This is a genomic window from Rahnella sp. PD4, assembly GCF_049199325.1.
GTDB lineage: Bacteria > Pseudomonadota > Gammaproteobacteria > Enterobacterales > Enterobacteriaceae > Rahnella > Rahnella perminowiae.
In genome coordinates this window covers 1-112,653 of sequence record NZ_JBLZQF010000014.1, presented here as the reverse complement: position 1 = coordinate 112,653, position 112,653 = coordinate 1, and the positions used below count along the sequence as shown (strand labels likewise).

Sequence of the window (112,653 nt, the reverse complement as noted above, 5' to 3'; positions counted from 1 at the left end):
TCAGACCCTAGCCGTAGGCCGTAACCCCGGTGGGGTTACGCGGAGCTTACCGGCTTGCCGGTTAGCGCAGTCGGGCTCGACGACCGGCCGCAGGTCGGGAGCCGAAGGGGGCCATGTTCCGGCCGTGACGGTTTGTTGTGAAAAAGAAAGACCTGACATCGATGACCAGGCAGAGAAAGGAAAGTAAATGCCAGGAGAGGAAGAGACAGTAAGGGAAGAGAGAGACAATCCCCCGACACATGCCGGAGAAGAAGGGCGGCGCAGCCGCCCTCTGTCTCAGGAACTGGCGGGCGTAGCCCGCTGGGGGTTTCGGGCGAAAATGGCAGGGTTTCCCCTGCCCTCATGATCAGGCTGTGAGCAACGACAAAACCTGTTTCATCGCCTCGTATTTTCTGCGCAACGCAAAACGCGCTTCCCAGTCATTGGCATAGTAAACCGGCGTGTATCGTACACGGCTAAACTGCAGGGTGAGCGTATTCCCCGTGACCACCTCAGCAGGTATTCCCAACAAACTCAGCTGAATAAAGGCCATATCCGCTGCCACGGGGTCGAGATCGATACAATGCGCGAACAATTGTTCAGAGGGATTGAACCCTGCCTCTAACATGCTTTCTGCATAAGCCACTACCATGCCAGCAGCTCCGCAGCATGGCTCACTGAGTGTCACCCAGCCTTCTTTGTTAATGGTTTCCGCCGCCTTGGGGAACATCAGCCGAGCCATAAGGGATTGCACGTGATATGGCGTGAAAAACTGCCCCATATCATCAGAACCTAAATCCAGCTCCATAAAAACTGCCCCGAGGAAATCCTGATATTTTCCCTGCAATGCGCAAACGAGCATACAGAACAGCGTGTGCAGGTTTTCCAGATCAGCGGCCTCATAGCGGGCACAGATTTTCCGGCTTCTCTCGATATTCTCATCGGTGCGGACGGTAGCAATATCCAGCTCGCTGGCGGCCAGCGTGATAAAATCACAGAACACATCCCAGCGGCGCAGGTATCGTGCCGTCTGACCGAACACGCGGATAAACTCACGTCGTGCATTATCTGAGGTAATCAAGTTCTTTGGCGCACGCATTTTCGCCGATACGCTGGCGATTACGGTCCCATCAGTTGACGGCTCCCCCTGACATGCGCTGAAAAGGTCATCAAAATTTAACTGTGACATGAAACGACTCCTTAGATGCCGCCCGTTAACGTCCCCGATGCGGTCACATATGATCTTGCCCGCGTCGCCCAGTAAGCGGCCTCCGCGCCTGCGCGCCTTTCGAACCGGTTTTTACCCGCGTCGCCGGTGGGGATGTCAGATGTATACATGGTGTTTCTCCTGTTGAGTGAAGGCGGGGAAATCCCGCCTTCAGGTATAACTAATGACCAAAAATTTCCGCGCGAACGCGCTCCCACGCCCTAAGACCCAGAAGGCTGTAGCGACTCTCTACAACACGTTTCGCCAGCATCCAGCACTGTGCAACAGGGAAAAATACGCACGGTTTGCCGTCTTTACCGGCACCCGTGGTCTCAGCAACATTCAAGGCCAGCGGAACCAGATAACGGCGTAAAATTTCAACCATTTCATCCTCGCCCGTTGCGACTTCATAGATGTAGAGGCCGGAGAGTTCATCCAACAAGGCCCCTTGTTCGGCTACGATTAATGACGTGTTTTTCACACATCTTTCGGAAGATTCAGGAGCGGCGGTCTTGACGTTTTGTGTGTGCATTCTTCAGGCCCCCTTCAGATTAAATGTCATCTCTCGGTGAGTTCTTTCGCGGCAAAGGGCGAAGTAGCGACGACGCACGGGGGAACGCAAGGGCGCCGCAGGCGTGCACTTCACCCTTGCGTTAACCTGGGTGGCGGTGCTACACCCAGCCCTCCGCGTAAGGGCTGACCGCGAGAGGGACAACCGCACCCGGCAGAATGCACACACCCGACGGCGAGGAACGAGGCGGCGACCTTAGCGGCCAGCGACGCTGGCCAGTGTCCGTGCGGCGGCGCAGCCGCCTGCGGGGGTTGACCTGGCCGTTGCCATCAGACCCTAGCCGCAGGCCGTAACCCCGGTGGGGTTACGCGGAGCTTACCGGCTTGCCGGTTAGCGCAGTCGGGCTCGACGACCGGCCGCAGGTCGGGAGCCGAAGGGGGCCATGTTCCGGCCGTGATGGTTTGTTGTGAAAAAGAAAGACCTGACATCGATGACCAGGCAGAGAAAGACGAGTAAAAGCCAGGAGAGGAAGAGACAGTAAGGGAAGAGAGAGACAACCCCCCGACACATAGCTGAGAAGAGGGGCGGCGCAGCCGCCCAGTCACTCAGCATTGGGCGGGCATAGCCCGCCGGGGCATTTGAAAGGGCGACACAAAAACAGGGGCAGAGCGTGATCCGCCCCGCCCCTCTTATCAGCACACCCTGATTTCAGGGTTATAGATGACTTTGTAATCGGTGTGTCTGTCGCCTTGATGGAAAACGTCCAGCCGGACAACGTTGTTCGCCGCGTGGTTCATGACCATCACCTGTTCAACGGCAACATGCAGCGCCTGCCCCTCAGTCAGCGGAAACCACAGATTGGCATCAGTACCTGACAGCGTTGGATGTGAAACAAAATGAAAGCCGGTGCCGGTGTCAAGCTCGGCTACGATCAGCATAACGTGTGGACGCACGGACGTCCTAGACTCAATATCGCAGAAGTTTTCGGTCATGATTTGCCCCTCATGGCTTTATGCGTGTCTCCATACTCGTGCGCACAAACAGTATGTTTGCTCATACTGTTTTACCCGTATCACGAAGGCTTGCGCTAAATACGAACGCGTTATTCGTGACCTCAATCGTCAGATCCGCCGCACCTGTTATCAAAACATCCAGCATTTCAGGCTCTAACTTTATGCTTTCCCATACGTCACCGCTGCCGCCTGATGCGTTGTCAACGGCATCAAACATTTCGCCCGCGTCGTCCCAGTCGTCGGGGTCGAATCCTTCGGCATAGGAAATATTACGCCGATCGTGCACGAACGTGGCCTTTTCAGCGGTCAGATAAATGCCCTCATCGGCAATAAACCACAGCTTGCAGCCATTCTTTTTAACGTCAGCCATCACCGGTGCCAGCTTCTCAGCCTTAAACCACAGTTTGTTACTCATCGTCTACCCCATAAAGTCTTGGAATTGCCGCCCCGCAGGGGCGGCAAGGTCATCAGGCGTAAGCCCGTTTCAGTTCCAGTGTGCGCAGCACCTGTCCGAGTTCACTGGCTCGCATTGCGGGCACCCTGACGGACTGGCGTTTGCGCTGACATTTGGCGATGTGACGCCCCAGCGCCTTAAACGGCACGGAGATGTCCTGACTTTTCAGCGGTTCGCGCACAAGGCGCGGATGCTTTTTTGCCGTCTCAGACTTTACAAACGGCACGGGGGATGCAATTATCTGTGCTTCAGTATTCATGGCATGAACTCCAATCGAGTATTGATAGCCGGTCTGGCTTTTGCGGGACAAACCGGCATGACAAGGCAGACGAAAGTCTGCTTTTTTCATTTCTGCACTACGGTTTCTTTGCTTAACACCTCCTTAATACGTCGCACTATTTCGGCATGGCTCAGGGTGCATTCATCGCATAGCTGGAAATACCGGCCTTCGACTTTCGCGTAAATGTCCGTCACGCTGCCGCACATCATTTCGGCAAACTTGAATGATTCGCTGTCCCGATCGCCCTGCCAGTCCAGCGGCGGTAACGTCCCCAGCACGTCCATATATCTGTGCAGGTCGATTTCCACCGGCGCGGTCACATAAGATTTTGCCCGCGCCTCCCAGTAAGCGGCCTCCGCTGCTGCGTTCCATTCGAACCGACTTACTCCCGCGCTGCCGGTGGTGATTTCAGGTGCATACATGATGTTTTTCCTTGATTTTTATGACGGGAGGATCCCGCCATTCTCACTACACTTCTGTTGAACCAACCCACGAAGCCCCTAAATAGGCTTCTGAGCCTTCGCCGCTATCATCAGGCTGAACAGTGGTTAACTGGTCATGCGTCCAGCCGTCCTGTGGTGCTTTCTGTCGCAATATCTCAACGCCTCCGAGCGTCCTGATAATCAGGGGTTCGTGCCGAACCGGCGTTAAAATATCCGGCTCCCCTTCTCTCTGGTCGGTGATGTAGGTGATCATTGTTTTTCCTTATTCCTGCTCTGCTGCAATCTCAGCCATTACTTCACGGTAAGCCGCCTGACTGCGGTCTTCTTCCGCCCACGAAAGCGTGATCCCTCTGCGGTCTGCCACACCGATAAATACCGGACGGTCTTTCATCGGCAGACGAGAAAGATGATTTAACGCACTGCTGATCAGGCGGGATTCGTAAATCTCGAAATACAGACCGCATCCGTTGCTCGCCTGAGCCTCCAGACGGGAAATCACCACGTCGGCGCGGATCACATCGAAGGGATGCGTTGACGAAATATCAGTGATAAAGCCGTCCATGCGCAGGGACGTGCTTTTCGCCCCCCATCTTTCGGAAGATTCAGGAGCGGCGGTCTTGACGTTTTGTGTGTGCATTCTTCAGGTCCCCTTCAGGTTAAATGTCATCTCTCGGTGAGTTCTTTCGCGGCAAAGGGCGAAGTAGCGACGACGCACGGGGGAACGCAAGGGCGCCGCAGGCGTGCATTTCACCCTTGCGTTAACCTGGGCGGCGGTGCTACACCCAGCCCTCCGCGTAAGGGCTTACCGCGAGATGGATAACCGCATCCGGCAGAATGCACACACCCGACGACGAGGAACGAGGCGGCGACCTTAGCGGCCAGCGACGCTGGCCAGTGTCTGTGCGGCGGCGCAGCCGCCTGCGGGGGTTGACCTGGCCGTTGCCATCAGACCCTAGCCGTAGGCCGTAACCCCGGTGGGGTTACGCGGAGCTTACCGGCTTGCCGGTTAGCGCAGTCGGGCTCGACGACCGGCCGCAGGTCGGGAGCCGAAGGGGGCCATGTTCCGGCCGTGGTGGTTTGTTGTGAAAAAGAAAGACCGGACAGCAATGACCAGGCAGAGAAAGGAGAGTAAAAGCCAGGAGAGAAAGAGAACGGAAGGAAAGAAAGAGGCAAGTCCCCAAAACAGACCTGACAGTCCTACTGGCCGCCGCGGCGTAGCCGCAGCAGCCCGGCAGTTATGGGTGTGTGTTTTCCAGGTCAGACAGGCGATTTGGCAGCATCAGGCGATCCAGGTATGCCTCAAATTCGCTTTGATCGTCAGCGTGCCGATTTACCTCCAACATCACTACCCACAGAGGCTCATAACGCAGAAAGTAGCGGTCAAAGTGTCCGAGGCTGGGAAACCGTGCAATCCACGCGTAAACCAGTTCACCCAGATCGTGGAGGCGTAAGTCTTTGCGCGTCCATGTGTCGTACCACGGTCTGATCGTGCTTGGGGAACAAAACGCCAGTTCGATTTCAGCCTGTCCCAGCAGGCTTTCATAACGTCGCCGCTTCTGTTCCTCTGCTTTCGCTTCAACATTTCGCCTGCGATTAGCCTTCAGACTGGCACGCTGTTCCCCCCGCTGCCGTTCCCTGCTTTCAACTTCAGGGAACAGGCTGCTGCCCACCCACCCCGACAGTGGGGAAGGACAGGATGCGCCCCGCGTCGAAATGAGCATATCAAGGGCAGCAATATATCGCTCCTTACCCGGACGCCCCCGCTGGCTGGGGTCAAAAGTACCATCGAGCATCCGAATGTCGTTTAAGCCAATGGTCAGCTTGCCCATAAATCTGAAAAAGGCATGGGCATAGGGATATCTCCCCTGCCTGTGTGCCGTCTCACTGCGACTTTCAACATAACCGATGGCCTGCATGGCAGCCCGCCGCTGAGGCTGTAAAGGGACTAATGCATGTGAGTGAGGGATCATACTGCCACCCCTGTAAACCGTAACGCTGTCGCCAGTCTGTCCGCACCGGTGTATCCCGCATGAACATACTCATCGATGCGCTCAATTTCGCGCTCAATAGCTGAGATCGCCGCGTTATCGATAACCTCAGAAACGAACAGCCACGCGACCGACTGGTCGCCGTCAAATAAAAGTCCCAACGACCAGAAGGGGGCATCCCTTCCACCATGACCGAAGATAAGCCGGATACCGGATGCGGCCGTCAGCACGCAACAGGTCGAAAGAAAACCCTCTTCACAGGGCGCAGGCACATCAACTGACCATGCAGCGGGCAGATCAACGTTTTGCAGGACAGAATCTGTAAACATCTGACGCACGTTGCCACGCAGTTCAAGAGGCATTTCAGCCCCCGCCGGTTGGCAACCGAGAATATTGGCAAGAAAATGAGATTGATTGTTTTTCATGGCGTTATATGCCGCCCCTTAACGGAGCGGCTTCTCCTTATCAGGCGGCAATGTTTGCGACAATTTCGGTTTCGGTATCCGTGCCAGCGTCCGCCTGCACAGTCTCTTCACAGACAGCTATCAGGCAATCAGGCACCCAGCCGGTCAGTGTAATTTTCTCTTCAGCCAGTTCTGCTGCCTCGGCTTTTTTCATTTTGAGGACGTCGCGCGCTGCCCCGTCCAGACCGGCCTGCGACAGGCTGTCAGAAATCTGCTCTTTGCTGATACGCCCGAAGAAATTAGCTTTTGTCGGCAGCCACCAGTCGCGCAGCGTGAAGCCCAGCATCGCCTCCACCGGCTCGAGTTCTTTTCCTGCCTTGCTGTCTTTGTGGCTCAGGCGTTCTGATGCCCCGTTCAGCGTCTTGGCAAGGCAGTAGCCCATGACAGAAATCAGCTGCTGCGTATCCCACGCAAGTAACCAGTCCCAGCTTTCGTGCCAGTTGTCCGGCAGCTGTGCCTGCCACGCGTCGTGCATGGCGTTCAGATGTTGCATTGCCAGCCCGTCGTTTGCCGTCGGGGCATTGTCGAGCAGGTTGCCGGTGTGGGCATGCAGTGACACCTTAAGGGTCGATGCCACAAAGGAGTGGTAATTGAAGGTGGATTTCAGGCAATCGTGCACAAAAATCACCAGTGCCATTTGCGGCTGTGCCGCCAGTGCCGCCTGTACGGCTAAGGTGCGCTCGCTGGACAGGCTTTTGATCAGTGCGGCGCTCAGCGGTTTGGCTTCAGGGGTTGCGATGGTATCTTCCGTGCGGATACTGCTGAGGTGCTGACTCACACGGGTTTTATCATCTGCGGCAGTTTCCGGCAGGTCGCTGCGCAGCATCACGCCGCGACGGACAGAAATCGCCCCGTGCAACAGTGACACCACCACGCCGCCGCCGTGGGCACGAACATCGGCATCCCATGCCCGGATGTTTGCGGCGGCTTCGATGGCGTCCATTTCGGCCTGACAGGCATCTGCAGCCAGTTCCAGTGCGTCATGGTCTGCGTCTTCGTCATCATCCTGCTCAGACAGCGTTTCCAGCTGCTTATCGAGGGCATCAAACCGCGCACGTTCCTCGGGAGTCAGTTCACCGGCAGGCTGTTTGAGTAACAGATAACGCTCGGCATCTTCACCGTAGGTGCTCACCCCCTCGGTGCGTCCTTCCGACCATGACCAGCCTTCGGCCTGCGCAATGCCGGCGGCAATATCAGCCAATTTCTGACGGGCGACGGTGTGAAGCAGCACGGTATCGCCGATAAAGCCTTCATCAGAGAACAAATCGTAGCGGAACCCGCCGCCTGCCTGTTCGTAAGCTTCACGTCCGACAAAGCCGAGCAGGCGGTTGCCTTCAGCGGGCACCTCGCCCTTCAGCACCGCTTCCCGCAGTTCTCTCGGGTTGCGGTAATAGCCGTAGGCATTTTCCCAGACGTTCAGCTGGCGTTCCTGATCTTCGCTGGCCGACAGGGCCTGCAGCTGGTCAACGTTGAGCTTGTCTTCGGCCAGCGCCGCAAGCAACGCCGGTGCCATACCTGCCAGCCGCAGGAATTTCTGAACGTGTTTAGTGCTGTAACCCAATACACCCGCGATTTGTGCCGCCGTTTTCCCTTCGCGGCTCATTTCACCAAACACCGCAATCTGGTCGGCAGGGTGCATCTCTTCATGCTGAAAGTTCTCCGTTGCGGAGACGATTTTTGCCATCTCTTCGCTGACGGTCTTCACCGGCACCGCGTAATCTGCGGTGATCATCCCGCCATTTAGCAGGATGTTCAGGGCACGAAAACGGCGGCCACCGGCGGCAGTGCCCAGCAGGCCATCCGGCAACAGATGTACGATCAGGTTCTGCAACACGCCCACGGCGCGAATGCTGTCTGCCAGTTCCTGCAATTTCACCGGATCGGGGGATACTTTACGCACATTCAGCGGTGACAGTGCCAGCTGGCTCAGGGGCACCATCTCGACCGGCGTATTTGCCAGTGCCTGCTCCACGGCGGCGCTCTGCGCGGAGCTTTTAGGATTTTTTGCCGCTTTACGGGTTATAGATACTGCTTTAGACTCGGTTACTGACATAGTGAAATACCTCAAGTGTTGATTTATGTCTGCCGGACGTTTTCCCCGTCCGGCACCTCTTCTTACTGCCTTATTGCTTTCTCACACGTCGGGTTCCCCGCGATTCAGACCGCCTCCCTTTTCTGAGCGATGTGCGGATCACGCTGACCAGTGCTTCCCCTGTTCCCCGGATAAAATAGGAATACGCATCCCGCCGCGTAAAATTTTCACCATCATGCGCGTGAGCTTCCTGCGCACAGGCCACGTTGTAATGGCCTCGGTCAATAAGATGGAGAACGGTTTTCGTCCCCCATCTTTCGGAAGATTCGTGAGCGGCGGTCTTGACGTTTTGTGTGTGCATGCTGGTCTTCCCCTCTGGTTTAAATGTCATCTCTCGGTGAGTTCTTTCGCGGCAAAGGGCGAAGTAGCAACGGCGCGCGGGGGAACGCAAGGGCGCCGCAGGCGTGCATTTCACTCTTGCGTTAACGCGGGTGACGGTGCTACACCCAGCCCTCCGCGTAAGGGCTTAACGCGAGATGGAAAACCTGAAACTGGTAGAATGCACACACCCGACGGCGAGGAACGAGGCGGCGACCTTAGCGGTCGGTTTACCGGCCAGTGTCTGTGCGGCGGCGAAGCCGGCTGCGGGTGTTGACCTGGCTGTTGCCATCAGACCCTAGCCGTCAGGCCGGAACCCCGGAGGGATTCCGCGAAGCTTACCGGCTTGCCGGTTAGCGCAGTCGGGCTCGACGACCGGCCGCAGGTCGGGAGCCGAAGGGGGCCATGCTCTGGGGGGAATTTGTCTTGGAGAAAATGATCAGGAGACGTTCGGAGAGTGATAACAACAACAGAATGACGCACAGCAGCTGCACAACGAAGAATATAAAATACCCGGAGAGGAAGAGACGGTAAGGTAAGGGAAGAGAGAGACAAGCCCCCGACACATACCGGAGAAGAGGGGCGGCGAAGCCGCCCCCTGTCTTAGGGACTGGCGGGCGTAGCCCGCTGGGGGTGTTTTAAGCGCGGCAAAAGTCAGGGAGCGCCCCCCTGCCCACTTATGCCTGTTTGCGCACTTCATCCAATAACTCGGGATGGTGATCGAGTACGCGCAGGAGTTTGATGATCGAAGGGTGTGGCTGTGCCTTTCCCTTTTCATAACGCGAAAAGGCATTCACGCCCCCGCCAAAAATCTCGCTGGCCTCTTTCTGCGTGAGTTCAAGTTTTTTACGCACCTGAATGATGTACTCAGGTTCGATGGTTTCCGCGATGACTTTGGCCTTAAATGACTTCACCTTTGCCATGTAGGCCATAGACTGCTCACGATCCATCACGACTTCACCACACGCCGGACAGTGGTCACCTTCTGCCTCGATGAGTGTTTTACGGCCACGGAATGAGTAAGGGACTTTTTTGATACCAAACTCAAGTTCTGCACCGCCACAAACGGAACATTTCATATTACTTCTCCTTGAATGAGACGATCAAAACACCGTTACTGACCGTTAGTTTTAGATATACGTCACCACACGACAACTTCGGGCGGTATACGTCCTGCCAGACAGTATGATCATTATAGGTGGTCATACTTTTAAAAAAATCAGCTGCCGTTAATCCCAGGATCGCACTGCACATATCATCAAATGTCAGCCCTAAATCATCCGCGCCGTTGAGCGCCGTATTGGTGGCTTTCACCTTTCCTGCTGCAACAAGTCCCTGAACGATATGAAGGCGCGTATGTGGAGTTTTCTTTTCCATGTTCACTCGGATTATTGGTTTTTGAGACGTAATTATAACCTCAAAGGTTAGTTTAGACCACAAATATAACCTTTGAGGTTAGTTTTAGGTGACGCTATCCCCAGCGTGGTTCGACGTGGTTCGCCTTCATTTCATTTATACGCCGCACGGCTAACAAAGCCATCATCTCGCATTCTGCGAGTGATTCGGCATCATGCAGTGGCTGCACGCCCGCAAAATCTGACGACTCGGCAATGCGGGAATATAGCGAAAATGCATGCACACGGTCAGGTTCTGATACGCTGTCTTCAAACGTGAATGTTTCTACATACTCGCCGTCATCGTAGATGGGGGCGATCTCCAGCTCGATGGAATGAATATGGTCATCGCCTAACACCGAATTGGTCTGGCAATTCCAGCCAACGGTGGGGTCGGCGGATAACTCGTCGATCACCTCCTGTAAAAATGGCAATGCCTCAACGGTCTTAAGCAGGTTTTGCAGGTACTGCGCCGCATGGTTGCTGTAATACGCCACGTTCACCACGCCGAGGGGAACCACGTTCATTGCGTTCACTGTCCGGCCTCTGCTAACAACGTGCGGTCGAGGACATAGGTAAAATGGTCAAAATAATCACAGGCCATCACCGGTCGTCCGTTAACAAACCACACCAGAATCCAAGAAAGAGATTCTTCGCACCTGTACATCTCGGCCTGCGCGCCCGCAGGTAAAAGTCGCGGCTCGAATTTTTGTAAGAATGCCCCGTAGCAGAGGATGTAATTAGCCAGATCGCCAAGCTGCGCGGGAGTAAAGGTTGCGGCCCCCGCAGCGGGGGCCTTAGCGCTGATATTTTGGTCAGAATTTACCGGTGTATTCATGATTAATTCCCCGCCGTCTGGTTTTTCACGCCGTAGTTTTTTATATAACGGTTAAGCCAAAATCCTGCACCGGCCTCGAAATTCCACCCACGCCACACCATCTCACCATCCTTACGCACGACGAGACGAAATTCCTTCCCGTTATCGTCTTCAATCGCCACGTTGCTGTACTGAGACGCGACGGCGGTTGCCTGTTCGCGGGTAAACTTACCCTCCTCCGGTAATACACATTCCTGATCGCACATAAGCCTTTCCTTTTCGTTTGGGTTACACACATCACCCGTTGAGTTTCTCTTGTCGCGGTTTTGACGTTTGCGGGAACCTGCTGTTTGGTCCCTTCTGGTATGCCATCACCCGTTTGAGACCCCTCGCCGCAAGGGCGTAAACGACACCGGCTGACGAAGATGACCAGGGCGAGCGGATAATTTTTGGAGGACTAACGTAGTGGCCGAGAAAAATTCTCAGTGAGTGTATTTACCCTGGACAGCGAGGAGGACTGTGTCGGTATCAGCCCAGGCAAAGGGACTTAAACGGAAAGAGGGTGCCGGAGTACCAATGAGCGGGGATCCGCCGCAACGCCGGAGCGCGACAGCGAAACGGGGGTGCGCCGAAAAGTGCCGGCGGAACTCTCGCCGGTACGGTTAGCGCGCTGGCGTGAGCCAGCTGCAGGTGTTGACGTGCTCCCTCAGACCCTAGCCGTCAGGCCGTAACCCAAAAGGGGTTACGCGGAGCTTACCTGCGCAGCCGGTTAGCGCAGTCGGGCTCGACGACCGGCCGCAGGTCGGGAGCCGAAGGGGGCCGGGGTAGGATTTTGAGTCATGTCTTTCATCCGCATCGAGAAGTTCGGACAACGAAAAACCGGCACCGAAGCCGCATGCAAGATATTGGCGTTCACTGAATGATTTGACCGGCCGACGACAGGACATTGTTTTTCTGCCAATCGATTATAGCGATAGCGGAGACGGGCGGCGCCGAAGGCGCGGAGCGGTCTGCTATCGCCAGGCGAAGCCTGAAAGGGGTTTTCGCGCGATAACAGGCGGCTCCCCGCCCGTTTCTTACCGCTTACTTATCGAGTTTTTTGATCCCAGCCTGCTGAATAAAGGCACCGCCGAGATAGACCGCGTTCTGACATTTAAGATAAAAACAAATATCGTCCATAATCTGTGTCGTATTGAGCGGGGATAATCCGGCCTCGCGGCGGTACGCGTTAATCAACAATTTATAGTGCTGCAGCGTTTCGCGGGTATCAGGTGTCAGTTTCATTTTTTATCCTTACGGCAGGGTTCCCCCTGCCGGTGAGTGTGTCATTCAGAAAATACGTAGCCGTTCACTAAAACCAGCCCGTTCATGAACATGTCGCGCCCATACGCTTCATAATCGAAATAACTCTGCAATGAGTCCGGCATATCACTGAGTAAACCGGTTTCATCGGCAAAATTGCGCGCGTAGTCTTCCTCACTTTCTGCCTCCCCCTGATACGCTTCCTGAAACGCGTCATAATCAAAGGCGTTAAAATATTCCGCCCATTCCACAAATGCCTCCCCCTGCCCCTCCTCCTTCGCCTGCCGGTAGGCATCTATAAATGCCCAGTTCACATGACTTTCGGACGCCAGTCCGGACGGGATCCCTTCCCAGTCCTGAAACATCAGCTCCGGGTCTTCTTCATCAGCGTGAAGCTCGCTGCATGCTGCAAAGAAATCTTGCTCGTCATCAAACTCGGTCAGATCGAACCATTTGCCGGCGATGCTGCCGCAGTTGTATTTGTGGTACGTACCGACGTATACGGCTGGTGTAGTTGTGCTCATATGCATTTCTCCGCTGGTTGAGGGATCACAGTTCCGGCTTACGCCGTGCCGACACGACAGACGGGCGGAAAGCGGAGGATGCAGGGGCGCTACCGGAGGCCGCAGCGCAAACGAAGGAAGGAGGCAGGCTGAACGGCGGGCGAGTGAATATTGAACGAGCACGCGACGGGAAGACTGCCGAGTGTATGAGTGCGAACGGGTGAGGATAGCGGCGAAGCGAACCCTTATATCTTGAAGATGACATAAACTTGGTAGTGTCAGATTTGGCGAGGTTCATGCAGCACGAGCGTACCCGAGGGCAATCAGCCCGTCTGCAAGCGGTTTGCGCATGAACTGAGCTACTCATCAGTAGCCCGTACAGTTGTGTGAAATCAAATTCGTATCGTAAGGAGGGGTAACATGAGTCAGCTAAATCAACAATGCGTAGGTATCGATATTGCTAAGCTGTCGCTGGACATCGCAGGCACCGGAGAGTTCTCAGCCTTTTCAACCAGTAATGATGAGGACGGATTCATGGCAATCCTGAAAGCGCTGAAAGAAGCGAGGATCTCATTGATACTGATGGAGGCGACCGGAGGGCTGGAGGCATCTGTCGCCTGTAGCTTACAGGCCGCAGGTTATGACGTTGTTGCTATCAATCCACGTCAGGCTCGGGATTTCGCCCGCTCAATGGGATATCTGGCAAAAACGGATAAACTTGATGCCGCCATGCTGGCACAATTGGCACAGGTTATTGATCGCCATCCTGACCGCAGTCGGTATATCCGTGCACTACCGGACGAAGCTCGTGCCGTACTCACCTCTATGGTTGTCCGTCGTCGCCAATTGAATCACATGCTGGTCGCCGAGCGTAATCGTCGCTACCCCTCTCACCCACAGAGTCGTAAGAGTATCGATAACATTATTGACTCACTTGAAAGCGAGATCGACCGCATCAATAACGAGATGAAGCAACACGTAAAAGTATTTTTCATGGAACAGGCCGAGTTGATTGGGAGCGTAAAAGGCGTTGGTGAGGTCACTGTCGCATCTCTGATTGCTGAACTGCCGGAGTTGGGGAAACTCAATCGACGGGAGATTAGCGCACTGACGGGCGTTGCCCCCCTGAATCGAGACTCAGGAAAAATGCGAGGTAGACGAACCACGTTTGGTGGCAGGGCTGGTGTCCGAGCAACGCTTTACATGGCGGCTCTTGTAGCCACGCAGTTTAATCCTGCAATTAAAGAGTTCTATCAACGATTACTTGCTGCAGGGAAACCAAAAAAGCTCGCACTTGTCGCCTGCATGCGGAAACTGGTGACCATATTGAATGCAATAGTGAAAAATTCTAAGACATGGGATCCGAAGCATTTGCCCGGCTAATGAAGTTTAAAAGGATTAGCTATACTCAAAGAATCAGAGACCGTTCTTTATAACGGCGTGTACACCATCACCAGAACAAGGGCCGTGACCAGGATCCCTATGATGGTCAAGAGTATCAGCGCTCTTAGTGTTGCATTCGTTGATATTCTTACTTAGAGGTAAATTTGCCGCGTTTAAGCTGCTATCTCAACTCTTCATAAAACTGGATAGTTGCGTTCCCAATTCATTCGCAAATGTTGTCAACTGCAACTGCCCGGAAGCCACCCCGTCGCATTCATATAAGTTCACTTCGCCTGCTTTTAAAAAAACCTTCCCCAATATTATTCCACGCTCTTTTGTATAAACGGTTTCATGCTTAATTCCTGTAATACCACCACTCAGACTTGTCACATCAATTGACATAACCCCGATCAAACACATTCGAATTATCGAATATATAATTGACATTTTTTGAGCAAGCCCTACCATGGCTTCATCATACAAAGGAGATCTTATGAAGGGTCTGTCTTCACTTCTGTTGTTTAAAAACCTGTCCGATGAAACACGCTTGTCGATCGTCATGCTGCTAAGAGAAGCCGGGGAACTGTGCGTCTGTGAAATCATCGGTGTTCTTAATGAGTCACAGCCAAAAATCTCAAGACACCTTGCCATGCTCAGAGAAACCGGACTCATCATGGATCGGCGTGACGGAAAATGGATTTACTACCGCCTGTCTCCGCATATGCCTGCATGGGCTGCGGCCATAATTGAGCAGGCCTTTTTGAGCGAGCAGGACAAAATCACTGCGCAGGTTAAAAGCATTACCCGCAAGCAGAACACCACCGGGGGTAAGGCCGTCTGTCTGTAATCTCAGACGAAAAATACATTCGATTAACCAGATTTAAACTTCAAAACAGCCGATAGGAAGTGCGGCCAACGCTGATCGCACTCAATAACTGACATTTAGAGGAAAGGTCATGAAAACCATTTCAGTTTTTGATCCAGCAATGTGCTGTAACACGGGCGTGTGCGGCAGCGAAGTTGATCAGGCGTTGGTCAACTTTTCCGCGGACTGCGACTGGCTTAAACAGGCAGGTATCACGGTAAATCGATTCAATCTTTCCCAGCAACCTATGGCGTTCGCAGATGACACTCAGGTTAAAGCTTTTCTTGAGAATTCCGGGACTTCGTCTTTACCGTTGATTCTGCTCGACAATAACGTTGCTCTGGCCGGCCGCTATCCGACGCGTCAGGAGCTAGCTCGATGGTGTGGCCTTGCCCTGGAGGGTGAACAAGCCGCGTCATCAGGTTGCTGCACCGGCGGCAAGACGAACTGCTGCTGAACTCATTAATCCGGAAGAAGGATACCTCCATGCAATTCATGAATAATCCCCCCACGTTTCTCTTTTTCACCGGCAAAGGCGGAGTCGGGAAAACCTCCCTGTCGTGCGCGACGGCCATTTCGCTAGCGGATCAGGGAAAACGCGTTTTGCTGGTCAGCACCGACCCGGCGTCAAACGTGGGGCAGGTCTTTGGTCAAACCATTGGTAACCAACTGACCGGCATTCATAGCGTACCGGGACTCACTGCACTTGAGATTGACCCGCAAGCCGCCGCGCAGCTCTATCGCGCACGCATCGTCGATCCCGTTAAGGGGGTGCTTCCCGACGACGTGGTGCGCAGTATTGAAGAACAGCTCTCCGGTGCCTGTACGACGGAGATTGCCGCCTTTGATGAGTTCACAGGCTTACTGACGGACGACGCCCTGCTGAGGGAGTACGACCATATTATTTTCGATACGGCACCCACCGGGCACACTATCCGGCTGCTGCAACTGCCCGGAGCCTGGAGCAGCTTCATTGAAGAAAATCCGGAGGGTGCTTCCTGTCTCGGCCCCCTTGCCGGGCTGGAAAAACAGCGTGAGCGTTATGCACATGCCCTGTCAGTTCTCGCTGACTCCGCCCAGACTCGTCTGATTCTGGTAGCTCGTCCTCAGGCCTCCACCCTGCTTGAGGTCGCCCGCACGCATGATGAGCTTCATCAGGTTGGGCTGGAGAATCAGACCCTGGTCATCAACGGCGTGCTGCCTGAAAGCGCAACCACGGGAGATGCGCTGGCCCGGTCTCTCTATCAACGCGAGCAGCGCGTGTTAGCAAGCCTTCCGCCAGCATTAGCGGCCTTACCGCACGAAACCTTAGCCCTTCAGCCGGTCAACATGGTGGGCCCTGACGCGCTGCGTGGCCTTTTCCAGACACAAAAATCCGAGGACGCAACAGCTGTTCTGCAGGACGAAGCGGTTCCGGATATTCCCTCTCTCGATGCACTGGTTGAGGACATCGCCCGCCAGGATCACGGCCTGATCATGCTTATGGGGAAAGGGGGGGTAGGTAAAACGACGCTTGCCGCCGCCTTGGCGGTCAGACTTGCTGAAAGAGGGCTGGACGTTCACCTCACCACGTCAGATCCGGCCGCACACCTTGAAAACACGCTGCACGGTCAGCTTAAAAACCTGCAGGTCAGCAGGATTGATCCGCAGGCCGAAACCGAGCGCTATCGCGAGAGTGTGTTAGCGACAAAAGGCAAGGATCTGGACGCGCAAGGCAAAGCCCTGCTGCAGGAAGACCTGCGTTCGCCGTGTACCGAAGAAATTGCCGTGTTTCAGGCATTTTCCCGCGTCATACGCGAAGCCGGCAAACGCTTTGTGGTGATGGATACCGCACCGACGGGCCACACGCTGCTGCTGCTTGATGCCACCGGTGCGTATCATCGTGAAGTGGCGAAGCGCATGGGTGAAAACGGCCATTATCTTACGCCGATGATGCAGTTACAGGACGCGGAACGCACTAAAGTGCTGCTGGTGACGCTACCCGAAACGACACCGGTGCTGGAGGCAGCCAATTTACAGGAGGATCTTCGCCGTGCGGGTATTGAGCCGTGGGCGTGGATTATCAACAACAGCCTCGCCGCAGCACGTACGACGTCTCCGTTACTCAAATTACGCGCGGCACATGAAATAGAGCAAATCAGGAAAGTTCAGTCAGGCCTTGCGATACGTCTGGCATTGATCCCGCTACAGGAAGATGAGCCGGTCGGCATTAACCGTCTTAGCATTCTCGCTGGAAAACAATAATAAACGGCATTACGGGCGGGTATACCCGTCTGAACAGGAGAGAAAGTATGTGGTTAGCAGGGGCGATTTTTGTTCTGACGATTGTGTTAGTTATCTGGCAGCCTAAAGGTCTGGGTATCGGCTGGAGCGCTATTATCGGCGCCGTGCTGGCTTTGGTTTCAGGCGTGGTCCACGTTGGCGACATTCCCGTCGTGTGGAACATTGTGTGGAATGCGACAGCCACCTTTATCGCGGTCATCATCATCAGCCTGCTGCTGGATGAGTCAGGCTTCTTCGAGTGGGCAGCGCTGCACGTCGCACGGTGGGGTAACGGTCGGGGGCGTTTGCTGTTTACTTACATTGTCCTGCTCGGCGCTTCCGTTGCCGCGCTCTTTGCCAACGACGGGGCCGCGCTCATTCTCACGCCGATAGTGATTGCCATGCTGCTGGCATTGGGCTTCAGCCGCGGCGCAACGCTGGCCTTCGTGATGGCAGCGGGATTCATCGCTGATACTGCCAGCCTGCCGCTAATCGTGTCAAACCTGGTGAATATTGTCTCCGCCGACTTTTTCAACATCGGGTTCAACGACTATGCCTCGGTCATGGTACCTGTCGACATTGCAGCCATCGTGGCAACGCTGGCGATGCTACACCTGTTCTTCCGTAAAGACATTCCGGCCACCTACGACGTGTCTAAATTGGCTGAGCCGCGCAAGGCCATCAAGGATCCTCTGACCTTTAAAACGGGCTGGTTTGTGTTACTGCTGCTATTGATAGGATTCTTTGGGCTGGAACCGCTGGGCGTGCCGGTCAGTGCCGTCGCGGCGGTGGGTGCACTTATTCTATTTATCGTGGCAAAGCGCGGTCATGCGATCAACACCGGCAAGGTGCTGCGCGGCGCCCCGTGGCAAATCGTCATTTTCTCTCTGGGTATGTACCTGGTGGTATACGGCCTGCGCAACGCAGGCCTGACTGATTATCTGTCAATGATCCTCGACCGCTTTGCTGAGCAAGGTCTGTGGGTGGCGACCCTGGGCACGGGCTTCCTGACCGCCTTTCTCTCCTCCATCATGAACAACATGCCGACGGTACTGATCGGCGCGCTGTCCATTGAAGGCAGCAGCGCGGCGGGTGTGATCAAAGAGGCCATGATTTATGCCAACGTCATCGGCAGTGATTTGGGGCCAAAAATCACCCCGATTGGTAGCCTGGCGACCCTGCTATGGCTCCACGTGTTGTCGCAGAAAGGCATCAAGATCACCTGGGGCTATTACTTCCGGGTCGGGATTGTCATGACCCTCCCGGTACTGTTTGTGACGCTGGCCGCCCTTGCCTTACGCTTATCGTTCGCCCATTAATTCATCCCTGGCTACCCGCCTGCCGTGACGTCACGGCGGGCCTTACTCACAAGAGAGCACCGTTATGACTTCTATCACGATTTATCATAATCCTGCCTGCGGCACCTCGCGCAACACGCTTGAACTCATCCGGAACAGCGGCGTTGAGCCAACCGTTATTCACTATCTTGAAACGCCACCGGGCCGCGATGAGCTGATAAAGCTGATTGGCGACATGGGGATTTCAGTGAGATCACTGCTGAGAAAAAATGTCGAACCTTATGAACAACTGGGCCTGACTGAAGATGCGTTCAGCGATGAGCAACTGGTGGACTATATGCTGCAATATCCCATTCTCATTAACCGCCCTATTGTCGTCACGCCGCTTGGCACCAAACTGTGTCGCCCGTCGGAGGTCGTTCTGGATATTCTCCCGGACGCGCAGCAGGGTGCCTTCACCAAAGAAGACGGTGAAGCCGTAGTCGACGCCCAGGGAAAGCGGGTTGCTAAATAAACCAGAGTGAAACAGAGAGGCACCCCATCAAAGGGGGGGCCTCTCTTCCATAAGGGGGTTAAAGAATGGCTATGAAAAAACATCGGGTTCTGTTCGTGTGTTCGGGCAACTCAGCCAGAAGCCTGTTTGCCGAAGCTCTGCTCAATAAGATTGCCGGCGATAAATTTGAGGCGTTCAGCGCAGGAAGCGCTCCGATGGACGCACCTCATCCGCTGACGCTGGAGGTGCTGACCATGCAGGGTATGGATACGTCATCGCTATACAGCAAGGGGTTAGAGCATTTTACCGGCAGTGATTCCCCGCACATGGATTTTATCTTTACGCTTTGCGACAAAACCGCCGGAGAAGGCTGTCCGGCTATACCGGGGCAGCCGATAACGGCTCACTGGGGATTTCCTGATCCCACAGCTGTTGAAGGTACTGAAGAGGAAAAGATTCGGGGTTTTATCCAGGTTGAGAAACAAATAGCCACACGGCTGCGGCTGTTCGTCAGCCTGCCCGTTGATAAAATTGAACGCATGTCTCTTCAGGTCCAGCTTCGACAATGGGGAAGCGACGATTAATCCTCAGCATTGCTTGCGAGACAGCCTGCTGAGACCCACGCCCTGTTCTCCCCGGCTTTCTCCCCCTCATGCTACCTGCCTGTACCGTTCCCTGAACGAAAGAGCAACACTCAGGACCGTAATTATCAGAGACACAGACAGAGAAAACAACAAGGTGTCATAAATGCCCATGGCGTCCAGTAGGCTGGCATAGATGGCCGGTGCCAGAGCGGAAAGGAAAAAGCTTGGCATCAGCAGTGTACCGAGTTTGTCTGCATACTGATGTTTATCGAACATAACGAGAGGTAAAGTAGCCCTAACCAGCGTCGACAGGCCGTTGGCTGCACCATAACTTAATACAAAGAGAGCAGCGCTTACGGTGGAGTGGAAACTGAACAGACTGAACACAAAACAGAATGGCAATATTCCCCCCACCAGCATATTCACCCCAAGCGGCGAGCCTTTTGCGCCCATAAAAACGTCGCTCAGGCGGGCGCTGACCTGACCGACGCCCCAGAGTGTGCCAATCAATACCGGTACGCCGAAGCCTGCAAGCATGGCGGGGAGGTGCGCGGAAATCCCCGTGGATAAAAAGCTCAGCAAGGCCATCAGAGCGGCGTAAATCCAGCCAGACCACCGGTTACTGTCGTCGACTAACCCACAGGGTGACGGGGCTGATTGGGTACCGGAAGTCACTGGCGATGACATTTTATCGGGCAGACAACGGAGTAAGAGAAGGCTCATCAGCGCAAACAGCCCATAGCAAACCGTACCTGCACGCCATCCCATCACCGTTAAGAGCCACGCACCTACCGGCCAGAAGGCCACGGAAGCAAGACCGCCCAGCAGCGTTACCTGCGTCATGGATTTTCGTGCCGATGGACCCGCGATATCCACCAGAACGGCGAAGGCGGCGTCATAAAGAGACAATCGCATCCCTGCGCCCATAATAACCCAGGCTGCCCAGTAGCTCAGAGGCCCCTGACTGGCCGCTAACAAAAGACATCCGGTGGCGTTCAGCACGATGCCGCTGGCCATCATCTTTTTTCCGCCCAGGTGTTTCAATATCCTGCCGGAAAATGGCGAGGTGAGCCCCATTATGCCCATGGACAGCGTCTGCCCGGAATAGGTCATCACCTGCGTCCATCCCAGCTCTCTGCCGATAGCCTGACCAAATGCGCCCAGCAGGTAAAAGGTAATGCCCCAGTTAATCAGCTGGGTTAACCCCACGAATAACGTCACCCTGCCCTTTACAATGACCTGTTCCAACGGGAATGCTCCTTGGCGAAAAGACCGGGAGATTACAGGAGAATTATTACACCTCTACTTTACTCATCGGAGGCATTTATCCGGCTATGGTTGCGCGTGCTACACAGCCGCGCCACTGCATGCAGGATTTAACGCTCTCAAATGCTTTTCTGGTTAACTCTGGCGGATAATTCGGCGGCACTTTCTTTGCGTTCGCTGTAACGGTCAACCAGGTATTCAGCATTGCCACGGGTTAACAACGTAAATTTCATTAGCTCTTCCATCACGTCGACAATGCGGTCGTAATAAGCGGAAGGCTTCATCCTGCCGTTTTCATCGAACTCCAGAAACGCCTTGGCGACGGAGGACTGATTCGGGATGGTGATCATGCGCATCCATCGGCCAAGAATGCGCATCTGATTCAGGGCATTAAACGACTGTGAACCGCCGCTGACCTGCATGATGGCAAGGGTTTTCCCCTGAGATGGGCGAACAGCGCCTACCGAGAGCGGGATCCAGTCAATCTGGGCCTTCATGATGCCGGTCATCGCACCGTGGCGTTCAGGTGAACACCAGACCATACCTTCTGACCACATCACAAGCTCACGCAGTTCAAGGACTTTTGGGTGCGTATCCGGCGCATCATCGGGGAGCGGCAGTCCTGAAGGATTGAATATTTTCACTTCGGCACCCATCGCCGTAAGCAGGCGAGCAGCCTCTTCTGTAGCTAACCGGCTGTATGACCGTTCTCGTACTGAACCGTAAAGCATCAAAATTCGCGGGGCGTGGCCGCACGCAGTCAGGGAGAGCCTTTCCGTGCTGATGTGGGTATCGAATATTTCAGGCTGAATGTTGCTAAGTTCGTTCATCGAATCAGACATATTTCGTTCTCTTTGTAGTATCTTCAACAGGTTTGGTCCTTCTCGGCGCAGCATTCGTCTATAAAGAAGGCCATAATTTCGTTCAGAACCTCATACTGCGGTAAGCAATACAGCGTTCTGCCCTGCCGGTTTTGGCGTACCAGCCCCACCGCAACCAAGGCAGCGACATGATGGCTGAGCGTAGAGGCAGGTATGTCCAGGCGTTTTTGTAACTCACCCACGGGCAGGCCCTCATGCCCCGACTTCACCAACGACTTATACACAGTGAGACGTGTTGGGTGGCCAAGCTCTTTTAGCGCGTTGGCGACGTCATTAAGTTCCATTACAACCCCCTTAATTCTATACTTCTAGAATAATGGAAATATATGAAGAGGCAACACCTCTGAGTTAAATAAAATTCGCAAAGATTCGAAAGCGTACTAATTCTTCAAGACAGTTGCTTGCAGCCGCAGCGGCCCGTCTACAGTGAAGGCACGGCGTTAGCCGTCGCAGCACGGGGCTGCCAGATACTGTTTTTTTACTGGGTTACAGACCTGCAGGGCTGTAACCCTGAAAAAGCGGAGTTTCACGACGTCCTTTTTTGGGGACTCTTGGCGACCGGTTATCCCGGTCGCCTGCTGCATCAGGCCGCTGACAGCAAGAATTTAGCCTGGCTAGACCCGTCGCGCGGGCCATGCTCTGAGTCTCAGTCTTTGAAGGCGTGGTCGAGTTCGTTAACCTGTCTGTAGATTTCCAGCATCTGACCGCTGCACTGGTTCACCACCTGCCCGGCGAGACGCTGAGCCAATTCCTCACTGCCCCAAAAGTATTTCTTTTCAAACGCCCGGAACTGTTCGCGAAGTTCATAGGTGGCGTTCGCCAGCGCCGCCACGTCCGACCGCAGGTCGATATTGTCTGCATAGTTGCTCATGCCATGCTCCGGGAGTGTTGTGAGGCTGAAACCGGCGTCACTGAATGTCTGCGCTGAAATTCAGCCAGACGACGAATGCCTGCCGTGTGGTACTGCTCTAACAGTTCGATGCCAATCCAGCGGCGTCCGCTCTGAGCCGCCGCCACACAGGTCGAACCACTCCCGGCGAAAGGGTCTAACACTATCGCGCCCGGCTGCGTGAAGGACTCAATCCGCGGTTGCAGGATAGATACTGGTTTTTCCGTCGGATGGTGACGGTTGCCGGTGTACTGCCAGGGCATGACGTCCGGGAGCGGTTTTTCCGGCAACGGCGGGCGCCCTTTGGCGAGGACATAGGCGCTTTCGTGCTGATAGCCGACGAATGCGGATTTCGAAGCATAGGTCTTGGTGAAAACAATGTGGCCAACCACGCGAAAGCCGGCGGCTTTCCATGCGGCCATAAACTGATCCACCCGGTTCCAGCCGTAAAAACTGACCGCCAGACTGTCGTTTTTCAGCACCCGGAACATCTCGCGGCTGGCCGGCAGTAACCAGTCCCCCTGTTTATCGTTGGCAATAGACCGCCCTGACCGATCAGTAAATCCCACCAGGTAAGGCGGATCCGTGAGGATAAAATCCACGGAACGGGACGGAAATGTTGACATGACCAGCTGACAGTCACCCTGCATATATCGGGACATAGTGTTACTCACAGAGAGTGCCGGAACCGGCCGGCGCCGTGCCCCCACGACAGACGGGCGCAAAGCGGAGCAGGCAGGTGCGTCCCCGGAAGCCGCAGCGCAAACCCGTCACGGGCTGAATGCGCCGTGACGGGTGCGAACGGGTGAGGAGACGACGGAGTGAACACTTGCAGGCGCAGCGGCCCGGCTACAGTGCGGGCACGGCGTTGGCACTAACGTTAAGGACGTGGAGGGATAGCACGGAAGTGAGCAAATCAGGGCGGCACCGTCAGGTGCTATGGATGTGGAGCAACGCGACATCCTTGGGTGAAAAGCCGCCGGGCACAGGACCGGCGCAGCAAGGTTCACCGACTTATCCCCCGCGAATACCGAAGTTACTCAGTGAATCTGTGGATAACCGAAAGCGGTTTGAAATGAGACGGTAGTCTGCGACGACCGGGGCGGTACGCGAAATGAATGGCAGCAGGACAGACACCGGCCAGGCCGGCCTCTGAGGTCAGACGATGAATGAGGATGACATGCTGTTCGTCGCGGGCGGTTCAGAGGTGGCCACGATGCTCTTCAAGCAGGTCAATCGCCTGCTGCATCACGCCGGCCGTATAGTTGTCTTCAATAATTTTCGCATAAGCCAGCCGGTCGGCCAGGCATTCCATCAGGGTATCGTGGCAGATCTCTTTACCTGTCAGAAAAATGCGGGTCGCCGCGTCAGCGACGGCATCTTTGACGTCCGAGAAGAAAATCAGCTCTTTGGGAAAGCGGGGATTAATGACCATGTCATGCCTCCAGCGGGGTTAAGCGCCCCTTATCATGCGTCCGGGTTCTGAGCCGGCCAGCACGACCGGGCGTCGTCTTGAGCATGTCGAAAAGCGGAAAAAAAGTCCACCCTGGAAAAACCCGCAACGCTCGCCGCAGACTCGGCTGAGGCGTACCGCAGCACCGCGAGGAACGAACAGCCGCGACGAGGAAGCGTCATATCGTCTGCAGCTGAGGTGAAAACCGCACACTCCCGGCCTGATGTAGCCATAAAAAAACCGGCACGCGGGCCGGCGGAAAACGATGATCGGTTTTACTTACGGTTTTACTTACGGTTTTTCTTCCAAGTTTCAGAGGCCAGAAAGGCCGCGCGTACCACCACGATCGCCCAGCACAGCTGCAGGAGTATCTTCACCGGCACACTGAATCCGTCAAATATCAGCAGCGGCACAATAAACAGGCAGCTGAGGAGAAAACACCACTCCGCCGCGCTTTTGCGCGCCCTGCCCGTCAGCGTCTCCAGTCCGATTATCCCTTTGCATAACAGCATCAATGACATGGTTCTCTCCACAAATCTTCCGGCACGCCGGAGGGCTTCAGTCTTTTTTCAGCATGCGTTTGAAATTAGTCCGGGCCTGCCCTTCCCCTTCCGTACTGCCGGTGGGTTCCGGGAGCACTGAGGGGGCAGATACCTGGCCAGCGCAGGCGGCAATGACGTCCTGAATGCTGGCCGTCGTGGGCTGCCATCCCGTCGTTTGCTGAATAATACCCACCAGCTGGTCGGCGGTCAGCTGGCCATCGAACAGCATGGACAACAGATAAGGCAGACGCTTATCCAGCTGGTATAACGCGCTTCCGCCGACGATCGCCGCCCGGAAAAAATCACCACGGGTGCGCAGGGGAACTGACTCGATAATCTCCATCGCCCTGGCATCCTGACTGTCGTCTTCAGGGTGCAAATAGACGGTCAGTTTCTTACGTTTGTCGGTCACGGATAGCGCTCCTTGGAATTAAAGTAAAACAAGTTCGCGAACCAGCGCCGTCTGGGGTTCATTGACCACCACAATACGGTCGGGGGCCAGTTTCCAGGCACGGCGCACGGCAGCCTCAATCAGCGACGCCCCGCCACCCACCAGCCAAACCCGGTTCACCTGGCGGTACGCCGACAACTCATTGACCACCCGTTCCCCGAGTCGCTCGATGGACGAACTTATCATGTCCAGCACATAGTCCACTTTTGACTCATCGTTGACAACTGTGGCGGCAAACTCGCGGTCATGCCGTCGCTGTATCAGTTGATCGGCCACAAAGGCGCTGGTGTCGCTGTTGGCCATACGCAGTGCCGTGAGTGTGGCCTGTGTCACCATCGATACGCCGATCGTAGAATTGCCCTGAATGGCACTGACATCTTCAAACTGCCCCACCAGGACACCGGCATCGAGCGTCGTTCCCCCCAGATCAATAACCAGCGAGGTTTCCAGCGCCCCTACCCCTGCACGTTCCAGCGGCGATATCACGGCAGGCAACGATTCCGGCATGACGTCAACGTGTGCGATGGTGAAGGTTTCGCGCTTGTTCAGCGTTACCGGCCGCAGCAGGTTGTCAATTTTACGCTGTATGTTGGCCTCGTTATGCTGACAGTCGCTGGTGTAGAACTCACTGATAGGTAAGGTGACCGTCAGGCTTACCGGCTGTGGCGGCAGGCCACTGGTGAGCAGTGCATGATGTACGGCCAGCAAATTGGTGTCGCCATACTGGTATTCGATGTTGGTGGTATTGATCGCCTGATGGCTGACGCTGTCAAAGGAGTACTTCAGCCCGTCAATTTCATAGTTGTACGTTTCACTGCTGCCGATCCCGGCGACCTTCCACCCCGCTTTAAACGAATTCGGCGAGACAGAGGTACAGATTTCATCGCCGTCCCGCCAGGCCAGTTTTACGTTCGTCGAACCGTCGTCACAACCCATCTTTTTCATGACACACCTTTATATTTACTCAATTAGAGTAAATATAATACCCCAAAAAGGACTAATTGCAATTAATATTACTCATAATGAGTATTATTAAATCATCAAAATAGGGTTTATTTGAGGTGGAATGCCTTTTGTTCAAAGAATGTTCCCACGAATTATTTCCGCCTGAGAAAACAGAGAGCTAGTTAAAAGAAGCCATGCGGCGCTTGCAAGTCTGATTTTTCACAACAATAATACTGTGATTATATACAGTATTATTAAAAGGAGTTGCCATGCTACATATCACTCCCGCCGCCGTTGATCCGGTGAAGGTTTCGTTACCCCTGTTTATTGAACGATGCCCCGCCGGTTTTCCCAGCCCTTGTGCCGACTACGCTGACGCAGAACTGGATCTGAACGATTACTGTATAAAGAAAAAATCCTCCACGTTCTTCGTCCGGGCGATTGGAAATTCGATGACAGATATCGGTTTGCACAGCGGTGACCTGATGGTCGTAGATAAGGCAGAAGAGGCACATCATGGTGACATTGTGATAGCGGAGATAGACGGTGAATTCACGGTAAAGAGACTGTTACTGACACCTCGCCCAGGGCTTCAGGCCATGAACCCTAACTTTCCGACAATCTATCCGGAGGACTTGCAGATTTTTGGAGTCGTGATGGCTTTTGTGCATAAAACCCGGGGCGGTGAATGATGTTTGCCCTGGCGGACGTAAATTCATTTTATGCAAGCTGCGAAGCGGTTCTTAACCCAAAGCTTCGCGGTAAACCATTGATAATATTGAGTAATAATGATGGTTGTTGCGTGGCGCGATCCGCAGCAGCCAAAAAATTAGGCATAAAAATGGGCATGCCGTGGTTTCAGATCCAGCAGATGTCGTTCCCTGAGAAGGTGTACGCGTTCTCCAGCAACTATTCCTTATATCACTCATTTTCTCAACGGGTGATGAGTCATTTAGAGGAACTTTCGCCACGCGTGGAGCAATACAGCGTCGATGAAATGTTTATTGATATCAGAAGCATCGATAACTGCATGGATTTTGAAACCTTTGGCCACCAGCTGCGCGCCCACGTTCTGAAGGGAACTGGCCTGACCATCGGTGTAGGGATGGGACCCGGCAAAGTTTTGGCCAAAGCCGCTCAGTGGGCCTCGAAGGAATGGCCACAATTTAAGGGTGTACTGGCTCTTACGCCGGGTAATCCCCGGCGGACTGAAAAATTGTTATCGCTGATGCCCGTTCAGGAAGTCTGGGGCTGCGGAAGTCGGATTTCAAAAAAGCTAAACCTGATGGGTATTCACACTGCCCTGCAGCTCGCTCGCGCAAATCCCACTTTTATCAGGAAGAACTTTAGCGTTGTCCTGGAAAGGATATGTCGGGAACTGAACGGCGAAAGCTGTATCAGCCTGGAGGAAGCCCCGCCTGCAAAACAGCAAATTATCTGCAGCCGCTCTTTCGGCGAGAGGATCATAACCTATGAGGCGATGCGTCAGGCCGTCTGCCAGTATGCCGAACGGGCAGCGGAAAAGCTCAGGGGTGAACATCAGTACTGCCGGCATATTTCCGTTTTCGTGAAAACATCACCTTTCGCAGTCAACGAAATCTATTACAGCAACGTGGCCACTGAAAAGCTCACCACACCGACACGAGACACCCGCGATATTATTGCGGCCGCAATGAAGGCACTCGATCGTATCTGGGACGATGGCCGCCGGTACGCAAAGGCCGGAATCATGCTCAATGATTTCACACCAAACGGTGTATCACAGTTGGATTTGTTCGATGAAGTTCAGCCCCGACCTGCCAGTGACGCGTTGATGCACGTTCTCGATGGCATCAATAATTCTGGCCTGGGAAAGGTATGGTTTGCGGGACGTGGGATTGCACCCGAATGGCAGATGAAACGTGACATGCTCTCCCCTGCTTACACTACAAGATGGTCGGATTTACCGGTTGCCTCGATTCGTTGACCCTTCTCTATCTGCGTGTAAATTTTAGCGGCAATACGATATTAAATAAAAATCATTATGATTGTTAAATAATGCCTTTTTAATATTTTAATGATATTAAAATAACTTACATACCATTAATCCATCTCAACATTTAAAATCTGGATTGTGCTTCTGCTCTGCCCACCCCACGCAATTCCCACAGCATGGTCGGACGGGAGTTTTATGCTTGGAATACTTTTAAATAGTAATTTCAAAACTAGGGCTATCGAAGAGTCACCTAAGTGGAGAAAAAGTGACTCTGATGCAATAGCAATTGCATCTATCACAGTTAACCAATGCAAAAAATTTCTCTTTATCTAGTTACCAATCATTTACACCTCAAAAACAAATTATATTAATATTAAAATAATATTATTTAATGATAATTATCTGAGAAAATGCTGGTTTAAAAAGATATTTTACTGCTAGTATAAGAACATCATAAGCACAGCATTTTAATATTAAAATGAGGGTAAAAAATGATTCTTACAGTTGGGAATACTAAAGGTGGTGTAGGGAAAACAACACTTGCAGTGAATATTGCTGCCGCCAGAGCCATGCAAGGCCGTGATGTCCTACTTATTGATGCTGACCGGCAGGAGACAGCACAGACGGCGATCAGCATAAGAGCACAAAACGATATCCAACCAGGTATCGCATGCTCGGCTTATGCTGATGGCCCGATTCTGCGCTCACAACTTATGCAGCAAAAAGCAAAGTATGATGATGTGATCATTGATGCTGGCGGCAGGGACTCAACAGCATTGCGTGCAGCACTCGTTTTGACAGATGTCCTTTTAGTTCCCTACCGTCCAGGCAGTTTTGATGTATGGGCTTTGCAGGATATTTCAGACCTAATTACAGAGGCACGTAGTGTGCGTGACGGGTTGAAAGCTTACTCAATCATTAACGTTGCCGATGCAAATCGTAACTCAATAGACAATAGAGAAGCTGCAGCCATCTTTACCGATTACCCGGAGCTTGAGTTTATCCCTGAACATATTGTTGGCCGTAAAGCATTTTCAAATGCTGCTGGTTCAGGCCAATGCGTCTTTGAATATAAGCCACAAGATGCTAAAGCTAATCTGGAACTTACTACCCTCATAAGCATCCTATTTAACAATCAATAAAACATCATATTAATATTAAGGTGATATGAAATGGCAATTACAAAACCACCAAAAAAAACAAATGAAGCCAACGCTAAACTAGATGCTTTCATCGAAGGTGCTCCAGATGGCCAGTCAGCCAAAAAGAAAGGTGTCATTAAAGGGAAAAAACAACAAATCACGTTAACTATCACCCCAGATATCCTTGACCAATTAGACCAGAAAGCAGGAGACCTAGGGCTTTCGCGCGCGGCTCTGATCAACATCGGGATCCGGCATGTACTTAATGAAGGCGCAATGATTGGTGGGAAGAAAGACTAGAGGATATTCTCTATCGTTTCTTTTAACACTTATAATACTATCATTATGATATTAAATTGATTGTTTTTTAGATGCGTAATAATGGTTAAACACGTGCATAAAATGCAGACTTTGTTGTTTGGTGAGATATACACACTCCTAGTAAATTTAGCCAGATTTTGGAAATTATTGATGACCATTCTGGTGACAGACGAAGTGTATACATGTGGAGAGGGCAGGGTGATGTGAGTTGGGCAATACATAGTTCAGCATATCGCCGTCTCTTGAAAGAAAGACGCTGGGAAGAGCCACCTTCTGAGGTGACGATGCGCGATTATGAAAGAGATCTGCTACTTAACGCTTGGCATCAGGGCTATGGCTATGAAAATGGCAGGAAGTTGACTGATTTTGAGTTACTGGCAAAGCTTCAACACCATGGTGCTGCAACTAGGCTGATCGATGTATCAAGAAATATGTTAGTGGCTTTATGGTTCGCTTGCAGATCGCAAACTGACAAAACAGGCATTCTACTGGGATGGCATATAAGTAATATTCTGGGTTTTGAAGGTCGTTCTGAAGAAAGGGGATATAACGAAATTTTTGGGGCAGGGGACACTAAAGGTCTTGATACGGGCTCACATCCTGTTGTCTGGCAACCACCTGTAGTGAACCGCCCCGGTAATCCTGGAGACTACATTCTTTGAGAGAGGTAACCAGGATGACAAAACATAACCGATTTCCCCCTGAAGTTCGTCAACGCGCTATTCGTATGGTTCTGGAAAACCAGAATACCTACAACTCACAATGGGCCGCTATCTGCTCCATTGCCCCTAAGATCGGCTGCACTCCCGAGACATTGCGTATCTGGATCCGTCAGCAGGAGCCCGTTGATGATGAGCAGAATGCGCTGACTGCCAGCGAACGCCAGCGTCTGAAAGAACTGGAGCGGGAAGTCCGCGAGCTGCGCCGCAGCAATGATATTCTGCGTCAGGCTTCAGCGTATTTTGCCCAGGCGGAGCTCGACCGCCACTGGAAAAAATAATGCCGCTTCTGGAAAATCTGAGCGGTGAACACGGGGTCGGGCCAGTCTGTCATGAGCTGGATATTGCTCCGTCAACGTACTACTGGCATCAGCAACGCCGGAAGTGTCCTGAACGACGCAGTAGTCGGGATAAACGCGATGCCGTGCTGATACCTGAGATACAGCGCGTATACGAAGAAAACTACAGCGTTTACGGTGTGCGTAAGGTCTGGCGACAGCTAAAACGTGAAGGTGTCGGCGTTGCCCGCTGCACCATTGAGCGCCTGATGAAAGCCCTGCAGCTACGTGGGGTGACACGCGGCAAAAGTGTCAGAACCACCCGCAGCAACAAAGCCGAAACACCGCAGGATCGGGTGAACCGGCAGTTCGTGGCTGAACGGCCCGATAGTCTTTGGGTGGCCGATTTTACCTACGTCAGCACCTGGCAGGGGTTCGCATATGTGGCCTTCATCATTGATGTGTTCGCCGGTGTTATCGTGGGCTGGCGGGTCTCATCCACGATGGAAACGTCGTTCGTGCTGGATGCACTGGAGCAGGCGCTGTGGGCCAGACGCCCGAGCGGTACCATCCATCACAGCGACAAAGGTTCGCAATATGTGTCACTGGCGTACACGCAACGGCTGCAGGACGCGGAGCTGCTGGCTTCAACAGGCAGCACGGGCGACTCATATGACAATGCGATGGCAGAAAGTATCAACGGGTTGTACAAAGCGGAGGTGATCCACAGGCAAAGCTGGAAAACCCGACAGGATGTTGAGCTGGCTACGCTGAAATGGGTGGACTGGTACAATAATCACCGATTGATGGAACGGACCGGATATATCCCGCCAGTGGAGGCAGAAAAAGCCTATTACGCTTCGCTGAATGACCGGGATGTGGCAGCCTGATCACTCAGGCAAAATACTCTCCAGGAAAACCGGAGCGGTTCAGTAGTAACAAAAAGAATTGCAGCTCAAAGCGCTGAATTTTTATACAGCAGAGTTTGTGATGACCCAGTAAGTAGTTTGGCGTTTATAAAAGAAAAGAAGGCATTCCTGGCGATTGGTCTTACGCCGGAAATGAAAAGCGTTTGTTTAAGGATCCTCGAAGATAGCTTTGATGTACGCCAGTTAACTTTGTTCCCTGATATCGACGGTTTTGGTTATGCCAACAGTGAAAATTTTGGACGTTACAGTAACGAAAGATGGTGAACGAATAGGAGAAGATCCCTTTCATCCGTTCCGAACTGAAGAGTGGATCTAGTCAGAGTCTTCTGGATCAATAAGTTATCCACATATACACCTGATATTACAATTCTTAAGATCATAATTAGATCATATTAAAGAAAAACAGATCACCAGCCTCGTATTCTATTGAAAACATTACTTAAATCGGCACATTGAGCGGTTACTTTCATAAAAAAAGCGGTTACTTTCATAAATTTAGCGTTTACTTTCATAATAAAGGCGGTTATTTTCATAACCTTTAGGCGGTTACTTTCATAAAAAGTTCTCAAATTTCAAATACGGTGTGGATAAATGGAAAACTCTAATGATATCAATCCACCAGAAAGTCCATTCGCGATCATCAAGAAAGATTCAGGCACAGCTTATGAACTGATCCCGAACAGCAGCAAAACTGTCCAGCCTGTAGCACTACTTAGATTGAGTGTGTTTACCCCTGTTTCACCTAAGGAAAAGGGGAAGCGGGAATTTCTGATTGATGCGTCAGAAGAACTTTCCAGCTTAGAGGTTGCCAGGCAGGAAGGGTATACAAATATCAAGATTCAGGGCGCCAAGCTCGGTATGTCCACTGATTTCAAAACGTGGATAGGGATCATCTCTGCCTTTTCAAAATACGGTTATTCCAGTGAAAAAATAACCTTACCGTTCTCAGAATTTGCCCGGATGTGTGGTTTAAAGCCCACAGACATCAATGGACGTGCCAGAACACGTCTCAGTGACTCTTTGTTCAATTTATCGAGTGTTACCCTGGCATTTCGCAGCAAAGATGGCAAACGCTCCCTGGTGACGCATTTGGTACAACGTGCGGTGTTAGATATGGACGCTGATCTGGTTGAAATTGTTGGGGACCCAAGTCTATGGGAACTGTACAGATATGATCACAAGGTTTTGCTTGGTCTAAAAGCCCTTTCAGAGTTATCCCGTAAAGAAGCAGCTCAGTCCCTGTATGTGTACTTTGAAAGTATGCCCCCATCTACATTGTTTGTTTCAATGAAACGCCTCCGGGAGCGTCTGGCGATGGAATCGCAAGTAAAAGACCAAAACGCGACGATCCGCAGGGCAATGACTGATTTGAAGAAAATCGGCTACATAGACTATACAGAGACGAAAAAGGGGAGGGAGATCATGTTCATCATCCATACCCGCTCTCCAAAGCTTGGGCTCGCTTCTTCATAAAAGCGGTCACTTTCATAACGCACTGCAAGAAAGGCGGTTACTTTCATAAACGGCATTCGTTAAGCGGTCACTTTCATAAGTTACAGCAAAATTGGCGGTATACGCCGGTGTTTAAGAGTGAATTATGTACTGACTGTGATGCATTCTTATGAAAGCAGCATCTCTTTTCAAAGGCATTATGAAAGTGACCGCTTTCCATTATGAAAGTAGTCACCTTATGCCTAAGGGATGGAACATAGAATACAATGAAAATAATATTAAATTGATGTTGAAATTAAATCATATTGATATTTTTATGACTTGTACTATGCATCCCGACACTTTCACATTAATGATTTTAAAGTCGTGAGATAAGATTACCGCTCATGAGTACCTCTATTTTTAAGTCATCTTAACTACTTGGAAGCGTCTGTTAAACCTGTGGCGATGCAGATTTGAAAATGGCAAGTTACCAAAAAATTGGATTTGCATACTTAAAGATGGTGATTTTAAATGAAAGAAATAACTAATTGAAAAATATAATTTTAACGAAATAAATGTCATGTGACTCATGAAATGAGAGGCGGGAGTTAAATGAATGTAACGGTTAATAGATACACTCCTCCAGGGCTGGTTGAGGGAACACACTATCTAATCAGCATTGTTAAAGACGTAGGGGTTGAGTGTAAGTTTGTTGTGGAAATTGTAAGACTTCCGGAAGAAATGCACCCGTTTTTCTATGACCAATATAATGCCGATAAGATCGAAAACGATTTCTATGTGGTCAATTTCTTCGATTATGTGATATTCAAACAAGACGAGGGAGTGTACAGATATACGCCGGTTGTAAACATGAAATTTACTTTCAAGGAGATGAGAGAGTTTGTAAATGATGGCTTAGCTGTAGCGGTCTTTGATTACATTGAAAATAATAACTTTGGAGCAATAGTGGCCATCCCTATGGATAGGGGGCTATCCTGGATGTACAACAAGGTTTTACGTGAAAATGAGCAAAATTTAGGCTACAATTATAACCAATCTTATATGGAGCAACATATTCATGTCATCGAACCGTAATTTTACATCCACGTCCGAACGCCCAAAAAACGGATACAGCCGTGATGATGTTTTGCGCATTGCTTCAGATTACAAGAATATGCGCATCAAGTTGATATCAGAAGCTGCGAAGTTATGTGGAAAAGAAGTAGGCGAAATTGGCGAAGTTGTTTCTCCGAGAACTAAGAAAAAAGACAGCCTTGCTGGTTTTGAATCTCCGTTGAAAAGAAAGAATGTTAAGAAAACTTAAAAGCGTGGGCAAGTGCCCCGCTTTCCACCCCCTACCTGTTACTTCAAAAAATCAAATCAGCGTTAAATCTAGACTGCACAGTCTATAGCCATGATTAAGTTGAATTTATTCATCATATTCCCTTTTCATGGGAAACGTGCCTTCAGGAGTGCAAGCAAACAGGAACTACTTCCTTAGCTACTCCAGCACAGCGCTCGCTATTTCATCCAACTTCTGACGTAACTTACTTTGCGCACTCGAACTATTATTATTAAATCTGGTATATAGTTCCTTTTCTATAAGGAACGTACGTTGAGTCTCTGCGTCAGACTTGTGGCCCGTTTTGGTCAGATTAAATCTAATGAATTTTTTCTTATCTTTGAGCAACTCCCCCGTATGAAGGTAGCGATGCCCCAGCTTTTCATACAGGTGCTGGCTTCCTCTAGTTTCGACAGACACCTTCTTTCCCTCTCTGTTGAGGATAGATGTAAGGTACTCTTCATACAAATTGTCGGCTGAGCTATATGGTTCCACGATAATGACATCAACAATTTCTTTGGGCTTCTGATCTATGGTTAAAGGGGAAAAATCATCAGGGTGGAAAAGCAAACTCATCAATGTATGAAAATCTTGCGTTAAGTCGTACAACTGGCCAGCCGGTGGTTTCGCACGAGGAGGAAGCGATACTTCTTTTATTAACCCCCAATTTCTAAGAGTACTTACAGCCTGGAGAGTCATACCTCTTTCCATTGAGGTAAGTTTAAGTTCGGCTTCATCTAGCGAGAGAGTACCTATAATCGGTACTGTTTTGCGGATCTTCAGTTCCCTAGCAAACTCGATCTGGTAGCAGGTTAGTTCGCTTGTCATGCGGATGAGATGATAGCGCATTTTGGGGGGAAGCGTTTCCATATCAATACGACCAAGACCCAGCGTAAGACGTGTGTAATATTCAGTTTTTGCTGCCTCATCATCTGCAACGAGTTTGCGAACCACCGTCAGTACTTCTTCCTCTCGAAATTCAACATCTTCAACGTAATCGTAAGCCAAGCCCAGAGCGTAATCTTTTAGACGCTTTTGCCGCTCCTCCTGTTCAATATCGGCCAGGCCTCGCAATAATTTATCGCTAGCATTGACCATACCTCCCACACCGGGTAGGCCTTTTGCAGACTCAACGAACAAATCTAGGACAAGTTTTTTGAGACGTGGGGTAAATATTTTTTTCAATTCGTCCATGGCTCTTCTCTTTTCGTAATTACGGTTCCCCTATCAGGAGACCTGCTGAGCTATAAAATAGGGTCGGAATAGACTGTTAAACACCTACGCCTGAAAACACAACTTGGTGGTTTTCAAAAATCATCTTAACAATGGCGTGACAGGGACCACTTTTCCAACGAGGATTAACTGGATATCCATTTCAAGCGCGCTTCCAAACGAATGCACCAAGTTGATGATGAAGAGGCAAATTAATATCATTTTCCTACTATGAACAGTAACAAATGCTCATCATCTTAATTAAGATTAAATTAAGGAGTGAGTCAGCGATGTGACATTTATGCATGCCTATATGTACGGCAATGTTGTCGTGGCAAAGTACCTCTGACTTTGATAAAAATTTTCCTCCCGTTACCGACATTCTTCATCTTCATGTAAATAATGGGCCCGAAAACATAATTTTTTCAAGGAAAATGCGAATGTCTGCCGATTTACACAATCAGTCTGAAAATGTCAGGCAATTACTCATAGATAAACTGCACGACTGGAAAGATGGCGTCAGCCCGGCATGGAATTCAACCTGGCCGGTTTTTGACCGCCTTATCACTCGTCATCATGAAATGTTCGCGGTCTATGAGGAGCTGGCTGAGCGGGGGATCACAGGAACCAGACTCTGGATTTTGCTGGAGCAGCTTATTTTTGCCGCAAGCTTTGGTACCGAGGAAAAGCATGCCCGCTTGCGCTCAGATTTCCGGGAACTTACCGCTCTCAATGAGGCCATTAGCGAAGCAAGCATCAGGCTGGCGACCATGCTTGAGCGCCGGTCTGAATTACTGAACCTCAGTGGCCATTTCTACTGCGAGCGGCTGGTAAGCCTGACTGAACTAATTGATGAAGCAGGTAAAGATAATGGCTATTATCAGTCATCTCTCAAAAGTAAGCTTGCACTGCTTAATGTTTATGACCTGAAGCACTGGCCAGCAGTTGAAGATATACTGCATGTAATGGGATTGGAAGAAGTAATCACTGAGTTCGCTGATGACGCCACTGAGGCTATCATTAATGCCCGCCGCCCTTCTTTGACGGATTATTTCAGGGAGCTGTTTGACCGTATTAATGATCAAAAAAATGGATTGGTTGGATATTCATTACCCCGTGGCTTCAATTTGTCAGATGAAACCCTCGCAACGATATGCAACATTACTCGCAATCTTAATTCAGAGGAAACCGTTGATGCAGCTTACGTTAAGCGAACCCGCCATCGGCTAAAAGAGCAGGGCGTGGTGACCGGGTGGTAATAACAAAACCATCCGGCCAATGGCATTAAAATCGAGCGTGCTCCTGGGCAGTCCTGATTTCCCTTATGACTTCTGGATGTTGCCCCCCGGCGTCTATGCGAGCAAGCCGTTGTTCTATTACCTCTTCATCGCCAAGAAATTCACTAAGCCTGTTAAGGTCCAGACTCAGGTAACGACCTATATCACTGCTGATGCCACGCCCTCTTAAGCGCATAAGCAACTGCAGCAGTCCATTATCGGTTTGAATAACCTTTTCAGCCCAGATTCTGACACGTTCCGCTTTATCGATGTCGCTCCAGGCATAAAGGTACGACAGGAGATCGTCCGTATTTAAAAGACGGCTCTGAATCTCGTCCTTGTTCAACCGTTCAGCAAGCCCTGGCAACAACCCCTTCAGTTCTTCATCGAACAGTACCCTGTCATTCTCTACCACCTGTCTGTTTCCGACCACCCCATTTTGCCACAGCTGATGTCGCACATATCTTGCAATCCATGACCAAGCAGTTCCCTCTACACAGATGTTTTGGAGGACAGCTATTGAGGCTGCCCTGTCTTCCTGACACATTCTTTGTATTAACCGGTCGACAACCCCGTACAAATCGAGATCATACGCTGCAAACCACACGTTTAATTCATGATAGCGCTGTATTACGGTATCGCTGTAATCAAAGAAAAATCTCACCAACCCTTCGCAGGCCTTCGCGCTTTGCGTGGCCACCATCGGTAGAGAAAGCTGGCTGAGAATGTGCTCAAACCAGGTGCGTGAGGACACATTATTGCTGTCGATTTTCCCCAGTAATAGTTCCGCCATCGCCGCTTGTTGTGCCGGGTCAGCCGCCTGATGGAACAGGTCATCAAAAAACGCTGGGGGTAGCACATTCTGTGGAGAGGAGAAGGCGAAGTAGTAACGCCAATAAGCACCGCTGGCAAGGCGCTTATTGGCCGTCATCTCAGCGCGTTCGCGATCCCCCGTTTGGGAAAAAAGTGTAATGTTTTCGTTGTCATAGCCAGCTATCCCCGGGATCCAATCTCTGAGATGGTAGGCCGTGCGCGCCGTTGAGGGAGGAAAATGGGCCAGATGTGCAATAAGTGCGTCTTTCAGCCCGGTTTGTTCTTCTTCACTGACGCTGCCGTCACCTGAGTCGACGACAGCACGCTCCGTCAGATACTGCTCTATCCAGTCATAGAGGCTGGCGTTACTGATACGGATAAGCTGCAGCAGGCACAGGTCGGGCAGATAAACGTAATCGCGCACCCCTGCGTAGCGAAATCTCAGTATATTAAGAACCAGCTTCACCTCCCGCGGCGTGGACAACGCGGCGCCGTAGACATCCGTCACGCGGGCAAGATCGGCCAACAGGTCCTCTCCGGCACTGTTGCCGTTAACGTCCTGATAAAGTTCAGTCACGCCGCTGATGAATTCCCGCCGCAGGCTAAAAGCCTCCGGACGAGGCAGGCTGAACGAAATCTGCACGATTTTTTGCAGGTAGGCAGCACCGTCCGTGACACCCAGACCGGTCTGAATGGCATGGGCCAGCACCGATTTGTCGTAAGACAGGATATAGCGAAATCGGGGAAAATCCGCCACGGATTTCACCAGGCGCACGACTTCTACGGTCTGTGCTGGCTCCAGCCGGTCCAGGTCGTCCATTACGACGATAAAACTCAGATCCAGCGCGGTAATTTTATCGCCAATTTCGGCGCGCAGCTCGGCGGTCGTCTTTCTGTTCGTCAGAAACTCTGCGTCTGAGTAGGCCTTCAATGCCCCACTGGCGTTGGGCATGCCGGGTACCAGCGCGGCAATTTCGGCTACCGGAGCTAGGTGGCGAGCGGTCGACTGGCTGTATCGCAACACGGTCGATGCCGTGTCAGTCAGCGTTTTCTTTCGCTTCAGGCGTCTGAGCGCTGAGGCCGATAACGCGCGCTTCTCTTCTTCCGCAATAATGGCCGCGACCGGCAAAAGCAGGGATTCAACGGGACTCATTCTCCCACCGTCCAGCCAGGGCGACACGGACAGCACAAAGGTCCGCTCATGCAGTCCGGCCTCGAGGGCAAGACGCAATAAATTGAGCAGGCTGGTTTTACCTGAGCCCCAGACTCCCTCAATGCCGATCACGGCGCTGCCGTCCCGGCCTAATCCCTCGATGGCGAGTGCCAGCTGCTTCGCGACGTGGGTAAACCCATACCGGTCCTCGGCCTGGCAGTGCACGGCGGCATCAAGGTCTGCATTGATGCGTGTGCCGTCTCCTCTCTGTTCATCTGTCATGTTACAAATCTCCGTACAAAGTACGTAGGGTTGCCACGGCGCTGGCTAATTCTCCGTTCGGCGAAAGTGCTCAGCAAACTGCACACAGCGTACGAACGACATCTACCGGTCAGAACCAGTTACAGGCGCGGGAGCTAGTCGCCGACTGCGGCGGGAAAATCGCCGCGCTAACCGTCTACCCGGATGTCCAAGTGCAGATCGCCCGCAGTGAGGGTTTGAATTATTTCCTGCAGCGACCGCAGATAGAAGTTTTGTGTTGCTCGAAGCACCACTGCAGTTGGTGCGCTTCTGTTGGCCAGCCTGGTCATAGGGCTATGAAGAAGTAGATCCAATTTATTCCATTAAGAACCTTTCACGCAGAAATCCCTCTTAATAAGAATGATTCCAGTTATTCAAGATTGGTAGAGTTGTAATTACTGGCACAGAACTATCAATGGTGTGCATTCAACCATTTGATAAGACGTGTGTCACTCCTAGATATATCTCTATCATCCAGTTGTTTCTGAATCGCAGCAATAGCTTTTCTTTCTGTTATTCCCCAGAGTGGATTCAGTTCTTTAAAAACAGAATCAGCAGTAAACTGGCAACGGGTAAACGCTTCCTCGGCTGTACTGACTGTTGGATGAATTACGACAATATGGAACAGAGCACTGATAGTTGCTCGCAGATAATGCTCAAGATTTACCGTTAGGAGTTCTATATGGGGACTTGTCCCCGCGTTGTGCACGATGGTATTCCGTAGGAGATACAATCGATGTAGGTGCCGAGTGACCTTATCTAAGTGGCCAGACAACTTTTTCTCCATTTTCTCAGGCGATGCACATATTTCCGCTAATTTGCCGACGCTGTACTTGACGTAAGGGTAGCCCTCCAGATCTGCCAATAAATCGTTAGCCCGAACCGGATCTTTCAACAGTACAAATAATTCTCCCAGTGTAAGTGAAGCAACTCCCGGTTCGCGTAAAGGGTTTTCAGGGCCCCGATGCAGAAAATGGAGAACCTGACGAAGGGAAAAAAGTTGTTTCACAATGTAATCAAGTACCATGCAAGGCCCCACAACGCTTATCACGTGCTCATCATGTGAAGGGGTGCCTGGTGCAACACCCAAAGTCAAGGACTCAAGCGCTGACCAATATGCGGTGAAGCGACTTTCTTGGCCTGGATTCTCAATACCATTGCGAAAGAATCGAAATGCGGAGCTTATCTTCTTACGTGACGCATCTGGAGTACCTGCAAATAGCCCGCTCATAGCCACCATGAATTGAGTAAATTCTTCATCGGTTAATCGGTCAGCATTTGCCTCAATCTCATTATCGAAGCGAGGCACTTCCGTTTCCTCCTCCCCTCGGACAATTACAAACTGCTTCTGTATAGTTATATCTCCCTTTCCGGCCATGTAAGCGATTACGTCTAACGATTCACGCAGCATTTGCCCAGCCATGTTACGAGCGGATGCATCGGACATGGAGCAAACGGGGATATCTACGGATAAAAAACGCATGCGGTTATCTTCTAATGGTCTAAATAGACAACCGTTAAAATGCAGAAATGGGCCATGGGTAATAAGGAGGGAGTAAAGCTTCTCGCTGACAATGAACATGCGCACTGTCACTTCTTCTGTAGGAGTCACCAGCTTCTGACGAAAGGAATCGAATGCAGTACGGAAAGCGTCTGGCTCATCAACCACACGGTTACGGAATATATTAATATATAAAAGGTAACATTCAGTGAGCGTCATTCCCCTGGTTAGCAGTATGCTCATAATATTGTTTGTCAGTGAGTAGATTCTTAACGCTTCCTCAGTACCCAACATCTGATGAGTGAACAGCTGTTGTTCCAAAAGAGCAAGCGCTTGTGTGACATAGTGACTTTCAGAGATATTTGCCAACTGACTACACAGGCTACGGATTAGACGAGGGCGTTTTTCAACGGGGCTTCGGGTGGAATCATCCAACTGGTCGCGAGGTAGGAGACTGATTAGCTGTGAGACCGTATCAATAAATAGGTCGCTTTTTAGGACATTGTCCTGTTCGAGAATATCAAGAAGCTCTAACACTACTCGCCGGCGTTTCTTATCGGCGTGAAAACGATCCTCCATGCCGTACAAAAAAAGCAGCTCTTGAACGGTACTTAACGCATTGCTATAGCCAACCCGGTCAGTATCCGGGCTGTTTTTGTGGCAGAAATTAGCCCAGCATTCGATAAAGAACAGCTGGCTATCCGTCAACCCTTCCCGGGCAAGGCGGCGGTCTATGCGCATAAATATGGATCTCTACTGTGTAGTGAGCTATGATTGACACCATCTAAATTTAAGACATCTGCTGTCAACAGCGGGTGCCACCGAAAAAAACGGCTCTCCCTTCTGTCTGTGGTTCTATCCCGGGGAGGTTCTGAGCCATATTTTATCAAAGCCGCCGTCTAGGGCGGCTTTTCCTTTAAAATAACTAACGCGCAGACCCTCCGATCCATCCCCGCACCTTCTCGTCCACTAAATCCGCCAATCCTCGAGCCACTTCACTCAGCGACACGGGGTTTTCATGTTCCGCTACACCACAAGAGTAAAGATGCAGTGCGCAAGTCCCCTCTCGAAAACTAAATCCTAGAGTCCAGTTATTATTATGCCAAGTGGCTTCGCCAAATCCCATGTCTGGAGACATGATCCGGCCAGTGAAGAAAGGAAATGCTAGTTTACTGAAAAGTTCTTCTGGTAGCGTTGCAGTTCTAGACTGATCTAAAATCATAGTTACCTGAAAGGCACCATAACCGTACCCATCAGGGCGGAATATCGCTACACGGCTATAGTAACCTTCAGCGTGTGCCTCGGTAAGAAAGGTAGCGTCCGTACGATTCATGGCCGCACGGATCTCGTTAATCTGACGATAGTAATCCTGACGTCGATACCAAGTTCCCCATCGACTAAATATATCAGCCCAAGCAGCTTCAATTGTTGCATCATCACGGCCTGCTATTTCCGTAAACAGGGCAAAATATAAGGAAACACCATACAGCATGGGTACACTTGGTACCAAAGCCTGCTGGGCACGAATCCGCAAATAAGGAGTATTACGCAACAGAATGTCACGTAAATCATTCTCATTATTTATATTAAGAATGCCTACATAAGCACGGTCAGCTAGTGTACTTGCTCCATTGTCATACCATGCAGACACCATTGTGCAATTGGAAATAGCTGCAAGCTCCTGATCTAATGAGGTAACCAGAGGACTTTTCAAGCAGAACACTTTAATGATACTGCTCATCGGACCGTTTATCAGCTCACGCATCAGGGCAGATTTATTTGTTCCTCTACTGGCCGAGACTTCTTCGAGTGCTTGGCTGACTGAGGCTCTTACCCCTTTGACCGAAACCGCAATCGTATGTTCGGTCCCGTTATCAGGTATGGAAATACGTTCATTCATAAGGAACCCTATGGGAGTTATTCACTAGCTTAGAAACATTGAAATACAATATTGTCATTTTATTGATAAATCAATAAGAGAATTACAAAAACAAAAAAGAATTACAACATCCCAAAAAGAACTCATTTTGATACCGTAATGGTAGTTACTTTAATCTTAGTAACTATTCAAACAATAGTGATATATAAGTATCCCTTAATGATACTATCTAACTAAATTCGAAAATCCTGTTATGATACCATTTAAAAGGTACCCCTATAATTGTTACCATTTAAAAGTTACCAGTGGTGAGAAAATGTACATTTATGCTTATCTTCGGGCATCTACAATTGAGCAAGACGCTCTTCGCGCAAAAAACAGGCTGAAGGAATTTGCAACTCATCATGGACAACGTATTGCCGGTTGGTATGTTGAGAATGCCTCTGGAGCCTCGCTTGACCGTCCTGAGCTTACCCGTATGCTTTCTGATATGGAGTCAGGGGATGTGATATTGATAGAGCAGGTCGATAGGTTGTCGCGTCTTAGCGATGAAGACTGGGACACACTGAAGCGTAGAATGCTTGAGAAGGACTTGTCAGTTATCAGTCTTGACCTTCCAACCAGTCATATAGCTCTTACTCATGCGGCTTCAGACAACTTTACACGAAGTATGCTTAGGGCTGTCAATTGTATGATGCTCGATATGTTGGCCGCTATCGCTCGTAAAGATTATGAGGATCGTCGCCGACGACAGAAAGAAGGTGTAGAAAAAGCCAGACAGGAAGGGAAATATGCCGGACGGCAACCTGATATGGCAAAACACGAGTTAATAACAACTTTACGGCTACATAACGGTAAATCCATAAATGAAACGGCGCGACTGGCAGGTGTATCAAGAATGACCGTTATTCGCGTATGCAAAACTAATAAAGGATGCTTAGAATCACAGTCGGAATCTGATGTTGCTTTAATATTAAAATGAAACCCCGAAATTAATCGGAGTTTCATTATTTTACGTTTAACAGGGTCCCGATCTCGGGAGTGATGTAAAAATACGCTTACAGAAGCGGTAATACAAATATTATTTTTGGCTGTCGAGCCATTTATTCATGTGCTCAATTTCACCTTTCTGAGCTTTTATGATGTCCTGCGCAAGCTTTCTCATTTCGGGATCTTTTCCGTATTTAAGTTCGGTCTCAGCCATGGCGATTGCCCCTTCATGGTGAGCAACCATACCTTTTGCAAACGCCTTGTCGGGATCGGACTCATTAACGGCGGCCATCATTTTGGCATGCATGTCTTTCATGCCTGCCATATATTCCTGTGACGATACCGATGAGGACATATCAGACATTTTCATGTCCGAATGTTCGGCGGAAATGGCGGGCAGGGATAACATTAATATAACAAAAAGGCTGTTTCTGATTTTCATATAAAAATTCCTTTCAGGTAGGTACCGGTAAATTGTAGCTGAGTCAGTTAAAAAAGCCCCCTGGCGGGGGCAAAAAGAAGCAACAAATCCGGTAAAGGAATAATCTATCAGGGAAAAGGTAACAGCACGGATACTACCGTCGCATTCAGCCTGCATTGATCATGCGGCGGTGCGCTTCGGCCATGGCCTGATGTGGGCCGGATTGCCCGTTATTCATGAATTCATGGGCAACCGCTGCTCTTTCATGCTCATTCATCGCCGCGTAAGACGTTGACGGGACGGTCGTGGATACCGTGTTATTTCCCATCATCTTCTGATGACTTTCCACCATTTTCTGGTGCGCATCCGCCGAGCCGTTCGTCATGGTTTCATGAGCAATAATGGCCTGTTCATGCTGGTCCATACCGGTCATACGAGGAGCAGTCCCCTGGATCCCGACAGGAGCCGCAGCAGACTGCATCTGGTGAGCAGGAGCCTGTGCATTGTTGACGCGATCATGGATATTCACGGTTTCAGTGGCCCAGGCCGATGAAATTAAACCAAAGCCCAGCAAAGATGCTAATACGATATTTTTCATGATAACTCTCCATTTCTGAATTAGTGATGTCCGGGGAAGTACAACCGGTGTTTTCAGTTCCATAACTGAAACAAGTTCGGCAGCGTTTATTTCTCCGGAAGAGGGCTGGATATTCATTTCCTGGCGTACTCTGACGCCGGGTATTGATGAAGCAATCCAGCCTTCCTGATAAGTTGCACTAATTATATCGAATGGCTTCTGTTTGCTGCATGACAGGCTAATGACATCTTTGTCATTTACATCTTTATTTTCAGCATTGGGTTTCCGGGATCATTTTCTCCAGTCTGGGCACGGATAAGATAAAACGCGTGGAGCGTACGTCTGATTCCACCTGCACTCTTCCGTGATGTGCTTCCACGATTGACTTCACAATCGCAAGGCCGATGCCGCTGCCTTCTCCTTTTCGTTGTCTGGATGGATCCACCCGATAAAAACGGTCAAACAGCCTTGATAAATGTTCTTCAGGGATCGGTTTCCCTGGATTTTCAATCACAAGGTCAAAAAAGCTCTCTTGCTCTCTTATTGAGACGGTGATTGCCTGTCCTTCCGGGGTATAACGCAGGGCATTGGAAAGCAGATTATTGATCGCTCTTCTGAACATTTGTGGATCACCTTCAACCAGACAGGGCATCCCGTTAAATTTGAGCGTGATATTGCGTTCTTCGGCCCAGGCTTCGAAAAACTCGAAGACTTTCATGACTTCCACTCTGAGATCAAACCGAACCCTGTCAGGTATCAGCTGATTATTGTCCGCCTGCGCCAGGAAAAGCATGTCGCTGACCATTTTAGTCATCCGGTTATACTCTTCAAGACTGGAATAGAGGACATCCTCGAGCTCCTTCTGCGTTCGGTCCTTACTCAGTGCGATCTCAGTCTGCGTCACCAGATTGGTGATGGGGGTTCTGATCTCGTGCGCGATATCGGCAGAGAAATTGGCCTGGCGGGTAAAAACATCCTCAATCTTTCCAATCATGTGATTGAACGAGATAACCAGCTGCTCCAGCTCAATGGGAACGCGTGTCGGTTCCAGCCGCGCATCAAGATTCTCGGAGGTGATGTTTTTAATAGCATTGCTGACATTACGCAGGGGAAGATGTCCCTGGCGGACCGCGATGCGAATAATAAGAACAATCAGCAGACTTATTACAACGGCGATCGCAATCAGATTTTTTTTCAGCGCATCGAGGTAATGGAGATGGAAATTAATGGAGAGGCCAGTCAGCATGACATAGTTCTGCTGTTTGCCCTGAAATATCGCCTGGCCAGAGGAGGCGATAATCCGGTATGTTTCCATCTTCATTTCTGATCCGGTATCCATCGGTCTCGCAGGATCCTCTACCGTCCAGAGAAAGACATCCCGTGCGCGGCTGTGCTCGCTAAAATCTGCTGAATTCACGGCCGGGCGTAGTGCCGCCCCCTGCGCTGAACTAAAGAGCACTTCCCCCCTGGGATTGAGGTGATGCGTGCACTACGCAAAGGCCAGGCCTCAGCATTTTATTATGGTGATCCCCTGGGCGAAATGCGCCTGGTAAGCAGAGTTTTTGAAATGTAAGGCCTTTGAATAAGACAAAAGGCTGCCTCATCGCTAACTTTGCAACAGTGCCATCCGACGTCCTCGGCGCACTTCATTGGGTCAAGAGTTCCGGACGCCATTCGCGTACGATCACTTCAAATTGGGGTCCGTAACCTAAGGCGTCGGGATACGAGGCGCAACGCACAGCAAGCGCAAACACGGTCACGCAGTCCGCCGCAATCTCTTCATCTAGGCCCCATGCGGTCGTGATATCAAACCCGCCGCACTGTGACGGGTTCCACCAAGCTAATAGAAAATCAGCAACGCGCCTACTTTGCCCGGTATCACTTTTTGCGTGTGCTATTAACCGATCCAATGCACTGCGCTCCGCGTCCGTCATCTTATTCATCATTGGTTCCTAGAGTTTGTGGCTCAAACCCTACCGATATCACTAACGTTGTCATCGTATTGCGTCGGCTTTCCATGCACTTGCCCCGTTAATGAACAGCTTTATTGAACACAATTAAATGTACGACTTTCTGAACACATTGCCAATGGGATTTGTCCCTGATTTGCCCGTTATGGCGAGTGTTCAATAAACGGTCGTTTTATGGACAGTCAATTCATATTTGTTTTCCGAGGAGTCGAGTAGACTGGCCGTTCGCCACTAGGGGCCTAGGCCATGGACTTGCAGCTACTTATCATTTGCGGTTTGACGTTTGTTATCCACGTCATTGCAACCTTAGCCTATGCCGTCCGTATTGCTGGTGTCCGGACGCGACGTATTGCCGTCTCATTCGCGCTCTTTGGAATTGTAGCCCTGGTGTCCCGTACCGCAAATTCGCTTCAAGGGCCATTTCTCGCGAAACGGGTCGAAACGGACCTGGCGCACCATATAGACAATGGCATGCTAGGCGACTTTCGGATTTTCCTGCTTACAGCGACGATAGCGACCATTGTAGGGGCCGTGCTGATACCGACATTTCAACGGTATTTCAGCCGTGCGGTGCTCCACTTTCAAATTCATCGGTCGATTCCCCGCCTTGCCCTTCATGCTTTCAGTCGAGGCGGTATCTCATACATACGAAATGGGGCGAGCCTTCCAGTCCGGAGAAACGTAACTCAATTAACAACGGGGTCAGGGGTTTCGTGGAAAGTTATCGTCTTAAATGTCTTTGCAATGGCACTTTGGACAATAGGCGTCTTTGCCTCCCTTTACGCAGGGTTTTTAAAGCCAGAGCTACGTGTCACCTGTGCCAATCTATCGTCGGTCATCAATGGCATTGCCACGATCTTCTTAACAGTTATCATTGACCCACAAATGTCGGTTATGACAGACGATGTGATAGAAGGTCGAGTGACAGAAAATCGTTTCCGCCGAGCCGTTACAACACTGATTGGTGCGCGTGTCGTCGGAACTATCCTTGCCCAACTGATGCTTATTCCAGCGGCGCTGTTGATAGTTCGGGTGGCCGAGGTCATCTAATTCGGTCGTTTATTGAACACTGCAATTTTGGATGGATAATCGGGCCTACCGGGCCGCAGCGGTCACCCTACCCAAGACGTATTTATGAATGGGCATGGGAGGGCGAGCCGTCCCGGTAGGAGTATTGCTCGTATACAGAGAAGCTCAGTTGTTCCCTTAGTGTTTAATAGGGCTGAGGGGGGCAATTTCACTTGAAAATTCCGACAGGAAGGCGTCTCGTGCGCGCAATCCGACCGGCTCTTTTTGCGCAATTCCGTCGTCCTGTATTAGTCGGGCAAAGACAAGAGCTTTGCCGTCCTTTCTCGCCCAACCAACAAACCAGCCCCAACCACGAGTTTCGTCATCTGACCCATCCGCGTTCGAGGGAAATCCTGTGCCGGTTTTTCCATGAATGTCCCAACCATCGTCAAGCGCGGCCACTTCCGTTATTTGTTCGGTCATAGCGAAAGCGTGTTCGCTAACAGGCAACTTGCGGTTGATCAGTTTCGTCAAAAACGCCACTTGTTCCAACGGACTAATCTTCAAGGATGAGTCGATCCATGCGTGGGTCAGGCCGTCAGGGTGATGCTTATCGCCCTTCACGTCAGTATTTCCGAAGCTAAATTTGCGGGTGTAGTCGGCAAAGCGCTCCATGCCTAACGATGTCGTAACTTGTTGGGAAAACCAGACTACAGAGTATTTAATCCAACGCGTTGGGTCAGTTGGCTGCTTCCAAGCCTCGCCTCCCCAATCAGGATATCCGTCGCGAAACTGTAACGTCGGGGCATGTGCGTCTTTCAAATACCCAGAGTCGTATCCCATTAGGCTGATGGCTATCTTGAAAGTCGATGCTGGCGTCGTACGCGAGGAACAGTTGCCTTGCTCCAAGAGGATTTTGCCGCTGTTGGCGTCGCCAACAACGGTGCATATCGTGTGGGCCTGCGCTGATGTCGCAATGCCTAAAACTGCGATTGTCAACAGTAAAAACGCCTTCTTCATGTCTCGATCTTAATTAGTTATTGGGATGCAAATTATCTCTCATGGCCTGCGGCTCTGGCAGTCGCTTATCTCAATGCGGCTGCCGCCGTCGAGGCAGGCGAGCCGACAATTTAGCTAGGCGGAACCATGCTTTGCTTTGTGACTTTATTCGGACGGTCACTTTCCGGATGAAAATGATTGTTTGGCCGAAAAAACGGTCGTTTATTGAACACTCGATTTTGGAGGGGCGGCCGGCTGCTTGTCGGCCATAACTGCCGTTCAGCAGTCAGGTTTCCAATGACGGAAGCTTGCTCGAAAGCGGTCGTTGACCGAAAGCCGCCGAGTGAAGGGTCGCGTATCGACTCCGTGCCTGTTTGAATAGAGCGACCAAATAGGTAAAGCAGCACTTATCTCGGGGCCGATCGAATTCGGCCACGTTATCGGCCATCTGCTGGAAGCATTTAGCGAGGAGGTGGGCTAACATCGAAGAGTTCCTCCCGCTCTTTATCGCTTATAGAATGAGGTCGAAATTCCTCAATACGAGTAATTCCCTGCACCTCACTCTGAAATTTTCACGCCGATCCTACGCATCTCCCTCCAAAAATTCGGGTAAGTCTTCCGGACGCAACTCTTATCTAATATTTTTATGTTTCCGACCTTAGATGCCAATATCGCGAAACTCATTGCAATTCTGTGGTCGTGATGTGTCTCTAGCGAAACGGGCGTTTCCGGGTTGCATAGCCACTCACCTACCTTGATGTAATCACTCCCTTCTACGATATCCACCCCCAACCTCTTGAGATATCCTGCGGGGATACCCAGTCGATCACACTCTTTAATTCTCAAGGTGGATAGCCCAGTTAAATGAAGACCCCCAGGTACGAATGGGGCTATTGCCATCAAAGTGGGGGCGACATCCGGCATCGACTCCATATCGATCGGCTCGCCAATGCTCCGCATGCCACTTTTTGGTCCGGAGATGACGGTAAAATTTGTTTGCCTATCAATGTCCGCGCCTAGACGCTCGCAGACATCTAAAAATTTATAGTCACCTTGTTTTGTAGAGTTACCTAAATTTCTTAACGTTATTTTTATCCCATGCAACAACGCAATCGCGGAAAAATACGACGCCGCAGATGCATCCCCTTCGACCGTCATATCGGTTGGTATGTATGGTTTATAGCCAACATGGAATGCAGAATCGGATTGCGATTTCACATCAACACCGAATTTCCCCATTTGATCAATTGTGATCGCAATGTACGGTCTGCTTACTAGGTCGCCAATCACCTTAATATATAGGCCGTTCTTTAGCAGTGGAGCAATGATCATTAAAGCAGAAAAATACTGACTGGAAAAGTTGCCATTCATGGATATTTCAACAATCGGTGTGTCAGGTGCACCAATGATTTGTACGGGCAGCCCGATAGCATCTTTCGGATTTACTTCCGCCCCCAATCTTTGAATAGCGGAAATAAGCTCGCGATTCGGCCGGACGCGCAATGGAGGCAAACCATCGATGATAGTAAGATCAGACCGCAGCATCGCGGTCGCGATCAGAAATCTCGCTGACGTACCGCTTAGCCCTAAAATCAGAGAAGCTTCGCCCTTTCGAAAGTGGCCGCCATTTCCTTTTATATAATAAGTATCCTCAACACTCTCGATATCACATCCCAAGGCGCGAAGGGCCGTCGTCATTTCATCTATGTCATCGCATTTCGCCACCTCACGCAAGGTCGACTCGCCATCGGCTAACGCGGCAATCAATAAACACCTTAGCGAGATCGACTTACTTCCTGGCAACAAAACATCAACATCATCATGCTGCCGTTTAAACCCGTTCACCAGAACAGAATCACTCATAATCTGCCTCGTCTAATATTTCTATAAAAGAAACGATACAATCCAATCGATCTCGAAACCGCATGGGCCAAGCACATCCAGGAATATACGCTAGTTCTATAGTTCCCTAAACAGCCTCAAATGGGGGGCATATATCAATATCGTTTCTGACTGATAGGGCCTGCCGCGGGGAGTCTTTCTGAGCTAGCGTGTCACCGGTTAGGCTAGTACCAAGCTAGCTAAGCGCTTTATCACTAGATTTGTTTCGGGAGTCCATCCCACGCCAGCGTTTAAGCGTATGTAAGTTGAGAATGAACCATCTAACGAAAACAGACCTCCTGGAGCTATGCCGATACCCTCAGACGCGGCTCTTTCAAAGACAGTTTGTGACTCGGCGCAACCAAGGGGCAAGCCGATCCATAAGACAAACCCGCCAGTTGGGGCGCTCACTGATGTGCCCTGAGGAAAGCTTTCCAAAATGGCAGCCCCCATCGACCGAACATTGAACAGCATCTTCTCACGCAACTTTCGCAAGTGATTATCGTATCCGCCTGAGCGGATAAACTCTGCAATTACCGCTTGCGGGTATAACGCAGTGAACTTTGATGTGAGAGATTTCCTAGAAGCAATGCGCTCAAACCATTGCGCGCCGGCGACCCAACCAACTCGCAGGCCTGGCGCCAACGTTTTAGAAAAACTGCTGCATAAGATAACACTGTCAGAGTACGCTCGCAGAGGCCTTGGGCGAGCTCGGTCGAAATGCACGTCCCCATATATATCGTCCTCTATCAGCGGAATATTGTTATGCTGAAAAAGTTTGACTAAATCAAATTTTACCTTTTCGGAAAATGTTTTCCCGGTCGGATTATTGAAGTTGGCGGTGAATAAACCTGCCTTGACCGGCTCGCGACGTATAATCATCTCAAGGTAACTTATATCTATTCCGTTTTCCGTAGTAGGAATTTCGATAATGTTAAGATGCATTTGCTTAAGCATTTGCAGCGCCAGGTAGTAAGTGGGGGATTGAATCACGACCGTGTCCCCAGGCGCGGTCGTAGCCCGCAGTGCGAGATCTAGCGACTCGATGCACCCGCTGGTGATGAGCAACTCATCCGATCGGATCTTGCTTCCATACTCTAGTCCCCGATTGATTATTTGCGCTTTTAGTGGCTCGTATCCCGTGCCGCGCGCATGGTGACTTAAAAGTTGTGGATTCCGGTGAATGATCTGGCGCATAAGTACGCCTAGTTTTTGCGCTGGATAGAACTCGGGAGCGCCGTTCGCCATGTCAAGTTCGAAGCGTCCCGATACCCTTAAAACCGCCGCACTAAGGCCTCCAGCTCCATCAAGCAGCATCTTTGATCCAGCCTGTCCCATCTTATCGATACTCGACGTCTGACCGATGGGTTCAATAGTGAAGTAACCGGACCGCGGCGTTGATTCAACGAGCCTTTCACTTTCTAACATCCGCAATGCCTGCAAGGCCGTTGTCGGGCTTACTCCGTAATCACGCGCCAGACGCCTCACCGACGGAAGCTTTATGCGCCCACGCGAACCTCCCTCTTCGATAAGTCTTCTAATTGCGGCCGCAATCGTCTTGTACCGGAACGTACTACTTTGGTCAGGCATATCGCCCCTATCAAATTGACATCAACGCATCAGAACCACGCTCGACGTTGATAATGCTACCCAAACGCCCAATTTGCTGTTCCATAACAGATAGCATACTTCTGTGTAAGGATAAATATAGGATTATGCGCGATCCTATCGCTGTTGAGGACAAGTTGACTTCGAGACTTCATTGCCCGCAGGAAGCCTGGGCGCACCAACCTATCCCCAATGCTAGATGCTCAACTTCAGGATCGTAAATGGAAATCTCGCTCCAGCTCATTTTGCTTTTTTTCTTGGTCGCCATCGTCGCCGGATGTGTCGACGCAATCGCTGGTGGCGGAGGTTTAATCACGATTCCCGTTATGCTGGCAGCGGGTATCAACCCTGCTATTGCAATCGCCACGAACAAACTAGGGGGCGTGGCTGGAACGTTTGCGTCGACACTTCACTTTATCCAAATCGGCGAAATAGACCTTCGGAAAGCGACCGCCACGGTACCAATGACGTTTATTGGAGCGCTCCTTGGAGGATTAGCGCTAACGAAGGTGAACAGCGCGTTTCTCTCTTATCTCATTCCTCTTTTATTGTTGGGATTTTCTTTGTATTTCATTTTCTCGCCAGAGATTGGGAAAATAGATAAAAAGGAGAAATTGTCCACTATCGTTTTCGCAGCAACGTTCGCTCCGTCAATTGGATTTTACGATGGATTCTTTGGCCCTGGAAGTGGTACTTTTTTTTGCCTCGGATTTACGCTGTTGTTGGGGTACAACTTGATCAAGGCCACCGCGTATGCAAAGTTATTAAATTTCGCAAGCAATCTCGCAGCACTTTTATTTTTCATCATTAAGGGAGATATTCTTTGGAAAGTGGGTGCAGCGATGCTGATTGGGCAATTCATAGGTGGCCATATCGGTGCCCGCTTAGTCGTAAAGAGTGGACGACGGTTAATCAAAGCACTGATGGTCATCGTCGCATTTGCTTTATCGATGAAGATGCTTTTGTAGGCGTGCCACAGTTCCTGCGCTGAATTGATCTGCTTCCTACCTGACAACGCTGAGGCTAGAAGAAGCGCTAGATCTTAACGCCAATGAGACTACTCGGAAGTAGTAGCGTTGCCTATCAAGGGGTCGACTCCATTGCTACTGCCGTTCACAGAGACGTAAACGTAACGGTGGCGCAGGTGCAATGAAGCGAACAACGGACATTCGCTTGATTGCACCTGAATGACCCTTTTGGCCGAAAACCGGTCGTTTTCTGTACACGTAATTCATTGGGGTTCGACCCGTAAATTAGACATAGTTGGACTGTTTCGCCCGCTGTCGCGTCATGTTGAGAGGGCCGTGGGAAAAACGAAAAATTAACCGTCCCGGTGCATGGTGGCTTTTCCTGTTGAGAGAGAGTAGGATTTAATCCTACCATCCGAGGTGGAGGCACCGCATGCGCTCAACACAGCAGTTTAGTATCACCCTTCCTAATGAGATGGCCGACCTCGTAAAAAGCAAGGTCGCAGCCGGCGAATATGCTACGGAAAGTGAAGTTATCCGCGACGGTCTGCGCACGCTCGCTGCGCGGGATCGCGCGGTGGACGCCTGGTTACGCGAAGAGGTCGCGCCGGCATATGACGAGTTAAAGGAAAACCCTGGCAGCGCCTTGACGGCCCACCAAATGCGGGCGGCCCTCAAGGCAAAGCGCCTGGCGCGCGGGAATAATGAATGACGCATCGCGTCGTTTTTTCACCGCGTGCGCTGGACCAGCTCGACGCCCTGCAAAGTTACATTGAGGCGGCCGGTTCGCCCGTGGCGGCCGGCGCATACGTAGAAGCAATCATTGTCTATTGCGAGAGCATGGCGACTTTCCCCGTGCGAGGCGTCGTGCGCGATGACATACGGGAAGGGCTGCGGATTACGAACTATCGAGGTCGGGCCGTGATCGCGTTCACAGTGAATACTGACACTGTAGCGATTTTGGGGGTGTTCTATGGCGGCCAGGATTACTCGCAACTCCTATAGCGAGCGATGGCATCGGGTTCAAAAGTCATCGTCCCCTTCAGGCGGTTGAAGCGGGGTCTTAATAAAACCCATGATTGCGGGCAAACCCGGATAAAAGACGTCACAACGGTGGCCTTGCGCAGCTTCGTTCCTACGCGGACAATCCGCCGCGACAGCAGCACCTAGACCAGTCATCGGAAAATCAGCCCCATAGGTCGCGACGAGTTTTCGCAAACTCATGCGCCCGCGCCGGTCGCACCGTGAACAGGCTATTTCAAGTTGGGCCGCGCGTTCGGCCACGTCGCCCACGGCGACGCTTCCAGGGAATTTGTCAGTCATTTTCGGCGTGCAGGATCGAATACTAAGAATGGAGCACTTTCCCATTCTATCTGGGGTCGCCTCAGAAAACGGAAAATAAAGCACGCTAAGCCCTTACTTACCCAGATGTTTGACTGTTCGTGGCACTTTCACCATGGCAATTGCAATTGCCCAACCCTTGCAAAATGCCGCACGCCTCTACAGATCGAGAGCCAGAACACTTCTCGCGCAAATCAACCAAGTGCCGTTTTAACTGCAACAGCGCGGACACACGCATTTCCACCTGTTGAATATGGGCCTCCAGCAGCGTGTTGACCTCCCCACAGTCCTGCATCGGGTTGTCTCGCAGACCCAGCAATGCGCGAATCTCGCTCAACGTCATGTCGAGCGAACGGCAATGACGGATGAATTGCAAGCGCTCAATGTGCGCCTCACCGTACAGCCGGAAGTTGCCACCGCTTCGCGCTGGCTTCGGCAGTAGCCCTTCCTTCTCGTAGTAGCGGATGGTCACGACCTCGCACCCAGAGCGCTTGGCGAGGTCGCCAATTCTGATTTCCATGCATCAATCTCCAATTATCACTTGACTCTATAGTGACTATAGAGATTTTAATGGAGGCTGAATAGAAGATTTTCAGGAGTTACTCATGAGCGAATGCGCTTCAAAGGGGTGTGGCTGCACGACTGAGCCGATCATCCAACCCACGGCACCGGCCCCGCTGGCAACCGGATCGGCTCAAGCGGTGTACCGCATCGAGAACATGGATTGCCCGACCGAAGAGGCGCTGATCCGAAGCAAACTGGCCGGTCTGGCGGGGGTGGCGGGTCTTGAATTCAACCTGATGCAACGTACCTTGGCCGTGCGACACGAATTGCCTTCGTTGTCTCCCGTCGAGCAGGCGCTGAAGGCCATCGGCATGCAAGCTGTGCGCATGGATCAGGCGTCGGCCGAGCAGACGACCAAGCTGTCCATTGCCAAGATGGATTGCCCGACCGAAGAGACGTTGATCCGCAACAAGCTCGGCACCGTGGCCGGTGTTGCTGATCTCGATTTCAACCTGATGCAGCGCACGCTGTCGGTACGCCATGCGAACCAGGTTCTGCCAGACGTGCTCGTGGCACTGCAAGCGCTTGGATTCGAGGCGCAGGTCGTGGACACGGCAGAGGTCGCATCTCCATCCGCCGCCCCTGTGACCACGCCGACCAACTGGTGGCCGCTGGGCATCTCCTTGGTCACTGCATCGGCGGCCGAGGCGGTCTACTGGCTCCACAACGGCAATCACTGGTCGGTTGTCGTTCTGGCGCTTGTCGCGGTCTTCACGGGTGGCCTCTCCACCTACAAGAAGGGGTGGATTGCGCTCAAGAACCGTAATCTCAACATGAACGCCCTCATGTCGATTGCGGTCACGGGTGCCATGTTGATCGGCCACTGGCCCGAAGCGGCAATGGTGATGGTACTGTTCGCGCTGGCCGAGGTAATCGAAGCCAAATCGCTGGATCGCGCTCGTAACGCTATCCGTGGCCTGCTCGACCTGACCCCGGAACAGGCCACGGTACAGCAGGCTGACGGCACATGGCGCGAGGTGGGCGCCAAGCAAATCACCATCGGCGCCCGCGTCCGGGTCAAACCAGGTGAGCGCATCGCCCTTGATGGTGAGGTGCTGGAAGGCCGCTCTGCCGTCAACCAAGCCCCGATCACGGGTGAAAGCCTCCCGGTCGAAAAATCCCCCGGTGATTCGGTGTTCGCTGGCACGATCAACGAATCCGGCTCGTTCGAGTACCGCGTCACCGCCTTGGCCAACAACTCCACTTTGGCCCGGATCATTCACGCGGTAGAGGCTGCGCAAGGTAGTCGTGCGCCGACTCAGCGTTTTGTCGATCAGTTCGCCCGCTGGTACACCCCCGTTGTATTCGGCGTTGCCATCGCCGTCGCGTTGTTGCCGCCGCTGTTCATGGGTGCGGCATGGCTCGACTGGATCTACCGTGCATTGGTTCTGCTGGTGGTCGCCTGCCCGTGCGCACTGGTGATCTCTACACCGGTCAGCATCGTCAGCGGCCTGGCCGCCGCCGCCCGCCACGGCATTCTCATCAAAGGTGGCGTCTATCTGGAAGAAGGCCGCAAGCTGCGCTGGCTGGCTCTGGACAAGACCGGCACGATCACGCACGGCAAGCCCGCACAGACCGACTTTGTCACATGGGGCAATGCACTCGCCTCGGACAGCCGCAGCATCGCTGCCAGTCTGGCGGCCCGCTCGGACCATCCTGTATCCAAGGCGGTGGCACAGGCCGCGCAGACGGACGGGGTTGCCTTGCTCGACGTGGCCGAATTCAACGCGCTGCCCGGTCGGGGTGTGCAGGGCCAAATCAACGGTGAAACCTACCATCTTGGCAACCAGCGGATGCTAGAAGAGCTGGGGCAGCGTACTCCCGAGCTGGAACAGCGCATCGCGGCGCTGGAAACCATGGGTAAAACTGTCGTGATGTTGGTCAGCGCAAAAGGGGTTCATGCCTTATTTGCCGTAGCGGACACCATCAAGGAAAGCAGCAGGAGCGCCATTGCCGAGCTTCATGCACTGGGCATCAACACCATGATGCTGACCGGCGACAACCCCCACACGGCACAGGCCATTGCCGCACAAGCCGGGATCGACCGTGCGCAAGGCAATCTGCTCCCAGACGACAAACTGCGCGAAGTTGAGCTACTGGCCATAAAGGGCAAGGTCGGCATGGTCGGTGATGGCATCAACGATGCCCCGGCCTTGGCGCGTGCGGACATCGGCTTTGCCATGGGAGCGGCTGGCACAGATACCGCCATCGAGACCGCTGACGTGGCCCTGATGGACGACAACCTGGGCAAGATTCCGACCTTCGTGCGCCTGTCGCGTGCGACGGCGCAGGTGCTGATGCAAAACATTGTGCTGGCCCTTGGCATCAAGGCAGTATTTCTGGTGCTGACCTTCACGGGTCAAGCGACCATGTGGATGGCGGTGTTTGCTGATATGGGGGCCAGCTTGCTCGTCGTTGGCAATGGCTTGAGGCTGTTGCGCAAATGAGCTGGAAATTCTTTCTCTACGACTGGGGTGGTCTGAACATCGCGTTGTTCCAAGCCATCAACATGAGCACACCTGCAGCGCTGGAACCGCTGGCATCGTTCTTCAACCTTGTGATAGGCAACTACTGGACTGCACCACTGATGCTCTTGGCGATGTGGGGATGGTCAAAGTCGGCACCTGACCCAACGCGGGCCGATGCCATCCGGTACAGACTCAGAGTCTTTAGCGTGGCCTTTGCGTTGGCATTTCTCGTCGCCACCATCTTGAAGCCATGGATCGACTTTCCACGCCCGCCTGCCGTTTTTGGCGACATGGTGCGCGTTATCGGGGGCATCGAACGACACTACAGCCTGCCCAGCGGGCATGCCACCTATGCCGCGCTGGTGGTCGGCGCGCTCTGGCCTTTGATAGGCCGTCGTGGCCGCATCGGCTTGGTGTTGTACGCCGCATTGGTCGGTTGGTCACGCATCGCAGCCGGAATGCACTTTCCTGCCGATGTGCTGGCGGGGTGGGTACTTGGATTGAGTTGCACGGCGCTCGCCGGGTGGCTGATGCCGCTGGCCGCCCCTGTGTGGCAATCGGCTCGCCGCACATCGACTTGGGTCTGGTTCGCAGTGGCCGCCAGTGCTGTCATGACAGATCAGCTCGCAAAGTTCGCCATCACCCGCACGTTTGCCTACGGTGAACAGGTCGAAGTCACGCCCTTCTTCAACTTCGTCCATGTCCTGAATCCCGGCGCGGCATTCAGCTTTCTGGCGAACGCTGGCGGCTGGCAACGTTACTTTTTCATCACGCTGGGCCTGGTCGTTTCTGCTTGGCTGGGACGCATGCTGTGCCAGCAATTGCCCCGTCTCGAAGCGATGGGATACAGCCTGATCCTCGGCGGTGCGCTGGGCAATGTCGCGGATCGTGTGCTGCGTGGACAGGTTGTTGATTTCCTTGACTTCCATTGGCGACTTGCGCACTGGCCCGCCTTCAACCTCGCTGATGTGGCGATAACTATCGGAGCGCTCTGCCTGTTCTTGACGGTTGTACCGAAAAGCAGTAAAGGCACAGAGGCCGAGGTGTCCGGTTAAGCTATACCCTAACCTGATGTCAGATGCTTGGCGCAAAGCACGTCAGAATAGAGTTGTAGTTTGTATTTATTGACACAAGCCGCCAAGGGTAATAGATTTCATCCTGACACTTTTACCTTTGGAGGCACCTTGCAAGGTCAACGCATTGGCTATATCCGCGTCAGCAGCTTCGACCAGAACCCTGATCGGCAACTGGAGCAAATCGAAGTCGGTAAGGTATTCACCGATAAGGCTTCCGGCAAGGACACGCAACGTCCCGAACTTGAAAGGCTGCTGGCCTTTGTGCGCGAGGGCGACACCGTGGTGGTGCACAGCATGGACAGGTTGGCACGCAATCTCGATGACCTGCGCCGCATCGTTCAGGGGCTGACACAACGGGGCGTGCGGATGGAGTTTGTCAAAGAAGGGCTGGCGTTCACCGGCGATGACTCACCGATGGCCAATTTGATGCTGTCGGTCATGGGGGCTTTTGCGGAGTTCGAGCGCGCACTGATCCGCGAACGCCAGCGCGAGGGAATCGTGCTGGCCAAGCAGCGCGGTGCCTACCGGGGACGAAAGAAATCGCTGAACAGCGAACAAATTGCCAAGTTGAAACAGCGAGTCGCGGCAGGCGATCAAAAAACCTTGGTGGCCCGTGACTTCGGCATCAGTCGCGAAACCTTGTACCAGTACCTGCGGGAAGACTGATCATGCCGCGCCGCTCAATCCTGTCCGCCACCGAGCGCGAAAGCCTGCTGGCACTACCAGATGCCAAAGACGAACTGATACGGCACTACACGTTCAACGAAACCGACCTATCGGTGATCCGCCAGCGTCGCGGCGCTGCGAATCGATTGGGCTTCGCCGTGCAGCTTTGCTACTTGCGATTCCCTGGCATCTTCTTGGGCATCGATGAGCCTCCGTTTCCGCCCCTGTTGCGCATGGTGGCCGCACAACTCAAGGTGCCGGTGGAAAGTTGGAACGATTACGGCCAGCGCGAGCAGACGCGGCGGGAGCACTTGGTCGAGCTGCAAACGGTGTTCGGGTTCAAGCCCTTCACCATGAGTCACTACCGGCAAGCCGTGCATACATTGACCGAGCTGGCCTTGCAGACCGATAAAGGCATTGTGCTGGCCAGCGCCCTTGTCGAAAACCTGCGGCGCCAGAGCATCATCCTGCCCGCCATGAATGCCATCGAGCGCGCGAGCGCCGAGGCCATCACCCGTGCCAACCGGCGCATTTACGCGGCGTTGACCGATTCTTTGTTATCGCTCCACCGTCAGCGCCTGGACGAACTTCTCAAGCGCAAGGACGGCAGCAAATTGACGTGGCTGGCATGGCTGCGCCAGTCGCCCGTCAAGCCGAACTCTCGGCATATGCTTGAACACATCGAGCGCCTCAAGGCTTGGCAGGCGCTTGACCTTCCCGCAGGCATCGAGCGACAAGTTCACCAGAACCGCCTGCTCAAGATCGCCCGTGAGGGTGGGCAGATGACGCCTGCCGATCTGGCAAAGTTCGAGATGCAACGACGCTATGCCACTCTGGTTTCGCTGGCCATTGAAGGCATGGCCACCGTCACCGACGAAATCATCGACCTGCACGACCGCATCATTGGCAAACTATTCAACGCCGCCAAGAACAAGCATCAGCAGCAGTTTCAGGCTTCCGGCAAGGCGATCAATGACAAGGTGCGGATGTATGGCCGCATCGGCCAAGCCTTGCTGGAAGCCAAACAGAGCGGCGGCGATCCGTTCGCCGCCATCGAGGCCGTAATGCCGTGGGATACCTTCGCCGCCAGCGTCACGGAGGCGCAAAAGCTCGCGCAGCCGGAGAGCTTCGACTTTCTGCATCGCATCGGTGAAAGCTACGCCACGTTGCGCCGCTACGCGCCGCAGTTCCTGGACGTACTTAAGTTACGGGCGGCACCAGCCGCCAAGGGCGTACTCGATGCCATCGAGGTGCTTCGCGGCATGAACAGCGACAACGCCCGCAAGGTGCCCGCCGACGCGCCGACCGCATTCATCAAGCCACGCTGGGCGAAACTGGTGCTCACGGACGATGGCATTGACCGGCGCTACTACGAGCTGTGCGCCCTGTCAGAGCTAAAGAACGCGCTGCGATCAGGCGATGTCTGGGTGCAGGGTTCGCGCCAGTTCAAGGACTTTGATGAGTACCTGGTGCCGGCCGAGAAGTTCGCTACTCTGAAGCTGGCCAACGAATTGTCGCTGGCAGTGGCCACCGATTGCGATCAGTATTTGCACGACCGACTGGCATTGCTGGAACAGCAGCTTGCCACCGTCAACCGCATGGCGGCGGCCAATGATCTGCCGGATGCCATCATTACCGAGTCCGGCCTGAAGATCACGCCGCTGGACGCGGCGGTGCCGGAGACCGCACAAGCCCTAATCGACCAGTCGGCGATGCTGCTGCCACACGTCAAGATTACCGAACTGCTGATGGAAGTTGATGAGTGGACAGGCTTCACCCGGCATTTCACGCATCTGAAGACCGGCGACACGGCCAAGGACAAAACCTTGCTGCTGACGACGATCCTGGCTGATGGCATCAATCTCGGGCTAACCAAGATGGCCGAGTCCTGCCCAGGCACGACTTACGCCAAGCTGTCGTGGCTGCAAGCCTGGCACATCCGGGATGAAACGTACTCAACGGCGCTGGCCGAACTGGTCAACGCGCAGTTCCGGCAATCCTTTGCCGGAAACTGGGGCGATGGCACCACGTCATCGTCGGATGGCCAAAATTTCAGAACCGGCAGCAAAGCGGAGAGCACCGGGCATATCAACCCGAAGTATGGAAGCAGTCCAGGCCGGACGTTTTATACCCATATCTCCGACCAGTACGCGCCCTTCAGCACCAAGGTAGTCAACGTCGGCGTGCGTGATTCAACCTATGTGCTCGATGGCCTGCTGTACCACGAGTCGGACTTGCGGATCGAGGAGCACTACACCGACACAGCGGGCTTTACCGATCATGTCTTCGGCCTGATGCACCTACTGGGCTTCCGATTCGCGCCACGTATCCGAGACCTGGGCGACACCAAGCTATTCATCCCAAAGAGCGATACCGCCTATGACGCGCTCAAGCCGATGATTAGCAGCGACCGGCTGAACATCAAGCAGATACGCGCCCATTGGGATGAAATCTTGCGGCTCGCGACCTCGATCAAGCAGGGTACGGTGACGGCCTCGCTGATGTTGCGCAAGCTCGGCAGCTATCCGCGTCAGAACGGACTGGCCGTTGCACTGCGCGAGCTGGGGCGGATTGAGCGCACGCTGTTCATACTGGATTGGCTGCAAAGCGTGGAGCTGCGTCGCCGCGTTAATGCCGGACTGAATAAGGGCGAAGCGCGCAACGCGTTGGCCAGGGCTGTCTTTTTCTACCGATTGGGTGAAATCCGCGACCGCAGCTTTGAGCAACAACGCTACCGAGCCAGCGGCCTCAATCTGGTGACGGCGGCCATCGTGTTGTGGAACACGGCCTATCTGGAACGGGCAACCAATGCTTTGAACGGGCACGGCAAACCGGTAGACGAGACGCTGTTTCAATACCTGTCACCGCTGGGGTGGGAACACATCAATCTGACCGGCGATTACCTCTGGCGCAGCAGCACCAAGGTCGGCGCAGGCAAGTTCAGACCGTTGCGACCACTGCCACCGGCTTAACGTGCTTTATTTTCCGTTTTCTGAGACGACCCCAACTACTAACACCGGAAATAATTCCTAGAATTTCAAGATTGGAATCTTCATTGCTTGTTAAATTCATGTTGAATACTATTGAGAATAGCCAGCGTTTCCTTAAGTTTATTTTGTTGAACGTCTGGGAATTTAAGCTGCCTTATTACATAGCAATATGCAGTTGCTAGAAATTCTCTTTCATTAATGTCTCTTCTAGCCCAATCCCTAATCACTTTAAGTTTGGAAAGTTTTGCATCAGAGAAAAATACTTCATCATTCGCCCATGAATAAATTAAATCATTCATAAACCAACCAGAGACCTTCGAACCCTTATTAAAGAAAAAACCAAGTTCTAAACATATAGCATCATAAGCGATAGGAGATATTTTAATATCACCATAATCAATAATATGACGAGTATTGTCAGTAGGGTTTATGAATACATTACCCCCATGAAAATCACAGTGACTAATACACATATTGAAATTCACTCTTCTTTTCTCAAACTGGGCGACCCAACTTAAATTAAACAAGTTAACCAATGATGACAAGGTTTCATCCGGTAAAAAAATATTTCTGATATCTGAAATTTGTTTAATTTCATTTTTAGAAAAGTCTCTCCATTCGCTAGTTAAATCGAAACATAATCCTAACTTCTCGCTTTCAAAAGTATCTGATGCGACATAATCAAACAAAGACATATTTTTTTCACTTTCTAAAAATTTATAATAGATAGAATTTAAATTTTTAGCGCCAAAGCTTGAAACATCGATTCTAGGTGGATATTTAGAATGATCTAATCTTCCGACCACATGATTTTCGTAGTTATGAGATTCCTCTTCAATCTTATCTAAATCACCAGTTTTTACAATTACTTTACTTAAGGTTTTATTATTTTCGTTCTGTATATCTAGTAGGTGGATTTTTGCACCAGAGTAACCAGGACCTATAGGATTAACATTTACTTTGAAACCGTTCATCTTATTAGCGATAATGGAAAAAACTCTTTTGTTTTTTTTATTTTCAGTAACGATATTATAAGATGGATGATTTGTATATAATTCGATATCATTTACTCTATTTATTTCTGATACGATTATATCAATAACCTCATAGAGGTCGTCCAATTTATTCTTTTTGAAATAATCAACAGTCTTAATTTCTATTTTTCCCCAAACTCTAGTAGAAAAACTTTGCCCAATCATCTCTCTGAAATGATCTGTAGAGGATGAACCAGTCAATATCAATATAGGAGTACCCGGAAAGTTCTTCCTGAAGAGCCTAAAGGCTTCAATGCCGTTGTCTTCGCTTGGTTCAGGTTCATTAAAACTCTTAGGTACGGATAAATCCAAAATAGCAAAATCAAAGAAATTTTCTTCTTCCTGGCATATATCTGATAACTGTTCAAGGTTTATTACATGTTTAACCTGATGAGGGATTAATATTTCTTGAACAATTTTTGCTTCTTGTGGATCATCTTCTAGTAATAAGAATTCAATCATTTATTCCACCTTAATGTTAAATTAGCACCTTCTGCTGCATCATTCTCTAAAGTCCAGTGACCATCTAGTCTTTCCATCGCCTTTGTAATGATCAAAAGTCCATATCCAAGATGATTATTCTTAGTGGTCACTTTTTTTTTCATCAACTGCTCAACTGGCAGGGTGATACCTATGCCATTATCCATTATTGAAATAAACCAATCTACATTGGTTTCACCCCACCAAATACTTATTTCAGTTTCCTTATCAAATTCTAAGCATGACTCAATGGCGTTCCTTATACCATTAGTTATAGCGAGTTTAAGTAAGTTTTTATCACATATGCAATTTATTCCAAAATTACCAGAGAGTCTTATTTCTGATAGGTTATTAGGGTATGCCGAGTGAATTAAGTTATTAATAAACTCATGAATATTAACTTCTTCAGTATTTTTAGATTTACTTGCCTCTTTTATTTGAGTTATTGCCTCTATGACTGACCTTAACATTTCTATGTGTTTTTTTGTTTCTGATATATCGTATGGCTTTATTTCATTTTTTGCAGTATATGCAATCCTACCTACTACAGATTCTAATTCGTGAAGGAACATACTTGCCATTTCATTCATACCATTTTGGTAGGACACTTGATGGTTTTGTGGAACCTCATCATCATTTACTTCATTCTTTACTGTGCTCTGCTGTAGTCTTGAAATTGCTAAATCTAAAGTTTTTTTTATGTAGCCTACTGTTTCTTTTTCATAAGCAGTTCTCAGATTTATTTCTAGCAATGGTAATTGATTTCCCGCTAAATACTTAGCCACATCATATCGCTGCTTAGGTGATACAGAATTTAACATATTTAATATTTCATCATTTTTCATTAGAATAAAACCCTGCTCTTGTATTGAAGGCTTGCTGCCCCCCCTCCATAATTCTAGATATAGTACTGATGATAGTTTTATTGTTAAGTTCACCGGAATCTTTTATATACCCTCTTTTACCATCAGACTCCAAATGAATTATATTATTTGCGGCACCTAACACTGGTATGTTAGCGTTATGAGTTATAATAATAAGCTGACCTGTTCTTGCACATTCCAGTATCGATGGTATTAAAGTTTCTGCTATAAAAGCATTATCTATATGATCTTCTGGTTGGTCCAGTATAACAACCTGATTATCATTCTGTAATATTATCGGCAATATCACAGTGCATCTTTGCCCAACCGATAAATTTGTAAATGGTTTATAAATTCCATTATCTAATAAAAAGAACTCGAAAGTATCTTCGACATCTGCCATTAGTATTTTTGCTATTGAATCAAAGGTCAATGCTGAAATTATAGATAGTGATCTTTGTTTTGAAGTTCCTAAAAAAAGGCTAATTGAATCTATGTCTTGATTGAAAACTATATTCAATAGTTCCGGTTTTGAAACTGATGATGCTAGATCATCCAAAATATCTTTGTATTTTAGGTTGGAAGATGAGTTCCTGAAAGTGTGTTCGAAGGCATCAGCATATAAAAACGTATTATTTGCGTGCAATCCTTTTATTTTTATGGATTTATTCAACTTGTCATTGAGATAATCTACTATTTCAATTCTCCTCTTAAATACTCCTTCATCAATAGCGATTAAATCTTCAACTGTTTTTATCAGATTTGTTTTTTCCTCATTAAAACGCTCTTTACTTTTTGAAGAGTTTTTAAGCTCTTCTTGTACTAATGACAAGCTAGTCATTATGTTCATTATTTTTCTATTTATATCTCCAGACCCAGCTACAAATGTTTCTATTTCACTCCTAACCCTGAATGATTCCTCATTAAGTCTATTAATAGCTTCAATTATGTTCGACCTAGTTTCATCAATTACTTGCTTGAATTGGGTGATTGTATTCGAGGCCATTAGCATATTTTCAGAAATGTTATCTTTAAACATTGCAAGGGCTTTATCTAAAAATCTAGGTGTTGGTTTTTCATTGAGTTCAGTAATGATGGAGTACTGTTCATCTTGCAGTTTCTTTAAACTAGTAAGTTCTTCGCTTACATTTTTCAATCTTTCCTCATCAACATGATATAAAGATATTTCATTGTTCATCCTGTTCAATTTATCGTTATTTAAGATGAATTGATTGTTAAGATTTTTGTATCCAGACTGCATAGACTGTAATTTAGTAATCTCGTCTAATAATAACTTTTCTTTTTTACTATTCTCTTGCTCAGAATCAACTTCAATCTGAAGCTTTCGCAATTTTTCACAAGAAATACTAATAGCGTCTTTAAGTTTATTTTTCTTACTAATGTATAAGTCTCGATCCTTGATGAACCCATCGATTAGTTTCACCCTACTTTGTGGGTCTAACCCTATACTTTCGATATCAGTCTGAGAGAAAATTAATGGCCATCTTGATGTGATCAAAGGTTTCTCAGCGACTCGTGATGCTGTACTGACTAATTCGTACTGATTTCCATTATCCTCTATAACTAGAGTTACAATACCATCCTCAAGAATCTGTACAGCCTGAGTATCATTTCCAGTTTGATTTGTTTTAATGTAACGTTTTATACCTAAGCAGTATCGAATCAACTCTACCAGTGAGGATTTCCCTGTTCCCCTGGAACCAATAACAGCATTCAAACCTGGAGTGAAATCTGCTTCAACTCCTTGTAAAAAACCACCCTCGACCTGTATTTTTTTTATAAGCATGCATATCTCCTTGAAGTTTCACAATGACCCTTCGTTCAATTAGTATTAATTTATCATATTTACAACTTATCATGCTTCTGGTCTGTCATCAGTACTTCCTGACCCTGACCCAAAATCCTGCTCCATTCAGAAACAGAATTCCGGCATGATAATGACTTCCCTGAACGGAGGATGTGCCGATGAAAAAGTCACGATTCACCGAAGAGCAGATTATCTTTGCCCTGAGGCAGGCTGAACTGAGTGCGTCACACCTGGCGACAGAGTTGCTGATCAACCATAATTGATGCCAAAGCATAAAACTTAAATTGATAAGATAACGCAATTTTCTAACAATAAATTGCTTTAAAACAATGAGTTAAATTAGTATGATCATCATTATGTTAAATCAAAATCATTCAACTGCATGTTCTTTCTTCCCAAAAAATCCCAGTACAGACTTTCCTCTTCTATGGAACTCTTATCTATCTTCGTAATGCAGTATAAGAGATGCTCGGCTTTGTTGAATAAATCGAACTTTTGGCCGTAATCAGGATCAGATCACCACATTCTCGATCCTATAGCGGTATCCCGTGGCAAAACAAAAGTTCAAAATCACCAACTGGAACGTATACAACAAAGCCATCGTCAATCGGGGCTCACTGACATTCTGGCTTGATGAGTCGGCCATTCAGGCCTGGTAGGGGTCAGTTTGGATATAGAGAATTATTGTACGGTAAGCCTGTTATGTGTGACCTGCCCCCAGGATTAGATACAACGCTCACTTAGTAATGTCGGATCCTTCACTATCAGAATTACCCTTTCTCCAGGCCGCCGCAAATTCAGACGGCGCCTGATAATTCAGCGCGGAGTGCGGGCGGCACTCATTATAATCCTGACGGCATTCACTGATGGTTTTCCTGGCATGACTGACGTCACTGAACCAGTGTTCATTCAGGCATTCATCGCGAAAGCGTCCGTTAAAACTCTCAATAAATCCGTTCTGTGTCGGCTTGCCGGGCTGGATAAGTCGCAGCTCCACGCCATGCTCAAAGGCCCATTGATCGAGGGCGCGGCAGGTAAATTCCGGGTCCTGATCCGTTCTTATCGTCGCCGGATAGCCGCGAAACAGCGCAATGCTGTCCAGAATACGCGTGACCTGCACGCCTGAAATCCCAAAGGCAACAGTGGCCGTCAGGCATTCCTTCGTGAAGTCGTCTACGCAGGTCAGGCACTTGATCCTGCGACCGGTGGCGAATGCGTCCATGACGAAATCCATCGACCAGGTCAGATTGGGTGCCGCCGGACGGAGCAGCGGCAGACGTTCTGTTGCCAGCCCTTTACGACGTCTTCTGCGTTTTACGCCCAGGCCACTGAGGTGATAAAGCCTGTACACGCGCTTATGATTAACATGAAGCCCTTCACGGCGCAGCAACTGCCAGATGCGACGGTAGCCAAAACGCCTGCGCTCCAGTGCCAGCTCAGTGATGCGCCCTGATAAATGCGCATCTGCAGCTTGGCGCTGAGCCTCATAGCGGCAGGTCGACAGAGATAAACCTGTGAGCCTGCAGGCACGACGTTGCGACAGACCGGTCGCATCACATATCAACATCACGGCTTCCCGCTTCTGGTCTGTCGTCAGTACTTTCGCCCAAGAGCCACCTGAAGCGCCTCTTTATCAAGCATGGCTTCGGCAAGCAGCTTCTTGAGTCTGGCGTTCTCTTCCTCAAGCGACTTCAGGCGCTTAACCTCAGGCACCTCAATACCGCCATACTTCTTACGCCAGGTGTAAAACGTGGCATCGGAAATGGCGTGCTTGCGGCAGAGTTCACGGGCGGATACCCCGGCTTCAGCCTCGCGGAGAATACTGATGATCTGTTGGTCGGAAAAATGCTTCTTCATGGGGATGTCCTCATGTGGCTTATGAAGACATTACTAACATCGGGGTGTACTAATCAACTGGGAGCAGGTCACTCCAAACTGACCCCTTATTGTAGTGAAACGGCTGCGTTGAGGCGGCTCTTCCTTATTCTGCAACACAGCCATACCAGGTTGACTTTCTCTCTGGCCGAACTACTAGGGATCAGTTTGGGGAAAGTACAATAGTTTCCGATATCCAAGCTGACCCCTACACAATCGACCTGCCATCCTTGCCCCGGATGGCCAGGCGCTCCCGTTCGCCCCACACATTGGTTGGTGTGTTGCTTCACTGACTTCTCTCATGTGCATTTTTGCACAAAAATCGGCATTAAATTGTGGTTTTCATTAGACCCAAAATACTCAATGGATGCTAATGTGATATTAAGAAAATAATAATTTTTGGTGAGGAAGTATCAATTTGGAAGAGTTTAAAGTGAATACGTTAGAAGAACTCGAAACACAAATTGCAAAATACGGAGACGATGTTCTCTTTCGTGGCCAGACTTCTTACTATGGCTTACCTGGTAAGCCATCAGTCATAACATCCTTTGAACGGAATGTTTGTATACCTAGCAAAATGCTCAAATGGAGTCAGTATGCAAAGAATGTCCTCGACGTCTTTGTGAATGGGCGAACCGATTCTTTCGAGTATCAACAGGCACTTTTACAACACTACGGTTGGAGATCATTCTTTGTTGATTGCTCCTCTAACGCTGCTGTAAGTGCATGGTTTGCTAGCCACAGCTTCTCACTTCTAGAACCTTATTTTGAAATAAGTGAAGACTACCAGGAAAGGTCGGTATTCCTCGTTAAACAAAAAGCCGAATACATTTTCAGCGAGGGTTTGGGGCATCTGTTTATTCTGGACAGAACGGCGTGTCGTAAAGTCGGGTTAGTTGACTTAGCAGACCTTTCAATAACCGGCTTTCGGCCCCGCACTATTGCTCAATCTGCATGGATGGTTGGACCTTTGCAAAGCGGCCCGCTTCCAGATGATTGTTTTGTAGCTCACATAACCGTGGATCGTTCTCTTTTGCGTGATTACGCGGCAAAAAATCAATTATCGAGCACTGAAGATTTGTTCCCTTCGGTTAAAGATGACCCAATACTAAAAGCATTATTGGGGTTGCCGTGGAGACAGATAAAATACCCGGATAATAAATGCGAATTTAAAGTATTTCGTCGGTCCTTAGATGTTCCGGAGTATCACGATAGTTTCGTTAAAATATTTTGGCCTCACACAGCATTTTACTGTGGGGATAAGATATCTGATAAATTTAGCGAAATTGCAGGGGACACAGTAGGAGGTACCATTATTTCCGCTCCGGACACAATTTTATTTGGAACTGCACCAAAAAGCATGCCTCTAAAATTTCCTCACATTGAAAATCTTGTTGATAAATATGGATCAGTGTTTTTTGAGATTGACGATTTGATTCAACATGCAAGTACTGGAAACCTTACTGTTTATCAAAAGGGAATTGGCATTATTCCAAGGGGAAAGGACTTATATGAACTCTGTGAGTTGGGGGTCGATCATCCTGGTCTTGATATGACGCGAGTTGGAGTAAGCAGCGGTTGGTACTATCGCAAAGGCTCGGATGGGCTTTGGGTTCGCGAGTACAATGAAAATGAATGTCCCTGTGAGTCAGAGTTTGTACATGAACGGCATATATCAGCTTTGCATATTGCTGAGGACTTTGTTAGTTCCCCCAAGAATCTACCAGAAAGCGTTGACCAGAATAACATTTAATGGGATTCTAGGCCAATCGTGCGAAAAACCACGTTAAGGGAATAACAGTTTGAAATATAAATACTTATTGGGCTTCTTATTTAGGCTAAAAATCGTTTATAAATATCGTTTTTTGTCGTTTGAATACTTGATCGTATCAAAATCGATCTCTGATACCCGTTAGCGTGTTTTTTACATCACTGGACTTCAAACCCCTTCTATGGCTCACCTGGTCAATACGGTGCAAGAACTGGCTGCTAATCAATTAATTCGTTTCGCCGGAGATTTCGGCGGTTCCTGCAAAGAACCCCATAACCTTAGTCGATGAACGACATTCGTGAAGCCGCCTATCCTGGCGGCAATTTTGTCTCTACTGGTTTCGTGACGCTTTTTTTAATCTAAAAATGAAGATCTTTAGTCAGAGTGAATTTTTCTGTAGCTACATCGCCTTTAATATATCCATATTGTTCCAACCAGGAATGTAAAGTTCTAACATCCTCAACAAGGCTAATACATACATTTTCATCTTTAAATACAGGGGTGTATAAGTTATGCATGCCAATGAAAACCGGCTCATTTGCTTCCTTTATTTCTAAACGCCCATTAACGGCGCGACCATATGTACCGTCGGAGAATGAAAGATTGATAGCGTCTATTGCGCTGAATGCGACAGGGTAAGGGAAATTTTTACTATAAAAATTTTTAATAATTTCAAATATTTTATTGGTTGTGATTTCCAGTTTCTTTGTACTCTTCATTTTATTTCCTTATTTTACCGATGGTAATGATTTAAATAAATTATTGATATGAGTAAACATTTCATACGAACACTTCCGGTTCTCAAAGAACCTCAACAGTTCACTATCGACAATCTCTGGCTAGGCTTTATCTTTTTATGCGCGTAAGCGCATGAAGGTGACAGCAATTGTTACTTGTGACTCTTACGCCAAGGGTCGCCGGAGACGCGGCGCAGCCGCCCAGGTTTGGTAGATTTTACCGATGCTAATCCCTCGCCCTGCTAGACCATTCCCGCTCACAGCTTTGATACGCTAATGTACGCTGACGGAGTGGCCCTGGCGAAGCCAGGGCGTATCTCCGCGTTAGCGCCTTTGGCGCTTACGAGCGTGTACTTCAGAGCTAAAGCCACACCTCTCAAAGCGACACATTTTTAATAGTTACAACATTCACTTTTAAAGCCACTCTGTTCCGGGCCGTTGGCCCGGGGCGGGGCGGCTTTTCAGGTGGGCGGAGGGGTTGCGTTTGCGCTCTGTGCTGGGGGTTGATGTGGGTGAGATTTGGTGAATGTTGTAACTAATATCAACGGTGGTATGCCCCGGCTTGTCCGGGGAGCTACTTCTTCTTTTGCCCTGGCAAATGATGCCGTTGTTCAGGTGTGGTTGCCCTGAGCATAGCGAAGGGAGCTACTCCAGATGCCGGGCCGTAGGCTGGCTCAGGAGTACTCTTTCTTTAGAAAGCTTGTTTTGTTCAGAAGTAACGTTCGAAATTAATCACATCTGAAGAGGGGTTTTCGAAGTTAATGGGATGCCTCGACCGGGAGAATTATCTCTTCGAATTTAAACGATTATTTCTTAATCAGACGTTGGCCAGCGCTGCCGGGTGAGAATGCCCCGACCGTCGCCGGTGCACATTTTGACGGATAACAGACGTGGGGAAGCCTGCCAGGCATCCGCGAACGGAAAAATGCCAGCATAAGGCCCGCGAGAATCGCAGAAAGGGGAAAGGTTTAGAGAGGAATGTGGTTAAGACAGTGGAACGCCGGCGCGCTCCAGGAGCCGCTGATAAAACGTCTCAGCATCCGTGGCCAGCAGCGTCGGGAACTCGGCTTTAAGGGCACTTTCCAGCGACATCTGCGCAACCGTGGTGAGCAGACCACTAGCCGTAAATCGCCGCCACGCGTTCTCATGCTTGGCCGTGCTATTTTTTGGACGCAGCTGCCGCACTTTACGCGCCTGTTCGTCAAGAACGGCGCCAATATCTGCCTCAGTTCGCGCTTTTTCATCGCGCAGCTCCGGGCTGACAACCCAGCGTTTTATCTGTCTCAAACGGTTTTTAAGTGAATGGTGGCGGTCAATACTGATACCCAGACGCGCCATTTTGAGCAGGTGACGCTGATATTTCTGCTGCATTGACTCCGCCAGTCCGCTGGCTACCGCCCACTGGCGATATTTATGCAACCACTCCCGGATGCTTTCAACGGCGATGCCGCGTGAAGTGAAGCATTTGTCGGTGAGAAAAATTCGCATGGGCTTGTTCTGGCCAGAATCGGCGTCGCGGTCACGGTGTATTACCACGTAGTCCAGTTGCTCCATCACCCGCAAGGCATGCAACAACACGTCATAGGCTTTACGACCGTTCTCATAAACGTGCAGCGCATTCATGCGGCGGGCAATCTCTTCCACCGGCAGCATCATTTCGAAAAGATAATCGCTGTCCGGGCTGTAGTCACAATTTGCGGCCAGAACCAAAGACAGAGAAGTCAGCGCCTCACGGCTCTCAGAGCGTGGGGTAATGCGCATAGGTTTAGGAGTAAAGGAGGGGTCAGACGCACGGGAGTACGGCGTGTAACCAGTACGGCGAAGCGCGATCAGATCGGCATTTCGACGCCAGTCATGCTGACGGAAGCAGGCCACCACTTTTGCAGCCATGCCGCGCGGCGTTTTGCCCGTGTAGACCGGCTGGTTGTTGCGGTGCGTCTTCGACTGCCCTTTGCGCAGACGGTTAGCTTCACCCCGGCGCGAAGGACGATAAACACTGGCAGAAACACTGTTTGCTACCGGTGAAAACGGAAACAGTTGTTCAGACACGGCTCCCAACGCTTATGTTGCGCCGGAGGAGTTGACCTTTAAAAGGCATAAATCTATACTCCCTGCATAGAGCAACAACTCTATACAGTTTTAGTGAGCCCCGACTATCTTTCGTTCCCGCCAAGAAATGAGAAGATATTCGGGGTTTTTGCTTTTCTGGGCCTGTAAAATCTTCTACACAGCACCCATTCCCTGCCACCTTGCGGCGTGGCCAACCATAAATTCTCTAACTGATCAGCAATCTAGCACTACCGGTGGTTACATGCAAGAATGTCAACCCACGCCCTTATCTGGTTCGTTCAGCTTCATTCTTTATTAGTCGCTGAAGGACTTCGGCTTGCGTAGCACCTTCATCTTTGCACATTCCCATCAACATCGACTTTATCTCAGGATCCACAAAGACCTTAATTTCTTTTTGGCTTAACCGTTTCCGAGAAATTGAAGCGAGTTGTCGTTCTGTTCCCGACAAAGGTTGGCCTTTTCTGTAAGCACGTTTTGGTTTCGCTGAGGAAGGAGCTACTTTTGTGGATGGTGACATTTTGCCTCCCCAAGGATCTGAATATATCGTTTGGGAAAGCCTACTATAGATTCATTAAATCAGCAGCATAAAAAGCATTTTCACTCCCGTTGGCGCGGGATAAGACGAAAATGCGAAAGAGGTAACATTCGCCATTCAGAACGCCGGAGGCTCTCTGTCAGTACGATGACACCCAGTCTTTCCCTAACGCCCAGCGCGACTGCCAGTGGGTCAGGTAGGTTTGTGCCAGGTCAGGCACATCGTGCAGTACCAGAGCGTTCTCTGAATTCGACCGCGCGGCAGACAGGGTATAGTTATATGATCCGGTTTCGACCGTCTGGCCATCAACGATAATCACCTTGTCATGCATGATTTTAAACTGACTGACGGTGCGCACCGGGATCCCCGCATTCACCAATAAATTCATCGCGGCCACACTGGCTTTCCCGCGATTGCCGCCTTCATCCAGTACCACCTGGACGTCGACGCCCCGTTTCTTTGCTTCGACCAGGGCCCCGGCAATGTCGGGCGAGGTAAACGAGTACCCCATCAGGCGAATGCTTTGCCGGGCATCATTCACCGTTTGCAGTACCAGCTGCTGCGCGCTGCCTTCCGGTGAGAATCCCACCTGTACCGACGGGGCCGCGCTGGCGGTGCAAACGCCCATATTCAATAACATGGCCAGTAAGGCCATCCGCAATCTGTTGTTCTTCATCAGTCTATTTCCTCACGGTAGGGCAATGCATATATCCCTGATGACACGCTGGCGGTCAGCAGGCAAAAGGAACCTTCGCCATAAGACGCGTCCCAGGTCAGGTTTTCCGGCACGCACTTGGTCAGACAGGTAATGGCCACCTTCAGTGCCTCATGGTGCAATCCCGGATGCGTTCTGAAACACACCCGCTGATGCTCGATATCATCATCGCTGAACACAAAGCCATGCAGGTCAAAAAAGTGGATCGACAGTGCTTTTTCACCCTTCATCGTTTTTCTCCTGACACCGCGCAAAGCCACCTCATACCTGGTGGCCTGCACGACTTAACCTTATTTCATCGCATTATCGATGGCCTGCTGCATCACCTGAGCGGACACGACGCCCGGAATGACGGTCGTGTTGTCAGCGGTCGCGTTCTCTGCCGGCATCACGATGATCCCCGGCGTCCCGGTTAATCCCAATAGCTCTGCCAGCGCACTGTTACCCGCGATCAGGGCATCTGCCGCTGTGCGGTTCGCGACGTCTTCTTCTCCTGCGCCCGCTGCCGTGGCCACTTTTTCAATATCGTCTGACGTCAGTTTTCCTTCGTTATGGCCGGTGCCGTAAATCCCGTTGTGGTACGCCATATAGGCATCAGCCCCCTTCTGTTTCCAGATTGCCAGACCCCGGCGTGACGCCTGCGTAGACTCGGGGTAATGCCCGGCAAAAATCGTCCAGTCGCGAAAAGCAAACCGCACATCCGGGTTGCTGGCCATGACCTGCTCCATTACCGGGGCCATCATGCTGCAGGCGATACATTCGTAATCAAAAAACTCCGTCACAATCACTTTCGAATTTTGCGGACCTTTCACCGGTACGCCGTCAAGTTGCATCAGTAGCCGGTGCCCCTTCAGAGCAGACTCCGCCATCAGCTGTGCCTTGATGGCTGCCTGCTGTGCCTGCAGCTTTTTGCTCACCTCGATGAGCACCTGCGGATGGGCCACCAGGTAGTCGGCGGCAATCTCGCCGATACGGGTTTGCTGTGCCGGTGTGAAATCTACCGGTTCTGCGAAGGCTGTGTGGATGGAGGCGAAGGTAAAACTCAGGGCGAGCGAAAGCGCCGCCGACTTAAAACGGTTTGTCATGATGATGTCTCTGAAGAGGAATACCGGAGTTGCCGGTAAAGAAATAGGTGCCCGTTGACGGTATGTAAACGGTGCGGATTAACGTTCTTTCTGAATATTTCGAACAGTTTCGTGGGTAATTTCTTCCCGCTCCGGTTCCCGACCGCGGCTTTCGGGCGGTAACGTTAGTTGCCCCTGTTTTTCCAGTTCACGCGCTGCGCTGGCCAGCGCCCGCTCTGACAGGTCATTTTGTGGGTTTTTAGCGGTGCCGTGCGTTTTATCCTGCTCGGCCTGCACGTAGCGGAGTGTTTCTGCTGACACCATGCTTCCCTGTGCGTTTTCAGCCGGCAATACTGCACTGGCAAACTGACCCGCCCCGGCAAGGGTGGCCAGCACGGCCCGAATGGCACCGTTGTTGTCCTGCAGGGCTTCATTTTGGGCAAGCAGGCCAGACGCCTGACGGATAAGCGCGGCGTAGTCCGGCAGTTTCTCACCCGGTAGCACCGGTATTTCCTGCTGCATGTTTTGAACTACACGCTCAACCAATTGTGCTGACAAAGCTGGCACATCCTGCCCTTTAGTCTCTGGAAGCTGAATTTCAGACAGGGGATGTCGCGTCTCTTCAATAGCCCGGAGTGCCTGGCGAAGCAGGGCAGACTCATCCGCCGGCCTTTCTTCTGCCGGCAGATGCCGCAGGATCTCCTGCAGCTCAGACTGGACCAGCCTGAGCAACGTGGCATCCGGCCTGACAGTCCGGTCAGTCACCCCGCCCGCCACTTTCAGCAGCTGCGCGGACGGCATCTGCCGGCCGGTGAGCAGCAATACGCCTGCCGCTGGGTTGCCTCGCGCCGCCGTCAGTGCCTGCGTCATATCGCTGACCACAATCGTGTCACCGTTGCGGCTTTTTTGCACCACCGCCGCCTGGGCGCCCTCGGTCGTCAGCTGGCGTACCGGCCCGGTCTGTATCTGGCCGGTGTCTGACTGAAGGGGAAACATCGTCAGACCCGCCGTTTTGCCATTGCCATCAAAGACGGGCAAGGCCAGGTGCGGCATCGGATATTTCCTGGTCGGCGGAATAATCCGCGCCGTCACGGGGTTATCTTTTAAGCCCTGTTCCCGCAGGTAGGTTCGCCCGATTGCCGTTTTGCCCACCGGCTGCCCCATCGCCCAGATGCTCCGGGCCTGTGCCCGCTCTGATTCCGGCTTCAGGGCGTCATGCGCGGTCTGCGGACCGTTATCCTTTTGCCGCAGCGTAGCCATCCAGTCCCGCAAGCCGTCCGTGTAAATCTGTACATGTTCGCGGGCACGGGAGGCGTTAATGTAAAAGGCCCGCATGCCGCTCATTCGCTTACGTGCACCTTCCGTCCCCTCCAGCGCTATCACATAGTCCGTACTGGCCCCCTGTGCGCCGTAGCCGGTCACCGCCCAGGCATAATCGATGTGCTGGTCTGCCAGCGTCATGCCCGGTGTAATGACCTTTTCGCCGCCGGCGTTTTTAAGCACCACCTCGCCGTTGTCCCGCAGCTTTTCTACCCGATATTGTTCATGGGCATCATGGCCAGCCTGCTTCTGCGTTTTGCTCATGCGCACGCTGTCACCTTCCCGTAGCTCAATCTCACGCCGTTCAAACACCTCAATTTCGGTGGCATTTAACTCTTTCGGGGAGTAATAGTGCATGCGGTCATTTTCATCGCGCAAAAAGACGCGCTCTGTTCCCAAATCGACGCCGGTCACGCTCAGATATCGCTCGTTGGTAAGCACCACCTGCCCCGCCTTCCAGTCATTAATGCGGTTAAAATCATGACGACCACCGGTAATGCGATCCAGTATAGGGACGGTCACCGCCTTCTCCCCCAACGACCCTTCTTTTAACATGGCCTGGTGAATGTATTTATTGATCTTCTGCCGGTCCTCATGCAGCTGCACCACAATCATGGTGCGCTCACGGGCATCCGGTGTCCGGCTCATGTAGTCCACCGTAATACGTGTCCACGGTGATTCGGTTTCGACCACCGAGTAGCCAGGGGCTTCCCAGGACCTCAGCCGGGGCACCGTCTTCGGCGACACTCTCTCCATTTTCTCGAGGGCAGCACCGGCTTTGTTCTCAATGACGCTGTAAACGGCAGACTTCAGGTCATGATTACGCTGGCGAACGATTTCGTTCATCACGGCCACGTCGATGGTACTGCGCTCCTGCATCAGCGTGAACGGTGCCCCGCTTTCCGGCGACTGCAGCTGACCGGTATCGCCCACCGGCACGGCACGCCCTTCCCCGCGCGATATCGCCTGATAGGCGGCAGCGGTGTCCTGATTCCCCAACATCGAGGACTCATCAATCAGAAAAAGCGTCCTGGCATAACGCACGTCTTCACCCGCCGCCGTGCGCTGTTGCCAGTCCACCACGAAGGATTTAAGGGTCTGCGCCTCGATGCCAACATCACGCATTTCCTTTACCGCGCGGTGCGTTGGTGCCAGACCAATCACAAGCGGCCGTTCACTTTCCGGCAGGGTTTCAATCGCGGCTTTCACCGCCTGAAACTGGGTGGTTTTCCCGACGCCGGCATAGCCCTGTACGGCGGTAAAGCGATCGGGACTTTGCAGGATAAGCGTCGTGGCGGCCTTCTGCCCGGCGGTCAGCCCATTGAGCAAGACCGGGTCAATCGTGGCCATCAGCGGTGTCTGGGTGTTTTTACCCGTATCAATTTCCCGGATGATGGCCTTTTCCATCTCCCAGGTCGCCCGCCCCACAAATCCCCCTCCGCCGCCGACTTTCACCGGGATGAGGTCCCCCTCTTTAACCTGCCGGGCCACTTCGCCCTGTAACGCCCCCAGATTATTGAAGAACGTGCCCGCCTGCTCCAGCAGCTTCACCTCTGAGAAAGCGACCTCCTTCATCTGGGCAATCGCCCGCGACACGGCTTTTTGCGCATCCGTGAGTAATCCCGCGTTTAACGCGGCCAGCGCTTCCCCGGCGTCTTCCTTGCCACTGGCCTGGCGGACTAACGCCAGCGGTGAACGGGTGGTGCGCATCCGGCCGAGTTTCTCCTCCGCCTTGTTTTGTGCTTCCCCGGTAAAGATTTCCGCCTCATGGCCCGACTGGGCCAGGGCGTTCATGATGTTGCCGGACAGGTCACGCGCGTTGAGGCTGGCCAGCACGATACCGTGCTCATTGTCCCGGCTCCCCGGTGCGCTGACGTAGCCATGCGTCAGATACAGCGGCCGGTCGGTCGCAACCTGCAGCGGCTTTTTCTGTCCATCGCGCTGCACCGTTAATTTTCCCTCACTGACGGCAGTGACCGTCAGCCGGTCGCGGGCTTTCAGCCCATTGGCTTTATCAGCGGCCAGGGCAAACAGCTGTTCTCCCTGCGCAACGTGCAGCTGTTCACGGGTAAACAGCCGCCAGTCGCCGGTCAAGTCGCTCAGTTTTACGCGGCTCAGAACGCCGTCGCTGTCGATAAGTGACAACATGCGCGTCTCCTCATGCACCCGGTCAAGGGTGTAGTGGCGGGTCTCATTTTTGTCTGACCGGTCTTCCAGCACCATCCCCGCCCGGTACGTGGCCGGGAGCAGCCGCTCCTTCACGCTGGCATAGACCGGCGTGCGGGCTTCGACGGTCACGCCGTCCCGTTCAAGCTTGCCGGCGTTTTGCAAGGCGTCACGGATAATGCCGGTCAGGTGCTGCTGCTCGCGGGCGCCGGTGACCACTGCGGTGACGGGGGTGTCCGGTGAACTCAGATCAGCATAGCGTTCGGCCAGTGCCCGGTAACGGTCGCGCTTATCGCCGATACTGATCACCCGCGCTTCCAGCCCCGCAACGGGTTCAGTCAGGCCGTGACGGGGCACGCCAGCGGATGTCAACACCGACAGGGCGTTGGCGTTGGACTGCCGCCCGGCGCTGTCCAGGAAAATAAGCTGGGCGCTTTTCTCCTTCGCTTCGCCGCTCAGGACCAGCATCTCCTTGAGTCCGAGGCGCTCCGCACTTTCCACGATGAGTGTGCTGTGCTGTGAGAGACTGAACCCCTTATCCAAAATGCGGCTGCGATAGAGGATGTCGTCTTTGAGAAGCGGAGATTTGCCGAAGCTCAGGCCGCGTTCGGCGGAACTGGCCAATATTTTCACTTCGCGGCCATGTTCACGTGACATTGTCACCAGTTCTTCCGTCACCTCGCGCAAACGGCCAATCGACGCCGGTGCGTTCAGGATGGCCACCGGCGCAAACTCCACCGCTTTAAGCCGTTCAGGCGTGTCGATGTCGGTTTGCCGGAAACTGACCACTTTCCCTTCCTTCACGATATCGCCCGCCAGGGCCTGCACCGACAGTTCATCCAGCAGATGAATATGCGAGGTAAATACCCCTTTGTCCCCGTCCAGCGGGGCCAGCAGGTTTTCTCCGATGGCCCGGTCGATCGCCTTGCGGAGATTAGGAATGGACTGTTGCCCTTCCCCCGCCTCATGCGCCGTCATCAGCAGGTCACCGTAGGTAAAGCGGGTGCGGGTGTCACTGAGCACCGAAATCGCAGTACGCACCGCCTGCATGACGCTTGGCGGCATCGGGCGTTCTTCCGCCTGTTCAGGCGTCACGGCCCACGTTTGCGCGGCATCCATCACGTCTTGTATGTTGAAATTCAAATCGGCCATCTGCTGATCCCACCGGGCCTGCAGGCGGTTGCGCCCGGCCTGCGTCTCTGGTTTGGCGATGGGTGGTTCCGCCGGTGCGTCCTTTGCACCCGTACTTTTTTCCGGCGATACCTGTCCGGGTTCGGGCTGACTGACGGCCTCAGCGGTCGTGTGGACAGAGGCATTCCCCTCTCCGCCCACCTCAATTGCAGGTTCTGACGGGAAATCCACGCGTTCACGGGACAGTGATGACTCGGTGACGGCTTCAGCCGGACTGGCCATCTCATCAGGCGTGCGGGCAGAGGCTATACCCGATTTCCCCACCTCGTGTGACGGTTCTGACGGTAAATCCACGCGCGCAGGGGACGATGATGGCACGCTGGCAGTGTCAGCCGGCGTCAGTGACGGAGCAGCGGGCGGGCGTGTGCCCTGCGCATCGGCTTCATCGAGTCCGTAACGGCTGATATCGACCTTTTTCTGCCGGGTGTCTAACGCCGCGACGTCGCGGCTTTTCAGAGACGCCTCTTCCCCGACCTGGGCGGCGATTTCACGGTGGCGGGACGAAAACTCCTCCAGCACAGCCTCCGGAAACCCTTTGATTTCCCAAAGTTCATGCTTGCCGCCGGTGAGTTCTGTCTCGTAACCCATCGCCTCGGTTTTCGCCTTCAGGCTGTTGCGGTAGATTTTGCCGAAGCTGACCTGATGGCGGTACATCGTCTCAATAAACCCGGCACCGTAAATGGCATCGGTGGCCAGCGCCTTCCACTTCCCGTCCAGCTCGGTCACGTTGGCAACTACCGCATGGGTATGAATGGCCGGATCGAGATTGCGTGACGTATCGTGGGTAAAGAGCGCCGCCACCATCTTGCCGGTGGGGACGATCGAGGTGATGCCTTCCTTCGTGTCACGGGCGGAAATCGTCTGCTCCATGATGGCCAGCGTTTCTTTGACCGACTCAATATGGGCCTGCAGCAGGCGCTTATCGCCGCCGGCCAGGATAAGCATTGAGACACTTTTCGGTGCAGAAAAGGTGAAGTCGTGTCCGGGCCGGTGTACATGATTCCCTGACACCTCCTTTCCCAGCTCCACGCCATTCGGTAACCGCCCGTGCAGGATATTCGTGAACGCCTCAAGGTCCACGTTCCCTTCCAGCCCCAGCTCACGGGCACCTTCCCCCAGCCACTGGCTTTGCAGATCATCGAGAAAATAGTAGTTATCTTTGCTGCTGTAATAGCCCGCCGCGTCTGCAGCAGACGCAACGGAGGCAACGGTCATCATCGTTCAAAACCTCCGGGTTCGTGGTGTTCATCCATATGCTGGTACGCGTCATAATCATCGTGGTGTCGCAGAATGTTCTGTTCCTCCTCGGCCATCGCGCGGTTTGCCGCGCCGTACTCCGTCGCCTGGGCTTCATCCAGGCTTTCCGGTGACTCCTTCCGGGCGCCCAACGTGCGCAAAACAAGCTCGCCTTTTTCATCCACTTCCACGTCCATCTGCAGATCCGGTGCTTCCCCCTGCGCCTCTGTTGCCGCCTGGTCTTCGGTGCCGTCAGCGGTCGGCGCGGGTTTGCGCCTTTTTTGCGCGAGCATCTCCAGTGCGCTGAGTCTGGCGGAAGGCACGACCTGCTTAACCGCTACCGCAGGGGCTTTGGCCACAGCCGGGCTAACAGGTGGCACGGCGGCCGAATCCGCAGTGACGGCACGCGGGAGCGCGGGATCCGACACTTCAGATTTGACCGGTGCGGGCGTAATCGGATGTTTGTCCGCCGTTCTGGATACGGCATCCCTCTCTCCGGGGTTTCCCGCCGCTTCCGGCCTCCTCATTCGCGGCATAAAGGGACGCACGTTGCTGGAAGGTTCCGGGAAGACGGCAGTGCCGGGCTGGACAGGGTCTTCAGCCACCGGCGGTGTTGCCGGTGTTTTCAGTGTTTCAACGGTGAGCGGCGTCGGCGAAACCGTGACGGGCACGCTTTCCCGGACGGGGCTTTGTGACGAAATGCTGTCTTTCGGGGGCGGCGTCTGGGGTTGAGGGGATTGAGGGGATTGAGTGACAATCTCCGGTTCTGCAGTCGCTGACTGCCCTTCCAGAATTTCGTCGCCGGTCGGGAAGACAATGCCCGCCCTGCGCGTCGCCTGTTCGTTCTTGCTGATGACCTGTTCCAGCTGGGGACTGAGCACGTCCTTAAAATCGCGCTCAATCAGCGCCTTGTGATACTTCTTCTGCGGACGGTACTTCAGATCCAGTTTCACGACCGGGTATTCCCCCGGCAGGCGGGCATAGAAACGCAGGTTTGGCATCGACATGATCTGGTCATAATCGACCACCGGCTCATTGACCTTGTCACGGCTGATGGAAATCCCGTCACGGATTTGGTCAAGACCGTAGCTGTTCTGCTCCCGCGCCTCACGGCGGCGCTGATGCCCCAGCTCTTCCTCTACGATTTTCGCCACTTCGGCGCTTGGCGAACGGCCATAGAAACGGGTGTTCAGCAGGTCAAAAATAGACTTGGCCACCTCACGTCCGTACACGTTGATAAGCTGTGGCATGTTCTGAATGCCAATAACAAAACAACCGCCAAATTTGCGCCCTTCAGCCAATGTCTCGGCAAACTCGGGGATTTTTTGCAGGCTGGTCTTTTCATCGACGACAAACCACACCCTTCGGTCGGGATCTTCCCCCATGCTTTGCAGATAAATCGTGGCCATCGACAGCCACATGGATATCAGCGGACGAACCGACTTGCGATGACGGGCCGTTGTTGAAATAAACAGCCAGCTTTTGTCGTATTGCGCGTCGGTCATCCACTCCCGGATGCTGAATTCGGGTTTACCTTCCTGATCAAGTCCCTGAAGATAACGCAAGGCTTTGGCGTAGTTGGTCACCACCGAGCGGATCGAGATGGCCGTTTTCTCAATTTTTTCCTCTACCAGGTTGGCGGAGGGCGTGTTTTTGAGGAATTCGCGCAGGCTTTTCAGATCGATGGACAACAGGGCTGTCAGGAATTTCTCAATGCTGCGATCGCTATGTGAGGCAAACTGCATCGCCGTATCGCTGAAAATGGTGCGTGAAGAGGACACCCAGAACGGGTCGGACTCCCCCTCCACCGGAATAAGCGAGGCCGTCAGGTTCTCGTAGTCCACGACCTCCCGCGCTTCCCGCCACAACACCCAATTTTCGCAACGCTTATCGTGCGGGTTGAGAATTTTGTCGATACGTTCGTCAAAATGCGTTTCAATAAAAGTGCCGCCGGAGTCGTAGACAATCGCCCGGTCCCCCCGTTTACGAATAAAGTCGAGCAACCAGCGGATAAGCGTGGATTTACCGACTGCAATAGTGCCGTGTATCAGGTAGTTCATGATCTCGGCGTTCTTCACCATATGCAGGCCGCCGATCTGCAGGTCTGATTTCTGACCGGCCTTTTTCAACTGACGGTTTACGCTGTCCACGTCATCCGTCAGCGTCATGCCGGATATATAGGTATCTTCACTCTCCTTCTTGCCAATGCGGCCCACATACCAGGCAATCACGCTGAACAACAGCAAACACACCGTGCCGCAGCCTGCGGCACTCAGTTTTAAGTTGTTCACCAGCTGGCCGCCCATCGACTGCATCCAGGGGTCAGCCAGCAGCTGTCCCAGCGTCAGTTTGGTGGTGCACAACTGTATGCCGCTATTGCAGTGCCAGCTGATATCCCAGGTCGCCGGGCTTTTCGGGTTCATCAGCGGCACAAAACTGGAAAACAGCCTGCCGGTCCAGTACCAGAAACCGTTATTCAGCACATCGGCGGAGGTGACCGCCCAAAATACGCCGCCGGTGGATAACAAAAACAACAGGAACAGCCAGTTAAATATCCACTGGTTGACCTGGGCGAACATACGCAGCCGGTAGGCCGTCATCTGGCCCCCCTGCGTGAGGTATTTCGGTGTAAAACTCATGGTTCAGCTCCGGCGAACGCGCAGGATTAAACCGCCCTGATGGGCAGTTCGGGATGGTTAATGAAAAAACGGGGATGAAAGGGACGAAAAAGCAGTAAAGAAATTAATGGAATGACGATGTTTTGCGGCGTGCATGAGTTTGACTGAACTGTGCCTGGATCAGTGCACCGGCCGTTCTGAACAGGAAAGCCACCGCGTTTATCATGGCAACCGTGACAGACGACAAAAATGCACCCACCGCCAACACCAACATCATCAGCAGTACGACCGGCAAAGCATCAGGCAGCATATCGCTGCGGGTCTGACGTAAGGCCAGCGAGAAGGCGTAAAAATTACTGTCGTGCATGATGAACTGCAACAGGGCGACGCCGTGATACCAGAGAACAAACGCGCTCCAGATAAAAAACAGGGTAAACCAGGTCATCAGGCCACGGGCACTTTTGTATAGCATGAGCAATTCCTTCAGTTGGGCGTTTAACGGCAACGCTCGCCACAGTCCGGACGCGGGGATTTGCGTCTGGACGAGGAAGCGGAATATCACAGGTGGAAAAACAGGCACGGTCACTGGGAGTTAACAGGCAGAGCGCTGAATTATGACGTCATACGAGTGGGTGAACATGGCACACGGGCGTGTGCCATCAGGACAATAAACAACAGAGATAAAACGTTCAGGTCAGTTCATGATCCCGGCGACGGATTTCGCCAGCTGGGCTTCCAGAACCGGTTTGGCCTCTTCGAACTTGAGGTTCACCTTGTTGGCATTAGAGACAACGCGCGTCTGGTATTTCATGCGATTGCCTTCTTCACTGCTGGTCTGCACCTTCACACCCGAGTTACCCTGGCGTAACGCGGCGACGTTATCTGTTGTTACGGTCGCTTTGCTACGTTCCGAAATCTGCAGATCGGTCACCATTGTGTAGTTGGTGTCTTCCACCATCGCGTCTGCCGCCATACCGGCAAGACCTGCGGCCAATCCTACCCCCAGAATTGCCCCACCGGATGTGCTGTTATATGCGGTGATCCCAGCGCCCAGTGCAGCACCTGCAGCAGCACCTTCATAGCCCGTTGAGAGCAGCCCCTGCGCCTGACGCAGGTCCATTTTCTCGGCCTTCAGGACGTTGGCCTGGATCCAGTAATATGCAGAGTCCGGTGACGACGTGACGTTATAGCCTTTAGCACGCAAATCCTGTGCTAATAGCGTTTGCAGGTCGCTCATGTCTTTGTCAGAGGTGTTTCGGATCTGGATATAGACCGTTTTTTCGCTGGATGGCTCCAGCCACACGGTCTGACTCATCTGTGTTTTCACATCGAGGTTACGTTTTTTGATGGCAGTGCCCATCGCGCTACAACCGGAAAGTACCAGACATGAGACGACCACAGCCGCCACAAGAGAATTGCGGTTTTTCATTTACTGTTTCCTTGTCAAAAAATGGGGCAGGCGCGCCCCGAAATATTGGCTATTTAGATATAAATCTGGAGGGTGAAACCCTTCCGTTAGAATGACAGAAGGGTTATCGGCAGCAGGGGATTTAACTTAAATCTTTTTGATCAGTTTGCTGATTTTTTCGAGGGCCAGACCAGCACCCAAACGATTGATTTCAAATGACACTAATATGCTAGATACAAAAAAAAGTGATAACAACAGCACAGGTACCGCTATGGCAAACCAAGCAGATAAGCCAGAAAGCAAACAACTTATAATCATCAAAGTGCAAAATGTGATGATCGATTTGCGAACAATTCTTGCAAGATGGCTTACGAGCAACGAATTGCTTCTAACTTCTAGGGGCAAAGACATATATGTAAGTTGGTTATTATACGTCATTAAAAAAACCAACAGACCTACTGCTGCAGTTATTGCCAATAAGTACCAGCCTTCTGATATAAGAAAATTTACGAATCCATTAATTGAAGCGTCATCTTTATCAAAAGAGGCATAGAAAATTACAGTGCTCAATATACTCAATAAAACAGAAAAAAAAGGAATCGCAGCACTCCTTTTCATCAATTCCATTGCTGATGGAATTTGTCGACGCCCAGCATCTAAGCCGTTTATTAGAAAGTTAACATCTGCTTCTATTTGTGCTGCAGTTAGGTTTCCCATCTCTGTTCTTCCTTAAATATATCACGAGGCTTTTCTCTGCTGTTCCCGAAGCTCTTTGAGCTTCTGCTCAAAATTCTTAGTTTCTGCGTGATCAAAACCTGGTTTAGTCTGCCTAATATCTTCTTCAGTGCGTCCAATCTGTTGGCCTTTCACTGCACCTTGATGCTCATTTCTGAGTATATCACTGGATGCCTGAACAGGGGTTTCGTTTTGATCGATTTTCCCGCCATTTTCTCTAATGACATTAGAATTAGCAGATCTTTGTGCTGCAACCTGCCCTGCCACGTTATTAGGGATACCAGCACCCTCAGCGTGCTCCCTCACTTTCTCAGCAGCTGCATTATAATTATCTTCCATTGACGCTGACGGTGGGCCACCTTGTACATGGAGGTTTCTCTCCTGATTATGTAGGTTTACCTCACCCCCACTTGTCAGTAATGGGCCGGCCCCACGTACTGGAGACGTACCGTGAACCTCACTCGGTTCATGAAGATTTCTCTCCTGATTATGCAGGTTTTCCTCACCCCCGCTCGTCAATAATGGACCGGGTCCCCGTACCGGAGATGTAACGTGAACTTCATCTGCACCCCCACTTGCTGTAGTCCCCGGAGCGTTCCCTGTTGTTAATGTTCCTCTAGGGTCAGTTTCCGTAACACCGCGAGAGCCAGTTACAACGTTCTGCTGACTGCCCACCACCGCACTGGCTCCATAAGGCACAGGGATTGGGTCGCCTGCAGCGGTATGTTGCTCAGTGACCGCACCGTATTCTAACGAATTTGATGGTGTTAAAGGTTGTGTGTTTGTCTGATCCGTCCGTGCACCATAGTTTTGCATAATCTCTGGTTCCAGACGCTCCTTCATAAACTCCGTAGCCGCTTCACGCGCGGAATTAACGTTAGTCAGAATACCCTGCGCATTATTACCAAACTTAGCCGTCGTCCAGTCCACGAATTCCTGATTGTAATTGGCATCCAGGCTTGCACTTTCGTTTTGTGCCAACGTGGCCATCCGGCTGAATTCCTGGCTTTTGGTACTGCTGTCGGTGTACTGATGATACTGACTTTTGGCATCATTCAGGGTCGCAGCATACTGCTCAACCTGAGAGTTGGATTGGTTATCCGTCTGGTTGCCAGACTCGCTTACGCGTGCTGACGTCACCATATCCATACCCTGACGGAAATCTTTAACCGTCTGGCTGTTTTCGTCATGGCGGAAATCTTTTCCTTCCGAGTTGGTATCCTGCGTACCGTGTGCACTGCCAGAGGTATGTCTCCAATCGGCATTGACGTGTGCTTCACCACCGACACTCACACCCGAGGCCCATTTACCCACTTTCCCGACGAGCTGATCGCCAGAATCCACCTTAACATTCGCCGACATACCTGCCCCCCCTGAACCCTGATTGGTGATGTCCATCAGCTGGTTGTAGGCCTCCTGAGTAGAGATGTTATGCGCTTTACCATAGCTTTCAGCGGCCGACATCATCTTACTTGCCCCCACTGTCGCATTGGTCGCCTGCGTGTTTTCGCTGCCCTGCGTCATGGAGGCGCTGTTACCGCTTTGGCTGGTCAGCTGGTTCAGTTGCTGGAAGCCGCTGGTGACACTGTGGTTATAGCCATCGAGCGCCGTTTGCGCCTCCTGCTGCGCCTGCCGCGACTGCTCCTGGAAACCGCTGCTCGCCAGTGAACTGAGTCGCATGTTAACCGGCAGGTTAGAGATGGCCTGAGACGTGTCATAGACGTTATGACCGTTAGCCGTCAGGGTGCGCATCCCGCCATTTTCCATCTGGTGGCTTTGTTGACCCATACGTTGCGACAGGTTGGTGTCAAATTTGTTGGCATTAACGTTATCCATCGACATGTTGTTAAACGACCAGTTCCCGTCAGCTGTCGTGGATGCCTGCCCGCTCGCAGAGAACGCAGCAGAACTCATCACCCCGCCCACCACCTGTGACGCCACCGAAGCTGCGCCTTTCGTCAGGAAAAAGGACAGTACCGGTATCGACATACTGAGATAGCCTGCGATATTGGCCACGTCAGAATGCTGTAGGGCAATGCGATCCTGATTCGCCAGCACCAACGCCGTTGAACCGGTTTTTGACTGGAGGTAGAAGTTGGCCAGAGAATTCAAAATCGCAAACATCACCGGCCACATTTGGAAATACAAGAACCCGCCGGCGTACAGCTTGAGGGTATTCAGCCCGAAGATGGTGTGGTTGACCAGGGCCAGAGCAATCACCATCGGGAAAAGACCAATCAAAATAAGCATCATCAGAGACTGGAACATCGGTAACGTTTGTGAGGCAATCGCCCCGCCCGCCGCCCAGCTCAGGCGCTGTTTGGTCAGGGTCGATTCCGTGGCCAGATTCACCAGGTTTGCCGTATCCGAGGAGCGGGCGGCAAACCCTTTCCAGCCGTCGCGGATGGCGGCATTGGTCACGTTGTTACGCATAATCTGCGAGGCACTTAACCCACCGGCATAGAAAAATCCATAGCTGTCATCCATCGCATTACTCAACAGTGAATCCGCGTTCACCTTGCTGCCGAATATGCGGGTCGCCATATCGTGCCAGCTGACACCCCCTACGGAAATATCACTCCCCATCAGCGTTCTGATGGTCGTGGCGGCCTGCTGGCAGGTCACAAACTGCTTCACACCACTGACCGTCTGGTAAATCCCCCGCAACGGGCTCGGGTTATTGGTAATCAGCGTCAGCGGGTCGGTGCTGTTGAGCAACTGGTTAATGGTGTATTTGTTGTTAAGCAGAATGTCACCTATCACGCAGTTTTCGACATAGTCCGTCAGCATCTGTGCCAGCTGCGGGTTTTGCGTACGAAAATCGGAGGTTTGCGCCACGATTTGAGAACCAAACAGCATGCCGCTCTTGGTATAGGTCAGCGAGTCCGGACGCGATAAGGTGTAATCGTATAACTGTGCCACCCCAAATCCCGCACCGGTGGTCAGCCCCGCGATCATGGCCAGCCCCAGCGGAACATTGTCCACCTCGTACACAGCGGCCGGATCGGTGATATCGAAGATTTGTACCGACCGTTTTGGCACCAGTAACACGGACGTAATAAACATAAATACGGCCAGCCAGTGCATAAACACGCGCGGGTCACGGGTCTTGATAAAGGACACCATCACCCCCAGCACGCCGAACGTGCTGACAATGCGAAGCAAGGTATCAAACGTATCGGCACCCAGAATAGTGACGACGCCGTTTAACACCTGCCGCCACATGTCCCCACCGTATATCGTATACATTTCAGTCATTGCTTGTCCCCCAACGGTAGTTGCCCTGGTATGACGTTGAAATAATTGTCGAGACCTGCTGCTGGAGGTACTGCATGTTGCGGTCAATACCGTCCAGCGCGTTTTGATCGGCCGCCGACTGCAGCTTCATGTTGGCCAGTAGCTGCTGTGCCTGGGCCACGTTCTGCCGCAGCTCTCCCGCCGCCTGTTCCGGAAAGTTTTTCCCGGCCAGCGACTGACTGGCCTGCTTCACCAGCTCCTGCAGGTACTGGATCATTAAATCCTGCGCGATGTAATCCGCCACCTGGATGAGGTAGGTCGGGCTTTGTCCCATACTTTGAGAGTTGGTCAGGTATTTCAGAACGGGGACAGAGGTGGTGTTGAGGAACCCTTTTTCCTGATCGGATAAACCGGTATCGTCGGTCAGCTTCTGGTTCATGGATAACATGATGTTTTGGACCAGCGTGACCAGCGCGTTATTGCTGCTGATGGTGACGTTTGCCACCGTCGGTCCGAGGCAAAGGTCCGGTTCATCACAGCCGTAAATTTTGGCCGTTCCGCCGCGCATCAGCACGGTGATCACGTCCCGGTTATCCACCATCGGCGTCAGGATAGTTACCTGCCCGGCGCTGTTAAAAATGATGGATCCGACGATACTCATCACCAACTCTTTCAGCTGGCGGTTCCCGTCGAAAAGGTGATTGCGCCCGAGTGCATCCCAGATGAGATTTTTGTTCTTCAGCACCTGGTCTTTCTCATTGTCGCTGGCCCGTCCCGTGACGCTGTCACCCTGCCCCCCGACAGTACACCCCTGACGCGAGGCGGCCCAGTCAGAGAAAATATTGTCGTCACCAGCAATGTCCTGGCAGATTTTCTGGTTGGAAAGTTGAGAAACGGGCCAGAGGCCACCGATGATCCCCTGCGCCGCCTGGCATGAACTCATGTTTGAGGAGTTAACGTCAGAGGCGAGTTTTTGCAGAAAGTCTTTGGCCTGTTTCAGTTCAGGCACCATCGTCTGCAAAGCCAGGTCGAACGCATAGCCCGCCGCATTACTCATAATTTGCTTGGCAAAGCGCTGTATTTCCTCCCCATTGATATACGAGAAGGCCCCCAGATAGGCATCAATACCGCCGCAGCCCGAATTCAGGGAAGGCACCTGCATCGAGATAAGTTGTACCTGTTTCACCGGATTTCGCAGATACACCGAGCCGCCGGTCATGTAGCCTGCGGCCTGCCCCTGCCATGCCTGCGCCTTGGAGACGTTGCCGTCATAGCCCAGACTGCCGAAATAACCGTTCAGGTCGCCCTGTACGTCGGCCAGCGCCGGCGCACTGAAGCACAGGGCAGCAAGCGTGCACATTACTATTTTCCGTAGCTTCATGAGGAGAGGCTCCCGTCGGTCAACTTACTGAGTGTCATGAGGTTAACTCCGTTAAATCTTAGAAATTATTCCGACTCAAACGGTTAAACGCAGAAACATCCCGCGCAGCTAACGGCGTCAGAAAATTTTACTGCGGGAAAATTGTCGGAAAGATGGGCAGTGTTTACTGTGCCGTGACGGCCTGACTGGAAGGAACGGGACCCAGCGTGTCGGAAGGCAGCTTGTCAATATCCGCCTCAATCATCAGCGCGACGCGCTGGCTCAGGGTGCCCATGTCGGTATCCCCCTGATAAAGCGGAAAAGCCGCAATGGTATTGTCCGGACGCGGTGTGGCGACGTTAACCAGAAACGTGGTGGGCGTGGCGATGGGCAGACCGTTGCCAAAAAACGTCATGATTTCACCCGCCAGCGGCTCATTTGCGCCGCGTTTACGGGGAATAAGGGCCACCGGAAAGGACGTATCGCCATAGCCGTCAAGCGTATAGGGATAAACCTTGATGCCGACCTCATCTGACCACTGCTTTAACTTCGGGTCGAATTTCGCGCTGTACTGACACCCCCGCTGCATAAATACCACGATGGCGTAGTTGTTCAGGTTTACCTCACGCCCATCAGTGAGCGTCATTATGTGCGGCGCACGGTCTGAAGGAGTACGCGCCTGCGGTAATCCCAGGTCAGGCATCGCCGGTGACCAGTTGGTTTGTGTCTTGGACTTTTCCAGTGCCGCTATCTGGTCGGCCACGGTTGCCTGCACGGCCAGCGGAGCCATGAGGCAAAAGAAAGGCAACAGAAAGGTGAGTTTCACAATTTTGCCTCCCGGTTCTTCCTGCGCGCCTTACGGTGTGCGAGGTATTCAGACGCGATGAGCACGACCAGCGACAGAATCAGGCAGGTGAAGGTTGAAAAAACCAACACCTGTCGCGTCAGCGTCGCCGAATAGGCCAACAACTCACTCAGGCAGTTAGCGATGATGCCAAGCAGAAATAACACGGCCACGACGGGCAAATTATTCATGTTTTTGCTCCTGTTTCCCGTCCTGAACCACCATGCCAAAAGCCACAAGGGGCATCCGGCCTTTACGTCCCACCATCAGCCAGCGTGCGGCCAAATAGACACACGCGTAAAGCGTGGTGATAAGGCCGTAGAGAGTAAGCAGGTTATGATTAAACCCCGTGATATAGGTTTCACGACTCACCTGTTCGAGTAAACACAAGTTAGGTGACGGTGTTACCGACTGCGGTAGCGCCCGTTCATTGACTGTCGCCGGGAGAGCGGCACATCCCCATACGTTACCCGGCGCGGCACCCTCCACCAGCCCTTCGGCCTGACGGATGACAAATGCCCCCGGTGAAGGCCAGACATTAACCACTATAAAGAGAGAAAAAAGAAACGCCGGCCCGATGACCAATACGTCAATCATGAGCCTGACCGTCGCCCAGCAGGCGCCGGCACCCGATTTAAGTGCTGAACATTGCATGAGAAATCCTTGGTTCTGAAGAAGGGGTAAACGGGGGGGTTATTCGGTGATGTCTGCCGTGTAAGGCACGATACGTTCACCGACAGTCAGGAAAGTGCAGAGCAAGATGAAATCGCCCGTTCCCTGCTGTGGGCAATAGTTAAAGTTCAGCATGTCGTCCCTGAAGTGGGCCTGTAAAGCACTTTCCAGCCTCTCGCAGTCCAGTCCGGGCAGCGTTGAAAATGTCACAAAGTCATACTCAATGCCGGTGAACGTTTCACCATCCCTGATGCTTTCAATATTAAGAACAATGCTTTGCATAATGGGGTCTTACTTTAGAAGTTAGGTTTGAAGCCGGTTGCCACGTTCAGAAAACGCCTGGCCAGATCATCCTGTGTCATAAAGCCATAGGCCAGCGGGCGAAAGTCGCGGGAGGCCGGGTTAACCAGGAATAAGGCGGGGAAATGGCTGATGCCCATCCGGGCACTTTGCCCTTCATCCTGGCGGCTGTCCGGCACCTGCGGGGATATTTGGCCGTCCACGCTCACCGGGATTAACGAGATATGCCGCGTGCGTGCAAAGTCAGCCACCACCCCGGCCATCTGTGCATCAATCGGGTCACTGCCGCGATAGAAGTAAAACATCCCGTACTGGGCGGACAGTTCGCTGATGGCCTGCGTCTGTTTGGCCTGGTCGCTGGCCTGCTGTAGCGGTGCCGTACTGTTGTAGTGTGGGTGTTCGAGGTTGTAGTCGAGATCGGGATGATCCAGCTGAGCCACCGCAAACGACTGGCTGAACAACGATGCCCTGTCCGTCCAGAACTTCTGCCAGCGCAGGAAGGTGGCGGTATTTTCGCTCGTCGGATTAAGAATGGCCCGGTCCAGCGCCTCCTTCGTGTACCCTTTGAGCACCGCCGCCTGCTCTGACGGTGACAGCTTGCTAAAATCAGGCACTTGAGGGGCCGGTACCGGTTTTGGGGCCGGCGTATTTGCCGGCTTCTTCGGTTCGTTGTACCAGTGCCAGCCGGTAAACGGATCCGCCGGTGTCACCACCGCATCGGCCGGTGTGTCTGTACCGTCCGCCCACGCAGGTATTGTGAGACTGAGCAGGCAGGCAAACCACAGTGTTTTCATCATTTCCCTCCGCCCTGCGCGTTAACCTGCGCCGCAATCCGGTCTTTCACCTGCTGAACCATCACCGACGAGTTAGGGATTTTCTGGTTGGTCATCAGGTCGCTGTAGAAATCGGCAAAGTTAATCAGGTCAAAGTTGATGGCCTGCAGCTCAGGCACGGTGATCCCCCGGCAGTTCGGTGAATCACCGCTGCCAAAACTCACACCCAGCTGATCGCGCCGCCCCTGCTCCTGAATAATGCGGGCCAGCTTGCCCCCGAACACGCAATACACCTGTTTTTTCTGAATACAGACGCCCAGCACGGCGCGGTTGCACGCCTCACCGACGCTGACCACCACCTTTTTCGCCTTGGCCTTGCCGATGGCCATTTCATCACTGTTGCAGTTCGCCAGCCCGGCGTTGTTCCCCCAGCCGGAATCCACGCAGCAGTTGGAGAAACCGGCCATTGCCTTGCGACAGGACATCGCCTGACCGGTAAAGGCTTTGATGTTGATCTGGTCGTTGACGACATCATCACCGGCTGATGCCAGTCCCGCGAGTTTGGCCACCGCCGTGTCAAAACCGCTGTCTCCGGCGCCGTTGGTATCGTCACAGTCCCCGGACATGCACAGGTAATTGCCGCCACAGAGTTTGCCCGTGGAGGTGTAGGTCTTCTGGCACTGATACGTGACCTGTTGGTGCGAGCATTGCCCTGCCGTTTGTTCAGTACAGTGACTTCCGACGACGGTACAGCTGGCATCAGACATTAAAGCGGCACAGTTACCGTTACTGGCTGGCGTCGTCAGATAGGTATCGGTGTACTGCCAGCAGTCGCTGTGAACGGTGTAGGTCTGTCCGTTCACGGTGGTTGTTCTGTCGCCACCGCCCACCGTGCATTGCGTGCTGATTAACTGGCCACCCACGCTCTGGTCATCACACGCCTGTTGAACGTTGGTCTGGGGTTGATACGTTTGTACGGTCGTGACAGCCGTCATGCTGAGCGTCAGGGACGCAGATCCGTTACCAAAACCACTAATGATGCCGTCAAGGAAAGTCGTCTGGTGATTCACTGACCCAATCGTTAAAGAAAGCGTGACTGTCTCTCCCTGATTCATGTGATAGCCAGAAACAGACAGATTCTTTTGCGTTGTCCCCGAAATCCTGTCCGGTACAACCATTGAGTCCCCTAACACGCTCCATGTCACTGTCCGGGCCAAATATCCCGACATATTGAAATTAGCCAGTTGAAGGTCGCCGGTAAAAGGTGCGATGAAGGTCGCATAAACCGTCAGATTGTCGCGGGAGTAGGTGAAGTCCCCGGTATTTATTACCGCTGTCTGATTGGTTTGCGTCGTCACATACGTCCCGCCTATCGTGACGGCCCGGTTACAGCTTTGGGTCACCGCCACATCTTTGTCGCAGGTGTAATTCTGGAAGGTGCTTTTACTGACGACTTTGTCCGTACACTGGTCATAGGTGCCGTTGACGACCGTGCCGGCAGTACTCTCAGCATCCTTGCCGTTGGTAATGAACGGTGCCTTGGGGTCAATGGTCACCGCCGGATTGGTCGTGCCGGAGCTGATAACAGCCTGCCCGGCATTGTTCTGGCCGAGTTCGGTCTGTCCTTTGTCACTGATACCGCCGTCCCCACCCTGCACACCCCCGTAATAACCGCTCTGCGACGGATTGGCGGTGTACCCTGGAATGACGGTCGAGGGTGAGGTGTTTTTCATCCCCGAGGTGCCCTGACCGCTGTTAGATTTTCCGTAGCTGGAACCGGCGTTGTAGGCATCGCTGACGGCATCGGCCTGTGCCCCCTGGGCACACAGCAGCAACAGTGACAAAAGCAATCGCTTCATTATTTCCCCTCCGCCGTTTTCAGCAGCTGTGTGGCCGTGGTCGCACAGTCTCCCCGGCGCACGACTTCTTCGAGTGCCTGCTTAACCGGCAGGCTGCCGTAAAGCACGTCATAGTTGCCCTGGCAGGTGACCACCAGGGCGGGCACAGCCTTGATGCCGTATTGCTGATACAGCGTCGGATCAATTTGCACCCCCGCCTCTTTGTCCTTCTTGGAGAGATCAAACATCACCGAGGCCGTTTTGCGAAAATCGTTATCTAGCAGGCCACGCAGCGTCGCCGGTATACCAAAACGGCGGGCATCGGCGAGCATGGGCAGTAACCCTTCTTCCGGAATGCCCAGGCTCACAAAATAAAGCGCTTGCGGCGTGGGCCGGTCAGCGCTGTTCTGGTCAGCCTGGGACGCGGCAATTTCGTTTTGCAGCTGAGACACCTTATTTTGCTGTGCCGGTGGCAGGGTAATGTTCATGCCCTTCAGCTGCGCCTGGAACTGCTCAAGCTCGGTTTGTTTTTGTTTCATGTACGCCATATCACCGGCGGACACGGTGGGCTGCTCGGCTGCCTGCACGGATTGCGCGCAGAGCAGCGCGGCGCTGAGCGTCAGCACCGTCATCAGGGGTCTGTTCATAGAAGGTCCTTACAGATAAGCGCAGTTACGCTTTCGCCACAGGAGGTAGCCGAAGTTCTTTTTGGATGTCGGGGCGTTATGTACCGAGCCCCACAGCTGCGTGGTCGTGCCAAAGGGGTGGCAGTCGCTGGCTTCGGGGTACATGTTGACCATCTGATATCGCCAGCGGGATTTCGGGATAATCGGGGACGGATACTCGTAGCACACCGCCACGTCCGCCCCGACCGTCTCCATCACGAGTCCCTCCCGATGCAGTTTGAACGCCATCCGTTCGCTGACCAGTACGGACGCCTCAAGCGGCGAAAACTCGTTGCTGGTGTAGCCCGTGAAGGGGTACATCGACCCCTGCGCACCGGCACACCAGAACAGCGGATCCAGCGGTACACCGGCGGTAGAGGCAATCGAGTCGGCGGCGCAGGCCCCCTGTGCCAGCAGGTTAGAGAACAGGCTCACTTCCGGGTTGATGATCATCGACAGCGTGCTGTCATTCCACAGCGGGTCAACCTCGGAAAGGTAAGCAATATCCATGTCGCCGGTCTGCATGCAGCCGGTGCTGGTGATGATATTCAGCCAGTAAATCAGCGGATATTTATACCAGTGCACATGGTAGAACGCGCCGGGTGACGGCTTGTCACTCTGCCCGCCGGTGCCAGTTCCTGTCCGCCCGAGGTCAATTTTAAACCCGCCCATATTGACCATCACGCCGGGTTCACGGGTGACGTCTGTGAGGGCTACCGGTTCCCAGAAGCCGATGGCCAGCCCCAGTCGGTAAAAAATGCCGTAAGGGCACAGCTGGATAGGCGATGCCGGATTGGGGGTGTCCGGGTGTGAACCGGAAGCCAGCTGAATGCTGCCGAGCGTCATGGGAAACAGGCATTTCCAGCAGACGTCACTGATAGGGTTTACCCAGCGACCGTCTCCGGCGTTCGTACTGGCCGCCTGTGCCGGCGTGCACAGGAAGGCCGTCCAGATTAAGGTAAGGCAGAGAATGAGCTTGCGCATTCGTCCTCCGGTTCCCTGACAACCGGCATAACCTTCCCGCCCGGCCGTTCACAGCTGTCAATCAGCTGGATATGAAACGTCGGTGTGAGTAATTCGATAAATGCAAATAATCTCATGCTTATTCAACCTCCTGATAAGGTGAGAAAGAGGCCACGTATAATCCGCGCTGACGTAATCGCCTGAGCATCCGGTGCACCTTCTGTGCACTTTCACCGGCAGCGATCTCCATCCGGATTTGGACAATTTTCTCGTCGTGTTTGATGTGGGCAGGAAGTGTGCCAATCCAGGTGTCAAGCAGCAGGTTAGCCAGCTGTGTGAGCACGATTTCAGGCACAGTGATTTCGAATCGGGGGTTGGTACTCAGGAAAAGTCCGTGGTCTTTAAGCAGGTGCTCCAAATCAAGGGCCATCGCCAGATAAAGCGCCTCTTCCTGCCCGCCGCTATCCGCCCCGCCTTCATGCCGACCGATAACGCACGTCAGTAAGGGCTTCAGCCACGATTTAATCAGGTTCACAATGTTCGCCCCGGACGCGTCCGTCGGTCAAAAGACAGGGGGGAAAGGAAGAGGAACCCATAAGGAGCAAAAGGATCCGGTGGTTTGTCATGATGTATGTCAGCGTTTCCATCACACACTCCTTTCTTTAGACAGTGGGCCGTGACGCTGGAGTACCGTGCGAATATCGTGCTCATTCAGTGATGCCAGAATCAATGAGGTGCGAAGTTCGGCGCTCAGGGCCAGCAGCGTCTGCAAAGCCGCGCGGATAACCACCGATTCGGTGTAAAGCGGGTGTTCTTCGGTCATGGCCCGCAGGCCGTTTTTATCGGTGTCGCCAAGCCGCACGGTGGTGGCAAAGCGTTTGATATTATCCGCGTCGTGATTGTCTTTAACGCAGTGATTCATTTCAGTGCCACCTCCTCGACCTTGAGCGTCCTGTCGTCGCGGCTGATACGTACCGGCGTATGCTCGAAGCCAAATTTTGTTGTCAGGGTGCCGTACTGGTCGAAGTACACCGGTTCATCCAGCGCATTGCTGCTGTCCCGGATATTGCCGTTCACCAGAATGACTTTGAAATTAACCTGCCCGGCCAGCTGCTGTTTCACCCACTTCATCTGCGCGGGGTTGTCGCCGTCAATGAAGTACAGGGTTTCGCTAAACGGCACTTTATCCAGCGGATTGATCTGATCACCGGCACGGGCGATCACGTTACCGCGCATATCACGAATAGTTTCACGCACGGTAAACGTCGGGTCATAGTGCAGCGTGCGGTCGGCTTTCGCCGGGGTCAGGCCCACTACCGGATCGGGACGAACGGCGTGGGCTTTCACCCGGGCTTCGGCTTCGCGCTGGATCCTGTCCATCTCACCGCTGTCTTTCATGCCCTGCAGGCGCTGACCGATAAAATCCAGCAAGTCAGGCTCGGCTATCGGAAACAAATGACCAATAGTGCCGAGATCCTTTGCCCCTGCTGACAGGCTGAATAAGCCTGCCAGCAGGCAGATAACCCACCGTGATGTCATGGTGCCTCCTGCATGCGGTGGGCAATGTCCGCCTGGATCTGAGGCGTGATGTCCAGTACGGGCATCACCACCGCCGGCGGCACCAGGATCAAGTCATCGTGCGCCTGCTGCCAGTCGTTCAGGCTGGCTTTAAGTGCCTGATCAAACCGGGTGGTCAACACCCGTGCGCTGTTCTCATCCAACTGTTTTTTAGCCGACTGCTGCATAAACAGATCGATAGTGCCCTTCATGTCAAAGACCACCGTCCGTCGCTGAAATTGTTGAGCGACCAGTGCGCTGATACCGGCACACACCGTGACCAGCAGCAGTGTCAGCAACAGTGCCACCGCCCCAGCCCGCACGAATTTCTTGTGGAAAAAACCGGCCTTACTGGCCGGTGTTATGCTGATGCTCTGCCTGACGTTTTGCGCATCGATATCGGTTTCATTCACGGTTGATTTCCTCGGTTTCTTTCACACTCAACCCTGCCCAAATTTCCAGCTCGCGGATCTCGTCCTGATACATGTCAGGTTCACAGGCCAGCAGGTAGGCCGCCTCTTCACTGGTGGCCCCCGCATCCTGCGCCTCGCTCATGTATTGGAAATCCTGCCCGCGCGTACTGAACATCGCCCGCGTGACCGGATCGACGAAAACGCGATGGAAGGAACTGTTTTCCCCGGTCGAAATCATCACCGAACTGAAGCCCGTTTCTTTCGCCGGCTGGAAGCCGCGAATGACCTGCGTTTCCAGCTCGGTAAATTGGTCAGGGTTGGCATTGAGGTAGGTTTTAAAGGCTTTGGCATCCTGCAACAGCGTCACCTTCGTCCCGCTACAATCCCAGGCTGCGGCCGCCGCCGGCGGTGCGGCCTGGTCTTTGGTACCGGTGAAGTCCTTAATCCCCTGTGTGATGGTGATGAAGGCCCCACGGTGACGACGCACCGTCCGGTAGCCGGTTTCGATAAAGCGTGCGGCATGCGGGTTAGAGCCGCTGAAAAGACGCCAGGCTTCGTCGATAATGGCCACTTTTTTCAGGTCACGCGGCGAGTGGTACATTTTTTCCTGTATGGCCAGAATGAGCGAATACAGGATGGCAGACAGCAGGTGTGGCTGGTTTTCCAGGCTCAGCAGCTCCAGCACGGCAAAGCGTGTTTCGCCATCGAGCGTCGGATTGTCGGAGTTAAAGTATTCTCCGTTCGCCCCCCAGGTACACCAGCGGTCGAGCAGCAGAACCAGCTCGTTAATACGGTCACGGATGGTCGGCTGGGAGTCGTAAGTGGTCGTGACTTCTCGCGAAATCATGTACGCCACCACGTCATCAATTCGGGCTTTGTTGGCTTTCGCTTCCCAGGCCGCGACCACGCCTTTTAGCAGAATGGTTTCGCTGACCTTATCCAGCGGCTCGTTAGGGCTGGCCAGTACGGTCAGCAGGCCAGTGATGCCTTCTGCCGACTCTTTAATGTCCACCACGTTAGCAAAGGGATTAAAGCGCAGGGTGGCACCGTCCAGGTATTTCCCGCCGGCTTGTTTACAGAAGTTTTTGTAGCTCGCCCCCATGTCGATAACCCAGGCGAAGCCGTGGGAGTTCAGCACCTGCCGCAGGATTTCCTGAATAAAGAAGCTCTTGCCCGCGCCGGTGGTCCCCGTCACCGCAATGTTGTAGTTGGTGCTGCCACTGGTTTCGCTGAACATATCGAAAAATGCCAGCTGGTTACGGTAGGTCGGCAACGGACTGCCTATCGGTGACATTTGCCGCTCAGCCACCACCGGCATCAGGTTGACGGCGTTAAAGCTTTTACAACGCAGCGTCGAACCCATCACCACCATGTCTTCCCACAGCCCCTCCTGCATCATGAAGGGGAAGGAGCTGATCCAGTTTCGCAACTGCTGAAAGCGCGGGGCGGAGATTTCCAGATCATTTTTGCGAAAGACGTTGATGGCCGCCAGCTCACACGACTGTTGTTCGCTGGCGTCATCCGGCGTGAACAGGGTCAGGTTCAGCGAGAAATTGCACATGGCAATTTCGTTACTGGCCAGCCCCTGCCGCAGGTCTCGCCATTCCTCATATGCCCGCTGGGTGCCGGGGAACAGCTTGGCGTAGGACGTGCCGGCTTTCTTACCCAGGTCCTGCTCTTTACGAAACGCGTCGTTCTGGCTTTTTACCTGATCTTCCACGGATACCGTCCAGCTGAGGATGAACGGACAGGGAATACCCAGATCGGGAAAACGCATGTTCTGCAGATTGTCTGACGCCTGCCAGAGCGCAAACCTCGCCGGGGCTTTAGTCAGCTGCATATTCACAATACGAGTACTGGCGACGGCGGTATCGCGGCTGTCCCCGAGGATACGGTCCTCCGGCTGACGCGCGGTGGTAAGCCGCAGATAGCCCGGACGCACTTCCATTTCGGTACTGTGATCGACGCACTGGCGGTGCAGTTCCTGGTCGGTGTTCCAGTGATCAGGACTGCGGGTCACCTGCCCAGGCCGGTAGTTAAGCTGCTCCCGCATGACCGACAGGAATTCCGGGGCACCGACGCGGCGGGTTTCCATATGGGCGGCCATCAGAGAGACGCGCAGCGTCTCCCGCAGCTGCACAACGGAGTCCATTGCCCGGATACCGCCTCGCCCTGAGCGGGCATACACCAGAAATACGCGGTAGTTACGCAGATAAAGCGGGTATTCTCGGTCGTTACTGAGCCCCTTCAGAGCCGCCCGCTCCCAGTAGGCTTTGGTGATGGCGTTAAGCGGTTTTGACATGCTGCCTTTCCACATGTCCTTGCTGAGACCATTGTCGAGCATCTCACCCACGCACTTACTGGCCACCATCAGCACAGTAATTGGCGTTTTGCGGGGCATTTTTTTGCGCAACAGGTCATCGAGAGCCTGCACAACTTGTTGATTGGCCCCGGCCAGCGGGGCCACTTCCATGATGAAACCGATGGATCGACTGTTGATAAACAGTTCAGTTTTTTCATCATACATTCGGTAGGGCAACAGGCTGGTGATGGACGGATAGCTCAGGCTTTGCTGCAACATGTCAGCCGCCGTCTTTGCCCCGCCTTCATCTTTACTACCGGCAAAAATGTTAGCCAGCTGGTCTAACCAGGAATCGCTCATGACGCCCCCATTTTTTCAATGCGTTGTGGATAACAAAGAGGATGCGGGGATGACGCAGGCACGGGCTGCGCGTCAATAAATTCGGGCGTTAAGGTCCGCTTCATTGGCCTCATTCCCCTTCACTGATCACGCGAAAATCTGCATCCCAGCGGGATTTGTTCTTCACGAACTCGACCACTGCGGGCTGATGGAAGCTGTCTTGCTCATCCACCCAGGGGGCGATCCACAGACGCTGCGTGGCATCGGGAATACGACGGGCGTCCACCTGTCCCGGACCGGCATAGTCAGCCGGCGTAATGGGGCGGATGGCCGAGAGAGAGCGGGTGTTACTGCCTGCAACCGGAATGGTTGACGCCCGCAGCATGGCGTCGTTATTGGATACTGGCGTGCCGGCTATCGGCCGGGGGGCCAGGCCGGCGACGCTGATGGGGCGATCGGGAGACACGTTGGGTTTGATGTTTGTTGTGGAAGCCAGTGACTCAGCGGCAGGCTTTGGGACGGTTTGCGCCTCCGCCGTCAGGTCGTCCAGGCTTTTGCCTTTGGCGGCCAGGTGACTGGCGTCTGACATGGACAGGCATTGATCAGTGGCTGTCTTGTTACAGTCGAAATCGGAATTCATACCGGCGCAGCCGGTCAGCATGCCGCACAGCAGCACGGCAGGAAGGACTTTGAACATGGTGTTTACTCCGGATGCGGCGATGCCGCCTTTTGTGAAAGAAAAAATGAGTGAATGGTAGGCAGTGCAGTGGGGGGACTTTCTGTGTTCTGAATTACGGGTGCGCGATTCTTAGGTTAACGGGATAGAACATATGCGGGAATTGCGGGCAGAGGGCCGAACGTTTCTTCATATCGTTGCACCAGGCGGCGGAGCGTATATGCTTCTGTTTCCGTTTTCTTGAGGCTTTGACGCAAATGGTCACACTCGCTGGCTAAGCGAGATTTTTCCCTGACCGCTTTTCGGACGACCTTTTTAGCGCCCTCTGGATCAGCAAATTTCGCCAATGCATAAGCCAGCATATCCAGTTCAAAACGCAGGTCTGCCGGATGTTGCCAGAACGGCGACAACTGGTGACCCAGATACCCGCATGCGAGACAGCCACAAATATGACCGGCCTTCACCCTGACGTGTCCGCGCGCGTTCACCCACAGCAGTCCCCAACGGTCGGGAAGATCATTAAGGTCGATCAACCCTTCCGGACAAATGTAATACCGGTAAGTGCCCATGCCCGTTATCTCGCCACTGCGGTGGGGTTTTGCCCGGTCAGCCAGAAAATCAGAGCGGCTGACCTTGGACTCCACCACCACCGAACCGCCGTCAAACCCCCACCGGTACGCAAAGACATCTGCTCGCTCACCACCGTACAGTCCGCCTACTTCCGTTAATGCCACCTGACAGCCGGGGCCATTACCGCTCGCCGGACGCTTACACCACTTCGCCGCAATCGCGTTCAGTTCGTTATGTGTCATACGCCAAAAACCTCGTATAACTTTGCCACCACTCCCCCCGTTAACACGCAGCAGGCTTCTATCAAAAAGAGGGCGTTGATATCGTCAGAGTTTAATACGGGGAGACGCCAGGCCACGATGATCCAAAAGGTAAAACCCAATAGGCCCAACACCAGGGGGAACCCGAGTGCAGTCAGAATGATTTTTCCGTTGAATGATTTTCGTCTGGCGGCGAAAAAAACACTGACAAGATAAATACCCCCCAAAAGCAGCGTGCACCGCCATATGCTCCATTCTGCCCGTATATGAGCGAAATGATTGATAGCGGCCCAGCCGCCAAAATAGGCGATAAACGCCAGGACAAGAATGGCAAAGGGCCACAGGTTGTTTTTGCTAATAAACGTCATTCATCCCACCTTACAGCAAGCATCCCCATGAGAATGAGCCCATAAGAAATAGCACCGGCGGCATAAAAAAAACCGGCCGTCACCATATCTGTATAGGGATGCCAGAGTGCAATGCTGCATAGCACAAAACCGATGAGATAGAGCACCCAGGGGGCGATAAAAAAGGCAATCTCAGGGTACAGCTCTTCCCTTGACTCATCGTAAGCCAGTGCCCACGCCACAATGATCAAAAAACAGGTGAGCATGGCGATCACCCGCCACATGATCCATTCAGCAGGCATGACCCCGATGTGCATCAATTTTGCCCAGCACCCCAGTTGGGTAACCAACAACAGCACGAAGATCACAAATGACGGCCGGTACAACGCCTTAACCGCTCTCATTACGCGCTCCTCAGTTGATGGTGTCGCCCAAATGCAGCACTCTGGCCTGACGCAAAACGTCGTCTGGGTTACGTTGGCCACGGCGCTGCAACAGGTTGTTTTTACTCAGCTTCATCACGATCCCCTTATTTCATCTGGTTAATACTGCACGAGTTGAAACATTCGGCCCCCCACGGCACTCATCAGTGAAATAGCGCAATGCGTCATTAAAATTTCGTTAATCTGTGATGGGCCGAGATGAGGTAATTTCCAGGCGACAAAGGCAGACATCACAAACAAGACAGCCATCACGCCCCAGAGCGCGGCCATCATGCAGAGCGTATTGATGACCGAAAAATCAATCGCGCTGCCATAAATCAGAAACAGATAAAGTGCGCCGGCAATGAGGGCAAAGCGCCAATCACTCCAGTCGGCCTGTGTTGTATGGTGTAATTCGTATGCCCAGACGCCATAAAATCCGAGGGTTATCAGACAAAGGATGACATAGGGAATACGGTTGTTTTTACAATCACTCAGAAACATCATGTTCTCCTCAAAAATCCGGATTGAGATTTCCCAACCCATTGGCTGGCTGCGTCGCATTCCCGGCGTCGGCATCAGACTGGCCGTGCTCAAGTTTTTCAATGTCACTGAGCAGTGCCGACAACTCGCAGGATGACGCTTTGCGCTTCCAGGCCTGGCGGTAACGCACTTTTAATGCGCCGAGCCGGATACGTTGTTCCCGATTTTTCACCACACACCCCCCTTTTTATGCCGCTGCTCCCCGCCCCAATACCCGTACACGCAGCGTTTCCGGTGCCCGACGCCCGCAGACCGGCACCCGTACAACCTGATTCATCAGCGTCAGCATCAGCATGGCTCGCCTGGCTCCGTTGGGTTCGTCCCAAACGGCTTCCAGCCCTTCAAACACCCCGCTGAGAACCTCCACCCGGTCACCGTGCATCGGCATCGTCGGTGCAGGTGACAGGCAGTCATGGGTTTTCAGCCGCTCCACCACCTCATCGGGCACCACTGATGGCATGCCGCCAAAACTGATTAATGACGACACACCTCTTGTGCTTTTGATGGTGGTGGTGTGAATGACCTCCGGATCAAAACGCACGAAGATGTAACCGGGGAAAAGTGCCTGAGGTGACACCGTTTTAATCTGCGGGCTGCCGAGTAACATGGGGGTGATGACTTGTGCCGTATAAAGCGGCAGGAAACATGTCACCCCCTGATTGTCCAAATGCTGTTGTGCGCGTTTTTCCTGTGCATACTGCGTCTGTGCAACGTACCAGTGTTCCATATCCCGTCCCCCTGTCAGTTAATGGTATCGCCCAGTTTCAGCTGGCTCGCCTGACGCAACACGTCATCAGGATTGAGGACAGCAGCGCGGGTGACGTTATTCACCTGCGTGGATGCATTACCGGCCACCTGCTGCACGTTGTTCTGTGCGTCCCCTTTCTTGTCTTTATCCGCTTCAATGTCTTCAATGGTTTCCAGCCGGAAGCCCTGCTGGAAGACCACGGTCACGCTGTTACCCGCGCCGATATCAATTACCGGGTGATACTGCTCAGCCCGTTTTATCCAGTACTGGCTGAGCGTGTCAGCCGCCTTGCTGGCACCGCCCCCAATCCCCTGCTTAAACACGTCGCCGGCACCCACTGACGCCGTAGCCCCCAGTCCGACTGACGGCGTGGCGGCTGACTTGATGCCTTCCCCGAAGCCAGAGAGCAGCCCTGCCATACCGGCGTAGCCGATGATCTGACCATTACGCATCACCGGCTTGCCGCGAATACCCTGCTTGCCCTGATATGCCACATGTCCGTCAAACGGCATGTCGATATGCTTGCCGTTTTTCAGGATGCAGCTGATGTTTTTGGTTCTGACCTCACCGCGTTCGCTGGAGATGTCCCCCCAGATTTCGCCGGTGACGCGGCACTGGTCCATGTTGTAGGTTTTACCGTTGGGCATGGAGACATCACCAATCAGGGTGATGACCACGGGAGAGGTGTTTTGCTGACCGGTCACGCTGGCGTTGGCATCCGCCCCTTCAATCATTACCGCTTCCGAGAAGGAGCCGGACGGTATCCACGGCAGTTTGGTTTTTTTGGCCTGCAGTGAGGTATAGCTGAAGGTTTTACTGGTCATGCCTCCCAGATGGCCCGAGCCGGTGCCGGGGTAAAAACCGGCACCCTGCCCCTGACCTTGCCCCGGATAGCCCTGCCCGGCACCCGGCCCACGGTTGGGGTCGGTGACGTTCCACTGCGCGGGGCTAGCAGGGCCGGTGGCAACCGGGCCGGTCGTGCCTGCACCGGGGCCGTTGGCTGGCCCGGATGGCGGTGCGCTGGCCACAGGCGACGCCTGCGGCTGACTTTGCAGCTTACTCATGGCGTCCATGATTTTGGAAAGCTGTTGCTTGAGGGCTTCATTTTGCTGCTGCTGGTCGGTTTTGAGCTGGTTCACGCTGCTTTCCAGCGCCGACGTTTTGTTTTGCTGCTGAGCCAGCGCCGCAGTCGCCAGGTTGTCGGTAAAGGAGCTGGTGACCACGCCGCCGGTCATATCGACAGCTTTGGGTTTGGTCGGGTTCTTCAGTTCTGCCTGATGGTGGGTGTATGCCCATATCCCGCCCCCGACGCCGAGAGCCACCGCGACACACACGCCGGTTACGACCCACTGTTTGCGGCGGGTCGTGGTGTTGATGTTACTCATACCCCGCCCTCCGTCGCCGTGGAGAAGATAACCCACACGTACCCTTCACCGCCGGCATAAAGGTTATGGGTGGACAACATCACGGCACGGACACCCTTCTGCCAGAACTGTTTCTCTGAAAGCGATCGCGTGATGTAACCGGTGTTCTTCATGCGATAGCGCATGACCAGCAGGTGCGAGCCAACCAGCTGACGTTCAGGTGTCAACAGGACGCCCGGCAGCGGATTGTAGGCGGGTCCGCGCGCCGCTTTGGCTTCGATATAGTTGTCAGGTACGCCGCCGTTCACCACCGTGCGGGCCACGCTCACCAGCGTTTTCTCCCACGGCTGGCTTTCTTCCCAGGCTTTCGCATCCGGATTAGCCTTCATCGGCACCGACGCAGGGATAAGGTGCAGCGTATGTCCGCTGCCCGGTTTTGGCGTCACGTCAAGAGAGGCGCCGATACCGCTGGCCGTTTCCAGAAAGAGCGTGAAGTTCTGACCGGTCAGCGGCGTGATAAGCAGTGCCCCGTCTTCGGTGTTTTCCTGGGTAAAGGCACCGTCGGGACCGGTGACGCGGGTGATAAGCTCACCCTCAATGACAATTTTGTTCGGGCTGGTATTGCTCAGCTGCGCTTTCAGGTGCGCATCATTTTCAAATACGGTGCCCGCCGGGCCGCTGACGTCGGCCATCGCAGCCGGTACGAGGCAGAGGCCGGCGACGAACGCGGCAAGAAGTCGTGCTTTCATGCGGTTATCCCTGATGCTGTTTTGACACGGGTTGAGAGGGCTGCACTTCGGGGAAGGCGGTCAGACGGATAATGCCGTCCACATATTTCACGTTGAGCCGGTAGGCTTTATGCACATCGGGGATGTCTAACTTCAGGCTGCCGTTAGAGGTACTGGCAGAGAGCGTGCCGCTGACGATGATGTCACCGGTCGCGGGGTCGAACGCTTCATCCTCGATGCGAAACACCGTGGAAATGCCGTTTTTCTTGATGTAATCCGCCTCGACGGCCAGCGCTTTTTTCAGCTCAGACCGGGCTTCGGGCGGCACCCAGCGCAACAGGGCGGCGTGCTGACTGTCAACGGTGTCAGGCGTCACGCTCAGGCGTAAGTTAACAAACGAGCGCACCAGCATGTTGTTCAGGTTGGCATCCCCCTGCGACGCGTCGGAGGTGAATGACCGGTCAAATAACATCGGGGTGGTGATGGTTTTTTGCGTGGTCGCAAAATGCCAGGCCATGGCACCGGTGATGCAGGTGCCCACCAGGCTCAGAGCAAGGAGCGAACCGAGTGACGCCAGAGCCAGCAACGTCACCCGGTTTCGCGTTTCTTTCACTTGATACTTCATCGTTTCTTCCTTCGGGCAGGGAAAAGGCGCCACTCGAAAGTGGCGCATTCGCTATTGCATCCAGTGACGGTTGCCTGAATCAGGCACCCGCCTGAACTGCACCCGGAAAAGCACCGTTGGCAGATACCAGTAAAGAAGGTTTAAGAGCCACCATGAGCCCTGACCTTTTTTAAGGTGTCGGATAAGCAGCCAAAGGACGGCACCCACGCACAGCATCACGATAAAAATGTCGCAGAAGAACCCCGTCACCCCACAAGCAAAAAGCACAAAGGCTTCCTCGGGTGGCAGTCCGGCAACGCGTTTTTGCTGATTGAGGGTTTCCGGGAATCGATATTTCAACGAGTCCTGGTCCATAGAAGGAATTAATTGATGAGGGCGAAGAAAGCGCGGGTGATAAGGATGAGCATAATAAGGCCGGCAAATACCATCGGGTTACGGGTTTTAATAAAACCGGTCACCGACACGATAATTTCAGCCACATATAACACCCATTCCACCGTCGAGCCGTGACCAAAAGTATCATTGGCATCCGCTTTTTGCGTAGCCATTAAATCTGTTGCGTGAACCAGGTGGGGAGAAATAACCACCGCGAGGGCCAGTGCAAAGAAAATAAGAGTTCGCCGGGCGGCGGGAGACTGCGGAATAATAGGTTTAACACGACGAGAATAAAAAACATTAAAGTTAAACTGGAGAGTGCCGATAACCCCCCTCTGGAGATTATGTCCCCCTTCAGGCAAAGCTACCGCTACCCCTTCCGTCATACCGGAATCGGTCATCACTGATTTCATTATAAAAAACCTCGATTTGAGTAATAAAAATGTCAGCGTGCGTAAACAGACGTAACGCTCCCCTATCTTACATTGAGTCAAAAAAAAAAAAACTGTGACGCAAGTCACAGTTTTTTCGGTTTCTAAGATATTTCTTATCATTCACCGGTAGTAGGCTCACACTCTCATTTCCTGTGTTATTTCAATCAGGCACAAAAATATGAAAGTAAAAGAGAAGATATACGAACGGCGCGGCCGTCCGAGAAAATATACAATGGGCGAAGTGCGTTACCGCGTACTCTGGGCGCCTGAAAATCTGCTACTGGAGTTGCGTATTGCCGCCCGCGTTCGCGGGGTAAGCATGAACGATGAGGTGGTGGGCCGGCTGATTCAGTCGCTGGATTTCACCCCGAAAAAACCCATTATTAAAACGGAAGAGGGAGAGCGGTTATTAGCCCTGGCCCGTTTGTTTGATGAGTTTATTCAGTCGCACCTGGATATGCTGCGGGAAAAATATGCCCAGGAAGCGCCGGTGGTGGATGAAAATCGGCAGTTTGTGGCCGGTAAAATGCGGCGTTTCAGCAGCAGTTTTCCGGTGAATTTAAAAAAGGACATGGAAATCAGCGCACGGTTTAATCAGCGCAGTATGAATCAGGAAATCGTTCAGCGCCTGTTAGGGTCACTCAATTATTTCACTGAGCAGCAGTTGCCCGAAAATGAGGAAATAAAACGACTGCGTTCGCTGGCGATGCTGTTCGATGAATTCATTGTGTCGAAGGTGGCGGTAGCGGAGAACCCGTTAACGAATAAGGAAAATAACGAATCGGGATCTTAGTTATCCTGACAAGATATGCCGGGCAACCAGCCCGGCATAAACTTCACTCTTCTGCGATAAAATGTTTTGACTCTGACCTGTCTTCGGCGGCGCTCATGCCGGAGAGATTTCTGTCGAGTAGTTCCTCCAGTTTTTCATTCCCGCTCTCACCGCGCAGCTGCAAATACATTTCTGACATCATGGCCATCATAATGCTGATGCCTTCACGGCTGCCGGAAACTTTGCGTATTAAGTCCCGGTTAAACCCTTCCTGGTCAAAGCTATTTCCTTCTCCCTGGTGTTTTTTCACCATCAGCCCGATGTTAACCAGTTCATTGACCACGGAGGAAAAGTTCACCTCGCCGTGCGTGGCGCCGTTTTGCAACTCAATCTGCACCAGCTCCAGCACTTCCCTTTCGGTTTTTTCTTTGAAATAAATATTGCGTCTGGCCATCTCTTTTTCCTGTGTGTCCGGCAGGGATTTATTGCCGGTAATGTTCGCGTTATTTCCCGATGTATTAGTCAATCGCATGGGTAGGATAAAGCGAAAGGTGTTATTCTGTTGCTGGCGATTATTCTGCCGAAACTCAGTGTGTGTCAATACGGCACTGCAAATTAACATTGTCCGGTTTGGCTTGGGTGTGTTAATCCGGCACCGTGGAAGAATTTCATGTGTGTGAATCAGGCACCGCATGCCGTTTTAGGCGTATTCGCCAGCACTGACGGGTATTTTGATGTGTGTTAATTAGGCACCACCTCAATTATAATGGTGTGTTGATTAGGCACTACACACCATTAGGTGATATTTAATTTATTGATATTTAACTAAACACACTATTATCACACCATGCAGTGCTGGTTAGGGTGCCGGATTGACACACTATCAGGCACTGTAATCACACACAATACGGCACTTCACTAACACACCATCCAGCACTGCAAAGTGTGCTAATTAGCACACTCTTTCAGTGACACTTGTAAAATTTCATTAAAAATTACAGTTAACATCATGAATTACAACAACAAAACTGCAAGATGAAATCTTGCGTGGGGTGTGATGTAAGTTGTAAGAAAAAGCGGCCTGGTGAAATATCCCTATTCTGTTGATTTATTTAATTCCGTGGTGACATCAGAAGGCGTTCGCAGAGCGCCCTGTGCGCGTCTGTAACTAATTATCTTGCATCGGGAAAGGTGAAAGCGTATTTTCGCCAGAAATCACGCCGCGCTTATCCGGCGCATTCCTGGGGAATATAAAATAATGAAATGGTATGCTCTGCTCACGCTGGCGGCGGTGTTTTCTGCCCAGGCCAGCCCGGAAATGTGTTTTAACAAAGCGGGACGCGATTACGGTATTGATCCCCTTTTGTTGACCGCAATTTCAATAAAAGAGTCGCGGCTGAGAATGGACGCCATCAATGACCGTAACCGTAATAAAACAGAAGATGTTTGCGGCATGCAGGTTAACAGTTCACATTATGCGGCGCTGCGAAAATTTGATATTACTCGTGAACGGTTACTGAAAGAACCCTGTACCTGTATTTACACCGGTGCCTGGGTACTCGCACACAATTTCCGGGCTTACGGTAAAAACTGGGACAGCGTCGGCATGTATAACACCGGTCCGTCACCGAAGCTCATCGTGCAACGACGCGCCTACGCAACCGCTATTAAAAATATATATCGCATCCTGCTGGCCACACAAATGATTCAAAATAAACAAATCGCCCAGCGTGACGAAAATCCGCTTCTGGCCAGGTCAACGGCATCAGCCAATACAGACACTAAAGCAAACAATCAATAATGTAACCAGGAGGCGTGCGTATACGTTTTTTGATTTTATGACGCGGGAAGGGAAATAACTCTTGGGAATAATCGGGGAATTATGGGAAATATCCGGCGTTCTTCAATAGCGCCGGATGGATAAAGCGCTACCATTCAAAAACATCGTACCCGTCAAGAGTATCAGCGTCCGGGTCAAAACAGATCATCCCGATTTGGTGTTGTTTGCGCATACAAAAAACCAACGTCCTCACGGGCTTTGAAATCCCCATGTCTTTTAATTTCAATACCGGATACCGGTATTCACGCAGCATTAAAAGATAGCCATAGCCGGTGTCAAATACCCAGGGGAATTTTTCGTTGACGTATTGCGATAAAATTTCTCCATCGCCCGGCGTTATATGTGCCGTGCTGCATGTCATGCCGTTAATCTTTTCCATACTGTTGACCTTATGCACAGGGAGAGCGAACACCCTCCCTAATTTAAATGCGGAGTGTTACGCCTTCATTTTTTTAAACTGTTCGGCAATCATCCACAGCGCCCGGTTTAATTTCACGTCTCCGTCAATACCGTTAATCGCACGCGTCGTGGTGCGCTTTCCTTTTTCGGTGCGGCCGATTAATCCCCCCCGGATCATATTTTCCTGCACCCGCTGAAAGGTCACCCACAAATCATTTTGGCAGTCTTCTCTGCGGCGCGGCATTAATACACTCGCCGGGGTAACGGGGATTTTTTTATCGTCTTCCCCGTAGCGATACATGAGCGCCGCCTGGGCAAACAGGTCTTGTTCATCCCGGTTGAGGGGCATGTCTTTCATGATATTCATGTGCTCCTCGACCTTGTCAAAGATGCCGAGCACCTCATACGCCCCCTCGATAACCTGCCCGGTCACATCGCCTTTGTGCGGAACTCTGACTTCGCCAAAGTCCTCACCGCACACCATGCCGTTCGCGCATACAAATCTGAAAATACCGGGCAGCATCTGATAACTGCTGCTGCCGTCGTGTGAATTGAGCAGGATAATTTCCGGCACTTCGCTGCCGGTGATTTGGCGCTCGCGGCGCAGGCGCAGCATGTGTTTGGTATGGCCTTTTCTGGCCTCATCCCGGACGCGGGTCTGACAGGCAAAGAACGGCTGGAAGCCTTCTTTGCGCAGGCTGTCGAGCAGCTCGATGGTGGGAATATAGGTATAACGGTCACTGCGGGAATCGTGTTTTTCTTCAGAAAAAACGCTTGGGACGACGCTGGCCAGCTCGTCATTGGTCAGCGGACGGTCGCGGCGGATCTGATTTTTGGAACCAAAACGGGAAGCTAAACGCATAATGATATCCTCGATGTTTGTGATGATGCTAAGTCAGTGATGGCGTGATGCAGGAAACACCGGACGGTAAGTTTCGCCGCCCGGTCACAATGGCTAGTCCTCTTCAAACAATTCATTTCGCAGGTCGCAGTAGGCGTTTGCACTGCGTACCAGTGCCGCGTCCGTCAGCGTCAGGCCCTGTTTTTCCGCCGCCTGTACAAAGGCCGGATGGTCTTTTTCCGGCAGACGCTTGAGGTACGCCATTGCGCTGACGATCAGGTTGTATTCATAGATTTCGGCGTGCAGGCCGCAGCCCTGATGGGCTTTTTCACTCAGGCGGGAAATGACCGCATCGGCGCGGATCACATCGAAGGGATGCGTTGACGAAATATCAGTGATAAAGCCGTCCATGCGCAGGGACGTGCTTTTCGCCCCCCATCTTTCGGAAGATTCAGGAGCGGCGGTCTTGACGTTTTGTGTGTGCATTCTTCAGGTCCCCTTCAGGTTAAATGTCATCTCTCGGTGAGTTCTTTCGCGGCAAAGGGCGAAGTAGCGACGACGCACGGGGGAACGCAAGGGCGCCGCAGGCGTGCATTTCACCCTTGCGTTAACCTGGGCGGCGGTGCTACACCCAGCCCTCCGCGTAAGGGCTTACCGCGAGATGGATAACCGCATCCGGCAGAATGCACACACCCGACGACGAGGAACGAGGCGGCGACCTTAGCGGCCAGCGACGCTGGCCAGTGTCTGTGCGGCGGCGCAGCCGCCTGCGGGGGTTGACCTGGCCGTTGCCATCAGACCCTAGCCGTAGGCCGTAACCCCGGTGGGGTTACGCGGAGCTTACCGGCTTGCCGGTTAGCGCAGTCGGGCTCGACGACCGGCCGCAGGTCGGGAGCCGAAGGGGGCCATGTTCCGGCCGTG

At 52.2% G+C, this 112,653-nt stretch carries 116 protein-coding genes, 3 pseudogenes and 1 other annotated feature; of the genes and pseudogenes, 32 read left to right on the top strand and 87 right to left on the bottom strand.

The window, feature by feature from the left end:
* Positions 1 to 346 precede the first annotated feature (346 nt).
* From ACOZIO_RS23610 to ACOZIO_RS23555, 12 genes are all read right to left on the bottom strand, one after another.
* Complete coding sequence (locus ACOZIO_RS23610) at positions 347 to 1,168, bottom strand: N-6 DNA methylase (protein WP_112198733.1); 822 nt, start codon at positions 1,166 to 1,168, stop codon at positions 347 to 349.
* Between the two features lie 11 nt (positions 1,169 to 1,179).
* Positions 1,180 to 1,317: a hypothetical protein gene (locus ACOZIO_RS23605; RefSeq protein ID WP_157962165.1), complete on the bottom strand. Its 138-nt coding sequence runs from the start codon at positions 1,315 to 1,317 to the stop codon at positions 1,180 to 1,182.
* A 50-nt stretch (positions 1,318 to 1,367) separates the two neighbouring features.
* Entirely contained in the window at positions 1,368 to 1,718 is a 351-nt protein-coding gene (locus ACOZIO_RS23600; protein ID WP_112198734.1) for a hypothetical protein, read from the bottom strand.
* Between the two features lie 671 nt (positions 1,719 to 2,389).
* Complete coding sequence (locus ACOZIO_RS23595) at positions 2,390 to 2,689, bottom strand: hypothetical protein (RefSeq protein WP_112198751.1); 300 nt, start codon at positions 2,687 to 2,689, stop codon at positions 2,390 to 2,392.
* 61 nt (positions 2,690 to 2,750) lie between these two features.
* The gene (locus tag ACOZIO_RS23590; protein ID WP_112198752.1) at positions 2,751 to 3,125 is read right to left on the bottom strand and encodes a DUF3085 domain-containing protein; all 375 of its coding nucleotides are present in this window, start codon (positions 3,123 to 3,125) and stop codon (positions 2,751 to 2,753) included.
* A 52-nt stretch (positions 3,126 to 3,177) separates the two neighbouring features.
* Positions 3,178 to 3,513: a hypothetical protein gene (locus ACOZIO_RS23585; RefSeq protein ID WP_224266909.1), complete on the bottom strand. Its 336-nt coding sequence runs from the start codon at positions 3,511 to 3,513 to the stop codon at positions 3,178 to 3,180.
* The gene (locus ACOZIO_RS23580) at positions 3,510 to 3,866 is read right to left on the bottom strand and encodes a hypothetical protein (protein WP_224266908.1); all 357 of its coding nucleotides are present in this window, start codon (positions 3,864 to 3,866) and stop codon (positions 3,510 to 3,512) included. Before ACOZIO_RS23580 ends, ACOZIO_RS23585 begins: the two co-directional genes overlap by 4 nt.
* Before the next feature lie 46 nt (positions 3,867 to 3,912).
* Positions 3,913 to 4,140, bottom strand: a complete 228-nt coding sequence (locus ACOZIO_RS23575) for a hypothetical protein (RefSeq protein WP_112198754.1) — start codon at positions 4,138 to 4,140, stop codon at positions 3,913 to 3,915.
* Positions 4,141 to 4,149: 9 nt separating this feature from the next.
* The gene (locus ACOZIO_RS23570) at positions 4,150 to 4,524 is read right to left on the bottom strand and encodes a hypothetical protein (protein WP_224266907.1); all 375 of its coding nucleotides are present in this window, start codon (positions 4,522 to 4,524) and stop codon (positions 4,150 to 4,152) included.
* A gap of 598 nt (positions 4,525 to 5,122) precedes the next feature.
* Complete coding sequence (locus ACOZIO_RS23565; RefSeq protein ID WP_112197283.1) at positions 5,123 to 5,857, bottom strand: plasmid SOS inhibition protein A; 735 nt, start codon at positions 5,855 to 5,857, stop codon at positions 5,123 to 5,125.
* Positions 5,854 to 6,300 carry a conjugation system SOS inhibitor PsiB family protein gene (locus ACOZIO_RS23560; protein ID WP_112197284.1) on the bottom strand — a complete coding sequence of 149 codons (447 nt, stop codon included), beginning with the start codon at positions 6,298 to 6,300 and terminating at the stop codon, positions 5,854 to 5,856. Before ACOZIO_RS23560 ends, ACOZIO_RS23565 begins: the two co-directional genes overlap by 4 nt.
* A gap of 40 nt (positions 6,301 to 6,340) precedes the next feature.
* A complete protein-coding gene (locus tag ACOZIO_RS23555) occupies positions 6,341 to 8,392 on the bottom strand; it encodes a ParB/RepB/Spo0J family partition protein (RefSeq protein ID WP_112197285.1) in 2,052 nt (683 codons plus the stop codon).
* Positions 8,393 to 8,907: 515 nt separating this feature from the next.
* Between ACOZIO_RS23555 and ACOZIO_RS23550 the strand changes: the two genes are divergently transcribed.
* A complete protein-coding gene (locus ACOZIO_RS23550) occupies positions 8,908 to 9,051 on the top strand; it encodes a hypothetical protein (RefSeq protein ID WP_157962070.1) in 144 nt (47 codons plus the stop codon).
* A gap of 375 nt (positions 9,052 to 9,426) precedes the next feature.
* Here the strand turns inward: ACOZIO_RS23550 and ACOZIO_RS23545 are convergent, their stop codons facing one another.
* From ACOZIO_RS23545 to ACOZIO_RS23515, 7 genes are all read right to left on the bottom strand, one after another.
* Positions 9,427 to 9,828, bottom strand: coding sequence for a type II TA system antitoxin MqsA family protein (locus tag ACOZIO_RS23545; protein WP_112197286.1), 402 nt, complete (start codon positions 9,826 to 9,828; stop codon positions 9,427 to 9,429).
* A 1-nt stretch (position 9,829) separates the two neighbouring features.
* A complete protein-coding gene (locus ACOZIO_RS23540) occupies positions 9,830 to 10,126 on the bottom strand; it encodes a type II toxin-antitoxin system MqsR family toxin (RefSeq protein ID WP_112197315.1) in 297 nt (98 codons plus the stop codon).
* A 94-nt stretch (positions 10,127 to 10,220) separates the two neighbouring features.
* Positions 10,221 to 10,670 carry a hypothetical protein gene (locus ACOZIO_RS23535; RefSeq protein WP_224266916.1) on the bottom strand — a complete coding sequence of 150 codons (450 nt, stop codon included), beginning with the start codon at positions 10,668 to 10,670 and terminating at the stop codon, positions 10,221 to 10,223.
* A gap of 5 nt (positions 10,671 to 10,675) precedes the next feature.
* Positions 10,676 to 10,981, bottom strand: a complete 306-nt coding sequence (locus ACOZIO_RS23530) for a hypothetical protein (protein ID WP_112197288.1) — start codon at positions 10,979 to 10,981, stop codon at positions 10,676 to 10,678.
* Between the two features lie 2 nt (positions 10,982 to 10,983).
* Positions 10,984 to 11,226, bottom strand: a complete 243-nt coding sequence (locus ACOZIO_RS23525; RefSeq protein WP_037035608.1) for a DUF905 domain-containing protein — start codon at positions 11,224 to 11,226, stop codon at positions 10,984 to 10,986.
* 817 nt (positions 11,227 to 12,043) lie between these two features.
* Positions 12,044 to 12,244: a hypothetical protein gene (locus ACOZIO_RS23520; protein WP_112197289.1), complete on the bottom strand. Its 201-nt coding sequence runs from the start codon at positions 12,242 to 12,244 to the stop codon at positions 12,044 to 12,046.
* 41 nt (positions 12,245 to 12,285) lie between these two features.
* Positions 12,286 to 12,792: an antirestriction protein ArdA gene (locus ACOZIO_RS23515; protein WP_217147311.1), complete on the bottom strand. Its 507-nt coding sequence runs from the start codon at positions 12,790 to 12,792 to the stop codon at positions 12,286 to 12,288.
* 393 nt (positions 12,793 to 13,185) lie between these two features.
* Between ACOZIO_RS23515 and ACOZIO_RS23510 the strand changes: the two genes are divergently transcribed.
* Positions 13,186 to 14,148 carry an IS110 family transposase gene (locus ACOZIO_RS23510; RefSeq protein ID WP_224266906.1) on the top strand — a complete coding sequence of 321 codons (963 nt, stop codon included), beginning with the start codon at positions 13,186 to 13,188 and terminating at the stop codon, positions 14,146 to 14,148.
* Between the two features lie 186 nt (positions 14,149 to 14,334).
* On the opposite strand, the gene ACOZIO_RS23505 is transcribed toward ACOZIO_RS23510, so the two are convergent.
* Complete coding sequence (locus ACOZIO_RS23505) at positions 14,335 to 14,550, bottom strand: hypothetical protein (RefSeq protein WP_421589580.1); 216 nt, start codon at positions 14,548 to 14,550, stop codon at positions 14,335 to 14,337.
* Between the two features lie 91 nt (positions 14,551 to 14,641).
* Between ACOZIO_RS23505 and ACOZIO_RS23500 the strand changes: the two genes are divergently transcribed.
* The 6 genes from ACOZIO_RS23500 (at position 14,642) to ACOZIO_RS23475 (ending at position 19,650) form a co-directional block, all read left to right on the top strand.
* Positions 14,642 to 14,995 (top strand): metalloregulator ArsR/SmtB family transcription factor, encoded by a 354-nt coding sequence (locus tag ACOZIO_RS23500; protein ID WP_224266904.1) that lies wholly within the window; start codon positions 14,642 to 14,644, stop codon positions 14,993 to 14,995.
* A gap of 109 nt (positions 14,996 to 15,104) precedes the next feature.
* The gene (arsD, locus tag ACOZIO_RS23495; RefSeq protein ID WP_224266903.1) at positions 15,105 to 15,470 is read left to right on the top strand and encodes an arsenite efflux transporter metallochaperone ArsD; all 366 of its coding nucleotides are present in this window, start codon (positions 15,105 to 15,107) and stop codon (positions 15,468 to 15,470) included.
* A gap of 29 nt (positions 15,471 to 15,499) precedes the next feature.
* Positions 15,500 to 17,257, top strand: coding sequence for an arsenical pump-driving ATPase (gene arsA, locus ACOZIO_RS23490; protein ID WP_224266902.1), 1,758 nt, complete (start codon positions 15,500 to 15,502; stop codon positions 17,255 to 17,257).
* Between the two features lie 47 nt (positions 17,258 to 17,304).
* Positions 17,305 to 18,594, top strand: a complete 1,290-nt coding sequence (locus ACOZIO_RS23485; protein ID WP_224266901.1) for an arsenic transporter — start codon at positions 17,305 to 17,307, stop codon at positions 18,592 to 18,594.
* A gap of 64 nt (positions 18,595 to 18,658) precedes the next feature.
* Positions 18,659 to 19,087, top strand: a complete 429-nt coding sequence (gene arsC, locus ACOZIO_RS23480; RefSeq protein WP_112197295.1) for a glutaredoxin-dependent arsenate reductase — start codon at positions 18,659 to 18,661, stop codon at positions 19,085 to 19,087.
* A 65-nt stretch (positions 19,088 to 19,152) separates the two neighbouring features.
* Entirely contained in the window at positions 19,153 to 19,650 is a 498-nt protein-coding gene (locus ACOZIO_RS23475) for an arsenate reductase ArsC (protein WP_112197296.1), read from the top strand.
* A 66-nt stretch (positions 19,651 to 19,716) separates the two neighbouring features.
* On the opposite strand, the gene ACOZIO_RS23470 is transcribed toward ACOZIO_RS23475, so the two are convergent.
* The 9 genes from ACOZIO_RS23470 to parM all read right to left on the bottom strand — a co-directional run bounded on the left by ACOZIO_RS23470 (position 19,717) and on the right by parM (position 26,077).
* Entirely contained in the window at positions 19,717 to 20,898 is a 1,182-nt protein-coding gene (locus ACOZIO_RS23470) for an MFS transporter (RefSeq protein ID WP_224266900.1), read from the bottom strand.
* A gap of 137 nt (positions 20,899 to 21,035) precedes the next feature.
* Positions 21,036 to 21,746, bottom strand: a complete 711-nt coding sequence (arsH, locus tag ACOZIO_RS23465) for an arsenical resistance protein ArsH (protein WP_112197316.1) — start codon at positions 21,744 to 21,746, stop codon at positions 21,036 to 21,038.
* Between the two features lie 35 nt (positions 21,747 to 21,781).
* Entirely contained in the window at positions 21,782 to 22,081 is a 300-nt protein-coding gene (locus ACOZIO_RS23460) for an ArsR/SmtB family transcription factor (protein ID WP_112197298.1), read from the bottom strand.
* Between the two features lie 362 nt (positions 22,082 to 22,443).
* Positions 22,444 to 22,668: a hypothetical protein gene (locus ACOZIO_RS23455; RefSeq protein WP_112197299.1), complete on the bottom strand. Its 225-nt coding sequence runs from the start codon at positions 22,666 to 22,668 to the stop codon at positions 22,444 to 22,446.
* Entirely contained in the window at positions 22,665 to 23,348 is a 684-nt protein-coding gene (locus ACOZIO_RS23450; protein WP_112197300.1) for a DNA methyltransferase, read from the bottom strand. The genes ACOZIO_RS23455 and ACOZIO_RS23450 overlap by 4 nt, the downstream gene beginning before the upstream one ends.
* 539 nt (positions 23,349 to 23,887) lie before the next feature.
* Complete coding sequence (locus ACOZIO_RS23445; RefSeq protein ID WP_224266899.1) at positions 23,888 to 24,121, bottom strand: hypothetical protein; 234 nt, start codon at positions 24,119 to 24,121, stop codon at positions 23,888 to 23,890.
* Positions 24,122 to 24,426: 305 nt separating this feature from the next.
* Complete coding sequence (locus ACOZIO_RS23440; protein ID WP_213052954.1) at positions 24,427 to 24,660, bottom strand: hypothetical protein; 234 nt, start codon at positions 24,658 to 24,660, stop codon at positions 24,427 to 24,429.
* Between the two features lie 37 nt (positions 24,661 to 24,697).
* Positions 24,698 to 25,093: a plasmid partitioning/stability family protein gene (locus ACOZIO_RS23435; RefSeq protein WP_224266898.1), complete on the bottom strand. Its 396-nt coding sequence runs from the start codon at positions 25,091 to 25,093 to the stop codon at positions 24,698 to 24,700.
* A gap of 18 nt (positions 25,094 to 25,111) precedes the next feature.
* Positions 25,112 to 26,077 (bottom strand): plasmid segregation protein ParM domain-containing protein, encoded by a 966-nt coding sequence (gene parM, locus ACOZIO_RS23430; RefSeq protein ID WP_421589578.1) that lies wholly within the window; start codon positions 26,075 to 26,077, stop codon positions 25,112 to 25,114.
* A 269-nt stretch (positions 26,078 to 26,346) separates the two neighbouring features.
* On the opposite strand from parM, the gene umuD reads away from it, so the two are divergent.
* The 9 genes from umuD (at position 26,347) to ACOZIO_RS23385 (ending at position 34,199) form a co-directional block, all read left to right on the top strand.
* Positions 26,347 to 26,769, top strand: coding sequence for a translesion error-prone DNA polymerase V autoproteolytic subunit (gene umuD / locus ACOZIO_RS23425; protein ID WP_224267004.1), 423 nt, complete (start codon positions 26,347 to 26,349; stop codon positions 26,767 to 26,769).
* Positions 26,769 to 28,043 (top strand): translesion error-prone DNA polymerase V subunit UmuC, encoded by a 1,275-nt coding sequence (gene umuC / locus ACOZIO_RS23420; RefSeq protein WP_224267005.1) that lies wholly within the window; start codon positions 26,769 to 26,771, stop codon positions 28,041 to 28,043. Before umuD ends, umuC begins: the two co-directional genes overlap by 1 nt.
* A gap of 500 nt (positions 28,044 to 28,543) precedes the next feature.
* Positions 28,544 to 29,194 carry an AAA family ATPase gene (locus ACOZIO_RS23415; RefSeq protein ID WP_112197305.1) on the top strand — a complete coding sequence of 217 codons (651 nt, stop codon included), beginning with the start codon at positions 28,544 to 28,546 and terminating at the stop codon, positions 29,192 to 29,194.
* A 30-nt stretch (positions 29,195 to 29,224) separates the two neighbouring features.
* Entirely contained in the window at positions 29,225 to 29,494 is a 270-nt protein-coding gene (locus ACOZIO_RS23410) for a ribbon-helix-helix domain-containing protein (RefSeq protein ID WP_112197306.1), read from the top strand.
* A 203-nt stretch (positions 29,495 to 29,697) separates the two neighbouring features.
* Positions 29,698 to 30,177: an FRG domain-containing protein gene (locus ACOZIO_RS23405; protein ID WP_112197307.1), complete on the top strand. Its 480-nt coding sequence runs from the start codon at positions 29,698 to 29,700 to the stop codon at positions 30,175 to 30,177.
* 14 nt (positions 30,178 to 30,191) lie between these two features.
* A protein-coding gene (locus ACOZIO_RS23400; protein ID WP_369707198.1) for an IS3 family transposase occupies positions 30,192 to 31,402 on the top strand; the annotation gives its coding sequence in 2 pieces (ribosomal slippage) (positions 30,192 to 30,477 and positions 30,477 to 31,402; 1,212 coding nt in all).
* Positions 30,470 to 30,586 (top strand) — a sequence feature (AL1L pseudoknot). It overlaps the preceding gene by 117 nt.
* A gap of 630 nt (positions 31,403 to 32,032) precedes the next feature.
* A complete protein-coding gene (locus tag ACOZIO_RS23395) occupies positions 32,033 to 32,914 on the top strand; it encodes a RepB family plasmid replication initiator protein (protein ID WP_112197309.1) in 882 nt (293 codons plus the stop codon).
* Between the two features lie 573 nt (positions 32,915 to 33,487).
* Positions 33,488 to 33,970, top strand: coding sequence for a hypothetical protein (locus ACOZIO_RS23390; RefSeq protein WP_112197311.1), 483 nt, complete (start codon positions 33,488 to 33,490; stop codon positions 33,968 to 33,970).
* The gene (locus ACOZIO_RS23385; RefSeq protein ID WP_157962076.1) at positions 33,954 to 34,199 is read left to right on the top strand and encodes a hypothetical protein; all 246 of its coding nucleotides are present in this window, start codon (positions 33,954 to 33,956) and stop codon (positions 34,197 to 34,199) included. Before ACOZIO_RS23390 ends, ACOZIO_RS23385 begins: the two co-directional genes overlap by 17 nt.
* 177 nt (positions 34,200 to 34,376) lie before the next feature.
* On the opposite strand, the gene ACOZIO_RS23380 is transcribed toward ACOZIO_RS23385, so the two are convergent.
* Positions 34,377 to 35,411, bottom strand: a complete 1,035-nt coding sequence (locus tag ACOZIO_RS23380) for a hypothetical protein (RefSeq protein ID WP_112197312.1) — start codon at positions 35,409 to 35,411, stop codon at positions 34,377 to 34,379.
* Positions 35,412 to 35,869: 458 nt separating this feature from the next.
* On the opposite strand from ACOZIO_RS23380, the gene ACOZIO_RS23375 reads away from it, so the two are divergent.
* A complete protein-coding gene (locus ACOZIO_RS23375; protein WP_112197313.1) occupies positions 35,870 to 36,688 on the top strand; it encodes a hypothetical protein in 819 nt (272 codons plus the stop codon).
* A 25-nt stretch (positions 36,689 to 36,713) separates the two neighbouring features.
* Here the strand turns inward: ACOZIO_RS23375 and ACOZIO_RS23370 are convergent, their stop codons facing one another.
* The 3 genes from ACOZIO_RS23370 to ACOZIO_RS23360 all read right to left on the bottom strand — a co-directional run bounded on the left by ACOZIO_RS23370 (position 36,714) and on the right by ACOZIO_RS23360 (position 42,373).
* Positions 36,714 to 38,954 carry a KAP family P-loop NTPase fold protein gene (locus tag ACOZIO_RS23370; protein ID WP_112197314.1) on the bottom strand — a complete coding sequence of 747 codons (2,241 nt, stop codon included), beginning with the start codon at positions 38,952 to 38,954 and terminating at the stop codon, positions 36,714 to 36,716.
* Positions 38,955 to 39,384: 430 nt separating this feature from the next.
* The gene (locus tag ACOZIO_RS23365; protein ID WP_112197748.1) at positions 39,385 to 41,214 is read right to left on the bottom strand and encodes a hypothetical protein; all 1,830 of its coding nucleotides are present in this window, start codon (positions 41,212 to 41,214) and stop codon (positions 39,385 to 39,387) included.
* 184 nt (positions 41,215 to 41,398) lie between these two features.
* A complete protein-coding gene (locus tag ACOZIO_RS23360; protein WP_198670066.1) occupies positions 41,399 to 42,373 on the bottom strand; it encodes a hypothetical protein in 975 nt (324 codons plus the stop codon).
* A gap of 295 nt (positions 42,374 to 42,668) precedes the next feature.
* On the opposite strand from ACOZIO_RS23360, the gene ACOZIO_RS23355 reads away from it, so the two are divergent.
* Positions 42,669 to 43,334, top strand: coding sequence for a recombinase family protein (locus tag ACOZIO_RS23355; RefSeq protein ID WP_039187491.1), 666 nt, complete (start codon positions 42,669 to 42,671; stop codon positions 43,332 to 43,334).
* Positions 43,335 to 43,433: 99 nt separating this feature from the next.
* On the opposite strand, the gene copM is transcribed toward ACOZIO_RS23355, so the two are convergent.
* The 3 genes and pseudogenes from copM to silS all read right to left on the bottom strand — a co-directional run.
* Positions 43,434 to 43,784 carry a CopM family metallochaperone gene (copM, locus tag ACOZIO_RS23350; protein ID WP_112197749.1) on the bottom strand — a complete coding sequence of 117 codons (351 nt, stop codon included), beginning with the start codon at positions 43,782 to 43,784 and terminating at the stop codon, positions 43,434 to 43,436.
* Positions 43,785 to 43,929: 145 nt separating this feature from the next.
* Positions 43,930 to 44,361, bottom strand: coding sequence for a silver-binding protein SilE (gene silE / locus ACOZIO_RS23345; protein WP_000790483.1), 432 nt, complete (start codon positions 44,359 to 44,361; stop codon positions 43,930 to 43,932).
* A 250-nt stretch (positions 44,362 to 44,611) separates the two neighbouring features.
* Positions 44,612 to 45,817: pseudogene (gene silS, locus ACOZIO_RS23340) on the bottom strand (copper/silver sensor histidine kinase SilS); the annotation flags it as partial.
* Between silS and ACOZIO_RS23335 the strand changes: the two are divergent.
* A pseudogene (locus tag ACOZIO_RS23335) lies at positions 45,809 to 45,913 on the top strand (IS6 family transposase); the annotation flags it as partial. The pseudogenes silS and ACOZIO_RS23335 sit on opposite strands and share 9 nt — an antisense overlap.
* A gap of 73 nt (positions 45,914 to 45,986) precedes the next feature.
* On the opposite strand, the gene ACOZIO_RS23330 reads toward ACOZIO_RS23335, so the two are convergent.
* The gene (locus ACOZIO_RS23330; RefSeq protein ID WP_421589581.1) at positions 45,987 to 46,274 is read right to left on the bottom strand and encodes a DUF7673 family protein; all 288 of its coding nucleotides are present in this window, start codon (positions 46,272 to 46,274) and stop codon (positions 45,987 to 45,989) included.
* 282 nt (positions 46,275 to 46,556) lie between these two features.
* Between ACOZIO_RS23330 and ACOZIO_RS23325 the strand changes: the two genes are divergently transcribed.
* Positions 46,557 to 47,360, top strand: coding sequence for a lipid II flippase Amj family protein (locus tag ACOZIO_RS23325; RefSeq protein WP_421589577.1), 804 nt, complete (start codon positions 46,557 to 46,559; stop codon positions 47,358 to 47,360).
* Positions 47,361 to 47,516: 156 nt separating this feature from the next.
* On the opposite strand, the gene blaOXA is transcribed toward ACOZIO_RS23325, so the two are convergent.
* The 3 genes from blaOXA to ACOZIO_RS23310 form a co-directional block, all read right to left on the bottom strand.
* The gene (blaOXA, locus tag ACOZIO_RS23320; RefSeq protein WP_421589576.1) at positions 47,517 to 48,338 is read right to left on the bottom strand and encodes a class D beta-lactamase; all 822 of its coding nucleotides are present in this window, start codon (positions 48,336 to 48,338) and stop codon (positions 47,517 to 47,519) included.
* Positions 48,339 to 48,875: 537 nt separating this feature from the next.
* Positions 48,876 to 50,180, bottom strand: a complete 1,305-nt coding sequence (gene aroA / locus ACOZIO_RS23315; RefSeq protein ID WP_421589575.1) for a 3-phosphoshikimate 1-carboxyvinyltransferase — start codon at positions 50,178 to 50,180, stop codon at positions 48,876 to 48,878.
* Positions 50,181 to 50,378: 198 nt separating this feature from the next.
* Complete coding sequence (locus tag ACOZIO_RS23310) at positions 50,379 to 51,788, bottom strand: PLP-dependent aminotransferase family protein (protein WP_421589574.1); 1,410 nt, start codon at positions 51,786 to 51,788, stop codon at positions 50,379 to 50,381.
* 239 nt (positions 51,789 to 52,027) lie between these two features.
* Between ACOZIO_RS23310 and ACOZIO_RS23305 the strand changes: the two genes are divergently transcribed.
* From ACOZIO_RS23305 to ACOZIO_RS23295, 3 genes are all read left to right on the top strand, one after another.
* Positions 52,028 to 52,774, top strand: coding sequence for a TSUP family transporter (locus tag ACOZIO_RS23305; RefSeq protein WP_421589573.1), 747 nt, complete (start codon positions 52,028 to 52,030; stop codon positions 52,772 to 52,774).
* A gap of 433 nt (positions 52,775 to 53,207) precedes the next feature.
* Positions 53,208 to 53,486, top strand: a complete 279-nt coding sequence (locus ACOZIO_RS23300; protein ID WP_421589572.1) for a ribbon-helix-helix domain-containing protein — start codon at positions 53,208 to 53,210, stop codon at positions 53,484 to 53,486.
* The gene (locus ACOZIO_RS23295; RefSeq protein ID WP_421589571.1) at positions 53,483 to 53,779 is read left to right on the top strand and encodes a type II toxin-antitoxin system RelE/ParE family toxin; all 297 of its coding nucleotides are present in this window, start codon (positions 53,483 to 53,485) and stop codon (positions 53,777 to 53,779) included. The genes ACOZIO_RS23300 and ACOZIO_RS23295 overlap by 4 nt, the downstream gene beginning before the upstream one ends.
* 415 nt (positions 53,780 to 54,194) lie before the next feature.
* Here the strand turns inward: ACOZIO_RS23295 and cadR are convergent, their stop codons facing one another.
* Positions 54,195 to 54,635 carry a Cd(II)/Pb(II)-responsive transcriptional regulator gene (gene cadR / locus ACOZIO_RS23290; protein ID WP_003804130.1) on the bottom strand — a complete coding sequence of 147 codons (441 nt, stop codon included), beginning with the start codon at positions 54,633 to 54,635 and terminating at the stop codon, positions 54,195 to 54,197.
* 85 nt (positions 54,636 to 54,720) lie between these two features.
* Here cadR and ACOZIO_RS23285 point away from each other — a divergent pair, with 85 nt between their 5' ends.
* From ACOZIO_RS23285 to ACOZIO_RS23270, 4 genes are all read left to right on the top strand, one after another.
* Positions 54,721 to 57,126, top strand: a complete 2,406-nt coding sequence (locus ACOZIO_RS23285; RefSeq protein WP_011638891.1) for a heavy metal translocating P-type ATPase — start codon at positions 54,721 to 54,723, stop codon at positions 57,124 to 57,126.
* Positions 57,123 to 58,202 (top strand): signal peptidase II, encoded by a 1,080-nt coding sequence (gene lspA / locus ACOZIO_RS23280; RefSeq protein WP_050136658.1) that lies wholly within the window; start codon positions 57,123 to 57,125, stop codon positions 58,200 to 58,202. The genes ACOZIO_RS23285 and lspA overlap by 4 nt, the downstream gene beginning before the upstream one ends.
* A 129-nt stretch (positions 58,203 to 58,331) precedes the next feature.
* Entirely contained in the window at positions 58,332 to 58,889 is a 558-nt protein-coding gene (locus tag ACOZIO_RS23275) for a recombinase family protein (RefSeq protein ID WP_004213590.1), read from the top strand.
* A 2-nt stretch (positions 58,890 to 58,891) separates the two neighbouring features.
* Positions 58,892 to 61,861, top strand: a complete 2,970-nt coding sequence (locus tag ACOZIO_RS23270; protein WP_050110602.1) for a Tn3 family transposase — start codon at positions 58,892 to 58,894, stop codon at positions 61,859 to 61,861.
* 80 nt (positions 61,862 to 61,941) lie between these two features.
* On the opposite strand, the gene ACOZIO_RS23265 is transcribed toward ACOZIO_RS23270, so the two are convergent.
* From ACOZIO_RS23265 to ACOZIO_RS23255, 3 genes are read right to left on the bottom strand one after another with little or no spacing between them, the layout of a single operon-like run.
* Positions 61,942 to 63,375: a phosphotransferase gene (locus ACOZIO_RS23265; RefSeq protein ID WP_421589569.1), complete on the bottom strand. Its 1,434-nt coding sequence runs from the start codon at positions 63,373 to 63,375 to the stop codon at positions 61,942 to 61,944.
* Positions 63,372 to 64,238 carry a sensor histidine kinase gene (locus ACOZIO_RS23260; RefSeq protein WP_223510432.1) on the bottom strand — a complete coding sequence of 289 codons (867 nt, stop codon included), beginning with the start codon at positions 64,236 to 64,238 and terminating at the stop codon, positions 63,372 to 63,374. The genes ACOZIO_RS23265 and ACOZIO_RS23260 overlap by 4 nt, the downstream gene beginning before the upstream one ends.
* Positions 64,228 to 66,063 (bottom strand): AAA family ATPase, encoded by a 1,836-nt coding sequence (locus ACOZIO_RS23255; protein WP_223510431.1) that lies wholly within the window; start codon positions 66,061 to 66,063, stop codon positions 64,228 to 64,230. The genes ACOZIO_RS23260 and ACOZIO_RS23255 overlap by 11 nt, the downstream gene beginning before the upstream one ends.
* A gap of 569 nt (positions 66,064 to 66,632) precedes the next feature.
* On the opposite strand from ACOZIO_RS23255, the pseudogene ACOZIO_RS23250 reads away from it, so the two are divergent.
* Positions 66,633 to 66,740 (top strand): annotated as a pseudogene (locus ACOZIO_RS23250) (IS5/IS1182 family transposase); the annotation flags it as partial.
* 80 nt (positions 66,741 to 66,820) lie between these two features.
* Here the strand turns inward: ACOZIO_RS23250 and ACOZIO_RS23245 are convergent.
* A protein-coding gene (locus ACOZIO_RS23245) for an IS3 family transposase (protein ID WP_421589568.1) occupies positions 66,821 to 67,941 on the bottom strand; the annotation gives its coding sequence in 2 pieces (ribosomal slippage) (positions 66,821 to 67,683 and positions 67,683 to 67,941; 1,122 coding nt in all).
* A gap of 436 nt (positions 67,942 to 68,377) precedes the next feature.
* On the opposite strand from ACOZIO_RS23245, the gene ACOZIO_RS23240 reads away from it, so the two are divergent.
* A complete protein-coding gene (locus ACOZIO_RS23240; protein WP_223510198.1) occupies positions 68,378 to 69,712 on the top strand; it encodes an FRG domain-containing protein in 1,335 nt (444 codons plus the stop codon).
* A gap of 377 nt (positions 69,713 to 70,089) precedes the next feature.
* Here ACOZIO_RS23240 and ACOZIO_RS23235 read toward each other — a convergent pair whose 3' ends face one another.
* The 38 genes from ACOZIO_RS23235 to ACOZIO_RS23050 form a co-directional block, all read right to left on the bottom strand.
* Positions 70,090 to 70,449: a hypothetical protein gene (locus ACOZIO_RS23235; RefSeq protein ID WP_223510199.1), complete on the bottom strand. Its 360-nt coding sequence runs from the start codon at positions 70,447 to 70,449 to the stop codon at positions 70,090 to 70,092.
* Between the two features lie 1,002 nt (positions 70,450 to 71,451).
* Positions 71,452 to 72,516 carry a Replication protein gene (locus ACOZIO_RS23230; RefSeq protein WP_112198187.1) on the bottom strand — a complete coding sequence of 355 codons (1,065 nt, stop codon included), beginning with the start codon at positions 72,514 to 72,516 and terminating at the stop codon, positions 71,452 to 71,454.
* A 286-nt stretch (positions 72,517 to 72,802) separates the two neighbouring features.
* Positions 72,803 to 73,054, bottom strand: coding sequence for a replication regulatory protein RepA (gene repA / locus ACOZIO_RS23225; protein ID WP_112198188.1), 252 nt, complete (start codon positions 73,052 to 73,054; stop codon positions 72,803 to 72,805).
* A gap of 157 nt (positions 73,055 to 73,211) precedes the next feature.
* On the bottom strand, positions 73,212 to 73,727 hold the full coding sequence (locus ACOZIO_RS23220; protein WP_224266917.1) for a phospholipase D family protein: 516 nt from the start codon (positions 73,725 to 73,727) through the stop codon (positions 73,212 to 73,214).
* Between the two features lie 20 nt (positions 73,728 to 73,747).
* Positions 73,748 to 74,017, bottom strand: a complete 270-nt coding sequence (locus ACOZIO_RS23215; RefSeq protein WP_112198190.1) for a hypothetical protein — start codon at positions 74,015 to 74,017, stop codon at positions 73,748 to 73,750.
* Between the two features lie 60 nt (positions 74,018 to 74,077).
* Positions 74,078 to 74,872 (bottom strand): DsbA family protein, encoded by a 795-nt coding sequence (locus ACOZIO_RS23210; protein WP_112198191.1) that lies wholly within the window; start codon positions 74,870 to 74,872, stop codon positions 74,078 to 74,080.
* A gap of 78 nt (positions 74,873 to 74,950) precedes the next feature.
* Complete coding sequence (mobF, locus tag ACOZIO_RS23205) at positions 74,951 to 80,746, bottom strand: MobF family relaxase (RefSeq protein WP_112198192.1); 5,796 nt, start codon at positions 80,744 to 80,746, stop codon at positions 74,951 to 74,953.
* Positions 80,743 to 83,403, bottom strand: coding sequence for a type IV conjugative transfer system coupling protein TraD (gene traD / locus ACOZIO_RS23200; RefSeq protein ID WP_112198193.1), 2,661 nt, complete (start codon positions 83,401 to 83,403; stop codon positions 80,743 to 80,745). Before traD ends, mobF begins: the two co-directional genes overlap by 4 nt.
* 103 nt (positions 83,404 to 83,506) lie before the next feature.
* The gene (locus tag ACOZIO_RS23195; protein ID WP_112198194.1) at positions 83,507 to 83,854 is read right to left on the bottom strand and encodes a hypothetical protein; all 348 of its coding nucleotides are present in this window, start codon (positions 83,852 to 83,854) and stop codon (positions 83,507 to 83,509) included.
* A 222-nt stretch (positions 83,855 to 84,076) separates the two neighbouring features.
* Positions 84,077 to 84,811, bottom strand: coding sequence for a complement resistance protein TraT (gene traT / locus ACOZIO_RS23190; RefSeq protein WP_112198195.1), 735 nt, complete (start codon positions 84,809 to 84,811; stop codon positions 84,077 to 84,079).
* 126 nt (positions 84,812 to 84,937) lie between these two features.
* On the bottom strand, positions 84,938 to 85,507 hold the full coding sequence (locus ACOZIO_RS23185) for a hypothetical protein (RefSeq protein ID WP_112198196.1): 570 nt from the start codon (positions 85,505 to 85,507) through the stop codon (positions 84,938 to 84,940).
* Between the two features lie 21 nt (positions 85,508 to 85,528).
* Positions 85,529 to 88,783, bottom strand: coding sequence for a conjugal transfer mating-pair stabilization protein TraG (gene traG / locus ACOZIO_RS23180; protein WP_421589565.1), 3,255 nt, complete (start codon positions 88,781 to 88,783; stop codon positions 85,529 to 85,531).
* The gene (gene traH, locus ACOZIO_RS23175; RefSeq protein WP_112198198.1) at positions 88,776 to 90,143 is read right to left on the bottom strand and encodes a conjugal transfer pilus assembly protein TraH; all 1,368 of its coding nucleotides are present in this window, start codon (positions 90,141 to 90,143) and stop codon (positions 88,776 to 88,778) included. The genes traG and traH overlap by 8 nt, the downstream gene beginning before the upstream one ends.
* Before the next feature lie 163 nt (positions 90,144 to 90,306).
* Positions 90,307 to 90,948, bottom strand: a complete 642-nt coding sequence (trbB, locus tag ACOZIO_RS23170) for an F-type conjugal transfer protein TrbB (protein WP_112198199.1) — start codon at positions 90,946 to 90,948, stop codon at positions 90,307 to 90,309.
* Positions 90,945 to 91,157, bottom strand: a complete 213-nt coding sequence (locus ACOZIO_RS23165) for a hypothetical protein (protein WP_112198200.1) — start codon at positions 91,155 to 91,157, stop codon at positions 90,945 to 90,947. Before ACOZIO_RS23165 ends, trbB begins: the two co-directional genes overlap by 4 nt.
* A complete protein-coding gene (locus ACOZIO_RS23160; protein ID WP_112198201.1) occupies positions 91,150 to 91,620 on the bottom strand; it encodes a hypothetical protein in 471 nt (156 codons plus the stop codon). Before ACOZIO_RS23160 ends, ACOZIO_RS23165 begins: the two co-directional genes overlap by 8 nt.
* A 39-nt stretch (positions 91,621 to 91,659) precedes the next feature.
* Entirely contained in the window at positions 91,660 to 91,920 is a 261-nt protein-coding gene (locus tag ACOZIO_RS23155; protein WP_112198202.1) for a hypothetical protein, read from the bottom strand.
* A gap of 14 nt (positions 91,921 to 91,934) precedes the next feature.
* Positions 91,935 to 92,732, bottom strand: a complete 798-nt coding sequence (gene traF / locus ACOZIO_RS23150; protein WP_112198203.1) for a type-F conjugative transfer system pilin assembly protein TraF — start codon at positions 92,730 to 92,732, stop codon at positions 91,935 to 91,937.
* Positions 92,732 to 94,570 carry a type-F conjugative transfer system mating-pair stabilization protein TraN gene (traN, locus tag ACOZIO_RS23145; RefSeq protein ID WP_112198204.1) on the bottom strand — a complete coding sequence of 613 codons (1,839 nt, stop codon included), beginning with the start codon at positions 94,568 to 94,570 and terminating at the stop codon, positions 92,732 to 92,734. The genes traF and traN overlap by 1 nt, the downstream gene beginning before the upstream one ends.
* Positions 94,570 to 95,196 (bottom strand): type-F conjugative transfer system pilin assembly protein TrbC, encoded by a 627-nt coding sequence (trbC, locus tag ACOZIO_RS23140; RefSeq protein ID WP_112198205.1) that lies wholly within the window; start codon positions 95,194 to 95,196, stop codon positions 94,570 to 94,572. The genes traN and trbC overlap by 1 nt, the downstream gene beginning before the upstream one ends.
* A 9-nt stretch (positions 95,197 to 95,205) precedes the next feature.
* A complete protein-coding gene (gene traU, locus ACOZIO_RS23135; RefSeq protein ID WP_112198206.1) occupies positions 95,206 to 96,198 on the bottom strand; it encodes a conjugal transfer pilus assembly protein TraU in 993 nt (330 codons plus the stop codon).
* Positions 96,199 to 96,316: 118 nt separating this feature from the next.
* Positions 96,317 to 96,712 carry a hypothetical protein gene (locus tag ACOZIO_RS23130; RefSeq protein ID WP_224266913.1) on the bottom strand — a complete coding sequence of 132 codons (396 nt, stop codon included), beginning with the start codon at positions 96,710 to 96,712 and terminating at the stop codon, positions 96,317 to 96,319.
* A 111-nt stretch (positions 96,713 to 96,823) separates the two neighbouring features.
* Complete coding sequence (locus tag ACOZIO_RS23125; RefSeq protein ID WP_014695883.1) at positions 96,824 to 97,099, bottom strand: hypothetical protein; 276 nt, start codon at positions 97,097 to 97,099, stop codon at positions 96,824 to 96,826.
* A complete protein-coding gene (traW, locus tag ACOZIO_RS23120) occupies positions 97,096 to 97,716 on the bottom strand; it encodes a type-F conjugative transfer system protein TraW (RefSeq protein WP_112198208.1) in 621 nt (206 codons plus the stop codon). Before traW ends, ACOZIO_RS23125 begins: the two co-directional genes overlap by 4 nt.
* Positions 97,713 to 98,147 (bottom strand): type-F conjugative transfer system protein TrbI, encoded by a 435-nt coding sequence (trbI, locus tag ACOZIO_RS23115; RefSeq protein WP_112198209.1) that lies wholly within the window; start codon positions 98,145 to 98,147, stop codon positions 97,713 to 97,715. The genes traW and trbI overlap by 4 nt, the downstream gene beginning before the upstream one ends.
* Positions 98,140 to 100,809 (bottom strand): type IV secretion system protein TraC, encoded by a 2,670-nt coding sequence (gene traC, locus ACOZIO_RS23110; protein ID WP_224266912.1) that lies wholly within the window; start codon positions 100,807 to 100,809, stop codon positions 98,140 to 98,142. The genes trbI and traC overlap by 8 nt, the downstream gene beginning before the upstream one ends.
* Before the next feature lie 109 nt (positions 100,810 to 100,918).
* The gene (gene traV, locus ACOZIO_RS23105) at positions 100,919 to 101,485 is read right to left on the bottom strand and encodes a type IV conjugative transfer system lipoprotein TraV (RefSeq protein ID WP_014695879.1); all 567 of its coding nucleotides are present in this window, start codon (positions 101,483 to 101,485) and stop codon (positions 100,919 to 100,921) included.
* Between the two features lie 116 nt (positions 101,486 to 101,601).
* Positions 101,602 to 102,276, bottom strand: a complete 675-nt coding sequence (locus ACOZIO_RS23100; protein WP_112198211.1) for an adenylosuccinate synthase — start codon at positions 102,274 to 102,276, stop codon at positions 101,602 to 101,604.
* Positions 102,273 to 102,662, bottom strand: a complete 390-nt coding sequence (locus ACOZIO_RS23095) for a hypothetical protein (RefSeq protein ID WP_112198212.1) — start codon at positions 102,660 to 102,662, stop codon at positions 102,273 to 102,275. The genes ACOZIO_RS23100 and ACOZIO_RS23095 overlap by 4 nt, the downstream gene beginning before the upstream one ends.
* Entirely contained in the window at positions 102,659 to 103,045 is a 387-nt protein-coding gene (locus ACOZIO_RS23090; RefSeq protein WP_112198213.1) for a hypothetical protein, read from the bottom strand. The genes ACOZIO_RS23095 and ACOZIO_RS23090 overlap by 4 nt, the downstream gene beginning before the upstream one ends.
* Before the next feature lie 138 nt (positions 103,046 to 103,183).
* Entirely contained in the window at positions 103,184 to 103,609 is a 426-nt protein-coding gene (locus ACOZIO_RS23085; RefSeq protein WP_421595767.1) for a hypothetical protein, read from the bottom strand.
* A complete protein-coding gene (locus ACOZIO_RS23080) occupies positions 103,578 to 103,778 on the bottom strand; it encodes a hypothetical protein (protein ID WP_224266911.1) in 201 nt (66 codons plus the stop codon). Before ACOZIO_RS23080 ends, ACOZIO_RS23085 begins: the two co-directional genes overlap by 32 nt.
* Positions 103,779 to 103,793: 15 nt before the next feature.
* Positions 103,794 to 104,333 (bottom strand): transcription/translation regulatory transformer protein RfaH, encoded by a 540-nt coding sequence (gene rfaH, locus ACOZIO_RS23075; protein ID WP_112198216.1) that lies wholly within the window; start codon positions 104,331 to 104,333, stop codon positions 103,794 to 103,796.
* Positions 104,334 to 104,347: 14 nt separating this feature from the next.
* Positions 104,348 to 105,739, bottom strand: a complete 1,392-nt coding sequence (gene traB, locus ACOZIO_RS23070; RefSeq protein WP_112198217.1) for an F-type conjugal transfer pilus assembly protein TraB — start codon at positions 105,737 to 105,739, stop codon at positions 104,348 to 104,350.
* Entirely contained in the window at positions 105,736 to 106,467 is a 732-nt protein-coding gene (gene traK, locus ACOZIO_RS23065) for an F-type conjugal transfer protein TraK (RefSeq protein WP_112198218.1), read from the bottom strand. Before traK ends, traB begins: the two co-directional genes overlap by 4 nt.
* 4 nt (positions 106,468 to 106,471) lie before the next feature.
* Complete coding sequence (locus tag ACOZIO_RS23060; protein ID WP_112198219.1) at positions 106,472 to 107,071, bottom strand: TraE/TraK family type IV conjugative transfer system protein; 600 nt, start codon at positions 107,069 to 107,071, stop codon at positions 106,472 to 106,474.
* 51 nt (positions 107,072 to 107,122) lie between these two features.
* Positions 107,123 to 107,425, bottom strand: a complete 303-nt coding sequence (gene traL / locus ACOZIO_RS23055) for a type IV conjugative transfer system protein TraL (protein ID WP_112198220.1) — start codon at positions 107,423 to 107,425, stop codon at positions 107,123 to 107,125.
* A gap of 8 nt (positions 107,426 to 107,433) precedes the next feature.
* Entirely contained in the window at positions 107,434 to 107,859 is a 426-nt protein-coding gene (locus ACOZIO_RS23050; RefSeq protein ID WP_112198227.1) for a type IV conjugative transfer system pilin TraA, read from the bottom strand.
* 199 nt (positions 107,860 to 108,058) lie between these two features.
* On the opposite strand from ACOZIO_RS23050, the gene ACOZIO_RS23045 reads away from it, so the two are divergent.
* Entirely contained in the window at positions 108,059 to 108,673 is a 615-nt protein-coding gene (locus tag ACOZIO_RS23045) for an Arc family DNA-binding protein (protein WP_112198221.1), read from the top strand.
* Positions 108,674 to 108,716: 43 nt separating this feature from the next.
* Here ACOZIO_RS23045 and ACOZIO_RS23040 read toward each other — a convergent pair whose 3' ends face one another.
* Positions 108,717 to 109,106, bottom strand: coding sequence for a relaxosome protein TraM (locus ACOZIO_RS23040; protein ID WP_112198222.1), 390 nt, complete (start codon positions 109,104 to 109,106; stop codon positions 108,717 to 108,719).
* 804 nt (positions 109,107 to 109,910) lie between these two features.
* Between ACOZIO_RS23040 and ACOZIO_RS23035 the strand changes: the two genes are divergently transcribed.
* A complete protein-coding gene (locus ACOZIO_RS23035) occupies positions 109,911 to 110,453 on the top strand; it encodes a lytic transglycosylase domain-containing protein (RefSeq protein ID WP_112198223.1) in 543 nt (180 codons plus the stop codon).
* A 127-nt stretch (positions 110,454 to 110,580) separates the two neighbouring features.
* Here ACOZIO_RS23035 and ACOZIO_RS23030 read toward each other — a convergent pair whose 3' ends face one another.
* From ACOZIO_RS23030 to ACOZIO_RS23020, 3 genes are all read right to left on the bottom strand, one after another.
* Positions 110,581 to 110,871 carry a DUF5983 family protein gene (locus ACOZIO_RS23030; protein ID WP_112198224.1) on the bottom strand — a complete coding sequence of 97 codons (291 nt, stop codon included), beginning with the start codon at positions 110,869 to 110,871 and terminating at the stop codon, positions 110,581 to 110,583.
* Positions 110,872 to 110,928: 57 nt separating this feature from the next.
* The gene (locus ACOZIO_RS23025) at positions 110,929 to 111,753 is read right to left on the bottom strand and encodes a DUF932 domain-containing protein (protein ID WP_217147323.1); all 825 of its coding nucleotides are present in this window, start codon (positions 111,751 to 111,753) and stop codon (positions 110,929 to 110,931) included.
* Positions 111,754 to 111,846: 93 nt separating this feature from the next.
* Positions 111,847 to 112,218, bottom strand: a complete 372-nt coding sequence (locus ACOZIO_RS23020; RefSeq protein ID WP_112198226.1) for a hypothetical protein — start codon at positions 112,216 to 112,218, stop codon at positions 111,847 to 111,849.
* Positions 112,219 to 112,653 lie beyond the last annotated feature (435 nt).

Bases quoted from the DNA above. Each gene is read 5' to 3' on its own strand.
- ACOZIO_RS23610 (WP_112198733.1), bottom strand. From the start codon at position 1,168: ATGTCACAGTTAAATTTTGATGACCTTTTCAGCGCATGTCAGGGGGAG.
- ACOZIO_RS23605 (WP_157962165.1), bottom strand. From the start codon at position 1,317: ATGTATACATCTGACATCCCCACCGGCGACGCGGGTAAAAACCGGTTC.
- ACOZIO_RS23600 (WP_112198734.1), bottom strand. From the start codon at position 1,718: ATGCACACACAAAACGTCAAGACCGCCGCTCCTGAATCTTCCGAAAGA.
- ACOZIO_RS23595 (WP_112198751.1), bottom strand. From the start codon at position 2,689: ATGACCGAAAACTTCTGCGATATTGAGTCTAGGACGTCCGTGCGTCCA.
- ACOZIO_RS23590 (WP_112198752.1), bottom strand. From the start codon at position 3,125: ATGAGTAACAAACTGTGGTTTAAGGCTGAGAAGCTGGCACCGGTGATG.
- ACOZIO_RS23585 (WP_224266909.1), bottom strand. From the start codon at position 3,513: ATGAAAAAAGCAGACTTTCGTCTGCCTTGTCATGCCGGTTTGTCCCGC.
- ACOZIO_RS23580 (WP_224266908.1), bottom strand. From the start codon at position 3,866: ATGTATGCACCTGAAATCACCACCGGCAGCGCGGGAGTAAGTCGGTTC.
- ACOZIO_RS23575 (WP_112198754.1), bottom strand. From the start codon at position 4,140: ATGATCACCTACATCACCGACCAGAGAGAAGGGGAGCCGGATATTTTA.
- ACOZIO_RS23570 (WP_224266907.1), bottom strand. From the start codon at position 4,524: ATGCACACACAAAACGTCAAGACCGCCGCTCCTGAATCTTCCGAAAGA.
- ACOZIO_RS23565 (WP_112197283.1), bottom strand. From the start codon at position 5,857: ATGATCCCTCACTCACATGCATTAGTCCCTTTACAGCCTCAGCGGCGG.
- ACOZIO_RS23560 (WP_112197284.1), bottom strand. From the start codon at position 6,300: ATGAAAAACAATCAATCTCATTTTCTTGCCAATATTCTCGGTTGCCAA.
- ACOZIO_RS23555 (WP_112197285.1), bottom strand. From the start codon at position 8,392: ATGTCAGTAACCGAGTCTAAAGCAGTATCTATAACCCGTAAAGCGGCA.
- ACOZIO_RS23550 (WP_157962070.1), top strand. From the start codon at position 8,908: ATGGAAAACCTGAAACTGGTAGAATGCACACACCCGACGGCGAGGAAC.
- ACOZIO_RS23545 (WP_112197286.1), bottom strand. From the start codon at position 9,828: ATGAAATGTTCCGTTTGTGGCGGTGCAGAACTTGAGTTTGGTATCAAA.
- ACOZIO_RS23540 (WP_112197315.1), bottom strand. From the start codon at position 10,126: ATGGAAAAGAAAACTCCACATACGCGCCTTCATATCGTTCAGGGACTT.
- ACOZIO_RS23535 (WP_224266916.1), bottom strand. From the start codon at position 10,670: ATGAACGTGGTTCCCCTCGGCGTGGTGAACGTGGCGTATTACAGCAAC.
- ACOZIO_RS23530 (WP_112197288.1), bottom strand. From the start codon at position 10,981: ATGAATACACCGGTAAATTCTGACCAAAATATCAGCGCTAAGGCCCCC.
- ACOZIO_RS23525 (WP_037035608.1), bottom strand. From the start codon at position 11,226: ATGTGCGATCAGGAATGTGTATTACCGGAGGAGGGTAAGTTTACCCGC.
- ACOZIO_RS23520 (WP_112197289.1), bottom strand. From the start codon at position 12,244: ATGAAACTGACACCTGATACCCGCGAAACGCTGCAGCACTATAAATTG.
- ACOZIO_RS23515 (WP_217147311.1), bottom strand. From the start codon at position 12,792: ATGCATATGAGCACAACTACACCAGCCGTATACGTCGGTACGTACCAC.
- ACOZIO_RS23510 (WP_224266906.1), top strand. From the start codon at position 13,186: ATGAGTCAGCTAAATCAACAATGCGTAGGTATCGATATTGCTAAGCTG.
- ACOZIO_RS23505 (WP_421589580.1), bottom strand. From the start codon at position 14,550: ATGTCAATTGATGTGACAAGTCTGAGTGGTGGTATTACAGGAATTAAG.
- ACOZIO_RS23500 (WP_224266904.1), top strand. From the start codon at position 14,642: ATGAAGGGTCTGTCTTCACTTCTGTTGTTTAAAAACCTGTCCGATGAA.
- arsD (WP_224266903.1), top strand. From the start codon at position 15,105: ATGAAAACCATTTCAGTTTTTGATCCAGCAATGTGCTGTAACACGGGC.
- arsA (WP_224266902.1), top strand. From the start codon at position 15,500: ATGCAATTCATGAATAATCCCCCCACGTTTCTCTTTTTCACCGGCAAA.
- ACOZIO_RS23485 (WP_224266901.1), top strand. From the start codon at position 17,305: ATGTGGTTAGCAGGGGCGATTTTTGTTCTGACGATTGTGTTAGTTATC.
- arsC (WP_112197295.1), top strand. From the start codon at position 18,659: ATGACTTCTATCACGATTTATCATAATCCTGCCTGCGGCACCTCGCGC.
- ACOZIO_RS23475 (WP_112197296.1), top strand. From the start codon at position 19,153: ATGGCTATGAAAAAACATCGGGTTCTGTTCGTGTGTTCGGGCAACTCA.
- arsH (WP_112197316.1), bottom strand. From the start codon at position 21,746: ATGAACGAACTTAGCAACATTCAGCCTGAAATATTCGATACCCACATC.
- ACOZIO_RS23460 (WP_112197298.1), bottom strand. From the start codon at position 22,081: ATGGAACTTAATGACGTCGCCAACGCGCTAAAAGAGCTTGGCCACCCA.
- ACOZIO_RS23455 (WP_112197299.1), bottom strand. From the start codon at position 22,668: ATGAGCAACTATGCAGACAATATCGACCTGCGGTCGGACGTGGCGGCG.
- ACOZIO_RS23450 (WP_112197300.1), bottom strand. From the start codon at position 23,348: ATGTCCCGATATATGCAGGGTGACTGTCAGCTGGTCATGTCAACATTT.
- ACOZIO_RS23445 (WP_224266899.1), bottom strand. From the start codon at position 24,121: ATGGTCATTAATCCCCGCTTTCCCAAAGAGCTGATTTTCTTCTCGGAC.
- ACOZIO_RS23440 (WP_213052954.1), bottom strand. From the start codon at position 24,660: ATGTCATTGATGCTGTTATGCAAAGGGATAATCGGACTGGAGACGCTG.
- parM (WP_421589578.1), bottom strand. From the start codon at position 26,077: ATGAAAAAGATGGGTTGTGACGACGGTTCGACGAACGTAAAACTGGCC.
- umuD (WP_224267004.1), top strand. From the start codon at position 26,347: ATGCTACATATCACTCCCGCCGCCGTTGATCCGGTGAAGGTTTCGTTA.
- umuC (WP_224267005.1), top strand. From the start codon at position 26,769: ATGTTTGCCCTGGCGGACGTAAATTCATTTTATGCAAGCTGCGAAGCG.
- ACOZIO_RS23415 (WP_112197305.1), top strand. From the start codon at position 28,544: ATGATTCTTACAGTTGGGAATACTAAAGGTGGTGTAGGGAAAACAACA.
- ACOZIO_RS23410 (WP_112197306.1), top strand. From the start codon at position 29,225: ATGGCAATTACAAAACCACCAAAAAAAACAAATGAAGCCAACGCTAAA.
- ACOZIO_RS23405 (WP_112197307.1), top strand. From the start codon at position 29,698: ATGTGGAGAGGGCAGGGTGATGTGAGTTGGGCAATACATAGTTCAGCA.
- ACOZIO_RS23395 (WP_112197309.1), top strand. From the start codon at position 32,033: ATGGAAAACTCTAATGATATCAATCCACCAGAAAGTCCATTCGCGATC.
- ACOZIO_RS23390 (WP_112197311.1), top strand. From the start codon at position 33,488: ATGAATGTAACGGTTAATAGATACACTCCTCCAGGGCTGGTTGAGGGA.
- ACOZIO_RS23385 (WP_157962076.1), top strand. From the start codon at position 33,954: ATGTCATCGAACCGTAATTTTACATCCACGTCCGAACGCCCAAAAAAC.
- ACOZIO_RS23380 (WP_112197312.1), bottom strand. From the start codon at position 35,411: ATGGACGAATTGAAAAAAATATTTACCCCACGTCTCAAAAAACTTGTC.
- ACOZIO_RS23375 (WP_112197313.1), top strand. From the start codon at position 35,870: ATGTCTGCCGATTTACACAATCAGTCTGAAAATGTCAGGCAATTACTC.
- ACOZIO_RS23370 (WP_112197314.1), bottom strand. From the start codon at position 38,954: ATGACAGATGAACAGAGAGGAGACGGCACACGCATCAATGCAGACCTT.
- ACOZIO_RS23365 (WP_112197748.1), bottom strand. From the start codon at position 41,214: ATGCGCATAGACCGCCGCCTTGCCCGGGAAGGGTTGACGGATAGCCAG.
- ACOZIO_RS23360 (WP_198670066.1), bottom strand. From the start codon at position 42,373: ATGAATGAACGTATTTCCATACCTGATAACGGGACCGAACATACGATT.
- ACOZIO_RS23355 (WP_039187491.1), top strand. From the start codon at position 42,669: ATGTACATTTATGCTTATCTTCGGGCATCTACAATTGAGCAAGACGCT.
- copM (WP_112197749.1), bottom strand. From the start codon at position 43,784: ATGAAAATCAGAAACAGCCTTTTTGTTATATTAATGTTATCCCTGCCC.
- silE (WP_000790483.1), bottom strand. From the start codon at position 44,361: ATGAAAAATATCGTATTAGCATCTTTGCTGGGCTTTGGTTTAATTTCA.
- ACOZIO_RS23330 (WP_421589581.1), bottom strand. From the start codon at position 46,274: ATGACGGACGCGGAGCGCAGTGCATTGGATCGGTTAATAGCACACGCA.
- ACOZIO_RS23325 (WP_421589577.1), top strand. From the start codon at position 46,557: ATGGACTTGCAGCTACTTATCATTTGCGGTTTGACGTTTGTTATCCAC.
- blaOXA (WP_421589576.1), bottom strand. From the start codon at position 48,338: ATGAAGAAGGCGTTTTTACTGTTGACAATCGCAGTTTTAGGCATTGCG.
- aroA (WP_421589575.1), bottom strand. From the start codon at position 50,180: ATGAGTGATTCTGTTCTGGTGAACGGGTTTAAACGGCAGCATGATGAT.
- ACOZIO_RS23310 (WP_421589574.1), bottom strand. From the start codon at position 51,788: ATGCCTGACCAAAGTAGTACGTTCCGGTACAAGACGATTGCGGCCGCA.
- ACOZIO_RS23305 (WP_421589573.1), top strand. From the start codon at position 52,028: ATGGAAATCTCGCTCCAGCTCATTTTGCTTTTTTTCTTGGTCGCCATC.
- ACOZIO_RS23300 (WP_421589572.1), top strand. From the start codon at position 53,208: ATGCGCTCAACACAGCAGTTTAGTATCACCCTTCCTAATGAGATGGCC.
- ACOZIO_RS23295 (WP_421589571.1), top strand. From the start codon at position 53,483: ATGACGCATCGCGTCGTTTTTTCACCGCGTGCGCTGGACCAGCTCGAC.
- cadR (WP_003804130.1), bottom strand. From the start codon at position 54,635: ATGGAAATCAGAATTGGCGACCTCGCCAAGCGCTCTGGGTGCGAGGTC.
- ACOZIO_RS23285 (WP_011638891.1), top strand. From the start codon at position 54,721: ATGAGCGAATGCGCTTCAAAGGGGTGTGGCTGCACGACTGAGCCGATC.
- lspA (WP_050136658.1), top strand. From the start codon at position 57,123: ATGAGCTGGAAATTCTTTCTCTACGACTGGGGTGGTCTGAACATCGCG.
- ACOZIO_RS23270 (WP_050110602.1), top strand. From the start codon at position 58,892: ATGCCGCGCCGCTCAATCCTGTCCGCCACCGAGCGCGAAAGCCTGCTG.
- ACOZIO_RS23265 (WP_421589569.1), bottom strand. From the start codon at position 63,375: ATGATTGAATTCTTATTACTAGAAGATGATCCACAAGAAGCAAAAATT.
- ACOZIO_RS23260 (WP_223510432.1), bottom strand. From the start codon at position 64,238: ATGAAAAATGATGAAATATTAAATATGTTAAATTCTGTATCACCTAAG.
- ACOZIO_RS23255 (WP_223510431.1), bottom strand. From the start codon at position 66,063: ATGCTTATAAAAAAAATACAGGTCGAGGGTGGTTTTTTACAAGGAGTT.
- ACOZIO_RS23235 (WP_223510199.1), bottom strand. From the start codon at position 70,449: ATGAAGAGTACAAAGAAACTGGAAATCACAACCAATAAAATATTTGAA.
- repA (WP_112198188.1), bottom strand. From the start codon at position 73,054: ATGTCACCATCCACAAAAGTAGCTCCTTCCTCAGCGAAACCAAAACGT.
- ACOZIO_RS23220 (WP_224266917.1), bottom strand. From the start codon at position 73,727: ATGGCCTTACTGGCCATGTTATTGAATATGGGCGTTTGCACCGCCAGC.
- ACOZIO_RS23215 (WP_112198190.1), bottom strand. From the start codon at position 74,017: ATGAAGGGTGAAAAAGCACTGTCGATCCACTTTTTTGACCTGCATGGC.
- ACOZIO_RS23210 (WP_112198191.1), bottom strand. From the start codon at position 74,872: ATGACAAACCGTTTTAAGTCGGCGGCGCTTTCGCTCGCCCTGAGTTTT.
- mobF (WP_112198192.1), bottom strand. From the start codon at position 80,746: ATGATGACCGTTGCCTCCGTTGCGTCTGCTGCAGACGCGGCGGGCTAT.
- traD (WP_112198193.1), bottom strand. From the start codon at position 83,403: ATGAGTTTTACACCGAAATACCTCACGCAGGGGGGCCAGATGACGGCC.
- ACOZIO_RS23195 (WP_112198194.1), bottom strand. From the start codon at position 83,854: ATGCTATACAAAAGTGCCCGTGGCCTGATGACCTGGTTTACCCTGTTT.
- traT (WP_112198195.1), bottom strand. From the start codon at position 84,811: ATGAAAAACCGCAATTCTCTTGTGGCGGCTGTGGTCGTCTCATGTCTG.
- ACOZIO_RS23185 (WP_112198196.1), bottom strand. From the start codon at position 85,507: ATGGGAAACCTAACTGCAGCACAAATAGAAGCAGATGTTAACTTTCTA.
- traG (WP_421589565.1), bottom strand. From the start codon at position 88,783: ATGACTGAAATGTATACGATATACGGTGGGGACATGTGGCGGCAGGTG.
- traH (WP_112198198.1), bottom strand. From the start codon at position 90,143: ATGAAGCTACGGAAAATAGTAATGTGCACGCTTGCTGCCCTGTGCTTC.
- ACOZIO_RS23165 (WP_112198200.1), bottom strand. From the start codon at position 91,157: ATGAATAATTTGCCCGTCGTGGCCGTGTTATTTCTGCTTGGCATCATC.
- ACOZIO_RS23160 (WP_112198201.1), bottom strand. From the start codon at position 91,620: ATGCAATGTTCAGCACTTAAATCGGGTGCCGGCGCCTGCTGGGCGACG.
- ACOZIO_RS23155 (WP_112198202.1), bottom strand. From the start codon at position 91,920: ATGCAAAGCATTGTTCTTAATATTGAAAGCATCAGGGATGGTGAAACG.
- traF (WP_112198203.1), bottom strand. From the start codon at position 92,732: ATGAAAACACTGTGGTTTGCCTGCCTGCTCAGTCTCACAATACCTGCG.
- traN (WP_112198204.1), bottom strand. From the start codon at position 94,570: ATGAAGCGATTGCTTTTGTCACTGTTGCTGCTGTGTGCCCAGGGGGCA.
- trbC (WP_112198205.1), bottom strand. From the start codon at position 95,196: ATGAACAGACCCCTGATGACGGTGCTGACGCTCAGCGCCGCGCTGCTC.
- traU (WP_112198206.1), bottom strand. From the start codon at position 96,198: ATGCGCAAGCTCATTCTCTGCCTTACCTTAATCTGGACGGCCTTCCTG.
- ACOZIO_RS23125 (WP_014695883.1), bottom strand. From the start codon at position 97,099: ATGAATCACTGCGTTAAAGACAATCACGACGCGGATAATATCAAACGC.
- traW (WP_112198208.1), bottom strand. From the start codon at position 97,716: ATGACATCACGGTGGGTTATCTGCCTGCTGGCAGGCTTATTCAGCCTG.
- traC (WP_224266912.1), bottom strand. From the start codon at position 100,809: ATGAGCGATTCCTGGTTAGACCAGCTGGCTAACATTTTTGCCGGTAGT.
- traV (WP_014695879.1), bottom strand. From the start codon at position 101,485: ATGTTCAAAGTCCTTCCTGCCGTGCTGCTGTGCGGCATGCTGACCGGC.
- ACOZIO_RS23100 (WP_112198211.1), bottom strand. From the start codon at position 102,276: ATGACACATAACGAACTGAACGCGATTGCGGCGAAGTGGTGTAAGCGT.
- ACOZIO_RS23095 (WP_112198212.1), bottom strand. From the start codon at position 102,662: ATGACGTTTATTAGCAAAAACAACCTGTGGCCCTTTGCCATTCTTGTC.
- ACOZIO_RS23090 (WP_112198213.1), bottom strand. From the start codon at position 103,045: ATGAGAGCGGTTAAGGCGTTGTACCGGCCGTCATTTGTGATCTTCGTG.
- ACOZIO_RS23085 (WP_421595767.1), bottom strand. From the start codon at position 103,609: ATGGGTTGGGAAATCTCAATCCGGATTTTTGAGGAGAACATGATGTTT.
- rfaH (WP_112198216.1), bottom strand. From the start codon at position 104,333: ATGGAACACTGGTACGTTGCACAGACGCAGTATGCACAGGAAAAACGC.
- traB (WP_112198217.1), bottom strand. From the start codon at position 105,739: ATGAGTAACATCAACACCACGACCCGCCGCAAACAGTGGGTCGTAACC.
- traK (WP_112198218.1), bottom strand. From the start codon at position 106,467: ATGAAAGCACGACTTCTTGCCGCGTTCGTCGCCGGCCTCTGCCTCGTA.
- ACOZIO_RS23060 (WP_112198219.1), bottom strand. From the start codon at position 107,071: ATGAAGTATCAAGTGAAAGAAACGCGAAACCGGGTGACGTTGCTGGCT.
- traL (WP_112198220.1), bottom strand. From the start codon at position 107,425: ATGGACCAGGACTCGTTGAAATATCGATTCCCGGAAACCCTCAATCAG.
- ACOZIO_RS23050 (WP_112198227.1), bottom strand. From the start codon at position 107,859: ATGAAATCAGTGATGACCGATTCCGGTATGACGGAAGGGGTAGCGGTA.
- ACOZIO_RS23045 (WP_112198221.1), top strand. From the start codon at position 108,059: ATGAAAGTAAAAGAGAAGATATACGAACGGCGCGGCCGTCCGAGAAAA.
- ACOZIO_RS23040 (WP_112198222.1), bottom strand. From the start codon at position 109,106: ATGGCCAGACGCAATATTTATTTCAAAGAAAAAACCGAAAGGGAAGTG.
- ACOZIO_RS23035 (WP_112198223.1), top strand. From the start codon at position 109,911: ATGAAATGGTATGCTCTGCTCACGCTGGCGGCGGTGTTTTCTGCCCAG.
- ACOZIO_RS23030 (WP_112198224.1), bottom strand. From the start codon at position 110,871: ATGGAAAAGATTAACGGCATGACATGCAGCACGGCACATATAACGCCG.
- ACOZIO_RS23025 (WP_217147323.1), bottom strand. From the start codon at position 111,753: ATGCGTTTAGCTTCCCGTTTTGGTTCCAAAAATCAGATCCGCCGCGAC.
- ACOZIO_RS23020 (WP_112198226.1), bottom strand. From the start codon at position 112,218: ATGCACACACAAAACGTCAAGACCGCCGCTCCTGAATCTTCCGAAAGA.